Here is a 115,343-nt window from a genome sequence, read left to right as displayed (position 1 = left end):
CAAGCATCTGGGGGAGGCCGAGCTGGAAATCCGCCCCGTAATCCAGGCCAAGGCGGGCCAAACCGTAATCATCCCGGCGGTAATAATGAGCCAATCCCATCACCTTGGTTAGAACATCCACTTGATCCACAGCCTGATCCTGATTCAACTGCAAGTTTTGTCGAGTACCTCCGATGGATGAGGGAAGTTAATCGAAACCCAAATAAAGATGGTAAAGACTCCACTGATCCAAATACGAAAGTCCAAATCATGCAGATGGCAATGGGGCAGGATTATCACAAACGTCTTGAAAAACTTCATGACCGAACTCAATTGATTGCAGGCCAGGCCAATTGTTTTGAAGTCACCAGTTCTTGGCGAATTCGTGTGGGTGGGCATCGGGGGCCAGAGAGTATTTTGTTACCCGCCTTTGATGCTCTAGGAATGCCCTATATTCCCTCTAGTACGTTGCGCGGTGTGGCTCGAACCCAGGCCATCCGAGAGATTATGGAACGGGAGAACATTACGGATTGGAGAGAAGCCGAAAAACGGATTGCCCCCTACTTTGGTTCCCTAGACGCAAAAGATAACGCTAATAAAGCTGGTAAAGTCATTTTTCTTGATGCCTATCCGATGCCTAGTTCTAAAACGGCTGGCCTGGAAGTAGATATGGCCAACAACATTTGGAATTGGGGTGATGGCAATAATTTACCAGGCTATTCACCAAATCCAAATCCCTTCTTTTCACTCAAGAAATCCAAGTTTTTGATTGGAATTAAACAAACCGGGGCCTGTGACGTACAAACCTTTAATCAAGTCAAAAAGTGGCTCATTCAGGGACTTGCAGCAGGCATTGGTTCTCAGGTGAATACAGGCTATGGAGTTCTCAGTACGAATAACAAGGTTCCGCCAGGTTTTTTCCGAGTAGACTTTACTCTCGAAGGTCAACTGATTCATAGTCAACAAAAAATTGATCTTCAACAACCCTTTAAGATTGAACGAGATGGAAAACTAAAACGAAATAATAAAGGAGAATTAGTTCCAAATACAGCTTCTCAGGCTGAAGTTCGCTCTGTGGCCTTTAAGTCTATGTTGCGCTACTGGTTTCGGGCTTTTACCTTGGGTGTTATGCCAGTCAATACAGTAAAGGAATTAGAAGCTGAAATCTTTGGAGACATAAACATTAAACCAAAACCCAAACGAGGCTATCTTATAGTACGGATTGAGAATGATCAACTTGTCCAAATGAAACCCAGGCCTAATCAACAAGGGCGACAAGAGGCCTGTGGCAAACAATTAGGAACTTTAGTTTTGGATTACTCAACAGAAGTCTCGGCACAAAAAGGAGAAAACCTAGCTAAACTATCAAAATCCCTTACTTGGCTGATGTTTCACCTTGGCGGGATTGGTCAAGGGGCAAGGCGACCATGCTATTCTCGTCAAAATCGAAATAATCCTAAACCACCTTGGTGGCGGGGAGCAACTCTAAAACCTGAAAGAAATGATAATTTTTGGGAATTGCCTAAAACTCCTCAAGCAATGCACAGTCGATTTCGCCAACACTTAGATCAGTTCTACCAGGCCCTATCGCAATTCACCCAGGCCAACATCAATCCCCGCAATCTAAGACCAAATGGTGTAGTTCGCAATAATCAATGGAAAGAGGCGATTGATGCACATTGCCGAATTTTAGTGTGTTCAGGTAGAGAGGATTATGGTAAGCCCTATGCCTTAGCACAACTTCATCATCCACGATTTAAGCAAGGGAACTATTATGACGGAAACTTATGTGGACAGGTTGGAGGGCCTGGGGGTGTTAAACCTTCTCCCGTTTGGATTGCGGATTTAGAACACTATCAGATTGTGACAGTATTTGGAGCCACCGAAGCCCCACGTTCTCGATTTATTGAAGAACTTAATACTAATGCCGAGGCCTGCTTTCAAATCTTTCCTTTTACTTAATATCCCAGGCCTTGAGAGAACCCTATGAACTCAAAACTAGTTGAATCACTCACCGATGCAATCATAGCCTTACCTAAAGATGACTATGATCTGTTTCAAAACACCTTAGTTTCCAAAACAATTCAGAAAACCCCTGGAGTTTGTGGTGGCTATGCCTGTATTCGAGACACACGCATTCCAGTCTGGACAATCGTTTCTTTGATTCAACAGGGAGCCAATGATCAAGAACTCTTAATTGACTTTGAAGGATTAACAGGTCTTGACTTATTAATTTGTCGTAAATATTATCAAACTCATCTAGAGGAAATTGACACCCTAATTCTGTCCCATGCCCAGGAGAAGGATTGGGATGTTTAGCTTCTATGTCAATGAAAATCTATCCTCTATTATCGTGAAAGAGTTACGGCACTTAGGATATGATGTGTTGACCTCCTACGAAGCTGGTAATGCCAATCAAAAAGTCCCTGATGAGCAGGTCTTATCCCTAGCAACTGAGCAACAGCGTAGTGTAATCACCCATAACCGAGATGATTTCTTGAAATTACACCGCAGTGGTTTCAGCCATGCTGGAATCATCGTTTTAAAAGAAGATCGTGAACGATTAAAGCAAGTTTTCGTACTCCATCAATACTTAATTTCACAAGAGTCCTTGCAGGGACGCTTCATTCGAGTCTTAAGGCAAAATCAGCAAGGTCTGTCTGAAGCTCAATTTATCATTAAAGAGTACTAACCCAAAGGATTGAAATATGAAAACCTTGATGATTACCGTTGGTACACGACAAGTTGGCTGGCAGTGTAGCAATGGTATTGTTCGCTCCTTAGGAGCTGATGGAGATCGAGGGCATCCACACCATATTGATGAACTCTATGCTGAATTTGGACAAGAACGAGGGTTTCATAGTGATGCCCCAAATAATGAGCTTCGCTGGGCATCCTGCCATCTGGGAGAGTTAATTTACCACCTTGCTGAAGTCTCAAAGGATTTTAGTCCGGTTGAGCTATTGATGGATGGTGTGATCTTATCTCAAGAAGTTAAGAATGGTCTGGATCGAGTAATCCTCTGGGGGACAAACCAGCCCGATACAGTTTCCTGGAGATTTCGCCGCTCAGATACGTTATGGCTGGCAGAGTTAATGGCTGCAAAAATCCGACAATCCTACCCCGACCTGATTGTTAAAACCTGGAATCCACTCCTTGATGCCGATAACATTGAACAAATTCAGAAGCAACTGATGGAGTTTTTGGTCAACGATATTTTAGTTGAAGCAAGTACGAATGATGAACCGCACATTCTTCAAATTCAGACTAAGGGGTCAATTCCTAAAATTGCCAATAGCTTAGAAATCTGTGCCGCAGCCTTAATGCGTAAATGTGTTGTTGAACACGTGATCCCTCAAGAGCCAGAAGAAGCATATCCTGTGGTTTCAGAGGGTCATAGCAGTGCTTCCCCTGCGAGTCATTACAGCCTGATGAGCCTAGGAGAATACTTTTGGCCAGTCGAGCGTGAACGAATTCTTTCGGCATGGAAACGGGGTGATTTTGCAGAAGCTAAGGTTTGGCTGGCAGCCCATACGGATCGTTATCCTGTCGTTTATGCTTTGGCAGAGTACCTAACTCTGGCGAGTAACTGGGAGTTAGGAAAAGCTCTTAATAATTTCTCTGAATTTCTGAATAAACACCCCCAAGTTACCGGAATAACTAAGACTCAACGCAATCAGTGGTTACAAAAAATTCAGATTATAAATAAGCCAGAAGAAAGACAAACACCAGAGAGTAAATTTACTATTCTTTGGGAGTTAAGATTGTTTATTTCTTTAAATTTCCAACGTGAAAATTACACAGCAGCATTTATGCAGTTCTTTCAAATTTTGGAACGATTGTTATTTTGGAGATTTAAAAGAGAAAAATGGATAAAAAATGGATATATTGTTATTGCAGAGAATAAAAAACATATCTCATCCAAGAACTATAAAGCCACTTTTGGTGAATTGCGGATGGGCTGGCAAGCGTTAATGGGCTTGCAAGACCAGTCCCCAAGCATTCAGATTTTAAAATGGATGAATGAAAAACGAAATGCAGTTGTACATAGTAATCAATCTGTCTCAATAGATGAATTAACCTCGATTGTTACTGAGCAATGTGAATCTTCTAAAGATATGCAACTAGCTGAGAGACTCATATCATTCATTGAACATTTCTGTCCTGAAAAATTGGAGCCTCCAGACAATACTCTTCTCGAAGACCTCTATCACTGGGGGCTGGAGCAACTCGAAAGTTAAAAAAGCTATCTGAATTTAAATCCTTCTACTGGAAATCTTTGTCAATCGCACCAAAAAGTAGTCTACGCTAGCAGGCCTGGATATCTTGGAACACATCTCCTTCCAACTCAGGTTTTGCAACCATGTATATCTCTCATCGTGCCATCCAAATTCGCAATCTAACCCAGGCCACGGTCAACGGCAGCTTAACCCTCATCATTTTATTAATCGCCCCCTTAGGATTAGCAGCGGTCATCATCAATACTGTCTTAGTCACTCTAGCCAGCTATTTAACCGCCACCATTAGTGATCGCGTCATATATTATCTCCAAAAAGACTCGATACGGGCAGAATTAGTCAACAATCCCCATGAGTCCAAAATTCAGAAACGCTCCCAATCTAGTGACTTAGACCGCTAACTACACAGTCCCATTGCGAGATATACCTATGAAATCGCTTTATGTATCGCAGCAAGGGTGCTATCTTTGCCTGTCTCAAGAGCAAATACTGATTAAAAAGGGTAAAACAACCCTTAATCAGGTCCAACTCCCCCTAGTTGAACAGATTTTAATTTTTGGTAAATCCCAGGTCACAACCCAGTTGATTCGTGCTTGCCTAGCCCAAGAAATTCCGATCCTTTATCTTTCACGCATGGGCTACTGCTACGGCAGAGTTTTGCCAATTCAGCGAGGCTATCGACAACTGAGCCGCTATCAACAACTCCTGACCCCAGTGGATCGGCTTTTAGCAGCCCAGGCCATTGTGACCGCCAAGCTAAAAAACAGTCGAGTCTTCTTAATGCGGCATCACCGTTCACATCCATCAACCAATTTGGAAATGGCAATTCAGCAACTCGGCTACTTAATCACTAAAGTCCCCCAAACAGACACTATTGAGCGACTACTCGGGACTGAAGGTGCTGGTGCTGCCATCTACTTTGCCACATTTGGAAACTGCATCCAAAATCCAAATTTCATCTTCATTGCTCGCACACGCCGTCCCCCAGGAAATCCGATTAACGCTATGCTGAGTTTTGGCTACCAAGTACTTTGGAACCATCTCTTAAGCCTGATTGAACTTAATGATCTTGATCCGTATCAAGCCTGTTTACATCAGGCCAGTGAACGACATGCGGCCTTAGCTTCTGATTTAATCGAAGAGTTTAGAACTGCCATAGTAGATTCATTAGTTATCTATATGATCAATCGCAATATGATTGACGCAGATCAAGACTTTGAATTTATCAATGGTGGTTGCTATATAAATGACTCAGGACGTAAAAAATACTTGCAAGCATTCTTAAATCGTATGGAAGAAGCAATCGGCCCAGACCATCAACTCCGATGGGACTCCTTAATGCAACAAGTTAAGCGATTTCGGGAATTTGCATATGCTCCAAGTCGTAAATATCAACCCTATCTAATTCGCTAATTGACCAATGTTGCTTTATATTATTGCCTATGACATTCCGTGTAATAAGAGGCGCAAAAAAGTATCTGACTTACTTGAGGGCTATGGAACCAGAGTCCAATACAGTGTATTTGAATGTATTTTAAGTAATAAAAAATATTGCGAACTCAAAAGACGATTACTCAAAAGAGTTAACGTTAATGAAGATCATTTGAGGTTTTATCCATTGTCTAAACACACACTAGAAACTATAGAAGTTTGGGGGGGATCACCAGTTATTAACCAGGCCACTTCAACGATTATCTAAGATATTTATCGAGGCTTGCTGTCAATCATGGAAAACTCCATCTTCTCGTTCTCAGCCTCGATGCCCTATGCAGACAAGGATTTCGACCATATCTCACACCAATGTTATGCAACAAGAATATTCTCCCCAGTTTTGCCTCGCAACTTGTACCTAGACACTGCTCTCTACATAGGTTTTAATAGAAGGACTCCCTACTCGCTAGGGAAAACAATTGAATGGAAACGTAACCTCAGCCGTATCCGCCGTTAATTCGATTAATCTCCCTACTCGCTAGGGAAAACAATTGAATGGAAACTAGACTAAAAGACTGCGCTGACGATTACTCACTAGAACTCCCTACTCGCTAGGGAAAACAATTGAATGGAAACAAAATAGAAAAGGGATTTAACAGTGAGGACGAAGACTCCCTACTCGCTAGGGAAAACAATTGAATGGAAACACGAAAACAACGCAAGATTATTAGATTTACTGACGCCTCCCTACTCGCTAGGGAAAACAATTGAATGGAAACCCAATATCGGGAAGAGATTTACAATGATCTTGCAGTTCTCCCTACTCGCTAGGGAAAACAATTGAATGGAAACTTAGAACCGATGGCATTAAACAGATTGATGTTTTTCTCCCTACTCGCTAGGGAAAACAATTGAATGGAAACTACGTCTTGATGTCTAAGGGGATTTCCTGCTTCTTCTCCCTACTCGCTAGGGAAAACAATTGAATGGAAACTTTATAGGTACGCAATGCTTCGTACAACGTAAGTGCCTCCCTACTCGCTAGGGAAAACAATTGAATGGAAACGTACAGAAGGGTACAGGGAAAGTAGTCCAGGTCAACTCCCTACTCGCTAGGGAAAACAATTGAATGGAAACGTCTATTCATATCAACAAGACGGATGCGAATCTAACTCCCTACTCGCTAGGGAAAACAATTGAATGGAAACTGACCTCCAAACAAACACTTCAGAACACGGATATAACTCCCTACTCGCTAGGGAAAACAATTGAATGGAAACTGCGTTTCTTTTAAGGGCTTTAGCAGCCCTGCGAGTATCTCTCCCTACTCGCTAGGGAAAACAATTGAATGGAAACACTGTTGAAGGCGTATGAAAGGCTTAAACCATCTCGTCTCCCTACTCGCTAGGGAAAACAATTGAATGGAAACTCGCTATCGCCCGCTTCAAAGGTTTCATACAGATTTCTCCCTACTCGCTAGGGAAAACAATTGAATGGAAACAGGTGTTGTTAATGGAAGAATGGAAATCAAATTCAACTCCCTACTCGCTAGGGAAAACAATTGAATGGAAACACAAAATAACCAGTGCCATGGGAATCATAGTAGAAACTCCCTACTCGCTAGGGAAAACAATTGAATGGAAACACGGCCTACGATAACTTCAGCCTCAATCGTGTTAGCTCCCTACTCGCTAGGGAAAACAATTGAATGGAAACTTACTAGAGACGAATTTATAATCATTCTCCTTATAACTCCCTACTCGCTAGGGAAAACAATTGAATGGAAACGCGACTTTCAATGGGTAAGTATTTTTAGGTGCTTGCTCCCTACTCGCTAGGGAAAACAATTGAATGGAAACGTAAATCGGCAGATGAAGCTGCGAGTTTTGCTGCCACTCCCTACTCGCTAGGGAAAACAATTGAATGGAAACCTGAACGAGATTGAGAAAGGGAATCCCACCGTTACCCACTCCCTACTCGCTAGGGAAAACAATTGAATGGAAACCTTAGGGTGGCAAGTGGGTACTGATTGCAGTGTAACCTCCCTACTCGCTAGGGAAAACAATTGAATGGAAACGTAAATGTTCCAACAGCGTTTGCCCGTTCCCGAATGCTCCCTACTCGCTAGGGAAAACAATTGAATGGAAACTAATATCTTCTACGACATCGCAGGATGTGTTATTTCTCCCTACTCGCTAGGGAAAACAATTGAATGGAAACCTACCTGAAACAGTTGAGAATCAGGCATTAATTTTATCTCCCTACTCGCTAGGGAAAACAATTGAATGGAAACAAAATCCTTTAATTTACGTTTACTAGCTCCTCTACGCTCCCTACTCGCTAGGGAAAACAATTGAATGGAAACACTGCTTCTTTTACTCGAACGTACTCTTCGTCATTGCCTCCCTACTCGCTAGGGAAAACAATTGAATGGAAACGTAGTATCTGTCAGAGAGTACATTCAACTGCATCTTCTCCCTACTCGCTAGGGAAAACAATTGAATGGAAACAGGTTATCAAGGTCTAACAAAAAGAGAGTTCGACACTTTACTCCCTACTCGCTAGGGAAAACAATTGAATGGAAACCCATACAAAGGATGGAAAACCGATCCATTGGGATTATTGCTCCCTACTCGCTAGGGAAAACAATTGAATGGAAACTCAAAATAGGGGGTTGTTCTGGTTGCTGATCGTCTCTCCCTACTCGCTAGGGAAAACAATTGAATGGAAACTGAACACACAAAAAATAAGGATAGCCTAGTATTTACTCCCTACTCGCTAGGGAAAACAATTGAATGGAAACTAGAAATAACAGTCATAAATGCATACCCTAATAAACTCCCTACTCGCTAGGGAAAACAATTGAATGGAAACTTGTAATGTGCCTTACTGTCACCAAGGATAGTTAACTCCCTACTCGCTAGGGAAAACAATTGAATGGAAACTATCAAAGACAAAGCAACCATGCTAGGCAAATAAACTCCCTACTCGCTAGGGAAAACAATTGAATGGAAACTTAGGCATTAAGCCTATAGCCTATCTGAGAATCGACTCCCTACTCGCTAGGGAAAACAATTGAATGGAAACTGAGTACATAAGAATCGTTGTTATAAATGACTTCCTCCCTACTCGCTAGGGAAAACAATTGAATGGAAACTCTTGCAGTTGCTTAAAGCGGTTATCCACTTTCTCTTGCTCCCTACTCGCTAGGGAAAACAATTGAATGGAAACACTTCCATCCGTTCCAATTTCTTCAAGTGTAAATTCGCTCCCTACTCGCTAGGGAAAACAATTGAATGGAAACTCCCTTCGTTATGTGTACGGTGTGTGAGGGGATGACTCCCTACTCGCTAGGGAAAACAATTGAATGGAAACAAATTCGATATAAGGCGCATAAGTAAGACGATTCTGATCTCCCTACTCGCTAGGGAAAACAATTGAATGGAAACCGCAATGAGAAGAGGCTTTGAAAACGAAGTTTCTTCTCCCTACTCGCTAGGGAAAACAATTGAATGGAAACACGATAAAATAAATCAATACAGTCACCTACTCTAGCTCCCTACTCGCTAGGGAAAACAATTGAATGGAAACTTTAGAATATCAGATTCGCAACGATAAACATCATCTCTCCCTACTCGCTAGGGAAAACAATTGAATGGAAACTTAATGAACGCCCCCTCTCACGGCAAATACTTCAACGCTCCCTACTCGCTAGGGAAAACAATTGAATGGAAACTTGGATTGCGCGGACTCATTGGATTCCACCTGCAACTCCCTACTCGCTAGGGAAAACAATTGAATGGAAACTTGTTGTAGTACGCAACTAGATCACAGTAATACTCTCTCCCTACTCGCTAGGGAAAACAATTGAATGGAAACATAAGATTCGTTATTGTAGATGACTTCGGTTTTGTTCTCCCTACTCGCTAGGGAAAACAATTGAATGGAAACCTTTACACCCGTTAAATTTGTCCTCATTCTCTGACCTCCCTACTCGCTAGGGAAAACAATTGAATGGAAACAAACTTCTGGACGGCGCATTGGCATTCATGTAGTCAACTCCCTACTCGCTAGGGAAAACAATTGAATGGAAACGAGACAATGAAACATTTTTAGAAATTTTAAAATCTACTCCCTACTCGCTAGGGAAAACAATTGAATGGAAACTGAAAACCCGCATTATGGCAAGCCAGTAAAGTCGACTCCCTACTCGCTAGGGAAAACAATTGAATGGAAACCGAATGGTTTCCGTTCATCCTTGGTTGTCACTTCAACTCCCTACTCGCTAGGGAAAACAATTGAATGGAAACCAGTTATAAAGATAGTGTCGGCGGGCCGCAACATCCTGCCTCCCTACTCGCTAGGGAAAACAATTGAATGGAAACCCAACTCCAGCCAGCTATCTTGCAAGACTCTGGCCCTCCCTACTCGCTAGGGAAAACAATTGAATGGAAACTTATTTAGTGACGGAACCCTAACCCCGTCAATTGCTTATCTCCCTACTCGCTAGGGAAAACAATTGAATGGAAACTATCGGCCGGTGTAGGCCATTGATACAGACGATTCGGCTCCCTACTCGCTAGGGAAAACAATTGAATGGAAACATGTTTAAGGTAGCTCCGACATTGCCTGCAACACACTCCCTACTCGCTAGGGAAAACAATTGAATGGAAACATGCTTCTCAGCATTTACCAGTGCCCAAAAGTATTCTCCCTACTCGCTAGGGAAAACAATTGAATGGAAACCAGAATACACTTGTGTAAAGGGTTTAGCCTTTCCACCTCCCTACTCGCTAGGGAAAACAATTGAATGGAAACGTGAATAGAGTCCCATTCACCTTGTACCAGGTATAGCTCCCTACTCGCTAGGGAAAACAATTGAATGGAAACCTACTTGGATAAAAACCGTTTAACGTACCCTCCCTATCTCCCTACTCGCTAGGGAAAACAATTGAATGGAAACTTGGGATTCCAAAAGTATTCAGGTGAATATTTCTGCTCCCTACTCGCTAGGGAAAACAATTGAATGGAAACCGTACCCAATAGCGTAGTAAAGGCTCCTGTAACTGCTCCCTACTCGCTAGGGAAAACAATTGAATGGAAACTAAGAACCCACCTACAGAGTCCGGGGTTTGTCTACCCTCCCTACTCGCTAGGGAAAACAATTGAATGGAAACTTCCCTAGAAGTTTTGGGAAAAGATAGTAACTATACCTGCTCCCTACTCGCTAGGGAAAACAATTGAATGGAAACACCAATCATTTCCGGCCAGTCTCCTAAAAAAGGTTGACTCCCTACTCGCTAGGGAAAACAATTGAATGGAAACATTGAATCTAGGTATGTAGCAGCATATTTTTCCATCGCTCCCTACTCGCTAGGGAAAACAATTGAATGGAAACAAGGATTGTAAAACGTCCCGATTCTGCCAGATTTCCCTCCCTACTCGCTAGGGAAAACAATTGAATGGAAACTACAAGCATAATAAGTTGGTAAATCCATCCACTAACTCCCTACTCGCTAGGGAAAACAATTGAATGGAAACAGGACAGAAAACACGGCGGGGTCAAACTGCTTTTTAGCTCCCTACTCGCTAGGGAAAACAATTGAATGGAAACATCAGGTAATTCCGAGGCCAGTCTTGCTGCGCTTGAACTCCCTACTCGCTAGGGAAAACAATTGAATGGAAACGACGCACTTGAAGCACTTCAGTTTTTACCTGAAGAACTCCCTACTCGCTAGGGAAAACAATTGAATGGAAACTTTCTTGCTTACGAACCGAGCACCGATTCCTTTGACCTCCCTACTCGCTAGGGAAAACAATTGAATGGAAACTCAAATTGTCAAGCATCTCAGCGATAATTCCGGTATCTCCCTACTCGCTAGGGAAAACAATTGAATGGAAACCATAAATAGACTCCCCACTCAGATGCCCATAGAGATCTCCCTACTCGCTAGGGAAAACAATTGAATGGAAACAAGATATTTACTAAAACCTTCATTCTTTCTCCTTAGACTCTCCCTACTCGCTAGGGAAAACAATTGAATGGAAACATTTGTTCGTAAAAATCACTGTAGGCGGCCTTTTTAGCCTTCCTACTTGCTAGTCCCGTTGCATTCATCCCTCCCCTTGCCTATATTCCCCAGTCTAAAAGCGCATGGAATGACAGGCATGGAAAACAGGGGTGTAGACATCCGCTCCCCTGCCCCTTAGATAATGCTTAACCCAGACTAGATATCGAACTGATGGGCCTGTTGTCCAGCCTCTAGACTATGCAACAACAACATCTAACGACACCCGGCAATTAGGGACAAACGGTCGTACCCTTCAGTCAGATCACCTAGCGTCAAACACGAAACGAGCAAAGCCTACTTGCTCTCGGCCGGTGACGGACAGAAACCGGAAACGTGGGAATCAAAGTTCTCGCACCGTCACCGGCCGTGGGGGGGTGCTAAAACCGCCCCCCCTTGCCCCCCAGGTCACGCTCACTCTGTTCGCTCCATTGCTTTCCCCTAGAACAAACACAATAAAGTTCAAATCAGAACAACAAGAATGTCCTTCGGAAAGGCAGATGTAACTAACGAGAAAAAATGTTAAATGTAGCAAACGATAAGCTCTTTAACGGTGAATTTCACTCAACCCTTGAGGGATTAGACCTCTACGAATCAGCCCTCAGTTTTGAGATTAAAACCTTCCCAGACCTGGCCTCAGACGAGGAAAGAAAAGACCTCGAACTTGTTAGGTCAATCCGAAATGAATATCGAGAAAAACTACTCGAAATGGAAAAAGAACTCATTCAGGAATGGTCGGGCAAGTCGAGCATCCACGACCAGATCGTTGCCTGTATTCAAGAAAACGACTTTACAGGACTGGCGTTTTAATGCTGCTGATCCTCAGAGGCTTACCAGGGGCCGGAAAAACTACCCTGGCCAAACTACTAACCAAGCATGAATGTAGCGCAGACGATTTTCCAAATCTTTACCAAAACGGACAACTCCAAAAAATTCTAGTCCCTGCGTCCCATGCCTGGTGCCAGCAAAGTATCAAGGAGTACCTGGAACTCTACGACAACGAAGAAATAATCGCAGTCCACAATACCTTTTGCCAAAATTGGGAGATCAAACCCTACATTGAAATGGCCCAAAAGTATGGCCACGACTTCTCTGTAGTCACAGTTGAAGGCAATTACGGCAGTATTCACAATGTCCCGCCAGAGGTAATGGAATCCATGAAAGAACGGTGGGAGTCTTTCAGCCTGGATGTCATTAATGCAGAGACACCATGCTGAAGCCAAAGGAACAAGGACTAGCCAACCTCGCCGCTATTGAAGCCGTACAGCGGCTCGACTCTGGGGAGAAAGACCCAGCCCTATTCGAGGCCCTCAAACAGTTCAACGGATGGGGCAGTATTTGGCAAGTCTTTCGTGAAGATGCCAACGGATGGGCCAAGGACTGTCAGAAACAACTCAAAATCTTGCTCAGTTCAGAAGAATTTAGCGCAGCGCGAGCCTCTATCCTGAATGCTCACTACACTGACCCAGAGATTATCAAAGCAACCTGGCGAGTCATCCAGGGACTCGGCTTTACAGGCGGAACCGCATTAGAACCCGCCTGTGGAACTGGCCTCTTTATTCGCCATGCCCCGCCACAACTCCCTATCCAATGGACAGGCGTAGAACTTGACCCTATTCCGGCCAAAATTGCCCAATATCTAAACCCAACAGCGACCATCTACAACCAAGGATTTGAAACCGTCGTCATGCCAGACGACCTCTTTGACCTGGCCATCAGCAACGTGCCATTTGGTAGTTACAAAGTCCACGAACCTCGCTACAACAAGCTCGGTGTCTATATCCACTCCCACTTCATTGCCAAGATGACCGACTTAGTACGCCCCGGTGGCCTCATTGTCGTCATCAGTAGTACCGGAACCCTGGATACTGACCAGAATGAACAATTCCGGGAATGGCTATCCCGAAAAGCAAAGCTAGTTCATGCGGTACGCCTACCCAACAACACCTTTAAGGAAATGGCCCACACCGAAGTTACCACCGACCTCATGTTTTTCCAAAAGGTACGAGAACCTGGATTGGCAGTCTGGATCAATAGCAAAGTCACCAAAGAAACCGAACAGCTTGGCCAAAACCTGAAATTAAACGCATATTACATCCAAAATCGCCAACGGCTCCTTGGAAAACTATGCTTGGCCACCCTATACGGCGGGGAAACACTCGGTCTTGAAAGTACCGGCCTCAATATTCCAGAAGCCATCATTAAGTCAGCCGCATGGGTACTACCCTGCTACAAGAGCGGGCCCCACAACACCCTAAGAACAATCCCACCCGAACTGCAATACCTCAAGTCCTACCAGTTTGTGCGCCATAACAATCGGATTTATCAACGAGTCGGCTCTACCCTGGTGCAAATTGATAATCACAAAGACCAAATCATTGACCTGATGGAGCTATCAGAAATCCTTGAGTACCTCATCAGCATCCAAGGCACGGCCAGTGAAGAACACCTGGCCATAGAGCAACAAACCCTCAGCAAAAAATATGACAGCCTGATTCGCAAATATGGCTACATCAATAGCAAAAACAATGAAACCGTCTTTGGTGATGACCCGCGCTACCCTGGCCTACAATCCCTGGAAACCACCAGCCTGAAGAAAGCGGACATCTTTACTAAACGCACCAGCAAAATATACCAAGTCCCTGACTCATTCCAGTCAGCCGAAGAAGCCCTCATTCATTGCCTTAACGTCAAAGGCAGAGTTGACCTGGACTGGATCAAGGAACATTACTGTCCTGCCGAGTAATTACCGGAAACCAAATAAATGGAATACACTCTACCACTGTCCTCAAGGAGAAAAGTTATGACTACTATTTATTTCAATCCCACCCCCGTTATTCCCATTGATAACCCATTCCACAAAATGGTTGGGGTTCCTGATGGGTATCTACTAGCCTGTACCTCTGATGCGTGTTTTTGTAACAGCATTTTTCAAGACGTGGTTGCAAGATTTCGGGCAATAGCAGACAACCCTAATGTTGATGTAACTATTATTAGAAGCATCTTATTTGTCTCCCCATCAGTAGCCGCTAAAGTTTACGCCAATCCGAAATTAGCCCTACTCCGCTAATAACCACAACGCCACTCACAAAGGAGTATGTCTATTGACCCAACCCAAAACGAATGGGTAACAGCCGAGTTGACCTCGACTGGATTAAAAAACACTACTGTGCTGCGGAGTAAAGAATGTGAAATGGAAAGCTGAACTGAAAATTAGAGACTTGATCACAGACGAGAACCTGGAAGGAGATGCACTCAAGCATCGTTGCAAAGAACTCGCAAAACGGCTAAACCAGTTCCTACAAAAGCAAACCAGCCTGTTCCTACAAAACCCCTATGGAAAAGATGATTTTGAAGAAATCATCTTTTCCTTTGAAAGCTATATTCAGACCCTTGATGAGTTCAACGAGGAACTAAAAAACCTTTGGGATTGGTGCGATCTGTACGGAGTGTGGGTTCCTTTCGTCAAAAAACCGGAGTGATATGTCTGAATACCTTAAACCTCCCACCTACTAGAAAAAATGGAATACATCAAACCCCACCTCCCAATCCCACTACTCGAAAGCCAGACAACTCCGCAATATCATTGCATACGGCGACTACCCACCGGAAGTCTGGGAAGAAGCAGTGAAATACATTCAAACTCATAATTCAGAATAAACCAAACAACCTCTGGGATGAGTGTCAATCCCTTACATCAATAGGAGAAAAAAGTGGTAAAACAATACGATCTATGGCTATGGCAACGGCTATCCCAACTAGCCAAGGCAGAAGGCGGGATCGAATCCGAAGCCAGAAAACTACGAAATATAATCGGAAGCGGAAAATATTGCGAGGAAGATCGGGAACGGGCCATCGAGTATGTAAAAAGCCACGATGCAGATTAAGTCCTACGGACTAAGTGACGTTAATAAAAAAAGCTTATGGATGCCGTTACTCAAGAACTGCAGGACAAAGGACTCATCTACTTTGACCCAACTCAAAACCAGTGGGTGACGGCAGAAGAATACCTGTCAGGACATATCAAACAAAAAATCAAGGCCGCTCAAGAAGCTGGACTCAGCAAAAATGTTGCAGACCTAAAGAAAAACTTACCCCTGGCCGTAATGCCCGATGCACCGCCCGATGTTAAGGCCGAATGTGCCAAAGCATTAGGGATTGAACTGAGCGAACTCTCAGAGCCTGAATTTGAGAAGCTCATGGCCAATACCCTCAGTATTCGCTTCAGTAGTAGTTGGGTGCCAGCCGCCATCTACCAAACCTTCCTCCGTCAGTTACTTAACCTCAACAACATCAATGTCCACTGCAGCAAAACCTCTAGTACCTGGACAGTCGTAAACAGTGGGGCCAGTAGCTCAGTCGAAAACAACCGGACGTATGGCGCACGATATGACGGTATCAAACTGTCCGAAATCGCCCTCAACCTCAAAGACCCTGTGGTGTACGACTACGACTCCGAATTAGATAAAAACATCCTCAACCCTACCGAAACGGAACAGTGCCGGAATAAGACCGGACTAATCAAGGACGCATTTCTGAACTGGATTTGGACAGACACCGGACGGGCCATTGAACTAACCAAGCTCTATAACCAGACATTCAATACCCAGAAACCTCGGCGGTACAACGGTTCGCATCTCACCTTCCTCGGTATGAACCCAAACATCAGTTTACGAGAGCATCAGAAAAACCAAGTCTGGCGGATTATCCAAGAACAATCCACCGGAATATTCGCCGCTGTCGGCTCCGGTAAAACCTACACCATGATCACCGCTTGCATGGAACTACGGCGGCTAAAACTGTGCTTCAAGCCTGTCATCGCTTGCCTCAATAGCACCGTCAAGCAAATCACGACAGAAGCCAAACTCCTCTACCCCAATGCCAAAATTCTCTCTGAACCCGAATCACTCAGTAAAGAGAAGCGCAGACGTTTCTTATCCCGGATTGCCACGGGAGATTGGGACATCATTATCATCTCCCACACTCACTTCTTCTCAATTCGGATCGACAAGGAGGCTGAGTTAAACTTCCTTTACGAAGAACTCAATAAAATTCGGACAGAGATTCGCTTATCCGATTGCCGAGATGCCACAAAAACCTTGGAGCGGCAAAAGAACAATCTGGAGGCCCGCATCAAAAAGGTCACAGAATCAGAGCGCAAAGATGACGGGTTTACCTTTGAGCAACTTGGCGTTGATTGCCTGATGTTGGATGAATCACAGCAGTTCAAAAACCTAAGTTTCATTACCAAGCAACGGAATATTGCAGGGTTGCCCAACAGCCACAGCCAACGGGCCCAGGATACCTGTATGAAAATCCATTACCTCCTCAGCAATGGCGGACGGGTCGTATTCTCTACCGGAACACCCATCAGTAACTCCATGGCCGAGCTTTATACCCAAATGCGCTACCTCATGCCAGACGAGATGGAACGCCTCGGCATTAACCACTTTGATGCCTGGTGTAGCTTGTTCGGTGAAACCGTCACCGCTCCCGAAATTACGCCAGCCGGAAAGTACAAAGTCAAGAATCGGTTTGCCAAGTTCGTTAACCTACCCGAACTGATGAACCTGTTTCGGAAGGTGGCAGACATTACCACCGAAGACATGATCGACTTGCCCAAACCCAAGGTCAATCTCATTAACCCCGTCAGCCCCCCAAGCCCTGAGCAAGCCAGTTACATGGCCAACCTGGCCAAACGAGCCGACCGTATCCAAGGCCGGATGGTCGAACCTGACATCGACAATATGCTCAAAGTCACCAGTGATGGCCGTAAATGCTCCCTTGACCCCCGCTTAGTCGGAGCGGGCCCAAACTTCCAAGGCTCCAAGCTGGATGAACTCATCTTCAATGTTTGGACAATCTGGAAACTCTCAACCCCAATCCAGGGAACACAAATCATCTTCTGCGACTTACGGGAATGGATTTACGACTGGATTAAGGACGGCCTCATCCAGATGGGTATCCCTAACCATCAAATCCAAATCGCCCAGGAAGTCAAAGATAAAAAGACCCTCTACGGCAAAGTGAACCGAGGCGAGGTGCGAGTCATCATCGGCTCTACACAAACACTCGGAACGGGCGTTAATGTGCAGCAGCGCATGATTGCCCAACATGACTACGATGCCCCCTGGCGGCCCAGCGATGTTGTGCAACGACTTGGCCGCACCGCACGACAAGGCAATATGTTCAAAAAAGTGTGGGTGTTTCGCTATGTCACAACAGGCGCAAAGTCCCTCGCCAGCTTTGATTCCTTCGCTTGGCAAGTCCTCGAAACCAAAGCCAAATTCATTGCCCAAGTCTGGCAAAGCAATGACCTACCCCGAACCGCCGAAGATATATCAGGACAGGCCATGACCTATGCCCAGGTCAAAGCACTGGCCACAGGCGACCCAATCATGCTCGAACAAGCTGAACTCCAACAGGAGCAAAGCCGCCTTAACCTCCTCTACAAAGCCTGGAGTAATGAACAAACTCGATTCCACTACGACAAGCAGCAAGCTCCAAAACTCATCAAGGAGTTACCCGCCAAAATTAAGCACCTCGAATCCATCCTCAATAACCGAGAAATTATCATCCTTGATCAGAAATACAACTCCCTAGAAGATGCCGCCAACATCATCCAAGATTTGCGGAAAGCTCAACTAGGGTGGGGCAAAGAGTTAGGCTCAATCTACGGACTGCCCCTCCGTTGCGAGTGGCAAGAGAAAAATGTCTTTTTCTTGGACAACACATTCATTAAGGTGGGTTATACCGAGACAATCCTTGACAGCCTTAAAAGAATTACCAATCGGATTCCCGATACCCTAGAGCGACTCAAGCAGAATTTGGATGGAGCCTATAAAACCCTCAAACAAAATGCTGAACCCTTCGCCTATAGCGAACAACTAAAAGCCATCAATGAGCGGCTCAAAGAAATCCATGACATTATCTTCAAGCCGGAGGAAGCCGCCCCCGGTGAAGACGATACCAGCGAAACCGAAGAACTGGAACAACCAGAACATAATGTAATCACCACCGGACGACATTCATTCGATTACCTAAAAGAGCGTGAGTTACCCGAATGGGCCAACGACATGATGGCAATCATGCCTGAACCGGAAACCAACGTTATCCCGTTCCCAATCCAAAAAGAAATCAAACCACTCACGGTCATCACACCCACTCGATTTGAAGCCATTACCCGTGATGAATCGATATTACAAGGCTGTCTATTTTAACTTTCAGAGTAAGCGTCATTAAGGCAGAAACGAATGGACAAAAAGAATTGTTTAGGATGTCGCAATAACCACTACAACATGAGCGGTAATTGCTGGAATCTGGAAGATGCCAAAATCATCCAGGTTAAAGAAGTGCCACTTGACCAGCGACCACCCTGTAATCAACCACCTAGTTCTAAGCCAAACTGCTATCGCAAACAAGGCTACGTCCATGTAAAACCTGAACAAATCTGTTAATCAAAAATGAAACTAATTAATCTGTCCAGCTATTATAAATTTCCCGCTAAAAACCCGACTGGATATGTAAAGGACATGATTACAGATAAAATAAATCCTTATCACAAAATTGATGATATGTTTTACGTTGTTTTCATCAAGAGTCACTCTCCTGGAGCAGCTAGTATAGCCATTGGTATTTCAGCAAAAGACATTGGTATTTCAGCAAAAGAATTTAATTCTAACTTTGAATTAATTCAATAGTAATAACTTAAACTGTTAGAGTTAACTTGACAACTTAAGACTGTTAAATCGGGAGCATCTCAATTAGGTAATAAGTATATATACTCAAGGAGCAAAAGCGCCATTGAGATAAGCACAGCGATGTTTCAATAGCTTAGGAACATTCTGCGGCAACCATTGCGCCCCTGGCAACTTCACCCGGAGACTAATCTGCTTCACGAAGGACTCAACCTGTCCAGAGCCAATCGAGTGCCCCGCCGCCTGCCAGGCCTGGTAGTGAATGATTCGGTGTTGATGATGCCTTAAATACTGGATAAAGGTCGAGGCTCCCAGACACCGATAGTTCTGTAACACTTGAATGGCCAGCGTCACCTGTCCCTGCCAGAGATGGTCTCGCACGGCTTTTAATTGAGTGGGTGTCGCCTGCACCTTATGGGCGTTTTCCATCAAATGAAACCAATCCAAGATTTCAATCCGCTCTCGGGTCGTCCCTATCTGAGTCAGAATGTTCCAGACCCCGTTATGCCCATCCCCCAAACCGGTAAAGGGAGTAGTTCGAGGTTGACGATTGGCCCAATGGATTAAGCCCTCATTGTCCTTAAAGAAGGCAACCCCGGCCTGGTCATGAATCGCTAAGGCTTTGTAGTCTCGCCACTCACAGGGGGTTCCTGCTTCGGTGCGCAGGCGAATCATCCCCCCATCTAAGCTCATCTCTTCAATGGGGCGGGTCAATACCACCTCCGGCCACGCCTGACGCTGCACCAGACGCTGGAGGGTGCTGTGGGACACCGTTATCCCCGTCAACACCTCGATATCTTCTTCGGCTCGCTGATAGGAGGCATTGGCACTCACTAAGAGACAACAACGCTCTAGGTATGGACTCCAACGACTCCTTGGCTTGACATGCAATTGCTCTGCTTGAGACTGACTTAGGTGCAGCTCCCCCAGAATACTCGTTATGACTCGGGTTTTTCCAGGTCTCGTCTCTGTTGCGCTGTCGATAAAAAATTCCTAATTGGGGCAAAACATGTTCCTGGGCTAAGCCTCGCACACTCTTTTCTATCCCGCCTAAGGTTTTCAGGTCTGCTGGGTCGGCTTCTTTAAACAGGATGGCCGCAATGGCATTTAAATGAGTCTGGAGTTCTGATTGCGTCTGTCTATCCATTGGGCTGGCTTGATTTACATTACGTTTATTCTCAATGCTTTAACTCACTCTCGCACTGAGTATATATACTCGCCTCCTAAGTGAGATGCACCCGTTAAATCAGAAACATTAAAAGCTGAGATAAAACTTTACACTTCAAGAGAGCAGTAGCTGCGGCTCCTAATTAAAGCTCCAGTGAATGACCGAACAATGCCGACTTAATTTAAGTTGAAATAACGCAATTCATCTAATAATATACGACTAAAATGAATAAGAATATCTATTAACTATAAGATTAAATATGTAATCAGAATCATATAAATTTGTGTGGTTATATCATCAAGACTATTAGGGATTAATTTATCTAAAGATAAGTGCATCTTTAGAAATTTCCATAGATTTTCAATTGTCCAGCGATGTCGATACAACTCACTAATCTCTTCATCACTCATTCCTGGAAGATTAGTTTTCAAACGAAACTCTACGCCACTGTTAAATCATAAAATTGAATGATTCGATAGCGGTCATGGTCTAGTTCGGTCTTCATAATGTTTTTAATTTGCACTAAAATAGATGTCGTAATTGGCTCAATTCATCGATAAATCTCCAGTCGGAGAATCCTCTATCCATTATGGTGAGTTGATTTTCGGAATTATTGTCAGAATTTTATCGGTAAACTTGACCTCGTTTTCTTGACCGAAGTTAATCATGAATTTACTTTTGACGTTCTGAGTCAAATTAAATCCACTAATCAACTTCACTTGATAATATCCTTACAACCAAAAGAGCTTACTGGTTAAGGTAATAACCGTTGAATCAATGGGAAATAGCATCAGCTTAAAGGTGGTATTTTTCCGTTTGACTTGCTGGATCAGTTGAACATAAAATCGCCGAAACAAGCTATTTTCACGAGTTTTATTTGCTTTTAAAAGGGTAGACATATCAATCTCAATTCCTGATTTATTTAAGCAGTAAAATAAGGATCTTATGCTGGTTATACCTTGGTCTAAGACGTAGGTTAACCAGATTTTAAAAAGCAGTTGAGAGTTTAGAACTGGGTAATCGTGACCGCTGATTTGCTTCAGAATTGATTTGACAGTATTTGAGAATGATGCAATGATAGTCTCACTATTTTTCATACTTTTAAGGAGAAAAATGCTATTCTTTTACCTTTTTTTGTACTTTAGCTAACTTTCAACACTTCTGGTAAATTTTATGTTTAGCAATACTTGATTCAAGGAAACCGTTAAATAGCCATGTCTAACATACTTACCATTGAAAATATTAGTATCGTAATGGTTGTTCAACGTTACAACCCCGCAACCTTAACGTCAGATTTTCTCCAATACAGTGGCATCGTACCTGCAGCATGGGAACTGGCTCGCCAACCCATTTGCACCCCTCAGGTCTCACAAATTGTCTTTCAAAATGGAGTTAGTTTTGTCGCCTGGGCAGACAAAATAGCCCTAGCACAACCTCTAAACCATCAAGAGCAAATGACTGGGGAAGTTGCCGCCTCAGCAAGCCGATTTGTACAAGCCCTACCAAACTTAGACTATCAGCAGGTGGGAATCAATCCTCGATGCCACGTTAGGTGTGATGCTTATTCCCCAGGAGGTCACGAGGATTCTGGCAAAACCTTTTTGGCTTCGGGAGACTGGCAAAAGTGTGGAGGAGCACCTGCCAAAATTGTAATTCAGTTGGGCTACCAACTTGAAGGACGTGAACTCAACATCGCTATTAACCAAGGACACTTAGAGAATGGCGATGGAGATAAAATTCCTGTACTTTTGTTTTCTGGAAATTTTAACTATAGACTTTCTGACAATAACTCCCCTGAGAAGATTAATTCCATAGTAAAAATCATTGACCAGTGGCAATCTGACGTTGCAATTTACCGTGATGTGATTGAGACAATGCCGAAATTGATGGTAAAGATTTAAGAAGATGTAGCGTAGACACTTGATCAGTTCGTTACTCCAATGATAGAACCTTTTTGTAAAAGTTGAAAAATCTATCAACACCATAGATTGGAAAGAATAGAGTTCTCAGTAAGACATTACTTAACTTAATTCTCAAGGCCTCTTTCTACTTTAACAGCCCATAACTCCCTATTTGTTGAGCATACTGGAGTCATAACACAAATGGTTAAGTTGGAAGGATATCGAGGTTCAGGCCTTGCGAATGGTCATTTGGGTTATGGGTTAGGTGACTCACTTTTAGGACAAGAATCTCTGACTGAAGACGGTGGTCTAGGAGACTTGCTCAAAGCTTTGACAGTAGGAAAAGGGAGTTCTAGCACTGGGTTAGACCGCATTCAGGAAGTGAACTCGGCAACTCGTAGCTTTGAACCATTATTACTTCCCTCCGCAGGAAAGTTAGGACTGTTTCCTAGTCTGGAAAATGTCCCTCAACGCAATTTTTCCCAAGGAAGTAAATTTGAGCAAATAATGGGTTCGATATCATCTTTTGCTCCCACAGATTTATTGACTGGCTCTACGTCTCCTCTCACTCTTAAGGACTCACTAACGGGTTCCACATCATATTTGAGTTCGACGGATTTATTGACAGGCAGGCAGTCACCCATTGTTCTTGAGCCAGCAGGGACTACATCTCCAAATCCAAGTTCCAATCAGCCCTTAACTATACCGGGTACGGGAGCAGCGGTAGTACCTCCCCCGATGGGGAATTTGCCATCTTTTACTGTCCAGGCCAACGGTAAAGTCATCATTAATGGCAGTGCAGACTTTGATGGAGAGCCACTAAACTTAGTCGATGATGCACGTATCCATGCCGGCACTGGATTTCGGATTAATGGTAATCCCGTGCTGCCTGTACGACGGGATGCAGCAGGTAACCCTCTAGAAGGAACTCAGGGAAACCCACTGATCATTGACTATGGGATTACCGTAGCTCCGGGATATACCGTTGCCAGAGCAAATGGCACTCACTATGATGGAGTACTCCCCCCTAAAGTTGTCCCCCCTCAGACTATTACGGTACCTCTCCACGCCACCTTGGTTAGTGATGTCCTTGACCAAGTACCAGACAATCACACCTCTATTGTTCTTAATCAAGGGTCTCTGAAAACAGCGGCTGATTGGCGCAGATACATTCCCCCCGAACTTTCTGGCCAGAACCAAACTCCATCCTCAGACATTCGTGTAGGTGGAACAGCGGCCCAACCTGTGGTTGTGCGAGTTAATCAAGGGGATCTGGTGATTCCAGCGGGTGTTGATTTGCAACATCTAGTCCTGATTGTCGAGTCAGGAGATATTCGCTTTCAGGGTAAGAACCATGACCTCAATGAAGTTGTCCTAATTGCCAACCGAGGCAGCATTACTCTGTCTGATGTCCGGGGTGAGGCTCTGGATGTTTTAGCGTCTGACTCTATTACTGTCAAAAATAAAGTTCGTCTGTCTGGAGAGTCTCTCCTCGCCAGTGGGAGTCGGAGGGACAGTTTAAAACTCACTGATGTTACGACCAACACTGAGACGGATCAGTTAAAGGTCATTGCTCAGGGAGACATTATATATGGAGGAACATCCCAGATTCGGGGACAACTCCTGAGCGGCAATGACATTACGTTGAGTGGGCATTCTACTTTGTATGGCTCACTGCAAGCCAAGGGTGACATTACCTTCAATGGCAGGAGTAGCATCATTGGTGTTCCATCCCTAGGTATGCCTCCCGATACCAGTCCGCCAACCCTAGATGTAGCTCTAAGCAACGATACGGGCAGTAGTCCTAGCGACACATTAACCAATGACCCGAGTATCAGTGGCAACGTCCAAGATGATCGCCGCCTGGTTAGTCTCAAAGCCGGATTTGCCCCCACCCCAGTCGCACAATTTATCGAGATTTTCCCCTCTGTAGGGGTAGATGGTGCGTTCAGCTTGGCTCCTGAACAATTGGCCAGCCTCTATGGAGGCCCCCTGCCCGATGGTCTACATACCTTGTTCCTACAGGCCACTGATGCCACCGGCAATACCTCCGCTTTGCAGAGTGTATCTTTCGTACTTGACACGACAGCTCCCGCCGCACCCAATTTCACCCTGGCCCCAGAGTTTGATACAGCGCCTCTGGGAGATCACAAGACTGAAAGAGACATAGTGACTCTAGAGGGACAAAGTGAGCCAGGCAGTATAGTCCGGTTACAAGAAACAGATGCCGTCACCACAGCAAATACAGCTGGCCGCTTTACCTTCGAGGCGATTAATCTAGCCGTTGGTGACAATCCATTTACGGTAATCGCAGTCGATGCAGCAGGCAATCAAAGGATTTTTGAGCAGATACTGACTCGTGAGTTACCCAATAATCCTGATGTAGTCATTGACTGGAATGCTGTCCTGCTGGACACCATTCGCCGTGACCAGACTCCGCCTCCTTTAGCCGCCCGCAACATGGCCATGGTTCATGCCGCAATTTATGATGCAGTCAATGCCATTGAACAGGACTACGCAGTCTATCAAGTCGATGTTGCCGCTCCCACTGGGGCCTCTGCTGCCGCTGCTGCCGCCGCCGCTGCCCACCAGGTACTCGTCAATCTCTATCCCCTCCAAAAAACAGCCTTAGATCATCAACTTGCTGTCTCCCTAGCTGAGATTGCGGATGGCACCGCCGAAAATGATGGCGTAGCTGTTGGCCAGCAAGTGGCGGCCGCCATCTTAGACTGGCGACGTCAGGATGGCCACGACACCGTGATGGCTTATACCCCCACCCTGGAACCCGGCCACTGGCAACCGACTCCTGCCAATTACTATGGCGCCCTTTATCCCCAATGGCCCGCCGTCACTCCCTTTGTCATGACTGCTGGCCATCAGTTTCGACCTGCGGGGCCGCCGGAGCTAACCAGTGCCGAATACATCACTGAATTTAATCAGGTGAAGGCGTTGGGAGCCAAGAACAGCACGGTTCGGACTGGAGAGCAAACAGAAATTGCTCGCTTTTGGGCGGATGGAACGGGCACCTATACCCCACCGGGTCATTGGAACCAGATCACGGAGCAGGCGGCGATTGACCGAGGCTACTCTCTAGCTGAAAATGCCCGACTGTTTGCCCTGCTCAACATTGGACTGGCGGATGCTGGGATTGCGGCCTGGGATGCCAAGTACACCTATGACTTCTGGCGGCCGGTAACGGCAATCCGGCAAGCAGATGAGGATGGCAATCCCAGTACGATTGCTGATCCGACCTGGACACCGCTAATTGTAACTCCCCCATTCCCCGAGTACGTGTCTGGACACAGTACCTTTAGTGGCACGGCAGCCAGCATTCTCACCAGCTTCTTTGGCCAAGACTACAGCTTTACTAGCACTTCTGTGGGCCTACCGGGGGTCAGTCGTAACTTTACTAATTTCTCAGCAGCAGCCCAGGAAGCTGGGATTAGCCGCATCTATGGGGGGATTCACTTCCAGTCTGCCAATGAAGATGGTCTGGCAATGGGGTACTCCATCGGGGACTATGTCGTTGGTAACTTTCTGCTACCAAGATTTCCTAGCCCGCAGTTACAGATTAATTTAGCTAACGATACAGCACCTCTGGGCACCACGAACCGGGACGGACTTACGTCGGATCCGACCATTACCGGGGTAGTAACAGGTGGCTCAGGCATCAGTCGATTGGTCGCTCGGTTTGACCCCAGCCGTCCTTTTGGAGATATTACTCCCACCTTAGTCAATGGTCAGTTTAGGCTGGACTCGGATCAACTGGCCAGTCTCAATGGTGCTCCTTTGACAGATGGGGCCTACACCCTGGAAATCCAAGGTATCAATGCTATCGGAACGGCCCTAGCAAACACAAGTATCCGTTTTACCTTAGACACCGGCTCACCCACACTGTCCCTCAAGACACCGATTAGCGGGGGCGACCACAGTCCAACGGTGCGTTGGATCGGTACGATCACAGACCCAGGCGGCGTTGCGACCACGGGGCGTTATGTCATTGATAACCAACCTGCTGTCTCTCTGAATGTGGTCGAGGGTGGATTTAATCAATTACTACAGAGTGACCTCACGGCTGGTGCTCACCACAGCGTGATCGAGGTCTTTGATCAAGCCGGAAATGTGACGACCCAACGGGTTGATTTCACGGTTGGTGAGCGCATTCAGGTGGCGGCAACTGGCACCCAAGGGTGGGGCATCTGGACTGCCGATCAATTAACGTTAGGGGAACAGGATAGTTTGCTTGTCCAGACCACCTTAGAAATTGAGTTGGGTCAATCGGCCGGTAGCCGCAAGCTGCAATTCGACTTAGCGGCCCAGTGGGATAACCAAGACACGACTAGTGCCAGTCGGGATCGCCTGCTGGTTTACTTGGTTGATCCGCAAAACCCTAGCCAGACTCTCTTGGATGGGGGAGAACCAGGGACGGCTTTATTTGCCCTCACCGGAACAACGGCTGAGTTCACACCCGGCCTGGTGCGCTATGACGGTACGACCGTAGAGATTGATCTCACCAGCTTGGGCAACCTCAGTCAGGGGCGATTGGTTTTCCAGATGGTCAATACAGATCAGGATGTTAATAGTGTGGTGCAGGTAGGACAACTGCGGAACACTGTTAATCCTGAAGGAGTGGCCAGTCCGATTTTCCCGATCTCCTACCAGCGGGCTACCCCAGGCCCTGCGGTGAGCCTAGACCGCTATCACCTGGTGAATACTGTTGATGTGCAGTTAAGTCGGGTGCGTTTAGACCCCACGACAGGACACTATCAGGCGGATTTGCAAGTCCGTAACACGGGGACAACTGCGCTCAGTCGTCAGATGCTGGTTCTCTTCCCCGATTTACCCCAGGGTGTCACGCTGGTGGATGCATCGGGAACCCATCCAGCGGGTGCTGCCTACCTCAACCTCAGGGCGGCCATGCCAGCGGGGGATCTAGCGCCAGGGGCAACCTCTCTACCCATCGCCATTCGGCTGGATAATCCACAACTGCGACAATTTACTCTCCAGGCCGTAGTGTTAACCGGGCCTCGGGATCAACCACCGCAACTGGCAGATTTGGGTAATTTGGCGGTGATAGCTGGGGGACGACTCGAAATTCCTCTGGTGGCCACGGATCCGGAGGGGGATCCCGTCACCTTGACCCTCAAGGCCCAAGGGCCATTACCATCCGGTCGCTTAACCGGGGCTAATACCTTAGTATTCACCCCCAGTCCTGAGCAGGTGGGAACCTACTCCTTTATCCTGGTGGCCACCAGCGGTAGTTTGCAAACCTCTCAGGACGTTACCCTGACCGTTAATCCTGACCCAATCACAACGACTCGGATTTCGGGCCAGATTCAGAATACTAACCAGGCCCCCCTGGCTGGAGTACTCGTAGAAGTGGACGGCTATCAAACCCTCACCGATGCGAATGGCCATTTCACGGTTGAGTTGAGTGGGTTACCGCCCAACAACACCCTGAAAGTATTCGGCAATCTTATTGATGGGGCTGCTGCGGGAACAGATCCGGGTACAGTAACCTATCCCTTCATTGCCGAGAAACTGCCTCTGGTGCTCGAGCATGAAGTCTATGCTGGGGTCAACAATGTCATTAGCCGCCCTATCTATCTGCCAGAACTGGATACAGCCAATGCAGTATCTATTGATCCCACTCAAAGTATTACCGTCACGACAACAGCGATTCCTGGTGCGGCCGTGACCGTAGCGGCGGGAACCCTGAAGGATCAAAAGGGCGAGTTGTACACGGGCAAACTGAGTATTACTGAAGTCCCCACCAATCTGACACCAGCCGCTCTCCCCGCAAATCTGGCCCCGGATTTGGTCATCACGATCCAGCCCGGAGAAATGGTATTTGTGCAACCAGCACCCTTATCCCTGCCCAATCTTGCCGGTTATGCCCCAGGCCTGCAAATGGATCTGTGGTCAATTAACCCGATCACCGGGGAGTTTGACAAAGTGGGGATTGGGGAGGTGAGTGCGGATGGCAGGGTGATTAATACGGTCGAAGGCGGTATTCGTAATAGTAGCTGGCACTTCTTCGCCCCCTTCGCCCAACCACTAGTAGACCCAGCGAGTAACCCCTTTAATCTAGACCCCCGCTGTCATGAATCCCAGGCAACCGTCCCAGCCACCTCAACCGTGGAGTTACACTCCGGTGCACTGGTCGAAACCCATGATCTTGTGTCCTACCAATCCCTGGGGATGACCCGAGGTTTGACTCTCACCTATGACTCTCTGCGGGCAGATGCCCGGCCCATTCTCCACTTTGGCTATGACAATCTCAATCCGGCTGCGATTACCAATGCCCCCGAGCGCTTAAAGCTCGTCACAGAGCTGACTATTCACCAAAAAGACTTTGATTATCAGGTGCCTGGGTTTACCGGGGGACAGTTTGGCCTGGACGGCGGTGAGAACGTCTGGGCTATTCCAGCCTCAGGCGGTGGGGTAGATGCGGCGATGCAAGCTGATTTGCGTTCGTTGCCCTCTGGCCAATATGACTATTCTCTCCAGGCCGGGGTGCGGTTATTTGTCCGAGACGAGTTTCTCGGTTCTTCGACGACTAATCAGGGCACCCTAATTCATGTGAATAGCCTCAACAGTCCCTTTGGCAGTGGCTGGGGCCTGGCAGGATTACAAGAACTGGTCGAAAACAAGGATGGTTCAATTTTATTCATTGATGGAGATGGCAGTGAGCTAGTCTTCCGAGCTACGGCTACGGGCTATGATGCACCTCCAGGAGACTTCTCGACGTTGGTGCGCCTGGCCGATGGGACGTTCCAGCGCACGATGAAGGATCAGACGGTCTACCGCTTTAACTCAGGCAACCAGCTCAGCCTCATCCGCGATCCCAATGGGAATGAAACCCAATATCTCTATAACACGGCTCAGCACCTCTCCCAGATTGTCGATCCCGTCGGGCTGATTACCCAATTCTCCTATACAGGCGATCGGGTGAGCGCCATTACTGATTCAACGGGACGCATTACCCAATTGGAGTACGATGCCGCTGGCAATCTCATCCGCATTACGGATCCGGATAGTAGTCAGAGAACCTGGGGCTATGATGCTGACCATCGCATGATCTCCGAGGTGGATCAACGAGGTAATCGAGAAGAGGCCTTTTATGACTTTGCCGGACGGGTCACGAAGGCTATTCGTAAAGATGGCTCCGTTGTTCAGATTGCCTCTGTCCAAACCCAAGGCCTATCCCGACCAGAGGCGACCAGTAATCCCTTAACAACAACAACAAGTACCAACCTCGGTCTACCCATATCTACCTATATCGATGGCAATGGCAATGTCATTCGGACTCAACTGGATCAGGCCGGTCAAAGTGTTCTAGCTGTTGATGGGGCTGGATTGCTGCCCTCCGTCAGACGAAATGAGGAAAACCTCATCACTCAGAACATTGATGGTAAAGGAAACATTACTTGGTTTACCTACGATGACAAAGGGAATGTCCAAAGTGTTCGAGATCAGCAATCTGAAATTGGTGATGCCCTAATCTTTGATGGGATTGATGACTATGTAACCCTAAATGCTACAGATTTGATTGCCAACTCTCCCAATAGCACTGTGGAGGCCTGGGTCAAGTTTGACCGATTAAGCGGCACTCAAACGATCTATAGCGAAGCGGGCGAGAATGGCCCTCGATATAAATTAGAGCAGGTTGATGGCAACTTACGCTTTGGCATCTGGCGCAGTGATGTTCCGGGCAACTGGCAGTACGTTAGTGCTCCGGTTTTAGGAGATCTGTTAGCCAATATTGCCACTACACCAGCAACTGCTGACCTAGTAGTCAGTAATGTGAGTGCGCCAACCAATGCCAGTTGGGGACAGAATATTACCGTTGATTGGACAGTGACGAATCAAGGGTCTTACATTGCTAATCAAGATTGGTATGACTCAATCTACCTTTCCAGTGACCCCTTCTTTGACATTAATGATACTTTCCTCAGCCGGAACTATGTCTCTGCTCAAACCCCCTTAGCCCCTGGAGCCAGTTACAGTCTTTCCCAGAGTGTTTCACTCCCCAATGACCCCAACAAACCGTATGTTCTAGTAGTCACTGACCGCTTCTATAACGATGACCGCTTTGGTGGCAACAACCAACAAGTGGAAAGCAATGAAGCCAACAATATCAAAGTAGCAGCGGTGGTTGGAGTCCCCGACCTAGTTATCAGTAACGTAAGTGCGCCAACCAATGCCAGTTGGGGCCAGAATATGACCGTTAATTGGACAGTGACGAATCAAGGGTCTTACATTGCTAATCAAGATTGGTATGACTCAATCTACCTTTCCAGTGACCCCTTCTTTGACATTAATGATACTTTCCTCAGCCGGAACTATGTCTCTGCTCAAACCCCCTTAGCCCCTGGAGCCAGTTACAGTCTTTCCCAGAGTGTTTCACTCCCCAATGACCCCAACAAACCGTATGTTCTAGTAGTCACTGACCGCTTCTATAACGATGACCGCTTTGGTGGCAACAACCAACAAGTGGAAAGCAATGAAGCCAACAATATCAAAGTAGCAGCGGTGGTTGGAGTCCCCGACCTAGTTATCAGTAACGTAAGTGCGCCAACCAATGCCAGTTGGGGCCAGAATATGACCGTTAATTGGACAGTGACGAATCAAGGGTCTTACATTGCTAATCAAGATTGGTATGACTCAATCTACCTTTCCAGTGACCCCTTCTTTGACATTAATGATACTTTCCTCAGCCGGAACTATGTCTCTGCTCAAACCCCCTTAGCCCCTGGAGCTAGTTACAGTCTTTCCCAGAGTGTTTCACTCCCCAATGACCCCAACAAACCGTATGTTCTAGTAGTCACTGACCGCTTCTATAACGATGACCGCTTTGGTGGCAACAACCAACAAGTGGAAAGCAATGAAGCCAACAATATCAAAGTAGCAGCGGTGGTTGGAGTCCCCGACCTAGTTATCAGTAACGTAAGTGCGCCAACCAATGCCAGTTGGGGCCAGAATATGACCGTTAATTGGACAGTGACGAATCAAGGGTCTTACATTGCCAATCAAGATTGGTATGACTCAATCTACCTTTCCAGTGACCCCTTCTTTGACATTAATGATACTTTCCTCAGCCGGAACTATGTCTCTGCTCAAACCCCCTTAGCCCCTGGAGCTAGTTACAGTCTTTCCCAGAGTGTTTCACTCCCCAATGACCCCAGCAAACCGTATGTTCTAGTAGTCACTGACCGCTTCTATAACGATGACCGCTTTGGTGGCAACAACCAACAAGTGGAAAGCAATGAAGCCAACAATATCAAAGTAGCAGCGGTGGTGGGCAGCATAGCTCCCGGCAGTTCTAGTTTGTCTGACCTAGTGGTGACAAGCTTAAGTGCTCCTGAAGATGCCACTTGGGGCCAAACCATTCCCATTAGTTGGACAGTCACTAATCAGGGAGTCGAGACCGCAACCCAGGCCTGGTCTGACTATGTTTATGTCTCGGCGGATGAAGTTTTTGATATTACCGATACTCTCGTGACTCTCGTGGCGAGAGGATCACAGACTCCACTCGGTATTGGTGCTAGCTACACCATTAACCAGAATGTCACCATCCCGCTGGCAGCAACCGGTAAACCTTACCTACTCGTTTTTACGGATCGAGATCGCCAGCAAGCAGAAATGGATGATACCAACAATATCGGCACTCTCGAATTCTTGGGTGATCCCGACCTAACCGTGACAGCAGCAACAATACCCACTGATACAAGTTGGGGACAGACGGTACCTATCTCTTGGACAGTGACGAATCAAGGTGAACATTTGGCCCGGAGCGACTGGCACGACTACGTCTATGCTTCAACCGATAACACCCTGGATGCTTCTGATATCTTAATTTCCCAGGCCCCCATCATTAGTCAGACCCCCCTCGCTCCTGGTTCTAGCTACACCATTAACCAGACAGTCACTATCCCCAGTAGCACTCTGGGCAAACCCTATCTACTATTCGTTACCAATCGAGACAGGGAGCAACGCGAAACTGACTCCAGCAACAATGTTAAAGCGGTGCAGACCATCAGCCCCCCTGATTTAGTGGTTGCAGACATCACGACTACGCAGAATGGCACCTGGGGTGAACCCATTGCTGTTTCTTGGACGGTCGTCAATCAAGGGGCTGCCACAGCTCCAGGGGATTGGTTTGACTACCTCTATGTTTCAGCCGATGCGGTCTTAGACGCTAGCGATACAGTCCTAGGTCGTTTTGCGGTTAATAGTCAAACCCCCCTAGCCCCAGGTGCAAGCTATACCCTGAATCAAACCGTGACTGTGCCCCTAAGCACAACAGGTAAGCCTTTCATCCTGGTGGCGACTGACCGAGATAGGCAGCAAGTTGAAACCAATGAAGCGAACAACACCAAAGCCATAGCCACCCTAGATGCCCCAGACCTAGCGGTGACCAACTTGACCGCACCCGAATCTGCGACGTGGGGAACCCCCATACCGGTCTCTTGGACGGTGACTAACCAGAGTCAATATAAAGCCCTAGGCAATTGGACGGACTACCTCTATGCATCCAGCGATGCCATTCTGGATCCAACCGATATTCTGGTTGCCAGTACACCAGTGAATAATGCAGCACCCCTAGCCCCAGGTGCAAGCTATACCCTGAATCAAACCGTGACTGTGCCCCTAACCGCAACGGGTAAGCCTTACCTCCTGCTGGCGACTGACCGAGACAGGCAGCAAGTTGAAACCCATGAGGCGAACAACATCAAAGCCTTAGCCACCCTAGGTGCCCCAGACTTGGTTGTGACTGAGATTGACGCTCCTCCCCCGCCAACTTGGGGCAGTTTGATTCCCCTTTCCTGGAGTGTGACCAATCAGGGGACTCACACCGCCGCCGTGACCCGTTGGACTGATTATGTTTACGCATCCAGTGATACAGTTCTCGATGCCTCAGACATTATCGTCGGCCAGACCGTCATTTCCCCTACCACCCCCCTGGAACCCGGCCAAAGTTACAATGCCGCAGCCACCATTAGCCTGCCCACCACCGCTGCCAACAAACCCTATCTGTTGGTTGTGGCCAACGCCGACAAGGGGCAAATTGAATCCAATTTTAGTAACAACAGCCTCACTCCAGACCAAGAAACTTCTTGGATCCATGTTGCCGCCGTCTTAGATCAGAGTGCCGGCCTGGAACTGTATCTCAACGGCCAACGTCAAGCGGTTAATCCCTTAGCCACCCGCCCCACCGATGCCCCCATCTCTACAGCGTCTCTCAGTGCCCCAAGTACAGCTCTGCAAGGACAACTCGATGATGTCCGGCTCTGGAATACCGCCCGCCCCCGAGCCGAGCTTCAGGCCAATCTCCGCTTAGTCGGCAATGAAGCGGGATTAATCGGCTATTGGCCCTTGGATGAAGGGCAGGGAGATACAGCGTTTGACCAAACACCTGGTGCTCACCATGGCACCTTGGTCAATGGCCCTAACTGGGCGGGAGAGGCGGCCCCTCTAGGTCGGGTTTTAGGCAATAATCTGGCGGGTCAGCAACTGGTTTATCGGGAAGATTTTGAAAATGGAGTTGGGGCCGAGTGGTCTGCTAGGGCAGTTGATGCCACGCACCTTAATAGCTTTACTCGCTTTTCTGGACGGTGGAGCAACAGCAGTCAAACCCTGACCCTGCCCACCCAAACCGGGGTTAATTACACCCTGGCCTTTGACTTCTATGCCCTCGATTCCTGGGAGGGGAGCAACACCACCAACGGGCCAGACTATTTTGATGTCTCAGTTAATGGGCAGTTGGCCTTCCATGAAACCTTCAGCAATATTTCCGGTTTCCCCCAAAGCTTCCGGTCTCCAGATCAGGGGGGAGCTAGCATCAACCTGGGATTTGCTAGTTTTGGTGATGCCATTTATCGCCAAATTCCCATCACTTTTACCGCCACGGGAGCGACCACCCAGATTCGTTTTGCGGCTAATGGCTTACAAGGCCTGGCGGATGAATCCTGGGGCATTGACAACGTTCGGGTCACACAAGCAGCGATAGAACCATCTTCTCAGTTGGGCCAGCAACACTACACCTACGACCCGGTCTTTAACCAACTCACCTCTATGACCGATGAGTTAGGCCGGCAAACGCTCTATGAGATTGACCCGACCACCGGCAACCGTCTCTCCATGACGCAAGTGGTGGGGGATGTAGGGGGTACGGATGATGTCGTGACTCGCTATACCTACACGGCTCAGGGCCGGGTGGACTTAGTTACAGATCCCCTCGGTCGGATCATGAACTATGACTATGACAGCCTCGGGCGACTGATCCGCCTCACCCTGGCTCAGGGGAGACCGGAGCAGGCCCAGCAGCACTTTAGCTACGATGCGGCCGGCAATCTCATCAGCGAAATTAATGAGAACGGCTCCCGCACTGAATTCCGCTACGACTCTTTAAATCGCCTCACTCAAGTCATCGAATCAGACCCGGATGGAGCCGGCCCCCTCACCTCTCCAGTGACTAGCTTCAGCTATGATGCGGCGGGCAACCTGATTCAGGCCACCGACCCCCGGAATCACCCGACCCAATATGCCTATGATCCCCTCAACCGCCTGGCCCGAGCCATTGACGCTCTTGGGGAAGAAACCACCTACCGCTATGACCCAGCCGGTAACTTGGCCAGTGTCACGGATGCCTTAGGCCACAGGACTCAGTATCGCTACGATGCCCGCAACCGCCTGAGTGAGACAAGTGACCCAGTGGGTAGCCGCACCACCTACCGCTATGACATGGCGGACAACCTCACTGCCGTGATTGACCCCCTCGGTAACCGCACTAGTTATGCCTACGATGCCCGCAACCGATTAATCCGAGAAACCGATGCCTTGGGTCAACGTACCAGTTATCGCTATAACCCAGTGGATCAGTTGGTGGCCCAAACGGATCGCAATGGGCATCAAACCCGCTACGAGTATGATGACCTAGACCGCCTCAGCCAAATGATCGACCCCCTCGGTGGGGTGATGCGCTACACCTACGATAAAGTGGGCAATCAGCTCAGCAGCAGTGATCAATTGGGACGGCTCACTCGTTACACCTACGACAACCGCAACCGCCTCAGCCAGGTCATCGACCCCCTCGAGGGCAGGGTCAGCTACCAGTATGACGGGGTCGGCAATCTCCTGGCTCTGACAGATCAATTGAACCGAACTACCCGCTATACCTACGACCCCTTAGAGCGGCTGACCCAGGTGAGTGACCCCCTACAGCAGACGACTCGCTATGGCTATGACCCCACTGGTAACCTAATCTCCCTCACCGATGCCCTGAATCGAACCACGAGCTACCAGTACGATGCCCTCAACCGGCGCACGACGACCATTAACCCTCTGGGCGACACGGCCACCACAGACTACGATGCTGTTGGTAATCTCACTGCCACCACCGACGAGTTGGGCCGCACCACCCGCCTCAGCTATGATGCCCGTAACTGGCTCACAGGGATTACAGACCCTCTCGGCCAGACGACTGTGACTCAATATGATGCGATGGGTAATGTCGTTGCTCTCACCGATGCGCTCCAGCAGCAAACTCGCTATACCTATGACATGCTCTATCGGGTGCAGCAAGAAACTGATGCTTTGGGTAAAGCGACGACCTATACTTACGACCCGGAAGGTAATCTCCTCAGTCTGACTGACTCGGTCAATAACACGACTACTTATGCCTACGATGCCCTAGACCGTCGGGTGAGTGATACGAATACGCTCGGCCATCGCCGCAGTTATCGCTATGATGCGGTGGGCAATCAGGTGGGGATGACGGATCGCAATGGGCGCAGACTGAGTTACAGCTACGATGCCCTAGATCGTCAAACTACTGAGCAATGGCTAGATGGGGCAGGCCAGCCAATTTATGGTTTGAGTTACACCTATGATGCTGCCAGTCAGCTCACTACAGCGACTGACCCCACTGCCCGCTATGGCTACACCTATGACTTAGCCGGACGCTTAACCCGTACCGACAATGCCGGGACTGCGGGTGTGCCGAATGTCGTCTTTGACTATGAGTATGATGCGGTGAATAACCTGCGTTTTGTCAGAGACCGGATTAATGGCCAAGCCGCTGGCATTGAGGAGTTCAGTTACGATGCCCTCAACCGGACGACTCGGATCACCCAGAGTGGCAATGGGGTCAGTCAGAAACGAGTCGATATGGGCTATGACAAAGCTAGCCAGATGACGAGTCTCAGCCGCTTTGGGGATTTAGCCGGGAGTCAATCGGTAGCCGAGAGTGAATTTACCTATGACCTGGGCGGCCGGTTAACCAATCTCAGCCACAGTCACCTGGAAACAGTCTTAGCCGCCTATGGGTTGACCTATGATGCAGCGAACCGGATTACTCGCATCAGTTCTGTTGATGGCATCAATGACTACACCTATGACCAGCGTGACCAACTCTTAGGGGCAGACTATGACTACCAGGGTGATGAGGTCTACAGCTATGACGAGAATGGCAATCGCACGAATCCGGGATATGTCACTGGAGTCAATAACCAGCTTCTCAGTGATGGGGTTTATACCTACGAGTATGACCAGGAAGGGAATCGCACCCGGAGAACTAATATTGCCACTGGAGAGGTCACTCAGTACGGTTGGGATTATCGCAATCGTTTGGTGGGGGTGGTTACCAAGAATAGCAGTGGCACAATTACTCAACAAGTTACCTATACCTATGATTTTGAGAATCGCCGGATCAGCAAGGCTGTAGATTCAGATCGAGATGGTGCTGCTCCGGCTGAAGTAGAGCGGTTTGTCTACGATGGCGACCACATTGCTTTGGTGTTTGATGGGCAGGGGAACCAAATTCATCGTTATCTCCATGGCCCGCAGATTGACCAAGTGTTGGCCCAGGAGGATGCACAGGGCAATACGTTATGGGCGTTAAGTGACCACCAGGGGACGGTGAGAGATGTCGTTGATGAGGCTGGCATCCCTGTTAATCACATTACCTATGACAGTTTTGGGAATGCTACCAATCAAACCAATCCAACGGTTTATTTCCGCTTTGGTTATACGGGCCGGGAACCGGATGCGGAAACGGGGCTGACCTACTACCGGGCCAGGTATGTTGACCCTAGAACAGGCGGGTTTATTGGTGAAGACCCCATTGGTTTTAGGGCCGGGGATACGAATCTCTATCGGTATGTTGGTAATAGTCCGACTAACTTCACTGACCCCAGTGGGTTGCAGCTATCAGAGAATCCTTTATCCGATTTAGCCGGCCAAGTTGTAAGCACTTGGTTTATGGCCGGTGTAGCGGCCTGGACTGCTATAGGCAACTCGATTACCACGGGCAATCAAGGCATTGGCGGCTCTAACAACATCAATTTTCCTGGAACTGTACCACCTCTGAAGATACCGAACCATACTGGACATGGCCCTATCGACCGAGGTGCTGCGGGAGAAGCATTAGAAGGTATTTGTCGGATTCTACGCATACCGCTACCGCAAGTACCGGGATTTCCAGAGAATCCAGCAGAGGGCCTGGTTCCTCCTTTCCTCGAATCAAATACTATTAACCCAGATAAACAAGGTCGTCATATACCTGGACATAGAAGATTCATCCCTGGTAGAAGTGAACTGACTCACCCAAATCCCCAATCGTTAATAGATCAATTCGCTGGCAAAGGACAAGCAGCAAATAAAATTCCTATTGGTCAGCCTGGATCAAATGAAAGAGTAGATTTTGGTGAGACCATTGGGAATTTTGTTGATCAAGATACTGGTATCAAAATTCCTACAACGATTGGTACTATTCGCTATAGTAAAAAAGATGTTCACATTGTCCCAGCAAGGCCAAAATCAAATGAACTCGAATGACCTAAGAATCAGAATTCTACTTACACTGCAAAATGCACTCCTGGGAGAAGTGAGTCAATCCTTGAGAGGAGTAGCATGCTCATGGAACTCTCAAAGCATCAATATTTATGCAATCTTTGATGGAACTATAAGTGATGGTGATAGAGAGTCTATGGGATTTGTTGAAACGGAAATAATATCTTCATGCTCTGAGCATCAAGTCAACTTAGAATGTAAGCAAATCGACTATCCCAAGTCTATAAGTTTAGAAGATACTTCAGCAACTTGGGTTTATCTTCGCAAGGAAGACTCAAACACCTAATTTTAACAATACTGATTTTACAATGAATGCAAAATGAACAAGTTGAGGTCATCCTGGACATTACCAAAGATCGAGTGAAACCTGTTATTCCTGGTCAAGGCTTTGGAGATAAGCGTCTTCCCACAGCCGATGAACTCAGGCTCATCAATCAATTACATGGAGGGGGATTATGAGCATCTGGAGCGTTTCGATAACTGAGCTTGTTAACCTTTTTAAAGGTGCATTGCTTGCATTGTCACCTTGGTTGATTCGAGCAAAAATTCCAATCACGATTTTTGCTGCTTACGACGACTACGATGAAATATGCACTCTTTTATTCCAGAAAATCGTAGTAGCTTCTCTCTCTGAAGCTTTGATTGACTATAACCCACTGGCTGATTATGGTCTTGTGCGAAACAACTACTACGATCGAAGTTTCATATCAGTTCATCGAGAGGATGGAGATAAGGAGCAATTGAGTTTGATTGCATTTGAGTTTGAGAACGAAAAACAATTGTTCTTAAAGGTTGCTACTTTAGGGAGTGATCTTAATGTAATTGATATTCATCAACTAATTCCTGATAGGGTACGTTTTGGGTTAGTAAGAAATTTAGGAACAACAACCAACGAAATATTTGAACTAAAAGTAGAAATTTAATGTACCTAGGGCATTGACTTTAACGACATCAATCGTCCTAGAACTGCACCACCTCTGAGGATACCGAACCATACTGGACATGGCCCTATCGACCGGGGCGCTGCGGGAGAAGCATTAGAAGGTATTTGTCGGATTCTACGCATACCGCTACCGCAAGTACCGGGATTTCCAGAGAATCCAGCACCGGGCCTGGTTCCTCCTTTCCTCGAATCAAATAAGAATAATGGTGTTCCCAATTGGTCTCCTAAGAGTAGGTCAACCTTTGGCCACACCTTTGAGAGACACGGTGCTGGTAACCAAAATACCCAGAGATTGAGAGGGCGAGCAGCTAGCACTAATCAACCACAGGGACAATGGACAGATAACAAAGCTGCCGCAGAATTTCTAAAGAATACATCAGAGGTCAGCGAATTGACTGCGCCAGTGACTGTAAGGATACCAGAGGGTCTTGGACAAGTGATCATGCCTGATGGGTCGATAGTTTCTACTAATTATGCTACAGTCGTTCCAAAAATTGGTGGAGGTTACAAAACTGGATATCCTGTTCTAGCGCGGTAAAAACAGTATGCTTACACTAACTATAGAAATTAGCAAAGATTTGGAAGACTTTGTCCAAGTAGATCAATCCCTTAGCCATAATGACCAAGATAATGATATTAATGCCACTATTCAGGAATTATGTGAAATCTTTGAAGATACAGGAGCTATTAAGTTTAGGGTAAGTGGCTTTGGACAAGATATTTGGCCTGTAGATGTTGCTACAGACTTGGCTTCAATTCTCGAACAAATTCCAGAAAGCATTTACTCACTCGATCAAGGAAACTATCCTTTTTCTTTGGACTTTTATGAGCAGGGGATCCAGCGCAGACTAGATTTTAACGAAAATAATGGATTAATCAAAATAAGTTGCTATAGTGGCACGTCTTGGACTCCCCACCCAGCCTCAATCCTAATGACCAAGGAAGATATTTTATTACAGTTATTAAATATTAAGGAAAATTTCTTACAGTTAGTTAATAAAGTTGCCCCTAACTTACTGAGTAGTAATCTGTTTACTGAGTGGCGCAACGCTTCATGATTATAGAATTATTTGTCAAGACGGTATTAGTGATAACACCACACTTACATAGACCTATAGAACCTGTTTGACATCTTTCCCAACGGAATTGCGTGCTTTCAGGCAACCGTTAATTTGGCACTCTAACGACGCAATAGGTTTTTGAGAGTGATTTGTCTTAAAATCAACGAAAACAAGGGGGCTGAAAGGCTTGCAAAATAAGCATTAGATTTCAAATGGGTTCTATAGACTGGGGTGTGGGGTGCTGCGGGAGAAGCATTAGAAGGTATTTGTCGGATTCTACGCATACCGCTACCGCAAGTACCAGGATTTCCAGAGAATCCAGCAGAGGGCCTGGTTCCTCCTTTCGTCGAATCATCGATTGGATCAAGTAGTGAACCGATACTACCCCCTAAAAATTTACCTGCATTTCCCGACACACAAAGAGTTAAACCTAAGACTTCTGTGCAAGGTGGAGGCCATTTACGTAAACGTTGGAAAGATGATAAGGGTAATATTTATGAGTGGGATTACCAACATGGGACTGTAGAGAAATATGACAAGAAAGGTAAGCATCAAGGGGAATTTGATCCTATAACTGGTGAACAAACTAAGCCTGCAGATAACAATCGAAGAGTAGAACCTTAATCATGGGACGAGGAAATGCAAGATATTTGTTTGGAACTTACATGGTATGCAAAAGAAGGTGATCAGTTCATAGGAGAAACTGTCTTAAAGGAAGTAGATTTGGCTAAGTTACGCAACTTACTCAATCTCCCTCCTGATGATCCGATTTCATACATCCACCCAATCAAGGAAGCTCATGCAAGTTTTCTACAAGGATTCACTAATATCAAAATTGATCTAAGTGAGTATGACTACTTTATTGAAAGAGCCGTATAAACAACCTCCTCAGTATTACTAACCCGGTCAATAACACGACCACTTATACCTACGATGCCTTAGACCGTCGGGTGAGTGATACTAATTCGCTAGGCCATAGCCGCAGTTATCGCTATGATGCGGTGGGCAATCAGGTGGGGATGACCGACCGCAATGGCCGCAGACTGAGTTACAGCTACGATGGCTTGGATCGTCAAACCAGCGAGCAGTGGCTAGATGGTGCAGGCCAGCCAATTTATGGTTTGAGTTACACCTATGATGCTGCCAGTCAGCTCACTACAGCGACTGACCCCACTGCCCGCTATGGCTACACCTATGACTTAGCCGGACGCTTAACCCGTACCGACAATGCCGGGACTGTGGGTGTGCCGAATGTCGTCTTTGACTACGAGTACGATGCAGTCAACAACCTGCGTTTTGTCAGAGACCGGATTAATGGCCAAGCCGCTGGCATTGAGGAGTTCACTTACGATGCCCTCAACCGCACGACTCAGATCACTCAGAGTGGCAATGGGGTGAGTCAGAAACGAGTAGATATGGGCTATGACGCTGCCAGTCAGATGACGAGTCTCAGCCGCTTTGGGGATTTAGCGGGGAGTCAATCGGTAGCCGAGAGTGAGTTTACCTATGACCTGGGCGGCCGGTTAACGCATCTCAGCCACAGTCATCTGGATACGGTCTTGGCGGCCTATGGGTTGACCTATGATGCGGCGAATCGGATTACTCGCATCAGTTCTGTTGATGGCATCAATGACTACACCTATGACCAGCGTGACCAACTCTTAGGGGCAGACTATGACTACCAGGGTGATGAGGTCTACAGCTATGACGAGAATGGCAATCGCACGAATGCGGGTTATGTCACTGGAGTCAATAACCAGCTGCTGAGTGATGGCACGTATACCTACACGTATGACAACGAAGGCAACAGAACCAGTCGAACTAATATTGCGACGGGAGAAGTCACTCAGTACGGTTGGGATTATCGCAATCGGTTGGTGGAGGTAGTTACCAAGGATAGTAGTGGCACAATCACGCAGCAGGTGACGTATACCTATGATTTTGAGAATCGTCGTATTGCTAAGACCGTTGACCCAGATGGGAGTGGTGTAGCTTCTGCGACGACAGAACGGTTTGTTTATGATGGCAACCACATTGCTCTGGTCTTTGATGGGGAGGGGAATCAGACCTACCGTTACCTGCACGGGCCTCAGGTGGATCAAGTGTTGGCCCAGGAGGATGCACAGGGCAATACCCTCTGGTCACTGACTGACCATCAGGGGACGGTGAGAGACTTAGTGGATGAGGCTGGCATCCCTGTTAATCACATCAGTTATGACAGCTTTGGTCAGACCACGGCTCAGACAAACCCAACGGTTTATTTCCGCTTTGGTTATACGGGCAGAGAACCGGATGCGGAAACCGGGTTAACTTATTACCGAGGTAGGTATTTTGATCCTAGAACAGGCGGGTTTATTGGTGAAGACCCGATTGGCTTTAATGCAGGGGATACCAATCTCTATCGCTATGTTAGAAATAGCCCGACTAACCTCATTGATCCCCTAGGACTAGATGGCAAGGTTATAAGCCAAGAACGAGTAATCGTTTTGTCAAGTGGGGACAGATATATAGATAATGGCCAAGAGCAATCCTATATACCGTCGTTAACCCCGTTAGGAATACAATTCCCTTCAATCCCGCTAAGGACACCAGGCTCTTCTGGCAGAGAACCGATTATTGGTAATCATAGAATTATTGAAGATACAACAAGAGCCAAGATTGAGTACACACCTATACCAAATGGGGAAAGTAAACGACGAGCAATACCTTGGGGTGGTCTTTATACTCACCCAGGATTAGATCAAGAGCATAGAGGTCACATTACTCCCAAAGTGCTTGGCGGTTCTGATCGCAATAGATTTAATTTCATGTCTCAAAATCCTAGTATTAACAGGGGAGGGTATAATCAGTTTGGTAAAGATATTAATGCTTATCTAACTCGTCTTGGTATTCAATACGAAAAGGAAAAAGCAGCCTATGATAAAATTATTAGGGAAGGTAAAACTTGTCCTTCTGGGCCACGTCCAAAACCTCCAACGGTTGAATTAGTTGTAAATCTAGGGCGATATAAAAACGAGCCATATAATCGTGCTTTTCCATTTAGACCGGATGTTATTGAAGCGGAAGCTACCTTTTCAGATGGAAAAGTCATACGTGGATGGTTTAGTAACGATCCAAACGTAGAAACAAAACCTAAAGCTAGCTGGTTTTGGATTCAAAAATAATTACTAAGGTGGTAAATCTTATGAGTTTAAATCAATGGTATGACCTTCTTGCTCAACTAGAACTGTCAGGTGACCCATCGCCAAATAAACAAGAAGATATTGCTGCTTTTGCTAATATTTGTGGTTTTAAGTTACCACAACAATTTCAAGACTATTGCCAAGTATTTGGTTATGGTAAATTTGCTAAAACCCAACTATCCATCTACTGCATCAATCCATTTAATATGGATAGTCATTTAGCAATAGACTCTGATATTCGTGAAACATTTTCTTCGTATATAGAGGAAGATTTTCCTTGGCAATATAATCTACTTAAAAATTCATTTATGTTTGGCACGGGAGATGGCTATATTATACTTCTCTGGGATTTAAGAACATATAGCGAAACTGACGATAGCTATGACATATATATCTATGAAGATTATAATATTGATATGCCGTATTGCTATCTGGGGAGAGATTTTTATGCATTTGTGAGAGATTTCTGTATGGGTCAGAATATTACGGAAGCGTTTGCAGATATTATCTATCCTAAGCCAGACGAAGACGATGAAATTATTGATGATCCAGATTATGGCGATGCATATTCAAGTGATGATTACACAAATTCTTTTAAGTGCTTTCGTTATCAGCCTGTTAAATTAGGAGCAGGAAGTTATGAGGAATTTTTGACAGAAATGGGATTGACGGAAGAGGAACATTTAGAAAAAATGAAAATTGATGCCGAGAAAGCCAGGGCAAGAATGAAAATTAATTTTGATGATAATTAGGGACTAATTTAAAAAATCAAAATATAACAATCTCAAATCAATTAACTCCTACAATCACCGCATTATTAATCCTATTTCTCCTGAAGATGCTGGAGCAACAGCAGCCAAACCCTGACCCTGCCCACCCAAACCGGGGTTAATTACACCCTGGCCTTTGACTTCTATGCCCTCGATTCCTGGGAGGGGAGCAACACCACCAACGGGCCAGACTATTTTGATGTCTCAGTTAATGGGCAGTTGGCCTTCCATGAAACCTTCAGCAATATTTCCGGTTTCCCCCAAAGCTTCCGCACTCCAGATCAGGGGGGAGCTAGCATCAACCTGGGATTTGCTAGTTTTGGTGATGCCATTTATCGACAAATTCCCATCACTTTTACCGCCACGGGAGCGACCACCCAGATTCGTTTTGCGGCTAATGGCTTACAAGGCCTGGCGGATGAATCCTGGGGCATTGACAACGTTCGGGTCACACAAGCAGCGATAGAACCATCTTCTCAGTTGGGCCAGCAACGCTACACCTACGACCCGGTCTTTAACCAACTCACCTCTATGACCGATGAGTTAGGCCGGCAAACGCTCTATGAGATTGACCCGACCACCGGCAACCGTCTCTCCATGACGCAAGTGGTGGGGGATGTAGGGGGTACGGATGATGTCGTGACTCGCTATACCTACACGGCTCAGGGCCGGGTGGACTTAGTTACAGATCCCCTCGGTCGGATCATGAACTATGACTATGACAGCCTCGGGCGACTGATCCGCCTCACCCTGGCTCAGGGGAGACCGGAGCAGGCCCAGCAGCACTTTAGCTACGATGCGGCCGGCAATCTCATCAGCGAAATTAATGAGAACGGCTCCCGCACTGAATTCCGCTACGACTCTTTAAATCGCCTCACTCAAGTCATCGAATCAGACCCGGATGGAGCCGGCCCCCTCACCTCTCCAGTGACTAGCTTCAGCTATGATGCGGCGGGCAACCTGATTCAGGCCACCGACCCCCGGAATCACCCGACCCAATATGCCTATGATCCCCTCAACCGCCTGGCCCGAGCCATTGACGCTCTTGGGGAAGAAACCACCTACCGCTATGACCCAGCCGGTAACTTGGCCAGTGTCACGGATGCCTTAGGCCACAGGACTCAGTATCGCTACGATGCCCGCAACCGCCTGAGTGAGACAAGTGACCCAGTGGGTAGCCGCACCACCTACCGCTATGACATGGCGGACAACCTCACTGCCGTGATTGACCCCCTCGGTAACCGCACTAGTTATGCCTACGATGCCCGCAACCGATTAATCCGAGAAACCGATGCCTTGGGTCAACGTACCAGTTATCGCTATAACCCAGTGGATCAGTTGGTGGCCCAAACGGATCGCAATGGGCATCAAACCCGCTACGAGTATGATGACCTAGACCGCCTCAGCCAAATGATCGACCCCCTCGGTGGGGTGATGCGCTACACCTACGATAAAGTGGGTAATCGGCTCAGCGCCAGCGATCAACTGGGACGAATCACTCGTTACACCTACGACAACCGCAACCGCCTCAGCCAGGTCATCGACCCCCTCGAGGGCAGGGTCAGCTACGAGTATGACGGGGTCGGCAATCTCCTCGCTCTGACGGATCCACTCAACCGGACTACCCGCTACACCTACGACGGGGCCCAGGACTGGGGGGTATCTGGGTTGATCTAAGATCCACTCAACCGGACTACCCGCTACACCTACGACCCCTTAGAGCGGCTGACCCAGGTGAGTGACCCCCTACAGCAGACCACTCGCTATGGCTATGACTCCACCGGTAACCTGCTCTCCCTGACCGATGCCCTGAATCGAACCACTCGCTACCAGTACGATGCTCTCAACCGTCGTATCGGCATGACTAATGCGTTGGGAGACACGGCCACCACCGACTACGATGCTGTCGGTAATCTCACTGCCACCACGGATGAGTTGGGTCGCACCACCCGCCTCAGTTATGATGCCCGCAACTGGCTCACAGGGATTACAGACCCCCTTGGACAGACCACAACCACGACCTATGATGCTATCGGGAATGTCATCACCGTCACCGATGCCCTGCAACAGCAGACTCGCTATACCTATGACGGGCTGTATCGATTGCAGCAAGAGACGGATGCTTTGGGTAAAGCAACGACCTATACTTACGACCCGGAAGGTAATCTCCTCAGTCTGACTGACTCGGTCAATAACACGACTACTTATGCCTACGATGCCCTAGACCACCGGGTGAGTGATACGAATACGCTCGGCCATCGCCGCAGCTACCGCTATGATGCGGTGGGCAATCAGGTGGGTCTGACGGATCGCAATGGGCGCAGACTGACATATACCTATGACGGCTTGGATCGTCAAACTACTGAGCAATGGCTAGATGGTGCAGGCCAGCCAATTTATGGTTTGAGTTACACCTATGATGCTGCCAGTCAGCTTCTGAGTGCCGCAGACCCAAATTCAGTCTATGGCTATACCTATGACTTAGCGGGACGCTTAACGAAAGTCGATAATGCTGGGACTGTGGGTGTGCCGAACGTGGTCTTTGACTACGAGTACGATGCGGTCAACAATTTGCGCGTTGTCAGAGACCGGATTAATGGCCTGAGTCGGGGTGTTGAAGAGTTCAGTTACGATGCCCTCAACCGGACGACTCGGATCACCCAGAGTGGCAATGGGGTCAGTCAGAAACGAGTCGATATGGGCTATGACGCTGCCAGTCAGATGACTAACCTGACTCGCTACAGTGACCTGAATGGTACGCAACAAGTCGCCCAAACGGACTACAGCTATGACTTAGCGGGACGACTGACTAATTTAAGTCACAGTCATCTAGATACAGTCCTGGCCGCCTATGGGTTGACCTATGATGCGGCGAACCGGATCACTCGCATTACCTCAGCCGATGGCATCAGTGACTACACCTATGACGAGCGTGACCAACTCTTGGGTGCTGATTATGACTATCAAGATGATGAGGTCTACAGCTATGACAGCAATGGCAATCGAACGAATAATGGTTATGCCACAGGCGGAAATAACCAACTACTGAGTGATGGTGTTTATACCTATGACTATGACAATGAAGGGAATCGCACCAGAAGAACTAATATCGCCACGGGAGAGGTCACTCAGTACGGTTGGGACTATCGCAATCGTTTGGTAGAAGTAGTTGAAAAGGATGCCACCGGGACGGTTACTCAACAAGTGATCTATATAGTACTTTCAATTAAGAAGTAAAGATGAAAAGTCAATGCCGTACAGCATGGATTTGCGCACCCGAGTCGTGACCTTTGTAAAAGAGGGTGGCAGCAAAGCAGAGGCATCTCGTCGGTTTCAGGTGTGTCCGGCAACGGTCTATAACTGGTTGAACCGAGAGGATTTACGTCCCACCGTTGTCAAACGTCGTCAGCGCAAGCTCGATTGGGCGGTTCTAGAACAGCACGTTAAAGACCACCCCAATGCCCGCCTCTGTGACCGAGCAGCCCATTTCGGGGTGAACATTCACGCCATTTGGTATGCCCTGAAGCAGATGAAAATTACCCGAAAAAAAACAGCAAAAGTATCGAGAACGCAATCCTCAGGAACGTCAAGTCTATCTCAAGCAATTACAGGAGATTGTGAAGCGACAGGGGTCGAGATGTCTCGTTTACATCGATGAAAGTGGCTTTGACAACCGAGTCTCTCAACCCTGGGGGTGGGCCCAACGAGGCACCAAGCTCTTTGCAGACAGAACCGGAAAACGAGAAAAACGGGAAAATCTACTCATGGCCAGATGCAAAGATGCTCTATTAGCCCCCATGGTAGTTGAGGGAAGCGTTGATGCCGGATGTTTTGAGAAATGGCTGTCTGAGTGGGTATTACCAACCCTCCAAGTCCCGTCCGTGTTGATTTTAGACAATGCCCCGATTCACCGGAAAAATGTGATTCGAGACATTGCCCACCAATGCGCGCATCAGGTGCTCTTCCTACCCAAATACTCGCCAGACTTTAACAAGATTGAGCACGATTTTGCTGCCTTGAAGAAACGAAGACAGTATGCAACGCCAGACACCGCCATTGATGACATTATTCGAGACTATGCCAACCGCAATCTCTAAGACTTATTTGTAATTACTATAATAATCATGAGTTGACAAACCAAGAAAGTAAACTAATCGGTCATTTAATCAAATTTTGTCAACCAGGCCAGGAAATGGGGTCGTGCGGTCGCCTATGGCTCACTTACTCCCGTACTCCCAACCGGCCAGTCTATCCAGTCCAATACCGTCAAGGGCTTATGCAAGTCTGGCAAAGCCAGCCCCGGCACCCCAACCCCAGGCCACGGATATTTCGACTACGGCAAACGGGGTGGGGGGGATTGCTGCCGCCCCCCCTTGTCCCCCCAGGCATCACTCGGTTCCCTCGCTCACGAATAGGAGGGTTTGGTCGGTGAGCTTCATGATTTAGGTAATCGCTGCTGCTTTTTCGTTCTGATGTATTCAGTGGGAACCTTATCTGGAAATCCGAGCGGCGTTTTTGTCTGTTTGGCTTCGTAAGGCGATCACTCAAGATTGAATTCTAGGCGGGGTGACTTGATGCCTATGTTAAGGGTTGATCGCAGGGCATTAGCCTTTGGAATGCTAATTTTAGAGATTATGTGCCTGATTTTCTTTTCGAGTCTTTGACTTTAAGCAATTAGAGTGAAATTACTGATATCGCTCAGGATAGGTTGATTTCCATTACCATGAAAATTTTGCTTGTTGAAGATGATGACCGGATTGCCAAACCTTTAGCAGAAGCCCTGAGACACCAGAATCACGGCATTGATATTGCTAAGGATGGTGTGGAAGGATGGGATTGTGCAACGGCAGTACGGTATGACCTAATTTTGCTTGACATCATGCTGCCCCGGTTGGATGGTATTACCATGTGCAAACAATTACGATCTGCTGGCAGTCAGGCATTGATTTTGATGTTGACCGCGCGAGATACCACAACCGATAAAGTGGTGGGTCTGGATGCAGGAGCGGATGACTACCTGGTCAAACCCTTTAAGTTGGAAGAGTTGGCAGCTCGGATCAGAGCATTGGCTCGTCGCAGTGGGGATGCTAAACCCTCAATCCTCAGTTATGGCAAGCTGCAACTTGATTCTGGTTCTTGTATGGTGACTTATGCGGGACAAGTTTTGTCTCTAACTCCCAAGGAATATAGGATTTTAGAATGTTTTTTGAGAAGCCCCACCCAAGTTTATTCCCGTGCCACGCTGCTCGATAAAATTTGGGAATTGGATCAGTTGTCCGGTGAGGAAACGATTAAAACGCACATCCTGAACCTGCGACGTAAGTTCGAGGCTATAGGCTGTTCAGAAGACGTGATTGAAACTGTCTATGGGCTTGGCTACCGCCTTCGCTCTCCCTTTTCTTAATATCTGTGTTTCAAACCCTTCGCTATCGACTGTTGTTGTCTTACCTGGGGGTTCTGGTATCCATTCTGGGTGTGTTTGCGATTGCCGTGCGGGTTGTGTTTACTCATGCCCTCAATCAGCAGGTGACTGAAAAACTTGTTGCACTAGGGCAAGGAGCTGCCACTGGTCTAGAGCTAGAGAATGGACACCTTAGCCTTCAGAGTGACTTCCCTGTACAATCCTTGATTGACCGAAATCAGGCACTGGAATGGTTTGATTCACAGGGCAGGTCTATGGGCAAGCAGGGACACTACAGAGTGACGCTGCTTTTCGCAGGCAAAGAAAAGGAAGCGGTACAGACCCAGGTAGGCACGCCTCGGATTCGTGGGGTGACGCTCCCAGTGATGAGTAGTGACAGTGGGCGTTTAATGGGCTATGTCAGAGCCAGCCAATCTCTCGAAGAATTTGATGAAACTCTCAGAAAACTGGATTGGGGACTAGGCGGTGGGGTAATCGTCGCACTGATGTTGAGCGGTGTAGGTGGAGCGATTTTAACTCGTCAGGCAATGCAGCCTGCTGAGCAAAGCTTTGAGCGCTTAAAGCAGTTCACGGCTGATGCTTCACACGAGCTTCGGAGTCCACTCATGGCGATTGAAACGAATGTAGAAGTGGCGCTGACATATCCAGAGTGGAATCGGTCGAAGGGCGATACGGAAAAATTCGAGGCGATCGCCAGTGCCACCAGCCAGATGACCCGCTTAACCGAGGATTTGTTGTTTCTAGCTCGTACAGACCAGTTGCCCAACCACCATCGGGAAATTCTCAACTTGGCAGACCTGTTAGATGACCTGGTGAGGCTCTATCAAGCGCAAGCTGAAACAAAGAATATCGGTTTGCAAGCGAGTGGCGGTAAATCCCTGTACCTGTTGGGGGATGCAGGCCAACTCAAACGACTGTTCACGAATTTGATTGTCAATGCCCTTCAGTACACGGCTGAAGGGGGACGAGTAGAGATCGAGTGCCATCTTGTTGGCAAACAGATTATTATCAGCGTCAAAGATACAGGAATGGGTATTCTACCAGAGCAGCTTGATCGGGTATTTGATCGGTTCTGGCGAGCTGAGCAGTCTCGGTCTTACCAATCGGGCGGGTCTGGTTTGGGTTTGGCGATCGCTCAAGCGATCGCGCAGAGTCACGGCGGATTGATTACAGTCACCAGTCAGCCAGGAGTCGGGAGCTGCTTTACAGTTCGATTACCTGTTGTTGACACACACAGTAATCCTAAAATTGAAGCCAATATTTAATTCTTTTAAAGGTTTTAATTGTTTTTTTGATAGCGCTGAGTTTTTGATTTATAAAAATAATGAATTGCCATAAAACAGATAAATTTACGAGAAATATAATAAAATTTAGAATTGTTGCTCTATGCATTGATTCTAAAATTTCAAAAGGAATGCTGAAACCAACCAGCAAAATCACTAGGATTTCTGCCCAAATCTTTTCATGCCATAAACCTACGGCTTCAATCGCTGTCATTCCCGCGTAGAGTCCAGCAGCTATCCCACTAAGTCGAAGGGTTTTGAGACTAAAATTTAGAATTTTATCCAAAATAAAATCAATAAAAGTGAGTTTATTCTCTAGAGTATATGATGCTGAAAATTGCTCTAAACTTTGATAGTTTTTTACGGTAAATAATAAAGTGATTGCACCCACTGCCATTAACGAAGCCACAAAGAATTTATAGGCTACGATCATAACTAACCAACTGGGAGCTTCTTTCTCAAGATTGCTCCTAAATTTATAAATTCTTCGAGTTCTTAAATTTCTTAATTAAAAAAATACTACTGGGATAGAAATCCATGAAAGCTCAGTTAATGTAGGACTAAAGAAAGCAATTGGCATTGATATAAAAAAGACTACGGGCGGAACTAAAGTGCGAAAGAGAATTAATTAATCTTTTAGAAAAAATTTCGTGAACTAACCTATGATTACTAGATGCGTACCACCATTTTTATTAAGCCTGTAGCAATCATACTGCAAGCATAAAATATTACGGCAACTGGTTGCCTTCTATAATCATTTAGTACAGATGCTGGGAATGGCAAAAAATCTATACACATTAACAAGATAGTATTGAGCCAAAATAATTTATAGTCACAGTGCTTAATATAGGTAAAGTATTGATATTGATTAATCCAAAAAAATCCAATAATCAAAAAAGTAAAAATATAGCTCTGGTGCTCAGGAAAAAGATTAAGTAAATCATGGGATAACTCTGTGGAGTTTAATTGACCTGATTCAAAAGGAAGCTTTATCTCTACTGATATCAAGGTTATGGCAATTGCAAAGACCGCATCACTGTAGAAAACAATCCAATCAAGTCCGTGCTGCTTTCTACTCATGTATAGCCTCAATTCTCTACAACAAAATTATCTGAGCATCCCAGCTCTTAACTTTCCTCCAGTCGTCTTCTAGGACTGCGACGCATTTATAACCACATCGAAATCCCGGTACCAAGCAATGCAAATAAGCCTAGGGCATTAAGAAATGGATACATGGCTTCCGGCTTCAGGATGCCAAAAATACCCTTGTCCATCTCTAGTAACCACTTGGATTCGTTTCCTGAAAGGTCTGTGATTTGGTAAATCGAACCTGTAATTGCGGTGAGCAACAGTGGCAGCGCTACAAGGGGCGCAATTGCCTGATGAAATTGGCGGAATTCGGAAGATTTACGGCTGGTCATGTAAATTACCTCGATATCACTAGGTCACAAATAGAAAAATTAAGATTGAGAAGGCGATCGCGAATCATTTTCGTTGATCGATTGGTAATGATGCTGGTTTCTTCTGCTTAAGGCTTAAGTAAATAATCAGACTTGTAATTACAGAAAGAAAAAGAATACTAGTGCCGACCGTACCCCAACCAAAACCACCATTTTTAGTAGGCTGAGATAGTAGATCGCCGATAGATGCTCCCAGCGGACGGGTCAAAATATAAGCCAGCCAAAATGCTAAAACTGCATTCATGCCAAAGTAATAGTAAGCGGCTGTTATTGCTGAAATTGAAGCGCCAAATATTAATGCTGCTTGAGTGTAGCCTAACTTCAAAGCCTCTGCTAGAAAGTCTCCTGTTGCAGTGCCCAAGGCAAATGTAAATAAAATAGCTGCCCAGTAGAATAGCTCTCTTTTAGCTGTGTTGATGGAGTGCATCGCTAAGGTCTTCTCGTTTGAGTACCAGAGCACAAAAACTATCAATAAAATAATGCTAAAAACTATTGTAGTTGTTGCTAGATTTATCCTAAAATTGTCTACCAAACTATCTGTAATCAGCGTACCAGTAATACTCATAAAAACAACTACAATCCAGTAACTTAGAAGGACATAGCGTTTAAGCCTAAACTGATTCAAGAGCAGAAGGAATAAAATACCGCTCATCATATAGGATGTAACATTTAGACCAAGCTTTAGGTTTACTGATAGAAAATCTGCCGCAGTTTCACCTACTGTAGTTGCCAAAATCTTGATAATCCAGAAGGTAGCCGTAACTTCTGGAACCCTGTTAAATAATTTATTCATTGTCTTTCTATTACCAATTTATTGTTTTCGATCATTAGAAACTCTAACCTAAGCTAGTCTTTTCTGTTTTAAAGTTGTGAACAAAATACAGACTCCAAGGATTGATAAAAGAACTATTGATGAGCCGACTGTACCGTAACCGAGTCCACCTTTTTCATGGTTTTTTGTCAGAACATCTCCAAATGTTGCGCCTAAAGGTCGGGTAAGAACAAACGCAATCCAAAATAAAATAATTGGGGAAATTTCAGTAAAATAATGTGCCGCCATTACCAAGGCAAGCAAGCTAGAAATTAGCAGTGCTCCTCCTGCAAAACCAAGTCCAGAAGTATCGGCTAAAAAGTCTCCTAAGGCAGTCCCTAATGTATTTGAAATTAGAATTGTTGTCCAATAAAAGAACTCAACTTTAGGTGTTTTGATGTTTGTAACTGATAAAGACCCAACACTGAATTTCCAGTACGCCAACATAACCAACAGAAGCGTGACTAAAATCATAGACCCGTTGGCATAGCCCAGCTTCAAAGTGCGATCCATATAATCTGAAATTGTTGTTCCAGCCGTGCTGGTTGAAAGGATGACAGTCCAATAAAGCAATGGGTGATAGCTTTTCGATCCCAATTGAGTCGCAAGAGTCGCTAAAAACACTCCAATTAATATCGTAGAACTAACCGCGTAGCCCACATGTAGCGTCATTGATAAAAGATCTCCTGCCGTTTCTCCTAGGGTAGTGGCACAGATTTTCATGATCCAGAAAAAAGCAGTGATTTGTGGCAGTTTACTCATGATTTATCCTTTCTCTGTCGGCATTTAACTTTGAACGATGGGTAATGGCATAGAGCAGACATCAAAAAGCTCCTCAGCAAAAGCTGATTGACAGGTTGCTAGGGAGCACAACCACTATCAGGCTTTTAGCCTGCTGTACTAGCCATCGTCATTGGTTTCACCGTCGCCATCACCACCAGGGGCTTCAGAGACCTGAATGCTGCTGCGGGGATGATTTGCTTCATTAGCTTTATTTTCTTGGTTGGCAGTTTCGGTAAACAGAACTTTGCCGTTGCCAGCATCCACTGTCACTTCTTTATTGCCGATGTCAACTGTGTAGACCAAGTTGCCATTTTCGTTTTCTAGCTTCACATTTTTAGCCTGTCCGCCTTGTGCAGACTCAGCCGCCTGTTGAGCTTGCTGGGGTGTGACTTTAGCTAGAGCTTGCAGTTTGCCAGATTCCCGTTGGTCTGCGGCGGCTTCTTTAACACCGTCGTTCGTTACTTTATTACCATTGCCGACTTGAGCCGTCAATTTATTGTCGTGTTGCTCAGGGATGGTGGCATAGGGTGGCTGGGCTGGGCCAGCAAAGGCAAATCGTGCCATCCCAGCAAGTCCCAGGGTTCCTAGCAGTGTCCCAATCACGATAAATTTTGTTGAGTTTTTCATAAGGTGAAGTCTCCATGCAATTTCGATTTGTAGGTTCACCCTAAACAAAGGAAGTCAAGAACCCGTAAAGTAATAAGCCTCTATATCAATCCGGCAAGAAGGTTTATGCTCAATGCCCAAACGACGGTTTTGAAGAAAAAGCGTAGGAGACCCTGCAAGAGAGCAAATCGTCTTATTGAGCGCGATGCCACCTGAACATCGGGAGCCTGACAAGGGTTTTCCTTTCGTAATAGCTCTTTTTCTCTTGTTCTTGACAATTACTCAATAAGCTGTGAAAACTGTTTGAGCTGATTGGGCCGCTCTGGGTCGCTCGGCTGGCCCCGTTCGCAATCGGAGCATGGCTCAGGCGTGTGACGCAGCAGTTGTGTTCTGGGACGGCATTAGCCGTGGCACGGCGAATATGGTCGCTGAGGCTAAAGCCGCTGGCAAGCCAGTTCGGGTTGTCCGCTACTAGCGGGATGTTTGTCCCAGGCATCTCGCTTTTTAACCAGGCCATGAGAATGCCGCCCCTTACTCGCTACGCTCGTAGCCCCGGCACCCACCCACCCCATACGGAACGCCTTAATCGGGCTTAACTTCTTTTTGAGTCTTTCCCCCCCACGCCCCCCGTCCCTGTAATTGACGAACCTTAACACTGGTTTCGTAGTGTAACGATCCGACTGCTACTGTCAAGGGCTTTTGCGGCATAGGATTTGGCAACAGCGACTAACTGCTTCCCTTCCCAATGCCTACGGCAGGCTCACGCCAACGCTTTGCTCAGTCAGCCCCTCCCTTCAGTCGGGGAGCGGTAAGTCTTGTAACCACATCTATTCCACAGTCCCTTGACAGTCCGTGCAGTCTAGGATCGCTCCCTCGTCCGGCGTAGCGTTGGTACAACTCCATGACTTTAGACGAAGCTCTAACCGCATTTGACGAAGGCGAACTCACTTGGGCAGAGCTACAAGAAGCCCTTGAGCAAGCCGAAAACTAACTAACAAGCTCCCGCCGAAAGGTGGGAGTTTTTTTGCTTACCAAAAGTTCACAGTTTTGAACCCTTTTGACCCTTAAGGTTACATCGATCAGCGGTGATGCCTACCAGGCAAGGGACGCGACTACGCCTCAACTCTCGCTCGGCCGGTGACGGTAGAAGCCGGAAACTGGGAATCAGAGTTCTCGCACCGTCACCGGCCGTGGGGGGGATGCTAAAACCGCCCCCCCTTGCCCCCCCAGGTCACGCTCACTCTGTTCGCTCCATACCGCCCCTGCGGATATAAACATCTCTCGCTATCCCAACCATCTCTAGCCGCAGCCCCGGCACCCCACCCGATGGGGGACGTTCCCTCCCCCAAACCCCCTCCCGTACCTGTGATTGATCGAAACCAACTCGGGGACGGCAAGTTTACAGGGGGCAAGCAGTGGAAAAGACCTGTTTTTTGCCCCGTTGGTCAAGGGTACGCTCCAGCTTGCGGAATGAAACTTGACTAACGGCGACTAACCACTTTCCCTCCGCTGACGCCACAGCCCCTCCTAAAGTCGGGGAGCGGTAAGTCTTCGTAACGTCAAATTAATTACCGCAATCTTCCACTTTCCTCCCTTGACAACGGGTAGCCCCCTGTACGACCCCTTCGTTGAGTTGGTTGTTAGCTATGCCAGAACAAAATTCAGTCCTGCAAGAAATCCTAGATATTGATGCCGCATGGGATGCCGCAGAAGCATACTGGGATGCAATCGATCAGCAACAGTGGGAAGAAGACCTGCAAGGCGATAAGGAGTATAAAAACTACTTAGAGCAACGGGATTACTACCACGACTGCCCAGGACACTACTAAAAATTTCTAGCCCGGCCCGAAAGGGTTGGGCTTTTTTTATGCTCGTACCCAAAAACAAGGGAACACAACTACGCCTCAACTCTCGCTCGGCCGGTGACGGCTAGATAACTTTGATTTCCACGTTTCCGGTATTGTCCGTCACCGGCCGTGGGGGGCGGTTTTATTCGCTCCATTTCTCACACCGCCTGTAAGCTCCCAATAATAAAAACAACCTACGGATAATTAGAGTTAATTGGAAAAAAATGAACAGTTGCCTATACATTTTCAACAGTGAAAAACTTAATAGTCGTGAGGTTTACTACCAAAGATCAGACGGTGAACCCGAAAAAGGCGGGATTCAACTTGCAAAATTCTTAAAAGAATATGGGCCAAATGGAAAACTATTCATGGAAAAAGTCAAGGGTTTGAAAGATGGAAATATCTTGACAGATGCAAAGTATGAATACTGATCCTTGATAATGGCGTGTCGGTTCGACATCATAAAAATAGCGGAAAATGCCTAATTTCATACCAAGAACTACTCGAATGGTGCGAAAGTCGGACTGATAAGTGACAAGCCAGGTTTCGTATTCTAGCGATCCGGTTGCTGTCGTCAAGAGCTTTTGCGGCATAGGATTGAACCAACTGCGACTATCCGCTTTCCTTCCGGTGCAAGCACCTTCAGCCCCTCCCAAGGTCGGGGAGCGGTAAGTCTTAGTACGTCAATCTATTCCACAGTCTCCTGACAACTCATGCAACCTATGATCGCTCTCTCCCACTCCGTTGTCTTTGGTCAATACCAAAATGTTTAAACTCATTCCGTTCTATAGCTTCGAGATCTTCACGCCAAACTTGAAGTACGTCACGACCGTTAAAAGCCAGTTCGAGTTAATCGCCTGGGCTAAGTTTTTGATCGCTGCTCGAAACTACTCATGCTTCTGGTGATACACATGGGGGCTTCGGCCCCCTTTTTTGACTTTTCAAACCAAAATATATATAGTCCTACGGGATAGTCAAATCTACTTTATAAAGATAATGAAATTTGAAAAGCTAAATTGGCCTATCGGTCAACCACGAACTCCTAAATTCAGCCAAAAACAAGCTAGATTCAACAAAGATGGCAAATCAATTACGATTGCTGAGGCAAAACGGCGGCTCATTCGAGAAATCGAATTATGGACAAAAAGCGGACAAAAGTGGCGCATCCCACATGACTCTGTAATCGTTACGGCAAACTGGTCAGTTACCGAAAAAGGAACTGTGCGAAGCGAAAAAGAACCGGACGATTCCGGCGTGGCAGTCTATTTTGAACTGGATGGCGAAAGTTACTGTTTACCCTGCGACCAGTGGAACCGAGCCGCTGATAACCTTGCTGCTATCGCAGCACATCTGGGCGCAATGCGCGACCAGGAACGATGGGGAGTCGGTACTACAAAGCAATCCTTCCAAGGCTATGCCGCACTGCCACCCATAGCAATTTCACCGGATGAGGAATGGTGGCAAATTCTCAAAGTCAGTCCAAATGCCACACTGGATGAGGCAAAGGAAGCCTATCGGAAGCTGGCAAAAACCAACCATCCCGATGTGGGGGGTAATCGAAAAGATTGGGACAAAATTCAAAAAGCCTGGGAGATGGCCCAACAACAGCATTGATGCCCCCAGGCCAGGTTGCCGCCCCCAACGCCCCGGCACCCCACCAACAAATCCACCAACAAGTCTTGGATGGCACACTCGACGAGATGCCAACACCAATCCGAGAGGAGTACATCGGCTGGAAACGGAAACTCGGAATCGAGTAACAGACAGGGAGGGGCGAAAGCCTCTCCTTTCTTCGCGAGTCCTGCTAAAAAATCAACTTAAATATCCGAATGCCGCCCCTGTGGATATAAACTATCACTCCCTATCCCAAGCTCTATCGCCACAGCCCCGGCACCCCACGCTTGAGGGCGAAACCACCATCTCGCATCAATCCCAAACTCTTACCCGCCCTCAAGCTCCCTGACTACGCCTCAACTCTCGCTCGGCCGGTGACGGACAGCAGCCGGAAAGGTGGGAGTCAGAGTTGTCGCACCGTCACCGGCCGTGGGGGGGATGCTAAAACCGCCCCCCCCAGGTCACGCTCACTTTGTTCGCTCCATTGCCTTCCCCTAGAACAGACACAGTAAAGTTCAAATCAAAACAACAAAAATGTCCTTCGGAAAGGCAGATGTAATAGGAAATAAAAATGTTAAATGTAGCAAACGATAAGCTCTTTAACGGTGAATTTCAATCAACCCTTGAGGCATTAAACCTCTACGAATCAGCCCTCAGTTTTGAGATTAAAACCTTCCCAGACTTCGCCACAGACGAGGAGAAGAAAGACCTCGAACTTGTTAGGTCAATCCGAAATGAATATCGAGAAAAAATACTCGAAATGGAAAAGGAACTCATTCAGGAATGGTCGGGCAAGTCAAGCATCCATGATCAGATCGTTGGCTGTATTCAAGAAAACGACTTTACAGGACTCGCATTCTAATGCTCGTAATCATTCGTGGCTTACCAGGGGCCGGAAAAACAGACCTGGCCAAGCGACTCACCAAGTATGAATGTAGTGCAGACGATTTTCCCAACCTTTACAACAACGGACAACTTGAAAAAATATTAGTCTCTGCGGCTCATGACTGGTGCCAAGAAAACATCAAGGAATACTTGGAAGTCTACGACAACAATGAGATTGTCGCAGTCCACAATACCTTTTGCCAAAATTGGGAAATCAAACCCTACATTGAAATGGCCCAAAAGCATGGCCACGACTTCTGCGTAGTGACAGTCGAAGGCGATCATGGCAGCATCCACAATGTGCCACCCGACATAATGCAAGCCATGAAAGAACGATGGCAGTCTTTCAGCCTGGAAGAAGTTAATGCAGAAACACCATGCTGAAGCCAAAGGAACAAGGACTCGCCAACCTCGCCGCTATTGAAGCCCTACAGCGGCTCGACTGCGGAGAGAAAGACCCAAGCCTATTCGAGGCCCTCAAGCAGTTCAATGGATGGGGCAGTATTTGGCAAGTCTTTCGTGAAGATGCCAACGGATGGGCCAAGGACTGTCAGAAACAACTCAAAATCTTGCTCAGTTCAGAAGAACTGAGCGCAGCGCGAGCCTCTATTCTCAATGCTCACTACACTGACCCAGAGATTATCAAAGCAACTTGGCGAGTCGTCCAAGGACTCGGCTTTACAGGCGGAAGTGCATTAGAACCCGCCTGTGGTGCTGGCCTCTTTATTCGCCATGCTCCAACCCAACTCCCAATCCAATGGACAGGCGTAGAACTTGACCCCATTCCCGCCAAAATTGCCCAATACCTGAACCCAACAGCCACCATCTACAACCAGGGCTTTGAAACCGTCGTCATGCCAGACGACCTCTTTGACCTGGCCATCAGCAATGTGCCGTTTGGTAGTTATAAAGTCCACGAACCGCGCTACAACAAGCTCGGTGTCTATATCCACTCCCATTTCATTGCCAAGATGACCGACTTGGTTCGCCCCGGTGGCCTCATTGTCGTCATAAGTAGCACCGGAACTCTCGATACTGACCAGAACGAACAATTCCGAGAATGGCTATCCAGAAAAGCAAGCCTGGTTCATGCCGTGCGACTACCCAACAACACCTTCAAAGCCATGGCCCACACCGAAGTCACCACCGACCTCATGTTTTTCCAAAAGGTACGAGAAACTGAATTGCCAGTCTGGGTCAATAGCAAGGTCACTAAAGAAACTGAGCAGCTTGGTAAAAACCTAAAACTGAATGCCTATTACATCCAAAATCGGCAACGGCTCCTTGGAAAACTATGCTTGGCCACCCTATACGGCGGGGAAACACTCGGTCTTGAAAGTACCGGCCTCAACATTCCAGAAAGCATCATTAAATCAGCCGCATGGGTACCACCCTGCTACAAGAGCGGGCCACACAACACCCTAAAAGCAATCCCGCCCGAACTGCAATACCTCAAGCCCTACCAGTTTGTGCAACATAACGGACGAATTTACCAACGGGTCGGCTCAACCCTAGAACAAATTGACAATCACAAAGACCAAATCATTGACCTAATGGAACTATCAGAAATCCTTGAGTACCTGATCGCCATCCAAGGCACAGCAAGCGATGAAAAACTCACTATAGAGCAACAAACCCTCAGCAAAAAATATGACAGCCTTATTCGCAAATATGGCTACATCAATAGCAAAAACAATGAAACCGTCTTTGGTGATGACCCTCGCTACCCTGGCCTACAAGCCCTGGAAACCACCAGCCTGAAGAAAGCGGACATCTTCACTAAACGCACCAGCAAAATATACCAAGTCCCCGACTCCTTTCAGTCGCCAGAAGAAGCCCTCATTCATTGCCTTAACGTCAAAGGCAGAGTTGACCTGGACTGGATTAAAGAACATTGTTTTCCTACGGAGTAAAAAATATGTGGAAAGCTGAACTGAACATTAGAGACTTGATCACAGGCGAGAACCTGGAAGGAGATGCCCTCAAGCATCGCAGCCAGGAACTCGCAAAGCGATTAAAGCAGTTCCAGAAAAAACAAACCTACCTGTTCCTCAAAAACCCCTACGGAAAGGAGGATTTTGAAGAAATCATCGAATCCTTTGAAACCTATATTCAAAACCTTGACCAGTTCAACGAAGAATTAAAAAACCTTTGGGATTGGTGTGACCTATACGAAGTGTGGGTACCCTTTCCAAACCCTTTCATTAAATAGAAAAAATAGGAAGACAAGATGGTAAAACAATACGATCTATGGCTATGGCAACGGCTATCCCAACTAGCCAAAGCAGAAGGCGGAATCGAGTCCGAAGCCAGGAAACTACGAAATATGATCGGAAGCGGAAAATATTGCGAGGAAGATCGGGAGCGGGCCATAGAGTATGTAAAAAGCCACGATAGCGAATAAGTCCTACGGCATCAATAACGTTAATAGGAAAAGCCTATGGATGCCGTTACCCAAGAACTCCACGACAAAGGACTCATCTACTTCGACCCAAAAGAAAACGAATGGGTAACAGCAGAAGAATACCTATCCGGCAATATCAAGGCAAAGATTAAGGCCGCTGAGGATGCTGGATTAACCAAAAATGTCGCAGACCTAAAGAAAAACTTACCTTTGGCCGTAATGCCCGATGCCCCACCCGACGTTAAAGCCGAGTGTGCCAAAGCATTAGGAATTGAACTCAGCGAACTCTCAGAGCCTGAATTTGACAAGCTCATGGCCAATACCCTCAGCATTCGCTTCGGCAGTAGTTGGGTACCAGCCGAAATCTATCAAACCTTCCTGCGTCAATTACTCAATCTGAACAATATCAACGTCCACTACAGTCACGCCTCTAGCACCTGGACAGTCGTAAATAACGGAGCGAGTAGCTCAGTTGAAAATAACCGTACCTATGGCGCACGGTATGACGGTATCAAACTGGCCGAAATTGCCCTCAACCTCAAAGACCCTGTGGTGTACGATGTCGTCGATGATAAAACCGTTCTAAACCCTACTGAAACTGAGCAATGCCGGAATAAGACCGGACTGATCAAAGACGCATTTATGAATTGGGTCTGGACAGACACCGGACGAGCCGTTGAGCTGACCACGCTCTACAACAACACATTCAATACCCAAAAACCACGGCGGTACAACGGTTCACATCTCACCTTCCCCGGTATGAACCCAGACATTAGTTTACGAGAGCATCAGAAAAACCAAGTCTGGCGGATTATCCAAGAACAATCCACCGGAATATTCGCAGCGGTTGGCTCCGGTAAAACCTACACCATGATCACCGCCTGCATGGAACTACGGCGGCTAAAACTGTGCTTCAAACCCGTCATCGCTTGCCTCAATAGCACCGTCAAGCAGATCACGACAGAAGCCAAACTCCTCTACCCCAATGCCAAAATTCTCTCTGAACCGGAATCACTCAGTAAAGAAAAGCGCAGACGTTTCCTATCCCGAATTGCCACCGGCGATTGGGACATCATCATCATTTCCCATACCCATTTCTTCTCAGTCCGCATCGACAAAGATGCTGAGTTGAGCTTCCTTTACGAAGAACTCAATAAAATTCGGACAGAGATTCGCTTATCGGATTGCCGAGATGCGACAAAAACCTTGGAGCGACAAAAGAACAATCTGGAGGCCCGCATCAAAAAGGTCACAGAATCAGAACGAAAAGACGATGGCTTTACCTTTGAACAACTCGGTGTTGACTGCCTGATGCTGGATGAATCGCAGCAGTTCAAAAACCTAAGCTTCATTACCAAACAACGCAATATTGCAGGGTTGCCCAACAGCCACAGCCAACGGGCCCAAGATACCTGTATGAAAATCCATTACCTCCTGAACAACAACGGGCGGGTCGTATTCTCGACCGGGACACCCATCAGTAACTCCATGGCCGAGCTTTATACCCAAATGCGCTACCTCATGCCCGATGAAATGGAACGTATGGGTATTAACCACTTTGATGCCTGGTGTAGCTTGTTCGGTGAAACCGTCACCGCTCCCGAAATTACGCCAGCAGGAAAATACAAAGTCAAAAATCGGTTTGCCAAATTCGTTAACCTACCCGAACTGATGAACCTGTTTCGGAAAGTAGCTGACATAACCACCGAGGACATGATTGATTTACCTAAACCCAAGGTCAATCTCATTAACCCCGTCAGCCCACAAAGCTCGGAGCAAGCCAGTTACATGACCAGCCTGGCCAAACGAGCCGACCGGATCTATAACCGGATGGTCGAACCTGAAATCGACAATATGCTCAAAGTCACCAGTGATGGCCGTAAATGCTCCCTTGACCCCCGCTTAGTCGGAGCGGGCCCAAACTTCCAAGGCTCCAAGCTGGATGAACTCATCTTCAATGTTTGGACAATCTGGAAACTCTCAACCCCAATCCAGGGAACACAAATCATCTTCTGCGACTTACGGGAGTCGATTTACGGCTGGATTAAGGACGGCCTCATCCAGATGGGTATCCCTAACCATCAAATCCAAATCGCCCAGGAAGTTAAAGATAAAAAGACCCTCTACGCCAAAGTAAACCGAGGCGAGGTGCGAGTCATCATCGGCTCTACCCAAACACTCGGGACTGGCGTTAATGTGCAGCAGCGCATGATTGCCCAACATGACTACGATGCGCCCTGGCGGCCCAGTGACGTAGTGCAACGACTGGGCCGGACAGCACGGCAAGGCAATATCTGCAAACAGGTCTGGGTGTTTCGCTATGTGACAACGGGCGCAAAGTCGCTCGCCAGCTTTGATTCCTTCGCTTGGCAAGTCCTCGAAACCAAAGCCAAATTTATTGCCCAGGTCTGGCAAAGTAATGACCTACCCCGGACAGCCGAAGACATTACCGGACAGGCTCTAACCTATGCCCAGGTCAAAGCACTCGCCACAGGCGACCCGATCATGCTGGAGCAAGCCGAACTGCAACAGGAGCAAAGCCGACTTAACCTCCTCTACAAAGCCTGGAGTAATGAACAAACTCGGTTCCACTACGACAAACAGCAAGCTCCAAAACTCATCAAAGAGTTACCCGCCAAGATCAAACACCTCGAATCCATCCTCAATAACCGAGAAATTATCATCCTCGGTCAACAATACAACTCCTTAAACGATGCAGCCAATGTCATCCAAGACTTGCGTAAAACTAACCTGGGATGGGGTAATGAGTTAGGCTCCGTCTATGGCCTACCCCTAAAATGTGAATGGCAAGAGAAAAATGTCTTTTTCTTGGACAACACATTCATCAAGTTAGGTTATACCGAGACAATCCTTGAAAGCCTTGAAAGAATTACTAATCGGTTACCAGACACCTTAGAGCGGCTCAAGCAGAGTTTAGATGGAGCCAACAAAACGCTGAAGCAGAACGCCGCTCCCTTCGCCTATGCCGAACAACTAAAAGCGATCAACCAACGGCTCAAAGAAATCCATGACATTATCTTCAAACCGGAGGAAGCCGCCCCTGGTGAAGACGATACCAGCGAAACTGAGGAATTGGAACAACCTGAACATGACGTAATCACCACGCCCACATACCACTCTTTCGATTACCTGAAAGACCGTGAACTACCGGAATGGGCCACCGAGATGATAGCAATCATCCCTCAACCGAAAAGCAACAATATCATTCCCTTTCCCATTCACAAGGAAATCACACCACTCGAAATCATTACACCCACTCGGTTTGAAGCCGTTAGCCGTGATGAATCTATATTACAAGGCTGTCTATTCTAACTTTCAGAGTAAGTGTCATTAACCATCCCAGGATTGGTAGCGATTTTATTTGCTCTTCCAGTCCGGTAGCAGCCTGCCCAATCGCAAACCGTCACCGCCTATGAAGCCACTGAACTGGATGCCAGGTTAGCCCTAACGCAACAGATTCAGGGATGGGGAGATTGACAGGAGGCACTTACGGTGAGCCTATGTATAGTCATTTCACTTAAGAATGAAACACAAAAAAGCTTGAAACCCTGGCGAGCAGTCTTTTGGGGTGTCCCAGTTTTGGCAGAAATGACTATATCACCTGGATGACCAGAATCAGCGAGTGATTTGGCAATACCAATGTCGGGTACTGGTAAAGCGTTGACAGACTCCAGTCCTGGGATAATCCTTTGCCATTGGCGTTCTCCACAGAAATGATGCTAACCCGGCCCAATATGTCGAAAAAAACCTAAAATATCGACATATTCTAACCATGTGTCGAAGTCATCAACATATCCTATGGGTAACTTTTCTCCTGACACTCCCTACAACGGTTTGCCCTTACTGCCTCCTCCAAGCCCAGTTGAGACCCATGATATTTTGAAACGATGTATCGAAGCCCGTGCTGCCTTAGCCGAATTAAAACAATCTGGCGAACTCATTCCTAACCAGGCCATGCTGATTAACACTCTGCCAGTCTTAGAGGCCCAGGCCAGCTCTGCCATTGAAAATATCGTCACCACAGCGGATCGTCTGTTTCAATTTGCCCAAGTTTCCCCTGAGAGAGCCGATTCTGCTACTAAAGAAGCTTTACGGTATGGCAAAGCATTGAGGTCAGGTTACTTAGCTGTTCAAAAACGGCCTCTCACCACCCAAACCGCCATCGAAGTGTGTTCAGCAATTAAAGGGGTAGAGATGGAGATCCGAGCTACGCCTGGTGTTGCCCTGATCAATGACCGCACTCAAGAGATTATTTATACTCCTCCAGTAGGGGGGAGTATTCTTCATGAAAAACTATATAACTGGCAGCAATTTATCCATAACTCAACAGAGATTGATCCACTGATTCGAATGGCGATCATGCATTATCAGTTTGAAGCGATTCACCCCTTTACTGATGGCAACGGTCGTACTGGACGAATTCTTAATCTTTTATACTTGGTAGAACAAGGGTTGCTCAATCTTCCCATCCTCTATCTCAGTCGTTATATTATTCACCACAAAACTGAATACTATACATTACTCCTGCGAGTCACAACCAATCAAGATTGGCAGGCTTGGATTATATTTATGCTGACAGCGATACAAGAAACAGCAACTTGGACAACGGCAAAAATCCAAGCCATTCGTGACTTAATGCAACTAACAGCCAACTATGTTCAGAAACAGGAGTCGAGAATTTATAGTCGGGAACTGATTGAGATAATCTTTACTCAACCCTATTGTCGGATTATCAATCTTGTTGAGGTAAATTTAGCTCAACGACAGACCGCTTCAGACTATTTAAAACGATTGGTCAATATTGGTGTATTAGAGGAGTTTAAGTCAGGACGGGAAAAGTTATTTATTCACCCTAGATTTGTAAAGCTACTCACAGACGATGGCAATGAAATCAAGCCCTATTGAAAACTTCTGCAATAACATCACTATTCCTAATTTGTTATTGTTTTTGGATTCACACCGTCTCACCGTTAACTAGAATAACTATAATGAGCACTAGCTTTCCATTTTGATTGTTGGCTTTATTTATAGTGGCGTATTACCTACTGATGTATGTTTCTTATGAATACAACTTGGACATACGTCCTGGAGTGTTTTTTTAATTGAATTAGGAGCCATATCTTGATAAATTAGTTTTGGCTGATTACCCATCATTATTTGCTCCACAGCCATCTTCAAAGATTGCGCGCTAAGTGCATACATGGCACCCCTTGCCCCGTCAAAAAGACAGTTCAGAGCAGCTAGGGCCTGCCCAAATTTCAATGCTTCAACAAGCTCATCATTTGAACAATTCTCAAGCTTACTAGTGCCGCTTTGTCCAAGCAAATGGATCATTCCCGCTGTACACCAATCTCCAGAACCAGCTGCATCTTTAAAGCTCTCAGCAGTAAATCCTGGAACTAGCTGCCATTCTGCTAAAACTCCATTTTCACCTCGTCTTCGATATCGAATGCCCTTTGCCCCTAGCGTTTCTACCTGAAGAAGTACCGTTGCTTCTTGAGTAAAATCCTTAATATGTCCTAAGCGATCATGAGCATATTTGAGAATATGACAACTCTTTAGTGCCCTATTAAATAGGGACTTATTTCCAATACTAGAAGGCTCAAAAACTACAAGTTTTCCACTTGACGCAGCTAAACGAGCTAGCTCAAGTGTGCCTGGAGATAGCTTATCAAAATAAAAGGTCGTAGCTCTAGCTAGCCTATGTGAAAGATTATATGCGTTCTTAAAAAGAAATGGCTTGTATCGTGGTAGCCGTGATTTGCACTCAGAACACACTAAGTGAAAACTATGGGTAGGAATTCCATGTCTTCCTACGCCAATTTTTTCAATAATAATAGGTGTAGCGATATTTTCTTCATTTTCTATAAAAGAAAGATCGACTTTGAACTGCCTCATATCTGCCTTAATTATCTCAGCGGCAGCATCTCTGCCAAGGCGTGAAATTGGATTTACTTGCCAGCCAAGGTAAGATAGTATTGTAAGGACATTGCCACAAGATCCACCAGCCCAGAATTTAGCATCTGTAGGTTTATCCTGATTAATAACGACATCTAAAGCAATGAGTCCTGCCCCTATACATATTGGTTGCGGTTGCAGTATTCTGAAATGCTTGTTATTGCTCATAGCATTCTCCTGCCAGCCATAATGTGAACAATTCTGGTTGGCTAGTGTTTTTCTCTATCTCTATAACTTGATAGCCCTGTGACTCTAAATGAGCAATTCCTACTCGACAACCTGCCTTATCTAATTCATCTGAATGCTTTATTTCATAAGCAGCCAAAAGGGAGCCAAGACACAATAGTTTACTAGACATTGGCGATATGAATACCTTGCAGCCACCAAGCACTTCTAAAGCCTTGTTGTATTGAACTACTGCCTGATGAATTTGTCTATAAGCCTCAAAAGGATTTTGTTCAGATGCGTAAATGATATCTCTAGGATCTACTCGAAACTCATCAAAAAATAGCTCGCGGTACTCTAAGAGCATTAATGTATCACCACGTCTAGGATCCAAGGATGGAGAAGGAAGTACTGGACAGATTTCTGTAGGGCGACGAAGAAAATCATAAACCCGCCTCAAGTTAGTTTGCTTCCCTTCACCAAGAATAGGGAACCAAACTTTAGGAAGATTTGCTGTCGCCTCCAACTCAAGGTCACCCGAAAAACCATGCAGGCAGATAGGGTCTGCATCAATCCCTTGCTGTTCAATTCGTTTATCCAAGCTGACATTCTCAGCTACTATAACGTGTAAATTAGGGATAGATTTACCCTTGTTCTCTCGATCGTCAGCATCAATCAAGTAGAGTAACTTTGCAATCAACGAGAAATATACGCTTATAGGTAAGGCACTAATATCAACTATCACATCAGTAACTTCTGTAAACCCTGCAAGGTTTTCTAAATTGTCAAAGATGTCATTAGCTCTGCGTGAACTTATCCGTCGTTGTCCTTGTGCTGCCCACATTTGCAGATTGAGAAATTTGATATTTCCTCTATTATGTAGTAATTCATGAAGAGTACGGCGGTTACTTTCAACCAAATTAGTATGGGTATTGGTAAGAGAGTTACTACCCTCATCACATTTAATTATCAAACAATCTCTCTTCCCATTACCACCAGCTTTTAAAATAGCTTCTAGTCCTGTACATGTTCGAGGGTCAAAACCTAATCCCAACACAATGAGAGCATTACGCGCTCTTTCTGAAAAAAGTTCTTTCCAAAAAGAATTAAAGTCTTGTCCTTGTTTAATTAAATAATTTTCCCATCGCCTCATGATCAAAAATTTATCTCCTTTTGAGATGGCTTAAAGCCACCTTGTATCCATGTAACTAGCTCTTTTAGAGATTTTGAACGCCATCCACCATACTGCAGTGGGAGATTAAAGTGGACACAAAGCATTCGATTAAAATATAAAAGCATCCATCGCTGTCCTCCTTTCTGACCTTGCTTCGCATCAAGTATTACCTCAAGAAGGTTATAAGCTACACAAGTCTTTAGTACACGAGAGAGCTGTGCTAATCCAGGATCATTATCTAAATTTTTAGGCTCTTGGAGCTTATCTCTATCAGACATTGAAATGGCAATTCCAGTTACTCCAGGAGAATAAGGGGCATTAGGCTTATAAGTCTCTGACTGAGCAAAGAGACCAAGTGCTTCTAAAAAGTTTCGAGTGTCATGCCCATGTTGTAAGTCTTGAGGCAGAGAATTCCACCTCTGCTCAACTGCTTTCTTAAGAATTTCTTGCTGCCGCTTAGGAGAAAGAGATATAGGCTCTTTTAAGAGAGATGCAGATGCTGCTTCCTCAAAAAGTCCACATGTAAGCCACAAAAATTGTTCAATATTTGATGAGGCTATAGTTGCCAACCTTGAAATCCCATAATAATAAGGAATATTAAAGTCTTTGCATATAAATATTTCGGCTGCTGAGCGGACTGAAGAATCATTACGTTTGTTTAGTTCATCTACTTCTAGAGATGAACTAAATAAATTTAATTGTGTAGGTCTATTTTGTTCCCGATTTATAATTATTTCTATCGATTTCCAGTGAACAGCATCTTCTTGAGGTGTTCTTAGATTTTCTCTTGCCTTATCAATCCATTTGGTATAGCGTTCCTGGTGATAATATCTTTCAGTTATACGTTTAGCTATAGTCTGAGAGATATCAAAAAAACGATCTTGTACTTCTTTAGACTCTAAGGAATTCTGAAGACACATTTCAAAGGAACCAATTTTTATATCTTTGCCTTCTCTAATCCTTGAATCTGCTATGCTTTTAACAACGCTTTCAAAGCGCTTGTCTTTACCTCGCCAGAAAGCTTCTAAACTTAAAACACCTTCATGATCGCGCCCTACAATTGCACCGTCAGCTAGGAGATCCTTCACACTCAGAGCAATTAATCTTTCAGCTACCCAAATTCCAATAGGAGCACGGAGTTCAATCAACTCCTTCAAAAAAAGATAACGCTGTTTTTCTGTTAAATTGTGTACGTCATCGAACATGAGTAATACTCGCTCAGCTACTTGCTCACCATGATGCCAAAGGAAATCTGGGCGGATTATATCAAGCATGACTAAAGAATCATGACCAGGAAGTCTTTCTGTAGGAGTGACAAAACTATCGAGAGCATCACGGACTCGTTTTTCTACATCACAGGCCCAGTTATATAAATCACTGCCAGAGCAAGGAAGAATGAGACCAAGATGTGTGGCATCTATGGATGCTCTAATTTCAATTGCATTAAGATTGGATATTGGTGGATGTCTTAGTCCCCGAAGGCGCATAGCACCTTGCAGGGCGGCTATAGCGATCCTAGCATTCAGTAATGCTAGAAGTAGGCGTTTTCTTTTGGCTTCATCTATATTCAGGTCATCAAGAGTTGCTAAGCTGCGGGCGCAGGATAAGTAAATACCTAAAACTTTTGGACCACTTTCAGTCAAAACTCCAAGTTCTTTTAGCTTTCGGAATAGCTTTTTAGACTCTTCAGATCTGTCTCTTAAAGCACGAACAGTTAAAAGTGAATTGGGTGTAAAGAGACGCAACAAAGAAGTTTTACCACCACCAGGTGCACTTCTAAAAATTCTTGGCCTGTCCCAGAAACTATCTGTTTGACCCTCTAGCATATCAAGTACATCTGAGCTGAATAAACGGACAAAAGTTTCGTCCGATTCACTCGGTTCTGAGACTCGCATCCTAAATGGATTACGTGGCCTATTCATGACTAACTCCGATGCCTACTAACTCTGGGAAATAGCCCTCTAACTTTATACATCTCAGGATCAGACCAGAGTAAGAATATAGAATTATTTGGGGTGTTGTGGCTAAGGACTAAGGGAAGACTACAGTCAGCAAAACCGCGTTTAACAGTATTACCACCTACTTGTGTATGCTTATTTTCAACATTAGAGTCATAGTAGGAATCTTTATCTATTAGTGCTAAGAATGATGAGTCTTTTATGTCATTTAACGGTACTTGATCTGAAAGCTGTTGAACGACTTTAAGCCCCCATTGAATCGGCTTATCTACAAAGAAGGCATTTGAGATTTCATTTAAATGTGAATAAGCTTGCTGCGTTGCCATATAAAGAACAAGATAAATATATAAATTATTTCTATATAGAAAATATTTTGTATGGTCAGACTCATCTGATTCCCGCATATTAAGTTGCCCATAAAACTTAGCAATTTTACCTTTGAATTTCTCACTTTTATCTTCTTTCCTCAGGTAGCTTAGTCCACTAGCTGAAAAGTCATCCAGAAGAAAAACCATTTGAAAACAGGATTCATCTCGTGTCGGTTTGCGCTTGAGCTTCTCTTCTAAATCTTTCGATAGGTCCTTAAGCATATCTTCTGCCTTGTCAGGAGATATTTCATATGCTTGCCATATTTGTTCATGACTCAGCTCTGGATTGCTTCGACGAAATAGATCTGTATGTGCACCATCACTTAACCCAAGAAATAAACATCGTCTCTGAAGAATTTTAAACTCTTTACTGGCTGCAATTTTAGAGATATATCTATTGGGAATGCCAAGTTTCTTTGCTGTGTAATCCAGTAAGATTGGTCGAATGATATCTGGATATGCCATTGATACTAAATGCTCCATCTCCTTTCTAGAGCAAAATATTAATTTCTGCTTTACAAAACCGTAAGCCAGTTTTCTGTCGTCGTCAGAAAACTGTTGAAGCCAGAGAGCCAAACTTTCAACAAACCGCATCCCAGGTGAAAACTGTCCATACTCGTCATATTTATAGGCTGCCATTGCTTGTAGTAAAGGACGTTCTTGTGCCACATCTTCCGCTGCCCATCCCATGACTGATGCTAAAAGACGTTCAGCTAGCTCATCTTTCATAGCTTCTTTACCTAATTTGAGTTAGATCAAAATGTAAACCATCGTCTTTAACCTGCAGGCTCCTCAGATAGCCCAACGTTGCTTGCGCACCTCGATATCCTGCTGGTGCTAGGTTCCAGCAGGTCTCTGAGTCAGACGAAGTCTCATCTACACTCAGTGAAAATAGTTCGCTAAGCAAATCAAAGTCATTTCCAGGCCATTTTCCACGATCTCCAATACATAATGCTTGAGGATTTAGTATTTCACCAGAAAGCTCACGAGCTTTCTCGACAACTGTACGTTTAGAGACTCCTGGTCCTAATACATCGATTGAGCGGCTAGAAGTCACTAGCCTTGCCCCAGAAGAATTAGTCTCATAAACTATCTGATTAATAAGGGATATAACTGTTTCCGACCATAAGACTTGTTTAGGCTCGACTGTGATCTGTTTACTTCTAACTGTAAGATCTGCTAATTGAACAAGTTTCAAGTTAGATTGAAATACTTTTGCTAGGACTCCTAGCTCATGACAAGGTTTTTCCATCGTATTAGGATGGTTGTCATCGCTCAAAAGCCCACAGTCTGCTCCGTTATAGCAGCCTACAATTACATGTTTCCAGTATCGGTTCGGAATTATTTCACGGAGTGCCTTTTTGACGGACTTACCTCGACCTGTTGCAATTCCAATAATAATTCCTGCCCTGAGTAAACGTGAAATTTCTTTAGCTATATTTTTTTCTGGACTTCCAAATCGGTCACGTTCATCACATAAGGTTCCATCATAATCAAAGACTACTGTAGAAAATGAGACGGACTGTAGTTTTTGAATAAAATCTTGATAGGCATTATACCAAAACTCTAATTGCCCTTGTGCCGCAAGAACATTAGGGAGTGTGCCAGTTTTTCGTATTATTGCAGTTTCACATGCATCAACTGTTCCACCAAATATTATCGAAGGTGTTCCTAGCGCCCGAAGATGATAGAGACGCTGTCCAAATAAAGGAACTCCTGGACGACCTGGATCAATTCCTCTCTGCTTTCCAGCAGAACCAACTACATAAAGACACGCCACTAGAGACTTAATAGCTACAGCTGTATCCCCACCAGTGAAATGTAGCTTTACTACAGGTATATCTGGTGGAAGCAGCTGAAGTGTAGCTTGTATAAGCTCCCTTTCACTATCCGATCCTAGTGAAAGTACAGCCGTATCATTTCCACGTTTAGCAAGCCAGTAATGTCTACCATGAGCAAAATTGCGATAATCTGAATGCTGAACATCACCAAGTGCTGCTTCAACAAATTTAGACTCAATATCAACTGCTGCTGACTGAGTTGGGATGCTATAGAGCAAAGTTAGTGATCTACGTTCCCATAACGGAAAGCATTTCTGTTCAATTCTCATTTTAAACTCATCTGCTGTAGACCCTTGATAAATAAGTCCGGACAGACTCTCTGGGAGTTCATTATCAACTGTGAAAACCCGGTGATACGCCCTGGCAAGAAGCACAAAAAAGGCAAGTAATGAATTCGTAGCCAAGAAGCCATCTTTTTGAGATGGCAGATCAAACTCGAATATACCTGTGTAATGATGTTTAGAAACCAAATGTGAAAGTGGACTTCCGGTTTTTGTACATATTGCAAATAACTGTTTAGGTTCACGAAGAACTGCTGTCTGAAAAGCAGCTTTAATATCAGGGTTGCTACCCCCAGCACTTAAACACCAAACAGCAATCTCTCTAGTTACAGGAGCAGCCACAATAAGTTCGAGTGGTGTTACAACTTTTGCGATTTTTCCAGCAAAACGCTGATGAAGGGTACTCATGAAATGAGCTGCAGTGAGCGAACCTCCTGAACCAACAGCTAGTAGAGGTAGAGAAGCTGATGCTGCAACAGCAGTACACAAATGATCAATATTCAAAGATATGGCGGCTGCATAGGTGTCTTCTAATTGCTTCAGTTCAGTACTGTAAGGCTTTCCCAAAAGAGGCTCCCTGTTCAAAGTAATTTATTTTACTATAGTTGAGTTTTTTAGTTGCTTCAACATTAGGGTAGTGTCAATCTCATTGATGCTTAATTATACCTGAAATAGTTGTGATTGCCAAGAAACTTTTCATGATTAGCTGCCATGATTGTTCATCAACAAAAGTGATTAAGTATGAAGGAACTTATAATGATGGTAAGCAAAGATATTGTTGTCATCAATGTCATTGTCAGTTTGTTCTGAAACCAACTAAGAAATATATCTCCAATGAAACCAAAGGGCGAATTGATAAGCTATAGCTAGAGCCTTTAGCCGATATAGATCGCGCTACTGGCATGTCTGAAGCCTGGCTCAAAAACTATGTTAATCGGCAGGCTATCTACACTGTACAAATCATAGATGTTACTGCGCCAAAAAGTCTCAGTTAATCCTGGAATGTGATGAACTATGGTCGTTTGTGGGTCGTATAGATCATCAGTAATGGCCTTGGATCGCTTTTGAGAAATCAACCAGAAAAGTAGTTGCTGCTGTAGTCGTAACTCAGAGGGAAACGAGTGCTCAAAAGCTGTGGAATAGAATTCCAATTGATGAACATACAACCTGCGTTAATCCGGGCAAACCTTCCCAATCTGCCACTGATACTGAGTTCCCAACTTCATCCGGCGAGTGAGCGCAAACCCATGAATCACAAAGGTTTCAGACCGAAACCATGTCCGGGCAAATCCCAATATCTCGGATAGCTGCGATGTGGTTAGCCACCACCGCCGCTGATACGCATACTCCAAAACAAACAGGGCCTTAAAGCCTGGAATAGACAAAAGCTCCGAACCGGAAAGCGAAAGATCAGGCTGATCTATTAGCCCACTCTCACTCACTAACTCACCATGGCCATGGCCGTTACCATTGCCATTCTCCACATACCCATTCCCATTACTCTGACTCCCTTCAACCACAAGACCAGGAAAGCCATTAGGCGACCCATACTGTCGTATCCATTGCCGAAAGTTAGACAACCGCTCAATATCATCCATGGTCAAAAACGAAGCACGACCCACCCGAATCGGCCGGATCGATAGTTCCTTCATCGCTTCGTAAAACCGAGATTTACTTAAACCAACAACCGACTGTGCCTGAGCAACAGGCAACCGATCCAACGCCATACATCACCTCTACGACCGGAAACATTAACAAACTATGCCGAATAATAACATTTCCGCCCGGAAGTCCGACCGGACTAATCACTTTCCCAGGCCCATGCCGCCCCTTCAAGTTCTGGCGAACTTACGCCCCGGCACCCCACCCAGGCTGCTAATGCCGCCTTAATATAGCGGCTCCCGATGGTCGCGGCTCACTCTGTTCGCAACGGTTAAAACCAGTTCTGACCATTTTCTTAAGATCAGGAAAATGGTCAGGTCAATAAAATGCCGCCCTTGCTTCAGTCCGTGCAGTCGCCTTGCTCCCTTACTCCCCTCGCAACCCCCGGCACCCCAAACCCAAATAAAAGACTCGGCTGCTTCACAGCCTCGCAATAGCCATTCATAAAAGTTGTTCTAGGGGTAGTTTATTGCCCCTAGAACAAACAACAAAATCAACCGTCCTACGGAAGAACGAAGTTAAAGGAATTAAAAATGGTCGAAACAATAGAAAAAGAAAAACAAAAGGCTTGCGAGGAACTGAAAAAAGAACTCGGACAATTTCACGGAACAACTCAATGGTATCGCTTCGGGAAAGGGATGTTACTCACCGATGGTACAAAAGCATTGGGCGATGCCGAACCTGGCCACTACTGGCTGCTAACGCTAATCGCCAGTTACCAGGGATACCCGAAGTTGAAAAAGCTAGACTTCCAAGTTTGGACATTAAAACGGGATGGAACGAAGGCGGTTGTAACCTGTCAAGAAGATACAGGGAAGCCAAACCTCGTAAAACAATCCATTCCTTTTACTGATACACCACTGGACGAATTAAAACTGTTCGTGTGCAAAGACGGTAATCAACGGGTTATTTTACTCCCAAGCGAATATTAACTCTGTCCTTCGGCTAAAGTGTTCTCAAACGAGGAAATCTAACTTATGGTGATGACTACTGAACGTCCAGAAACCGAAACCCAAACCAACACCTACAATGTTGTTCAACCGCGACATAAAGGCGTAATCCAAGCACGGGTCATCTTTCCCGCCAATAAAGTATTCACGTCTGAATACGGCAATAGCCAAAACATCAAATTCCAGGCATTGGAAGACCCAAGCATCGAAGATGTCGTCTGGTTTGAAGAAGGGAAGGAACCCTACGTCAACCTCAAACGGGACGACATCATTGATGTAGTGCAACTGTCCAACGGCAAATGGCGGATCGCTGAAGGCAATAAGCCCTCCTTGCAAAAGAAAGAAGCTGTTGTCGAAGCAATCAATGAACTGTTTCCGATCTACGAACATTGCTTGACCATCGCTAACGCCCTGACCAGCAACCTCAGCGGTAAAGCCACCAACATCGCCACGATCAACATCGCCAATACCTTACTCGCTGAGGCAATCCAGTTGACCCGCCGCTAAACAAACAACCTGGGGGGGAGCATTAAGCTCCCTTTCCCTTTACAAATTGGAGCAAAAAAATGGAAGACTTCACCAAACTAAAAAAGCACGAATCACCCCGTAGCGGGCCACGCCGAAATAGTAAAGGTCGAGGCGGAGTCGCCCGTAAACGACAAATCCAAAAAAAGTTTAAGCAACTTAGCCAAAATCTAAAAAAGAGCTAAAGCTGCATAGAGCTTAAAGTCTGGACTATAATTACTAACGTTCCCCTAGAACAAAGGAGGAAGCATGAAAGTATTTACTGCCCAAGCAAAAGAAAACAGGAAAACGATTAAAACGCCAGAAATCTGTGCCGTCAACACCGGAGAAGCGATTCGGATCGTGACGCAACTATTTCCCAATGTTTCAGAAGTGAAAGTGAAAGAGAAGGAATTGGATCGTCCTACCAGGGTTCTCAATCTTACAGGCGCGGCTGTCAGTTAAAAACGGCAAGTGTCGTTCCAGCATTGCGGCATAAACGGTTCCCCCCTACGGGCTACCCCCCATTTAATCCTCATGGCTGAAGCCTCGCTTGCCGCTAACGGATTCTAAGGGTTTATACCCAAACCCAAAGAATCCGTAAGCCGACAACCGTCCTGTCCAGGTTCTGCGTCCTGATAGGTAGAACCTATGCCTCAAAACTTATCGAAAGAAGAACTCAGTGCAATTCTTGAAGATGTTGAGTATCTGTACTCCAACTATCTGATCACCATAGAAGAATACGACTGGTTCTTAGAGCAACTCGACTAGCAAAAAGAGAGCCTCCCGAAGGGGGGGCTTTTTTTATGGCAGACTTCAGAAAACCTACGGAATGGCAAACCTTAGAGAAAAGCCATGATCAAAGTTTCAGAATACTACAGTGCATTTGGGCCAGCCGCCCCAATCCAACCCCGAACACCCAAATTAACCACCGGACTAGAACTACTCAAGAAAAATGCAGAACGACTGATGGAGAGCATCGAAATAAAATTAGAGCATGAAAACCTGGAGCAAGGCCGTAAAGAACTGCTACTGCATCCCAATATTCCCAAACCTCTGCACAGCCTCGCCCCACGCACCATCAAAGGCCAAAAGTGGTGGGACGAAACCCGCAAAAAAGCCTATGCCGCACAAGATTACCACTGCCATGCTTGCGGCATCCATCAATCCAGAGCCAGATATCGGCAATGGCTAGAAGCTCACGAAATCTATGACATTAACTACCAAACCGGAGAAGTAAAACTCATTGAAATGGCTGCGCTCTGCCACGCTTGCCATAACTTCATCCACGATGGCCGGATGCAAACCATGACCCAGAAAGGAAAATACGACCTCAGAAAATACCTAACCATCCTCAAGCGTGGAAACCAGATCATTGGCTCTAACTGGAAAGAACCATTTATGCAAGCAAATCCACTGAATCTGAAATCAAAGCTGATATAGTAAATCAAATATTTATTTGACGGCTATGGATGAATTTAACTCTTGTGGCATTGAGCAATACCAACCAAACGAGATAGTATCAGTAGATGGAAAGTTGCCCCTGCATATAGAACCTTACACAGGGCAGTCATTAAACGTCCTTGAAACGCCTGTCAAGAAAGAGCTAGCGTTGAGGTGGCCACCGTTAACGTGAAGCGTTGTACCATTTTCCGGTCATTTTGGAGTGTATCTTTGATCCAGCGTTTGTCGGGATAGTCACAGAGCCAGTGAATAAAGACTTTCCAGGGAACGCCTGGTGGGCGGCATGGCCGCCCACAATCTTGGCACGTCCAGTTGGCATTGTGCTTGATGGTATGGGCAATGGACTTCCAGTTTTTTGGGTATTTGCGTCTATCAATGGGCATTTTGGCGGGTGTGTACACAGTTCTTCAGGTTACCTAAGCCCCAGTGAGGGAGGGAAATCCATTATCTTTAATGGCTATACCAGGCCTGATACCATTGCTTCATTTGCTTAATCTCTGCGCTTTGAGAACGAATAATATCGTCAGCGAGTTTTTCCATTTCCGGACGATTAGTGTTGGTTTTGAGGTTGCTGGCCATCATCACAGCCATTTGGTGGTGGGGAATCATCTGACGAATAAATTCACGATCAAAGTTCTGTGCAGTTTCTAAGGCTGCCAAATCCATCGCCATCATCCCGTGTTCCTGGTGCATTCCCATCAAGCCCTGAGTGGATAGGGGTGGAACAGCCCGGCCAAACCACTGTTGATACCAGGTCTTCATTTCGTTAATTTCACGCTCTTGATCCTGGATAATGCTCTGAGCCAGCGTTTTGAGTTCTGGGTGTTGAGCTTTTTTTAAGGCAAGCTCGGCCATATCAATGGCATCTTGGTGATGCGGAATCATCATTTCGATAAATCCTTGATCAGTCCAACCCATTTGCATCGGACGTTGAGCGACGACACTGGATGATTGACTTTGATACGCCACTGTTACCGCCGCCGCAGACCCCGTAAGAATAAGCCCAGCCAAGCCATAAATCCATAGTTGATGACGCATACAAGTCCTCTCCTGTTTACTTTCCTACTTCTAGTCTGACCAAACATCATGAAATCAAGATGAAATTGAGAGTGGGTCATCTTGCATTCAAAGAACGGGTAATAAGCCTTTGGATTCATGCCGGATCAAAGCGATATCCCAGGCCATAGACGGTCTCAATCGGATTAGTCAGTCCATGGTCTGCTAATTTACGGCGCAGAATCCGAACTTGGGCCGCAACAACATTACTGGTGGACTCAGAAGCAATCGCCCACAGTTGATTTTTAATTTTTTCACTGCTGAGAATTTGCTGGGGATGTTTCATGAAATATTCGATCAGTTGAAATTCTTTAGCCGTCAGAGGAATCCTGACCGAATCAGCTTCCGTGTTCTGAATGATTAAATTAGCTGTGCCATAGTCTAAGGTAATGCTGCCAACAGTTAATGTATTAGCTTGCAACTGGGGAGAACGACGGTGTAAAGCCCGCAAACGCGCTAAAAGTTCCTCCATTCCAAAGGGTTTAACGAGATAATCATCCGCCCCTGCATCCAGGCCAGCTACCCGGTCACTAATTTTATCCTTTGCAGTCAGAATCAAGATGGGGAGAGGATTTTGGTTAGCTCGTAACCGTTGACAGAGTTCAATTCCTGTTAGACCTGGTAATAACCAATCAAAGATGCCAAGCGAGTAATGAGTCCAATGGTTCCCTAAGAAGCCCCAGGCCTGGTTGCCATCCTGAACCCAATCCACAATATAGTTTGCTTGAGTCAAAGCCTTTTGAACTGCTGCCCCTAAATCTGATTCATCTTCGACCAAAAGTATTCGCATAACCAATATAGTAAACGGAAGCTAAAAAACCCTCCAGTTAAAATACCAGAAGATTTCTCGAAAATTTTACCAAAGACATCTAATCATAGGTATTAATTCGAGCTGTACCAAAGGGAATAAAGTCAGACTCACCGCGCAACTTTGCGGAAAGATAAAAAAACCAGGAACGAGCATTGATATTTGAGTCTTTTACAGATTTTAAAACAATTTTTAAGTTTTCTTGATGAACAGGTTTATCAAAACTTAGTCGAACTAGATAATTGTCAATAGTATAGCTCATCTCAACCTTATTTCCAGCTTCATCAATAACACTAATGCCATTTATCACACCCAATTTTTTGGGAATTGTCATTGACAATGCTTCAATATTACCGTGACCAATATTGATCAAAATATAATAATTAGAAAAGACAGTGCCTGTACTATTAGGATTGGCATAAGCCTCTTGAATATTCGGCAATAAATTCTTAGAAAAAGAAGGCTGAGGAAATAAACCCAATGATAGTAAAGCAATCATCATATACCTGAAAACATTCATGGTTAATCCTTTTAGAGCAAGTTAGCAATTACAAGAACAGAATTTCTATTCTGGCTCTTAGATATAAGCTTAGAGTGTCATTATGAAATGATGATGAAATTTCATGAATCAAGTTATATAGTAAACAGTAATAAATTGTGAGATTAGGGCGGAATTATATCTCCCTGAAAGTTTCTAGTTTTAGCGAAGGGCTGTTCCTTGTTAAGGCCTGTGATGATCAATTACTCTCACAAATGAAGACGGACTGCTATAGCCCTGATTCCAATTCTGAGTAATGATCATGAAATTAAGATGAAATCAGAGTATTGGATGCTAACGAGAATACTCTTGAATCAATGCCATTTCCGTTCCCAGAAGTTGATTTAAGGTTGGGGTCTTTACTAATTCAGGCTCGCCAGGAGAAGCTAGCAACATGACTCCCATCAAAGCCATAATCGCATTTTCGGCAAAACTGACCAGGCCAAGAGGTGCTTTAGAATTACCACCCACACAAGCACAATTTAAGGCTAACTTATCAATAAAAACTGCCTTAAACACAGAAATTCCACCACTAACCCCAACCACCAAAGCCCCCACACCTGTCGCCATTGGAGCCAGGCCCGATAAAATCCCCAGGCCAATAAATAACTCGATAAACGGATAAACTTTTCCATAGGGTTTACAGCGTTTCGTAATCAGGTCGTATTTGGCAAAACTCTCGGCAAACGCATCTATATCCATCAACTTTAAGGAAGCCAGCATCGACAGGGCAATCCCCATAAACCCAGTAAACCCAAGGGAAGTTGCTACGGCCATTAGCCCTGCAGTCGAAAACAAGGCAATCACAGGGGTGTAGGAATACTCCGGGGCCTGGGCTTGCACCTCTAAATAGGCCGCTAAATCCGTATAACCCCCAATGCGAGTTCCATCCCAGAAGATTTGCGGCGTGGTTTTAACCTGGTGCAGGGTCTTGAACTCTTCTACTTCGGCTTTAGTTGACAAGCGAATATCCTCAAACGGAATGTTGTTGTCATTGAGTAATGCAACCGCTTTTACTCCCCAAGGACACTCATGGTCAGGCATTGACATCCGATAGACTTTTACTGTGGTTTGTCTGCGCTCTAAGTTCATCGTCTTGACTCCTAATGAATTCAACATAGTTTTATGTTAAAGTCTAAAGCAGACTTGAGAGTCAAGTGTTTTTTAGGATATTTTTGATGATGAGTCGTTCACCTCTGAAAATTGGCGATGTGGCCAAACAATCGGGCGTATCTATCCCAACTCTGCGCTACTACGAAACTCTGGGTTTAATTGGTCCGGCCAAACGAGGTGATAATGGTTATCGGTACTACTCTCCAGAGGTTATTTCCCAAGTTCTCTTTGTCAAAAAAGCCCAGGCCCTAGGTTTAGCCTTGGATGAAATTCGCCAAATTCTCAATGTTCGAGACCGGGGGGAATTACCCTGTGAGATGGTGCAGAGTTTACTGGCCAAGAAAATCCAACAACTTAACACCCAAATTTCACAAATGCAGACCTTCAAGCAGGAACTAGAGACTTATCAAACCCAGTGGCAAAGCATCACACCCAAACTGACTGACGCTGAAATTTGTCCGCTGATTGACACAGTTACTCCCTAAATAGGAATAATGGAGCTATGGCAGTGAGTCAGGACAACATCAGGGAAGGTTTATTTACCCGAATGAATAAAGGTTGACTTGTTTGGGCAGATAAATTAAATCAAAGCTTTACTCTATTTCAAAACTCGCGAGGCATTGAAAATAGCGAATACTGCCACACCAACATCCGCGAACACAGCTTCCCAAAGCGTTGCTAATCCAATGCTGCCTAATCCAATAAAGATTGCTTTAATCATTAGCGCTATCACAATATTCTGCACAACAATTTGGCGGGTCTTCTGGGCAACTTTGATAGCCTCTGCCACCTTTGAAGGATCATCTGTCATTAACACCACATCGGCTGTCTCAATGGCAGCATCCGACCCCAGTCCTCCCATTGCTATGCCAATGTCAGCTCTGGCAATTACAGGCGCGTCATTGATGCCATCTCCCACAAACGCAAGTTTCTTTTTCCCAGCTTGATCTAGCAATTTCTCGATTTCATAGACTTTTCCTTCCGGTAGTAGTTCAGCAACAAATGCATCTAAACCAAGTTGATGGGCAACGGATTGGGCAACCACCTGGTTATCTCCCGTCAACATCACGATCTTTTCAACTCCCATACGCCTTAAGTCTCTGATGGCTTGAGCTGCATCAGCTTTGACCTCATCAGCAATCAGAATATATCCGGCGTAACATCCATCAACAGCTAAATGAACCACCGTACCTGCCACATTACAGGTATCATGTTTGATATTTTCTCGATGTAGGAGGCGATCGTTACCAGCAATCACCACATGATTTTCCACAATGGCGCGAATTCCATGGCCTGCGATCTCTTCATAGTTCGTCACTTTAGAGTCCGCGATCGGTTGGGCGTAAGTCTCCCGAATCGACAACCCGACTGGGTGGTTAGAATGAGATTCTGCATTTGCGGCTAGTCTTAGCAATTCAGCTTCAGAAAAACCATTCTTAGTAACGATCCGAGTAACATTGAACGTACCTTTCGTTAAGGTTCCAGTCTTATCAAACACAACAGTTTTAACCTCTGTAAGGGAATCCAAAAAGATAGAACCCTTGACTAAAATTCCTCGCGTGGCCGCTCCTCCAATCCCACCAAAATAGCCTAGCGGAATGCTAATGACCAATCCACAGGGACAAGAGATAACCAACAATACTAGAGCACGATAAACCCAATCAGAACGATCTGCACCAGGAATAAATAACGGTGGCAACAGAGCAACAACTAATGAGAGAAATACAACTATCGGGGTGTAGTAACGGGCAAATTTAGTAATAAATTTCTCAGTAGATGCCTTTTTGTTAGATGCATTTTCAACTAAATCGAGAATTTTCGCAATTGAGGATTCACCAAACAGCTTAGTCACTCGAATAGTCAGCATACCGGATTGGTTAATCATACCCCCAAGGATCGAGTCTCCTGGTTTTACCGTGCGCGGAACAGACTCTCCAGTCAGGGCTGAGGTATCCACCTGCGATCTTCCTTCTAAAATCTCCCCATCCAGCGGTATTTTTTCACCGGGCTTCACTAGAACCAGGTCTCCAACCTTCACCCTTTCTGGCGAAACCTGTCGAACTATGCCATTCAGTTTTAGATTCGCAGTATCGGGACGCACTTCCAGTAAAGCTCTGATGGAACGACGTGATCGCCCCACCGAGTATTCCTGAAATAGCTCTCCAACCCGAAAGAATAGCATCACGGCAACAGCTTCGGGTAGCTGATGAATCGCTAGTGCGCCCAAGGTGGCGATTGTCATTAAAAAGTTTTCGTCAAAAACCTGCCCTCGCAGAATATTACGTCCCGCCGTTTTGAGCACGTTCCAGCCACTCAACAGGTAGGCAGGAATAATCACTGCAAATTCAGCAGAGTTGTAGGGTGTGTTGTGTAAGGGCTGCTTAAAAATAATGGCAATAGCAAACAGGGCAATCGCAATCAGGACGGGTGGCAGTTCTTGCTTCAGCTTAAATTCACCAGAGCGGTGATTGTGACCATGCTCGTGCCCATCATCTGTATCCGGCTCTTCGTGAGAGTGTCCTTCAGCGTGAGAGTGATCTGCACCAGGATTGTGCTGAAGTCTTGCGGTTGTTTTAAGGGTGTAGCCCAGAGATTTGATCCGGTCTTGAATTGCGGCTTCGTTGACCTGTTCTGGGTCGTAGGTTACAACTAATCGCCCGGTTGCCACCGTCACCGCTGCCTCTGTTACCCCTCCCAGCCGTTCCAGGCTCCCTTCTATTTTCATCTTGCAGCCTATACAGTCCATGCCGTCGACCTGCATCTGCTGAGTTTTGAGCGATGGCGTTTGAGTCATAGTCATTGCCTACAGTAATTGCCCGCAACCGGAGGGTTTTCCAAATTGTAGATCAATTTCGGCAAATATATGAATGATTATTCATATATAAAATGATTCTCAGTTTCACCTCTATAATGAGGCTGAAAGCATTACTAGCTCATCCAAAGATCAACTTCATGACCAAACCCACTCAGGATGTAGAGTTTGCTCCCGATAATGCAGAAGTGCCGCAATGTGAGCAGCATTGCCCAGTCCATCTGGATCAGATTCGGCAAGTGCAGCCAGACATGCTGCCGTTGGATCGGGCACAGCAAATGGCAGAATTTTTTGGCACCTTAGCCGACCCCACTCGATTACGCTTACTTTCAGTGTTGGCAACTCAGGAGTTATGCGTTTGTGACTTAGCTACCGCGCTGAAGATGAGTGAATCTGCAGTGTCTCATCAGCTTCGTGTTTTGAGATCGCAGCGTTTGGTGAAATATCGCAAAGAAGGACGCAATGTTCATTACAGCCTTGCCGATCTCCATGTGGTCAACCTGTATCGAGAGGTAGCAGCGCATCTGAATGAAACGGAGTAACGAAAACATGACTGAAGCTCAAGTTCGTAAGCAATACAACCAACTAGCAACTGTGTATGACCAACGCTGGAGCAGTTATGTCTCTGGCACGCTGGAATTTCTCAGAAGTTGGTCAAGGCTCTCTCCAACAGACAAAGTGCTAGATGTCGCGTGTGGAACTGGAGAGTTTGAACGGTTAATCTTAGGGGAAAATCCAAGTCAACAGATAGTCAGTGTGGATATTTCAGTCTTATTCCAATGTTGATTTTTAACTTGCTTCTGTCACTGCCCTACCCTTCGATGATGCTAGTTTTGATACGGTCATCTCTGCTAATTCATTATCACTATTTTAATCATCCCAACGTTGAGCATGACGAACAGCAAGAGATTGGAACGGCGAAACTTAAAGAACATTATTCAGCGTTCAACTTTAGCGACTAAACAAGCTAACGGATCGAGAAGAACATCGATGAAACCAAATGCCAGCTAACAAACTTAGAACAAAAATTCCAGTGTAGTAGACAAGTGAAATCAACCGAGTAGAGAGCGGAGGCGCAATTCCTTCTACTTCCACTTCGTGGCTGACCGGTAGCATTGCGCTGCTGGCTGATACAATCTCCGCAACAACCTGATGAGGTGCACCATCAAAAAACTGCTCATTCCAAGTTATTTTGCCTTGAGCGTCAGTTTCACCCTGATAACCAAATATCTGTTTATTGTCCTCAAGGGCAATTGCTTTTGCGTTGACAATAACATTTGCTTCAGGATTTCCAGTTGTTGTGTTAACAACCTGAATAGTTTGGCTTGAGAGCTGCCCAACCATGGCTTGCTGATCCCCTGATAAACGAATTTCCAGATCCTGCGAACGTTGCACCGATGGACTCATTGCGGCTTGGGTCTCTCCATGATCATGAGCAGACATAAATTCTGCACTGATATTGACAAACAAGAGAACCGCAATTGCAACAACGGTAGCAGCACTGAGCAATAACCTTACGGGTTGAGGCGCAATTTCACCAGCTTGAACTATCTGCCTTCCTCCGATGATTAAGCCACTCCCGACTCCAGCAAAGATCAAAATGCCAATCAAAATAGTAGCATTTCTATACTTTACAAATCTTTCGGGCACTGAAAGCTGCAATGACTGCTCGAATGGCTCAAACGCACCTGTGACAAGAGGAGCCACTTGAACTTTCAAAGCATAATTCCCCCGAATTGGCATCACTTGCTCAAACTCTAGTTTGCCGCTCGGAGCTTTTGCACTCAGTTCAAGCAGTTGAGTTCCCTCTACGATCGGAAAATCAGAGGTAAACCAGGGCGTTTTTGCAGGGGTTAACAGTTGCAATTGAAACTGTGCGTTGGACAAGGGCTGTCCGATCGCATCAACGGCTTGTAATGCAACCCGAATCGGGGTTCCATCGGGAACGGCTTGACTCAAAGGCGGCTCAGTTTGGAACTGAACACTGGGCTGAGCGGCATGGGAAGGAAGGGGATGAAACCAGAGGACGACACAAATCAGGCTAGCTGAGAGAGCCAGACCAACATACTTTAAGTTTTTCATGATTAGCCTGCTAAATCTGGATGACGCTGTAATGACCCTAATGGCAAGCAACCGCTGCGGTGTTGTGTCGAGTGCTGTGCAGGGCATCATGCACGGGTGGGTAAGTGCTGAAATACAGTGTCCAAATAATAAGCGCACATAGGCTAGTCAACAAAGCCGCCTGAACTGGAACTGAAAGCGTAACTTGCTGAGTGCGCTGCCAAAGAGAAGTTGAACTGACCATATCTGTACCTCGCAGATAGATTGACTCACGGACTAGGATATCGGCGGGCATCCTGGCTTGGAGCGTCATTCTCTCCTCACAGTTGCGGGACAGCGACAGATTTGCACTGCTCTTTCCCCCTTGCGTCTAACGGCTGCTCCCCGGTAGAACCGACACAACAAGTTGAGAATACACCACTTTTGCGATCGCTGCTTTATTTTGTCATGGCAGGCTTGTGTGAAATCGGGGGCGGATACCTGGTTTGGCTGTGGGTACGGGAAGGCAAAAGCGGCTGGTTGGCATTGGTTGGGGCACTTTTACTCACTGCCTATGGATTTGTGGCAACGCTTCAACCTGCCAACTTTAGATGAGCCTACGTTGCCTATGGTGGAATTTTCATTATTCTCTCTATCATCTGGGGATGGAAAGTGGACAACATGATGCCTGATCGTATGGACTGGCTTGGAGCCGCAATTGCTTTAGTTGGTGTCTTGGTCATCATGTACGCCCCCAGAACTTAATTCCATTCGTTAATCCTGATTCAAGCTTGAGAAGCCGTCCTTCTCAGACTCTGTTCTCATTGAATCGCTCCCTGGAAGCATGAACTTTCCTAAAGGCTTTCTGAGCGTAGAAGGTAATACGGTTAATAATGAAAGGATTATGAAAAGACTATAACAATGGCACTCTCCGATCGTCCCCCTAGTTTGCCCGAGGTTCACCGCAGTATCTCGATTCCTGCTGCTAAAGGCTTTTGGCGCAAGATGTTGGCATTTGCGGGACCGGGCTACCTTGTTTCTGTCGGGTATATGGATCCTGGTAACTGGGCTACCGACATTGCAGGCGGCTCACGCTTTGGCTACACCTTGTTGAGCGTGATTCTGCTCTCAAACCTAATGGCAATTTTGCTGCAATCGCTGTGTGTGCGGTTAGGTGTTGCCACTGGAAAAGATTTAGCCCAGGCTTGTCGAGACTACTTCAGTCCGCGTGTCAGCTTCATGCTGTGGGTGTTGTGTGAGATTGCCATTGCTGCCTGTGATTTAGCTGAGTTATTGGGAAGTGCGATCGCCCTGCAACTGCTGTTTGGCATTCCGTTACTGTGGGGCGTGTGCCTCACTGCACTGGATGTGCTAGCGTTGCTATTCCTTCAAGGCAAAGGCTTTCGCTATGTAGAAGTGCTCATCATTATGCTGGTGGCAATCGTTGGCGTGTGTTTTGGCGCAGAAATTTTATTCTCTCGTCCTGATGTGGGCGGAATTTTACAGGGCTACTTGCCGAATCCGGAAATTTTGCGAAACCCAGGGATGCTTTACATTGCGATTGGAATTTTGGGTGCAACAGTGATGCCGCACAACCTGTATCTTCATTCATCGATCGTTCAGACTCGCTCCTGGCAACCTACACCCCAAAAGAAATGGGAGGCGATTAAGTTTGGCACGATTGATTCTACGGTTGCGTTGTCTTTTGCCCTGTTCATCAACTCTGCCATTCTAATTGTTGCCGCAGCGACTTTTCATTTCTCTGGTTATCACGAAGTCGCCGAGATTCAGGATGCTTATAAGCTGCTATCTCCTCTGCTCGGTGTCAGTGCTGCCAGCGCCATTTTTGGATTAGCGTTGCTGGCTTCTGGTCAAAGCTCGACATTGACAGCAACTTTGGCAGGACAGATTGTAATGGAAGGCTTTTTGAGATTTCGCCTGCCAGCCTGGTTGCGGCGGTTAGCCACTCGCTTGCTAGCAATTATTCCGGCTTTGATTGCGATCGTGTTTTTGGGTGAGCAAAGTACGGGGCAGTTGCTCGTTTTCAGCCAGGTGATATTGAGTTTACAGCTTTCATTTGCAGTAATTCCACTAGTGATGTTTACTAGCGATCGCTGCTTGATGGGTGAGTTTGTCAATCCTAAGTGGTTGAAAGTTGTGGCTTGGGCAGTTGCGACCATCATTGTTGCGCTAAATATTTGGCTACTTGTACAAACAATTATGGGTTGGCTCAACGTTTAAGTCACATCGCTACAGTGTCTCCATGATCTGGAGTAGGAAGCCATGACATTAAGCCAGAGTACCATCAGTGAGACTGTGTATATTGAAACCAGTATTTTGGGCTATCTCACAGCGAGATCTACGAAAAATCTAATCCTAGCTGCAAACATGGAGCTTACAAAAGATTGGTGGGAACTGCGCCGAAGTGATTTTTCTCTCTACACCTCGGAAGCTGTTTTGGATGAAGTAGCCCAGGGCGATCCTCTCATTGCACCCCAAAGACTGGCAATTTTGCGAAATATTCCACTCCCATCGTTAAACAAAGCGGTTGAGGATTTAGCAGTTCACTTTCTTGCTCTAAGTAGCCTTCCCGCCAAAGCAAAAGTAGATGTAATTCATATAGCGGCTGCAACTATTCACGGCATGGACTATTTGTTAACGTGGAATTGCAAGCATATCGCCAATGCACAAATTCAAGGAAAGTTGGCAGAAATTAGTCTCGCTTTTGGCTATGTCCTGCCAATTCTTTGCACACCCAACGAATTAATGGGAGATTAGCTGATGTGGACAGATGAAATTGTGGCTGAGATTCACAAAATTCGAGAAGACTATGCAAAATCCTTGAATAATGATTTGACGGCAATATTTGCTGACCTACGCAAAAAAGAGGCTGTAAGTGGCCGAGAAGTGGTGAACCTATCGCGCCGGCCTGGGGCAGCAAGCCGTTGGAGTGGACGGATCAAGGATGAATCCCATTCTGAGCATTAAGGCGTAAAGGTAAAGCGGCCATTAATTTTTTCACCACTTAGTAAAAATCTCTTGCCATTGAACTATTAGACTGTGTGTAGTTCTAGGCAGGGTTCACCAGGACAGTGATTAACTTCAACAAGCACATGATAAAGAGACGGAATGTGATTAATTAAACTCTTGTAATAGTCAGGATTCTGAGGATAATGAGTTACAAGAGATATTGTGGCTGCCAAATGATTTTCGCTGAGCTTCCAAATGTGCAAATCGGTGATACGATTGTCAGCATCTTGCTCAACTGCACTTATAATATCCAGCTTTATTTGTTTATCAATAGCTCCATCCAATAAGATAGAACCCGTTTCACGAACCAGGCCATATGCCCATCGTGCAATGACTAATGCTCCAACTAAACCCATAACTGCATCCATCCAAATCCAACCTAAAAACTTCCCGGATAATAGGGCAAAACTGGCAAAAATAGAAGTTAGTGCATCTGCTAAAACATGAATATAGGCAGCACGAAGATTATGGTCATGGTGATGATGATCGTGGGAATGATCGTGATTATCTTGCAACAGAAAAGCACTAGTCAGATTGACGACTAATCCAACAAAAGCGACATAAATGGCTTCATTGAATTGGATAGTTTGAGGCTGAAACAAACGAACAGATGACTCCACCGCAATGGCAAGAGCGATAACTGCAAGCACAATCGCGCTCGTAAACCCTCCCAAAACACTGACTTTACCAGTACCAAAGGTATATTTTGGATTGTTAGCATTTTTCCGGGCATATTGATAGGCAAACACTGCAATTCCGAAAGCTCCAGCATGTGTGGCCATGTGCCAACCATCAGCGAGTAGGGCTAGTGAACCAAAGACTGTACCAGCAATAATCTCGGCAATCATTGTTACTGCTGTGAGGAGAAGCACAATTTTAGTGTTTTTCTCTGCCTGATTGTGATTAATGGAAAAACTGTGAAGATGTTGCCATTTTTCAAGAGTATTGATGTGCATAGTAATTTCTGTACAGAGAGTGGAGATAATCTACAAGCAGATGAATGTGGTGATATTTAATGTACCTAATTATGAACTCATTACTCGCGTTGGAATTGCAGAATCAGGAACATTTCTAGCTTGGATATTAGGGTGTAAAGGTAAACCGGCCGTTGACTTTTTCCCCTTGAATATCCGAGAGAACAACCAAACGATATTCTCCCGCAGGTGCATCTGTCAGGTAAGCCGTGTAGTGTTTATCGGTATCACTGTATTGAAAGTCCAAGGTTTTCTGGCTGCCATCAGGGAGTTGCAACTGACCGACAACTTTTGCACCTGCAACCGGAGCATGATCCAGGCCCTGTTGGACAAAAAAATCAATGTGCAAACCGGCCGGTTCTCTCCCGACCAGCAACTCCAAATGATACTTACCTGTCTCAACCACTTGTCCCCCTTCGCCATGACCATCTGAGGGTTCAGCATTCGTGACTGAATTGTTGGCTTCCATTGAGGGCGTGGGACTAGGGCTAGACATTTCTGGGGACGGACTAGCTGGAGATGGAGATGAACTGGTTGTGTCCGAACTGCCACCACAGGCACTAAAGATGAAAGCCAAGCCCATGACCATAATTACCGATAAAATTTTGACTTGCATGATGTCGTTCCTCACAAAAATTAAATAGGGTGATTATTGAGAAAATTAGGGCACTTGACTAACGTTCAGCGGCTCGCCTGGGCCTGGTGGGTTAAACTCCTCTAGTTCAGGTTCCAGCGCAGTTTTGGGCAGGAAGTAGCGACCAAACTGGGCATAGAGGGCCGGTAACACCAGCAAGGTTAAGGCCGTGGAGGTGAACAGCCCCCCCAGCACCACAATCGCCAAGGGTTGCAGCACTTCTTTCCCCGCCCCCGTTCCCCAGGCCAAGGGCAACATCCCCAACGCCGAAGTCAAAGCCGTCATCAAAATGGCCACCAAGCGTTCCATCGAACCTGCCGCAATCACCTGTTTCAGAGGCAAGCCCAAGGCAAACTTTTGGTTGTAGTTATCCACCAATAGCAAGCCATTCCGCACTGCCACCCCAAATAAGGTAACAAAGCCCACCAGAGACGAAACAGAAATCACCGCTCCTGTCACGGCAATGGCAAACACCCCCCCCGCCAACGCCAGGGGCAAATTAATCATGATCATCAGCATGGCCGGGATAGATTTAACGGCGAAGTACATCAAAATTGCAATGATGACAATTGCCAGGCCCCCGTAGAGGATCAAGTTTTGGGTTGCCCGCTCTTCCGATTCAAATTGGCCACCGTATTGAATCACATAGCCACTGGGGACGGTGACGGTTTCAGCAATCTTGGCTTGAATCTCATTCACCGCTGAACGTAAATCCCGTCCTGAAACATTACTGGAAACGACTAACAAACGAGAGACATTTTCCCGATTGATGGTGTTGGGGCCGGTGTCGTAATTCACTTGCGCGACTTGGGCAAGAGGGATTTTGCTACCCGTTGGGGTTGAAATCAGCAAGTTCCGAAACGTCTCGATATTGTTACGGGCTTCCGGTTGCAGCCAAACGACTAAATCAAAAAGCTGCTGCTCCTGTAAGACCTGGGAGACTACCCGCCCGTTAAAGGCTGTTTCAATGGTTTCGGCTAATTGCCCCACAGTTAAGCCATAGCGACTGGCCTGGGCCCGATCAAACTGGATTTGGACTTGCCGAATCGGGACTTGCGGTTCCAGTTGTAAATCCACCAGGCCAGGAATATCTCGCATCGCAGCTTCTACGTCTTGTCCAATTTGCCGCAATTGGTTGAGGTCAGGGCCAAAAATTTTGACGGCAATAGCACTCCGCACCCCGGACAGTACCTCGTCCATCCGATGGGAGATAAAACCACCAATATTGGGTGCAACACCAGGTAGTTTATTAAACTCTTCCCGAATCGTCTCAATACTACCTTCTCGGTCTTTAATCCCCAAATCGCTGAGTTCCACATCTAAATGGCCTAGATTTACCCCACCAGCATCGCTATCCCCAGGCGCACGACCGGCCCGCAACTGCACCGAGCGAAATCTGGGATCATCCTTGAGCGCATCTTGCATGGCCAGGCCAACCCGATTAGTCGCTTCTAGAGAACTGCCGGGATAGAGCAACATGGCATTGACCAGGGAACGCTCTTGAAACTCTGGCAAAAAGACCCGCCCCAGCATTGGCAAAATCAGCATCGCCGCCAGAAATAGGCCCAAGGCAATGTAGAGAATTCGTTTGGGCTTGTGAATCGCAAGATTGAGCAGGGGACGATAAAACCGTTGCGAAAAAGCACTCACCCATGTTTCATCACTCGGAAGTTGCCGGGGAGCTAAGAGAAAGGCACACAGGGCTGGGGAAAGCGTCATTGCCACAAATGTGGAAGCCAAAATCGAGACAAGGTAAGCGACTCCCATCGGGGCAAAAATCCGCCCTTCCACCCCAGTTAGGGTAAAAATGGGGGCAAAGACAACCACAATAATCACGGTGGAAAAAATCACACTGGTGCGGACTTCGACCGAGGTGTCATAAACCACTTGCAGCGGGTGTTTGGGATTGCCCTGGGCCTGGTTTTCCCGCAGCCCCCGATAGCAGTTCTCCATATCCACAATCGAGTCATCCACCACCGAACCAATGGCGACGGCCAAGCCCCCTAAGGTCATCGTGTTAATCCCTTGCCCCAGGCCATTCAGGATCAACAAACCAATTAAGACGGAGAGGGGAATGGCACTGAGGGTAATCACCGCTGTTCGCCAATTCATCAGAAAGAGAAGCATCACCACCGAGACAATAATGATCCCGTCACGCAAAGAATCCCGCACATTATCAGTTGCAGCGGCAATAAAATTTTCCTGGCGAAAGGTCTCAATCACCTCCACATCCTCAGGTAAACCGGCTTTGATGGCAGCCATTGTCCGTTCAACATCCCGTGTCACGGTCGGGGTATCGGCCTGGGGTTGCTTATCAATCACCATAACGACTGCTCGTTGCCCATTGACACTGCCATCCCCTCGGGCCAAGGCCGCCCCAATTTGGACTTGAGCGACATCCCCTAACCGAATCGGGACACCATTGCGAGAAGTAATCACCGAGTTAGCTAAATCTTCCAGGCTCTCAATCCGCCCAATGCCCCGAATAATTTCTTCCTGGTCTGGGCCGATCAAAAATCCCCCCGCGCCGTTGAGATTGGCTTGTTCGGCCGCCAGCGTCACATCGTCCAGGGAAACATCAAAGGCCTGGAGTTTAGCTGGATCTACTAAAACTTGATATTGGCGAATATCTCCCCCATAGGTCAGGACATTGGAGACTCCTGGAACTGCCAAGAGTTGATTCGTGATGGTGCGATCCACCAGGCGGCGGACTTCCATCAAATCAGTTGTTGGAGTAGCTCCGTCCTCATTTTTCACCGTCAGGGCGTACATCAGAATTGTCCCAATCGGAGAGGAAATGGGCGAGATAGCTGGGGTTTCAACGCCTGCGGGTAACTTCGTTTGGGCCTGTTGCAGGCGTTCTGTGACTAGCTGCCGGGCCCGGTAAACATCTGTATCCCAACTAAAAATTGCTCGAACCACTGAAATCCCCACCGCCGAGGAAGAGCGCACAGTTTCAATGCCGGGTGTGCCGTTAATCGCACTTTCAATCGGTAATGTCACCAGGGACTCCACTTCTTCTGGGGCCAGGCCTGGCGCTTCCGTTTGAATTTCCACTTGCGGTGGGGCAAACTGGGGAAAGACATCCAAGGGCATCTGGGTGAGGTTGTAGCTCCCCAAAATCGTCACGATGATGGCCCCGATGACCACCAGCCAACGTTGGGCAATTGACCACTTCAAAATTCCATTGAGCATCGTCCGCTCTCACTGCTCCAAAAACGTTATGAAGTCAAAGAAGGGGGTAATCTCCAACCATTACTCCCGATGCGAGCCTTCTAAGATGTGGGGTTCTTCTGAGACATACCCCGGTAACAGGCCGGGTGGGGTGAGCGCGTTTCTATGGCGTTCTTGACGAGTTGCCCAGGCCAGGCCGGCCCAAAACATTCCCCCGGCAATGCCAATCGTGCCTAGCCCAGCAAAGACAAAGACCCACCAGGGAAATGCCTCATCGCTATGAGCTTCAGCCTCACCTGCTGGCCCTTTATTGCCCCGGAGCGATTGGGTATAAAGCTGATTCGCCCGCTCCGTCACCACCAAGTCCCCGGCAAATAACCCTGAGGTAATTTCGATCCAGTCTCCTGAACGCCGTCCAGTTTCAATTTCCACGGGTTCATAGGCTGCTCCATTTTCGACAAACACAATTTGGCGTTTATCGTTGGTTTCGACTACGGCCGAGGTTGGTACCACCAGCACTGGATTAGCCGTGGCCCCGGTGAGAATGTCTAAATTGACAAACATTCCCGGCCGGAGTTGCCCCGCAGCATTATTCAATTCAACGACGACAGGCACCGCCCGACTATCTCCAGCCACAACCGGATCAATCACTGTGACTCGCCCCTGGAATTGCTGATTCGGTAAATTACTCGCCTGCCCCTCAACCCGTTGGCCCACTGCAACCTGGTCTAAATCCTTTTCATATAAATTTGCTCGCACTTGTACCTGTGAGGTATTGACTACCGTTAAAATCGGTTCCCCGGCATCCTGACGCGACTCTCCCAAACGGACAGCGCGACTATCGGCAGCATCAGGTAAGGTCACTACACCTGAAATCGGGGCTGTGATGGTAATTGTGCCATTGGCATTCGCTTGTGTTCCCAGTTGCCGCAGACGGGTTTTGTAGGTGCGCTGACTCAGGGTGACTTGGCGTTGCGCCTCCTGTAATCTGGCCTGGGCCTGTTTGAGTTGGGTGGCAGCGGTGGCAACATTCAAACGACTTTCGGCCCGACTCAGGTTGGCTTTGGCAGTGGCAAGTTCACTGGCGGAGGTGAGGGATTGACGGCGGGGTAAGGCTCCAGCAACCACTAGCTCTTGATCTCGGTCGTTACTTTCTTGGGCTAAAGCATAGGCCGTGCGGGCTTCGGCGATCTCTTGTTGCGAAATAATTTGTTGTTGGCGGTAATTTTCTTGGGCTAGTTGGACATCGGCCTCGGCCTGGTTGACGGCGGCGATGGCTTCATTTTGGCGATCCAAGGCCTCGGTACTGAGTTGGGCTAGTTCGGGGCTGCTCATAACCGCTAAGGGTTGTCCGGCTTTGACGGCCTGGCCTGGGGTGACCAATAATTTAACAACCGTTCCCCCAACGGGCATCGTAACTGAAACCGCTTGGTTAGGCAGCGCTTCCACGGTTCCGGTAACAGGAATCCCCAAGGGCAAGACTCTCTGCTCAACGGGACTGACTTTTATCCCTAACCGTTGCTTGACCTCTGCATCCAACTTCACCGCCGCCGCAGACTGAGCCGCCTCACTTTCAGCAAACTCATCTCCATGCCCACCATGACTGAGAGCAGGAATGGGATAAAACAGAAACAGGGTCATCAGGGCCAAACCTAAGGACTGATGAGGTAATCGGGCTTTAACCCAAAAAGGCATTTAATGTTCTCCCATGAAACCAAAGCGGACAAGCAATACCTAAGAGTCTGATGGATGATTATGAAATAGAGATGAAATTAAGCAGTCGTGGAGACAGTGCTATCAGGACTAAGGGGATAAGAACGCGCCAAGGGTAACTCCACGGTAAACGTACTCCCCAGACCCACCTGACTGACCACACTTAACCGCCCCTGATGATACTGAGCGATGGATTGAGCAATCGCCAACCCCAGTCCAGTCCCCCCCGTTGCCCGTGACCGATCTTGATTGACCCGATAAAATCGTTCAAAAATCCGAGCCTGAGCCGCTACTGGAATCCCTGGGCCATGGTCTGTGACGTTGATCTGGGCCATCTGTTTATGCTCTTGCAATGAAATAAGGATTTCACCGTGTTCTCGGCTGTAGTGAATCGCATTAATAATTAGATTTCCCATCAGCCGATATAAATCATCTTCATGGCCCATAACCTCTAACTCTTTAGTGGCACTAAACCTGACCTGGAGAGATTTTTCCCAAGCCATCGCTGAAAATTCTTCAATCAGGTCTGCAAGAATCACATTTAGATTACAGGGTTGAAAATCAGAAGGCGTTGTAGTCAAATCTAGGCGAGTGAGTAACATCAGGTCTTGAATTAACCCATTCAGTCGCAGGTTTTGACGATGGAGAGTTTGAAAAATACCTTGTTTTTCTGGGTTAGTATTTGCCTCATCAATTAAAGCAGTTTCCAAGGTGGCTTGCATCGCAGCAATGGGCGTTCTTAATTCATGGGCCGCATCAGCGGTAAATTGCTGAATTTTGATGTAGGAATCAGTAACAGGTCGCATGGCAATTCCTGCTAACCACCAACTTGCCAAGCCGATGCCCAGAACTGCAATCGGGTAGCCAATACTCAAGAAGATCAATAATGTATGTAAATAGGCTTTGGAATGGTCAAGGCTACGACCAACTTCTAAATAGCCCCAGGCCTGGCCTTTAACTGTTTTTAGTCGTAACGTTACGGCATAAACGTTTGCATGATGATTAGTAAGAAAAGATACAGCAGTATGTGGCTCCACCCTGGATTTCAGGTGTAACTGAGTCGTGGCAATTAGGGTTTTAGATAAATCCCAAAAATTGACATAATAACCACTTTGATTAATTACACTTAAAACATGAATTCGAGGCACTCGACTTAAGGCATTGCATTGATTAACAACAATACAAAGATTAGGGATTAGTCGCTCTACATCTGGCTCAATTTGTCCGGGTTGAGTTAAAACTGGCTCTAAACCATCATGCAATGTTCCGGCAATGGAGACGAGTTCACGGTGCAGAGATTCCTGCTGGTTATAGGCTTCAAGTTTATAAACTGCAACACTACACAGGCCCAAGATTAGGCTCATAACCGTTGTGTAATATCCTGCAAGTTTAAGTTTTGTTTGGCGAAATAACTGTTTCTCACTCATTAGCATTTAGTTGATTTACGTTTGTCAGTAATGCCAAATAAGTACCCCTTAGCTCCAATTTTGAAACAGATTCAGAAAATTTACCCTATGACTAAAACTTGTTGGCTCAATAATACAGAAGATTTGATATTAGAATGGTACAGTGAAAAGTCGTATTTCTCCTATCTGAGAAAGAGTTTCACGTGCCAGATGGAGGCCGAAACTGGTGTAACTGGAGTGTAATGTCAGTCTAGCTCGGCCATCAAGCTCTTAACCTCCGTCCCGTCCAGGCCACCCGTCCAATCACAGCAAAATCGGTCAACTCTGCCTGCTCGGACACCTCAAAAGGTGGGTAGGCCGGATTATCACTCACCACTAACACCCGATGCCCCGGTTGAAGTAATAATCGTTTCACCATCAAAAGCGCATTACACCGAATCAGATAAATGCCCTCAAACAACAGCTCCGGTAACCGCTTGGTAAATAACAACATATCGCCATGCTGTAAGGTCGGCTCCATCGAATCACCCCGCACCGTCAACACCCCTGCATCCTGTGGCTTCACCTTTAACTCCTGCTCTACCCAGGCCAAATCCAAAGAAAGAGCATCCACCGCCGCCTCACCATCCAGAAACGTTCCCACTCCTGCTCATAGCGAATCAAACTCCGCTGACTAATGCCCAATAAATCCGCCAACACCTGCCGACTTCGCTTCCCCCGTAACTGCCGTAACCGCTGCCCAATCCCTCCAAGCTCTGCACACCCTAGAGCAACAGTATGGGCGCATCTTAACGCGGTGGCAGTTTGGCAAACCCCGCACCACTCTCACTGCTAACGAAGTGAGCCGCATCATCGCTTACTGCCAACCGCTCATGTCCCACCCCACCCCCTACCCCTTGTCCCCCACTCTCTGCCTGGAACTGAACCAAGGCAACGTCTGGGCCGTCCGCATTGACTGTCGCAACGAACTCGAAGCCCATCGGATTTATAAATGGGCCGTCAGTCAATCAGCCCTAGTTACTCTGCAACCCCATGACCAAGGCTGGTGGGTACGCTGCTGGGGCCTCAACCCTAGAGCCTGGAAAACCGTCCTCTCCCCTCAAGCCAGCTAACCCCAAATAAAACAAAGAAAAACAAAAAAATAAATTGAGATTCTGTCTTTCAGTCGGGTGAACTCAAACCAACAAAAAAAATGTCGACATTACCCAATGCAATGGTTCTTGAACCCACGCAGGAGATGGAATCATGACAATCTTTCATGTCTATCTCTATCAACTCCCCGCTACCGATTTGGCCCTAGCTTTACTCCTGCGAGCCTGTCGGTTACAAAACAAAACTGCCCTGGATAAACTCGTCGCCAGCTTCTGCCATAGCTTTGGCATCCCCTACTTCACCGACTGGTTAATCAATGAAGGGATGGTACACCTCAGCGAAACAGAAAAAGAATGGCTCTGGAGCATCATGCGTGAATTGCACCCACCGACACCGTAACCATCTTCAAAAAAGTCAAAACTCAATATCAATGAATTGTCTTTCAGAGGTTATGACGTTAATCAACCATCAATATGACTGAAGATGAAATCTATCAAAGCCATCAAAAACGAGATTTACAGATTCAAACACAACTCCAACAGTTTCAACACAACCCGCAGCGAGTTAAGTATTGGGCAGGGGGGTTAAGCCTAACTGAAGGGACACAATTCCTCATTCAACATGGCTATCACTGGCTCATAGACATCATTGCCAGTTGGCAACCCATCCTCAAACTGAAGAACAAGGACGAATTTCAAGTCTGGACACTAGAAATCAATCTGGACACTAAAGCTGGAAAACTCATGGCAACCGATGGAGAATCAACCATCGCCCAACAAGACATTCAGCATTGGAACACTTCCATCAAGTCCATCACCGTAATTATTAACAACAAGGACGTACTTCTACCTTCCGAGTACGAAGGGCTGGACTTCCCCTAGAACAAACCAGTTACTATGCAATTGTCCTACGGCATCAACAGCACTAGGACAACAATATGTCACTGATTTATAACTACCAAAATGCGTCTCGGATTCTCGGAGTCGCCCCAGAAAATATTGAAAAAGTGGAGGAATGGTTCAAAACAGTTTGGGTAAAGGTCAAAGACCAATCACCCATACTCATTAGCAAAAAGAAATTTGCTGAAATGTTTGTCGAATATCGACAGCAAGGCAGTCATAGCCTAAAGCCAGTCAAACTCTCAGAGCATCGGTATGGGGTTCGCAATGCCACAAACCCTCACATCGCTTACCAAGTTCTGCTGAATGGGCCAAGTGTGGAATGTACCTGTCCCGACTACGAAAAACAGAAAAAAGTGTGGAAAAAAGGATGTTGCAAACACATCTACAGCGTGATCCGTGCCATTGGTTTCAATTCACTCAAGGATTACGAACAGTCTTTCAGTCTCAATGTCATTAAGGAGGAAAACCCCTGTGTTCACTAACGTATTTGAAGCACCACCAATGGACGGAATCATTTACATCCCTGGACGGCCACGCCAGTATCGTGCCGATTGTAAAGCCGGACAATTCAAAATCGGTGACTCCAAAATGGTTGGGCCAAAGCTGGAGATGGAAATCATCGGATTCCGGGCCATCGAAGGCGAACTGTTCAACTATCCCTACCAGCAATGGGTCGAAATCCTGTTCGTGCGAGAGAATGTCGTTTCTCAAATCCTGATCAAAACGGAATCACTGGATAACTTCACCAACTACTACCTGGAACTAGCCCAACAACAGCTAAATGTTGGCATGGGAATCACCGTGGCCCGGATGGCCAAACGCTCTAACGATACAGGCAACTACTACGCCGTAGAGTTTGAGTTTCAAAACAGCAAGCCAGAACGGATTGAAGAACTGCAACTGTTCGCCTCCGAACATGAAATCTACTCCGCTCGGTTAAATGCAACCACCACTCCGACCACACTTCCCGGCTCGACCGAGGATACAGAAGTCGGGCCATTCTAAACCCGTCATGCCCCTGGCCGTCCGGGGGCATCTTAAAAAAAACGATAGAAATTTAAATTAACAAAACCCTATTAAAACCTTCGTGACAATGCTCTTAATAAAAAAAGGTGATGAAATTAATCTACGGTTCATTTTGGAAAGACCCCGCTGAGATCGTTGTCCCAACCGTGACAACCAACAGCGTCATCAAAAAAGATGGAACCCTCGTCATGGGAAAAGGAACGGCCTTGGAAGCGGCCAACCGTGACCCATCTATCCCAGGTTTGGCCGGTGACTATATTCAAAGAACGTGCGGCAACCTTGGCTTTTACGGATTTATCATCGTCAATGGAATCGGTCTATTTCAATCCAAAACCGATTGGAAAGAACCCAGTACCCTATCCCTGATCCAACAGTCAGCTACTGTACTTCAGGAATTTATTGAAACCACTGGAGGGAAAGTCGTGGTGGCCATGCCTATCCCCGGTACTGGACTCGGCGGACTAAATAAAGAGGATGTTCTCAATATCCTTAAAACGTTGCCTGATACAGTCCACATTTACGAGTGGTGGTAAAAGAAACTCATCGTGTTGTTCTCAACTGGAAATTCTGTGAATACTCTAATCCACAACATTAGCATTGCAAATCGCAACCTTGACCTCGCCTTCGAGGCCATGAAAAAAACGGCATCAAACGATGACCTCCGAAACTTGATCGACATGGCCGTTGAATACAAAAAGGCCAAATCCAAGCTCAATCAGGCAGGACTGACAGTAGTGACCGAATCTAAAGAACTATGCTCCGCCTGTATGTAAGCATCCACAAAAATTAAAAGTGTTCTAGGGGTGAGTCCTACTCTTAGAACAGCCGCCCCTCCAGTTGTCGCCCCGGCACCCCACCCAGGCGATCAAGTTAGTTACCCCTAGAACAAGTTTTTAAGAAAGGGGTTGCTTTCCCCTAGAACATCTCCCATAAGATGTCGAAAAAAGAGGACAAAAAAATGAAATGGAAATGGTGGAAACGTCCTTCGGGGGAGGGTGTCGTTACAAAAAACAAAAAAATGACTCCAACAACAAAAGAAGCAGCAATCGCTACAACCGCTGCTGGCAAAGAATTGATCATCTCTACAACTGAAACCATCGTCACCTTGGTTAAATTCACCTTCCAAGTCTGTGTTCTCACCTACAACTTGGGTCAAGACGCTCGGATCGAGTTTGAAAAAGGTCGGCACTATCTCAATACTTGGTTGGCCGAGCAAGAGCGAAAAAATGCCAAATTGTTAGCCGCTGCTACCGAAGTCACAAGCTCAGAAGCTACCACCATCGAAGATGCTGAAGTGGAAGCTGAAGCTGAATCCGAAGCCGATCTCAACGAATTAACCTTAAAGCAATTAAAAGAATTGGCTGAAGGGTTAAATATCGAGAACTACAAACGGTTGCGGAAATCCGAGTTAATCAAAGCTCTGGAGGCTCATAAAACTCAGACGGAACCCCAGGAATCACAAGGGAATACCGACCAAAACGAGCCGCAAACTGATACACAAACCCATCCGGGTCAGTCAGACGAACCTCTTGAAAGCCAAGCGCATCACACAGTTGTCCCCAGCTATGGCTTAGTCGGCGCACCAGTAGGTTAACCAACGTTTCAGAAGGGCATGACACCAACAATGTGCTACCCGAAATTTCCACTTCGCATTGATGCAATAGCTGTCTCGTCATGGGATCCAATGACGAGGCGAAGCGTTGCATTAGAAAAACGTAAAAAAGCTGTTCAAGATCAGCAACGTCCATACGGCACAAGTAGATTTAGGACTCTACCAATGTACTACTTAAAGCAAGTCGTTGAATGCCATGGCCGACCCTATGAAGAATGGGGTTACGAACCTGACGAACCCGAAGAACCGGAAACATCAAAGCCTGAAGAAATAACCAATCCAGACGAACAGTGGGAAGAAAAGGAAGATGAATGGTAACAAAAAATATTCCGAAATCGAATGCAAAGTATCGGTAAGACTCCTTAATGCTCTTGGAAGAATCTCAGAACAAAAGTGGAGATGGGGAAAAGGAGTATTAGAGAAAGTAATCCTGAAACCCTGCCAAATGAAACCGACTTACAACATCCATCTCAAGTATTCCTTCCCACCTGATTACGGAGACTAGAACCAATGACAATCTCATTAGGCGACATCGTAAAACTCAACAAGCCATATCGAGAGTTCGAGTTTGGAATTGTTGTAGAAATATTAGATCAGGAGACAGTAAGCCTTCACCTTTACAACGAAAAGGGAAATATCTACCTAATCCCTAAAAATATTCCCCGATATGTGGACTTCAAAACAGGTCAGATCACACTGTATAAAATCGCAGAGGAGAACGGGTACAAGACAAAGGAAACAGCCGCTTACCCTGAACCCATAATCAAGCACCTGGGAACCAAAACTAACCCAATCAACAAAAACATCAAGCATCAATTCCAAGTTGAAACAAAACCTGGGCAAAAATTGTTTGTCAACATCGGAGAGCAATCAGTCTATACCAACACACTCAGATTTGAAGTGATCGAAAAACCCATTCAAGAGGAAAACTAAATGTCTGAAATGACAGAGACAATCCAGAAAATCAAAATTGGAGGGTCAAAATCCACGATCTGGCTGAACCGCTATATGCAGGACGGCAGCATCGAGGAAGTCCAGTTTCACGTTCGGGGAAAAGTACACCCCGACTTGCAGGACAGTCTAAACCAACTCATGAGCATCCTGATCGAAGAGACTCGGCTGGCCGATGACTGGAACGAAGGCGCAATCATTGGCCTCAATCTCAAACCGCAGGGAGAAGAAGGCTATGGCATCCAAGCAACCGCCAAGCTAGAAGTCGAGCGAACCATCAGCATCAACTCTCGAACCATCCAAGCCTACGAAATACCCCAACACCAAGCCACCATCAAGAAAATCATCAAAGAGTGTGAGGCCTGCATCAATGGCAAACGAGGGGATAAATGAGCGAATCCCTCTCAGACCTCCAACGCATTGCAGAAACTAAACACGGCGAGTACGCCTATTGTCTCGCCTGTCGCTACGGCAACCCAAGAACTAAGGACGCATGGCGTAAAGCCATCGAACACCCCACCCCATCCCCCACCCAACAAGCTGAAACGATCACCTGGCAACAAAGCCTCAGAAAGAAATTTCCTTGGCTACCACCAGTGGGATAACAACTACGGTCAGACTGCCCTATCAACATAACCTTAAGGAGAAAACCATGACCATTCTTGAACTGAGTAGTGACCTTGTTGACCTGAAAGAAGAAGTGACCTTCTGCCACGATTCAGAAGATGCCGAAGAACTCATGTCCAGCTACCTGATCGAATGTGTAGATGGAGCCAAAGACCACAAACGGCTCGATAACTATGTCGCCCTAATCAGCGAGTTTGAACGGCAAGCCGAAGCCCGAAAAAAAGAAGCAGAACGCCTCAATACCCTGGCCAAGATTGATGAGAGCCTCAGCAAACGGCTTCGCACCGCCCTAAAAAATCACCTGGAAAACATTGGACTTCGGAAAATCAGCACGGAGCGGTACAACATCAACATCGTCAAAAGCGGAGGGCTAAAACCACTCATCCTTGACCCTGACCTTGACCCAGACGACCTACCTGAACCCTACAAGGTCACACTAATTAACCCAGATAAAGTCGCCATCCGGGCCGCACTGGAAGCCGGGGAATCATTACCCTTTGCCAGCCTGGGCGAACGTTCCGAAACACTCCGTATTCAATAGGAGAACCCATCATGCTTGAACGCACCATCTACCAAGGCTACGAGATTGAAACCTGGGAGACAGAGCTTGGCTATGGAGCCAGTATTGACCTGGGCCACCGAGTCTTCACACTGACGACCGAAGCCATCAATCGGAAACAGGCACTTAAAGAAGCCAAACAAATTATTGACAATATTGTTCAAGGCCATAGACGCACCTACCAAAATGCCCATTGATAGACGCAAATACCCAAAAAACTGGAAGTCCATTGCCCATACCATCAAGCACAATGCCAACTGGACGTGCCAAGATTGTGGGCGGCCATGTCGCAAACCAGGCGTTCCCTGGAAAGTCTTTATTCACTGGCTCTGTGACTATCCCGATAAACGCTGGATCAAAGACACCCTCGAAAACGACCAAGAAAAAGTACAACGGTTCACCCTAACCGTGGCCCACCTCAACCATCGCCCCCAAGATAACCGCATCGAAAACCTGAAAGCCCTATGCCCCAAGTGCCACCTTGCCCATGACATGGAACACCACATCGCCAATGCCAAAGCAACCCGCCGCCGTAAACGGGAGCGATATTTCCAACAAATTGGACAGAAAAGTATTGACTTCCCCTAGAACAAATAGGGTTAAATATTCAGAACGAAGCCAAACTCATTAAGGTCAAACTGAAATGCAAACGCATCAGGGCAAACAAAAAAGACCTGAACAAAGCCTAATGACTGACAACGCTGGCCTAATGACTGATTCAAGCAAGTGGATAACTTGATGGCCACCTGATCCGAAGGACAACCCACCACCAATGAAGAACCAGATTTTGATACCCGACAACCACGCAACAAATAAGCCGTACTACCATCCAACCGCTCTAGCACACGACTCATTACAACTTCAGAAAATAAACGGCTAAACTCGTCCATTCGGAATCAGTAGGTTAAGGATACATTAAGTTTACCCAAAAGAAGGAGGAACACCAAACAGTCCCATTCAAAGAATCGTTAGACCTAACTAATCAATAGTTTAACGAAATTGAGAGAATTAAAATAATCAAGCCCATTCCATCATTGTTTTATGTGTGTAAACCAACCAGGAGTTCCTAATGAAGACCATCGAAGAATTTGAAGCCGAAATCAAGGAAAAGCACTGCGCCATCGAAGTTGAGAAGATTATGAGAGAGTACGCCAAAAGCTGCCTAGAATCCAATCGGCTTAATGAATACCATCAGCTTATCCAAAAGCTAAAAGAACAGGCAATCCAGAAAATCCAAGATTCCGAAAACCTATTCCATGAATCCATCCGGCTACGGAACTCAGGAAACATTGATGGCATCCTCGCCATCCAACTCAAGAAAGCACTTAAAATCTTTACTGAATCAGTTAAGGAAGAAGCAATCTAATGCGGGGCGGCCAACGAAAAGGAGCGGGACGCAAAAGTAGCTGGAAGAATCGAGAAACCAGTATCATTCGCGTCCCGACCATCATCGCGCAACAACTACTCGAAATCGCCCATGAACTCGATAAAAACTACCCCATCGAACAACAACTCTCAATCTTGGATGTCCTACGGAGGCATGAACTAAACCCAAAAATAATCCATGCCAATCACCCAAACAACAACCAAACCCAGAAGCAATCTTGATTCTGATACAATTTCAAAGAACATTAGTCCCAGTTGTATGTTGCCATTAGAGGCCCTCAAGCATTATTTCGGATATGAGGCGTTTCGCCCCGGACAGGCAGACATCATTACAGCTTCTCTCAATCAGCAAGACGTTTTAGCAATCCTCCCAACGGGTGGGGGGAAGTCCATCTGCTTCCAGTTACCCGCCCTTCTCAAAACAGGCATCACCTTAGTTGTGTCTCCCCTGATTGCCCTGATGTTAGACCAGGTGGTGGCCTTACAGAAAAATGGCATTGCCGCCACATTTTTGAACAGCACTTTATCGGCCGCAGAAGCCAGGGGAAGAATTGCGGCCATCATGGCCGGGGAAGTGAAGTTACTCTACGTTGCCCCGGAGCGATTAGTTAGTGACTCCTTTACCGCCTTGCTCGAAACCATTCACCAGACCGTTGGCATCAGCAGCATTGTTGTAGATGAAGCCCATTGCGTATCGGAATGGGGCCATGACTTCCGACCCGACTATCGCCAACTCAGTCGGCTGCGAGAACGATTCCCAACTATCCCCGTCATCGCATTAACCGCCACAGCTACCCACCGCGTCCGAACCGACATTACCGAACAACTCTCTCTGAAAAAGCCCTTTGTCCATGTCGCCAGCTTTAACCGCCCTAACCTCTACTACGAAGTCATTGAAAAAAGCCGAGGCAAAGTCAGCCTATCGGAACTCACTGGCTACATCAAGGAGACAGAAGGCTCTGGCATCATCTACTGCATGAGCCGCAAACAGGTTGAAAAGCTGGCCAGTGAATTAAACGAGAATGGTATTTCAGCCCTGCCCTACCATGCTGGACTGAGTAACGAAACCCGTACCGACCATCAAACCCGTTTTATTCGGGACGATGTGCAAATCATGGTGGCCACCGTTGCCTTTGGCATGGGCATCAACAAACCTGATGTCCGCTTTGTCATCCATTACGATCTGCCCCAAACCATCGAAGGCTATTACCAGGAATCCGGTCGGGCCGGTCGGGATGGTGAACCGGCCCGATGCACGCTGTTCTTCAGCCCTGGAGACATCAAACAAGCAGACTGGTTTATTCAGAACAAGGTTCACCCGGAAACCAATGAACCCCTGGAAGATGAGCAGCGCATCGCCAGACAACAACTCCGGCAGATTGCCGCCTATGCCGACAGCACCCTCTGTCGCAGAACAACCCTCCTCGGCTACTTCGGTGAAGTCTTTGGCGGAAACTGTGGCCAGTGTGATAACTGCCGCTTTCCCAAACCTAAACAAGACTGGACAATCGAAGCCCAAAAGTTTCTCTCCTGTGTGGCCCGCACCAATGAACGCTTTGGCATCCGCCACATCGTTGATATTCTCCGAGGCTCAACTCAAGACAAGGTTATCAAGTACGGTCACGACAAACTCTCAACCTTTGGCATTGGCCTTGATAAGTCAATCAAGGAATGGCAGCATCTAGCCCGCAGTCTCGTCCAACAAAACTTGGTTAATGAATCGGATGATGGCTACGGTATCCTCACCCTCAATACCCTGAGTTGGGCGGTACTTAGAGGACAACACCAAGTCTGGGTATCAATGCCCAATCAACTCAGCAAGGAAAAAGTAACGGTCGAAAAAGAACCCAACCTGGGCCCCATCCATACTGGACTATTCCAATCACTGCGTACCCTTCGCAAAGAGTTAGCTGATGACCAGGGCATCGCACCTTACCTCATCTTCACCGAAACAAGTCTGAAGGAGATGGCCCGGTATCGGCCCTGTAGCCTAGCCAGCTTCAGCCGAATCACGGGTGTCGGGGACAAAAAACTAGAAGTCTATGGCTCAACCTTCGTAAACCGCATTTTCTCTTATTGCAAAACCCATGGCCTCAGTGAAGCCATGCCCCACTTCATACCCAGAGAAGCTGTCCCAGAGAAGAAAGCAGCCGGAGAACGAACACGCAATGTCTGCAAACTATTCCAAAATGGACTCTACCCTCAAGACATAGCAAAAAGCCTTGAAATGAAAGTACAGCGGGTCTATGAACACTTAGCCGATGGAATCGAAGCTGGACAAATCGCCAGCATCGAAAAATTAGTCTCCTCAGAACGTCAAACCACTATGCTCAAAGCCTTTGATAAACATGGAGCCGACCGACTCAAGCCTATCTATGAAGAACTCAATGAACAATTCTCCTATGAAGAACTAAGAGTGGTTAGAGCGTTATGGAAAGTAAAAAGCAAATAATCTTTCCATAAAAGCATGGAAGTATGAAAACATTTACATTCGCAGCGACTCCTGTTATTTCGTTGACACTGAACCGCTGTTGATTAACGTATTATTGAATTATGCACAGTAATCAAAATCATGTCTAAAGGTGGGGTAAGACCAGGGGCAGGACGACCTAAAGGGACGGGGAAATATGGTGAACCCACCCAAGCGATTCGCTTACCCCTAAGTGTCATTGGGCAGATTCCCCAATTACTAGAGCGGCAACAGCCCCGGACAACCCTGACTGAGTTATATCGCCCCCAACTGGGAGCAACTTTACCCTTACCCCTTTATCAGATGCCTGTCTCCGCCGGGTTTCCATCCCCTGCTGATGACTATATTGAGCAACGGTTAGACCTCAACCGCTATCTCATCAAAAATCCGGCTGCAACCTTTATGGCCCGAGTGTCTGGGGATTCGATGATTGGGGTTGGGATTCATGACGGGGATGTAATTATTGTTGACCGTTCCCTGGAGCCGAAAGACGGGCAGATTGTCATTGCGGTGTTGAACGGGGAATTAACGGTAAAACGACTGAGACGCAAGTGTAAAAGGCTGCTCCTGCAAGCCGAGAACCCCAACTACCCTGACATTGAGATTACGGATGCCAGTGCCTTTCAAGTCTGGGGTGTTGTGACTAATGTAATCCATGCCTTATGACTAGGCTATGGGTGTGTCCCAAGAAATTGGCATTATCGTTCTGGTAAAGAGTGAAACAGTAACAGGATTATGAAGCTAGACCGGATTACCTTAAACCCCTTTGTCATGGGGGGGAAGCCTTGTATTCGAGGCTTGAGAGTGAGCGTGGGTGCGATTGTTGGTTTAGTTGCCTCTGGACAGTCTATTGAGACGATCTTGGTGGCCTATCCCTACCTAGAGCGGGATGATATTTTTGCCGCCCTATCCTATGCCGCTTGGCGCGCAGAAGAGTACGAAGTGGGCCTAGTTTCTGCGTGAGCCTTGATGCAGATGAACCATATTCACTACAAAGGGAGTATTTTTGGACTGCAAGAAACCGCCCAACTCATACAGCACTGGTCTCTAGAATAAATTTTTTAACTTCCATAATTTAGAGGAAACAAGCAGTGAAATACCAAGACCGAATTACAATCGAACCTGGAAAGCGCAGTGGTAAGCCTTGCATTCGTGGGATGCGGATTACGGTTTATGATGTCCTGTCTTATCTGGCATCCGGCATGACCTATCAGGAAATCCTTGATGATTTCCCCTACCTTACTCAGGAGGATATCTTAGCTTGCCTTAGTTATGCTGCCGAACGCGAACGCCAAACCCTTCTGGTTCAGGCATGAAGCTGTTATTTGACCATAATTTGTCTCCTCAGCTAGTTAAGCTCCTAGCAGACTTATTTCCTGAATCAACTCACGTTTATTTACTGGGTATGGATCAATCCGAGGATCAAGAGGTCTGGAACTATGCTCAAAATAATGACTTCACCATTGTCACGAGAGACAGTGACTACAATGAACTGCTTACCCTGCGTGGCTTTCCACCCAAAGTAATCTGGATTCGGCGTGGCAACTGCTCTACCACAGCGATTGAAACCATGCTGCGATCCCACTTGGCTGATATTCAAGCTCTGAATGACGACCTAACCCTAGGCGTTTTGACACTTTACTAAAACTTCTAACCTTCTACCTATGCTTGATGGCGTGATTCAAGGCCTGATTTGCCAACAACGTCCCTACTATCTGCCTTAGGCTAATTCAATGTCCCTCTCACCATGAAGCAATCGCTAATTCCAGAAGTTCCCCCATGTTTGCCCTAGTGGACTGCAACAATTTCTATGTGTCCTGTGAACGTGTCTTCAACCCCAAGCTCCAAGAACAGCCCGTAGTCGTCTTATCAAATAATGATGGCTGTGTGGTGGCTCGCTCCCAGGAAGTTAAAGCCTTGGGTGTACCAATGGGGGTTCCCTTCTTCAAAATCAAAGACCTTGTAACTCAACACAATATCCAGGTTTTTTCGAGTAACTATGCTCTCTATGGAGATATGAGCCAGCGGGTGATGCAAACTCTCGCATATCTTTGCCCAGACCTAGAGGTGTATTCGATTGATGAAGCCTTTCTCGATTTTTCTGGCTTTCAACAAACTCACCCACTAAAACATGGCCAGGTCATCCGTCAAACGGTGCTGCAATGGACAGGTATCCCCGTTTCGGTTGGGATTGGCTCAACTAAGGTGTTAGCGAAGGTGGCGAACAAGTTAGCGAAACAGCAAGCAGGAGTCATGGCATTGTCACCAGCAACAGTCAACTCAGCATTAGCAGATCTGTCTGTGGAGGACATTTGGGGTATCTCAAGCCGATGGGGACTACGATTACGAGCCTTGAACATTACCACCGCCGCTGAGTTACAATCTGCTAACCTGGGCATGATTCGCCAACAGTTTAATGTCGTCATGGAGCGGATTGTGCGGGAACTACGGGGTGAGTCCTGCTTACCTTTGGAGTCAGTCACCAATCCTCAGAAAAGCCTGGTTGTCTCGCGCTCCTTTGGCCAATCTGTCACTACTCTCACAGATTTACAACAGGCTGTAGCAACCTATATCAGCCGAGCCGCCGAGAAACTTCGCATCCGGGGGCTAACCACAACCCATCTGACGGTGTTTGCTCAAACCAATCGGTTTCAGGATAACTTTGAATCCCCTAGTACCAGTGTGACGCTACTCAAGGCTACTAACCATACCGGAACATTAGTTGGCTATGCCCTGCGGTGTACAGAGTCTATCTATCAAAACGGGCGGTCTTACAAAAAAGCTGGGGTCATCCTCCAAGAATTAAACCCAAGTCAGTCAGTGCAACACACCCTCTTTGATTCCCCATCTGATGGGCGAGATGAAAAGTTAATGGAAACCCTTGACTCCATCAATCAAAAACTTGGGAGACATACCCTCCGCTATGGTGCAATGGGGCTAAAGCAACATTGGGTCATGCGATGTTCTCAACGCTCTGCAAACTACACGACTGACTGGGCTGATTTACCAAATGTTAAAGCCTAGCACATAGCAAACAGTAACAATTTGTGAGATCAGATGTCTATTTATTTTTATGAAAAAAATTGTTTGACCCTAGACTAAATGACTACCATGATTTACAGAAATTATTTTGTTGCTAATGGCTTCCAAATATGACTTGCCGTTGGCAACGACCGAATCATTTCACGAATGACATCCGACTGAGTTCGATGACTAATTTGGCAATAGTCCTTCAGGGCTTTCATTTCTTCGTGAGGTAAGCGCACGTTTAGGTATTCAGTAGACTTATTCTCTGAAGTTAAGTTTTGTTTCAGCCTTTGCATTCTTTCCACGGTTAATCAGATTTGCATTACCCTGAATGTAGTTTAGCAGTTCCACTCCTCTCTATGCCTGTGAAGCAATCAGAGCTTATTCTTCCTACATTGCTTCAGGACGATGTAGAAGGATGGCGAAATCAAGGCTGGTCAGGCGTTACTCAAACTACGGCCGAGTTACTGCACTACTGGTTTGAAGAAGAACGAGATGGGAAGAACTTCCATCCCTGCCAGCAAAACGCGATTGAGACAGTCATCTATTGCCACGAAATTCTGAGGATTCAGAACCCCTACCAGCTTTATCTTGAATTTAGCCCGGCAAATGCCAAAGTTGCCCAAGCCATTCGTTCTAAGGTATTGCAGGATGAACTAAACCCAATTACCTGGCCCAAATACTGTCTGAAGATGGCTACAGGCAGCGGCAAGACATGGGTACTCAATGCCCTAATGGTTTGGCATTATTTCAATGCTCTGAATGACGAACCTGGCCAGTTCAGCAGCCGTTTCCTGATTGTTACCCCTGGAAAAGAAGTCCAAAAGCGCATCCTGGAAGCAACTAAAGGCCGTGATGATGGTGGAACCTGGATTGCTCCTGACCTGGATGAAGATTTATTCATGCCTCGCGGTACACGCTGGCGTGATCGGTTCTACCTAGAGCAGTACGAACCAAGCGACTTCCGAGAAAACCTGACCCTGACCGATGGCCCATTCCTGGCTGTTACCAACTGGCAGCAGTTTCGGTTTGCCACCAGTTCACCTTCGGTCTGGGAAGACCTAATGGGTGAGCAAGAAGAAACACCAAAGGCGGAAATTATTGCTGAACTCCTGACAACTTACCCAGACCTTTGCATCCTGAATGATGAGGCCCATCACGTTCATGCCGAAAAACGACCCAGTGCTGACTCAAAGACTGAGGAAGAACTGATCTGGCGGCGGTTTATGTCGTTCCTAAACCAGAAACAAGCTGAATGTCATCCCGATACACCCCGCTTTTTTCAACAAATTGACTTTTCGGCTACTCCTTTTTTTGGCAGTGGGGATAATAAAGCCTACTTCCCTCATATCATCTATGACTACAACTTGGGCCAGGCTTCCAAGGATATGCTTGTCAAGCAGTTATTCTTAGAGCAACGCCAGGGAAACAACCTGGAAGACCTCGACTTTAGGGCAGAGCGTGAAAAGGCAGAAGGCAGAAAGCGGGGCGAAGTCCTTGGCCTATCCCTTGGCCAAAAAATCATGCTCGAAATTGGCAAAACCAAGTTAGAGCAACTCACTCAAGAATTTAAGCAGCATGGCATTAACCGAAAACCAGTCATGCTGGTTCTAGCAGAAGAAACCGAGGTTGCTGATAAGGTCGGAGAACACTTAACTACCCTGCACGACCCTGACGGTAATCCCTACGATGAAAGCCGAGTTGTGGTTTACCACTCAAAACTCAAGGATGCCGCATCCAAGGAAGCGGAAGCCCTACTCAACGATATTGACCGAGATAATGCTCCCCTTCAGGTCGTTGTCTCTGTCCTCTCAGTCCGAGAGGGATTTGACCGCACTAATATCTGTGTCATTGTCATGCTCAGAGCATCAGAAGCTGATCTGCTCCTTGAGCAAATTGTTGGCCGTGGACTACGGCTCATGTTCCCACGCTACAAACCAGAGTATGACCAAATCCAGGAAATGAAGGCTGAGGCCAGGCAAGCTCTTGAAAATCAAGAACAACCCGATAATGCCTTTGATTGCCTATTCTTAGTCGAGCATCCGAAGTTCAAGGAGTTCTATACTTCGTACCTGGCCTCTCAGGGACATTTGATCGGGATTGGTGATAGTTCTAAGCAAAATGCCGGGGGCGACCTCGTTTCAGTAGATGCCGATGTCACCCGCATCCCCAAATACGACATTTCCTGGCCCATGCAAATCTATGACAACACTCCCATTCCCAACATTGCTGACATTGAAATCAGCAAGATGGGCCACAACCTTGTCCCGTTTGACACACTTCAAAAACTTAGTGCAAAGACACTCATTACTGATGTTCATGCTGAAACGGGTACCAAGGCTAATACCTGGGCATTAGAGCAGGATTACTTCGACTACAGCTTTTTCCTGCAAAACATGACTCGTCTGGTCACACGCACCAGTAAGCTGTCCTACCTAACGGCCCTATCCTCAGAGATCGCCGCATTAGTTGATGAATACGTCAGCAATCGCCTCTTTAACCAACCCATAGATTTTACTGAACCAGAATGCTACAAAGTCCTGCAAAACCAACAACTCATTGACTTTATTGCGAATCAGGTAAGAGCCGCCATTACAGAAGCAACAGGTGATCTCCAGTACCAACCAGGGGCAGTATGGCGGAATCTGTCAGATGTACCGCAATTACTCATGCGTCAGAAGAATATGGTAGCTGTGCAACGGTGCATTTATCCCCACCAAGCCGTAGAAGCTGTTAAAGGCAATTTTGAACGCCGAGTCATCACTAAACTAATAAACCCATCGCCTGAAGTTCTTGCCTTTGCCAAGCTGGATCGCAAGCACGACCTCATCATCACCTGGCGAGATGACCGAGGTATCCAACGCAAGTATGAGCCAGATTTCCTAATCCGTACCGCAGACCGCATCTACCTTCTCGAAACCAAAGGCGATCATCTTATGACCGACTCAAGCACAGCACTTAAGGCCCAGGCAGCCGTAGCCTGGTGCAAGTCAGCTTCTACTGTTCCCCCACCCACCACCCAACCGCAACAGTGGGAGTATCTCATCCTTAAACAAAGTATTTTTGAAGCCAATGACGGAGCATCATTCAATGCTTTGCTGCCTCTAATGCAAATAGAACGAGAAGGTCTAGTCGCTGGCCTCTATGGTGATTTAGGTTTAGCAATCTGAAGGTAATCTATGGCAACCATTAAAAAAGAAGATTTGGAACTCATTAGCACTATTCTCAACTCCAGTGAAATTGATGGAGCCATCGGCTCAATATTCAAAAGAACTGGTCACGTCAGCATCAGCGGTAAAGACTATGCAATTGACGACCCTGATGCACCAGTTGGCACGATTGAGGAACAAGAAGAAGCAGAAGAATTTTTCGATCTTCATTTTGTGTCCATTCCTAACTTAGGTTCAAAAAGGGCGTATCAAAATATGCTCGATTTCACCCACACCGTTGAGTATCCAAAACTTAAGTCCGATTTGTTACACGCCTTATCTCAGGCAAGACCATTCTCAAAGTTTGAAGCTGTACTTATGGAAGTCGGTTCTGAGTTTGAAAGATGGCGTAAGTATGAAGAAGAAGCTCGGCTAAAACACGCCAAAGAATGGGTTGAAGAAAAGGGATTCACTGTTGAGGTTTAGCCATGTCTGACCAGCCATCACGCCGCCGTAAAGATTCTGCCAAATTGGTCTGGGATACGAAGCCCAAACGTGCGCCTAACCCTCGTGATATTGAGTTTCAAACCGCTGAGATCGTCATTCCAAACCCCAAGCAAGAACAGGGTTCTTTTGATTTGCCTTTGCTGAATTTAGCAGGAAGTAATTTACCTTTTAATCAAGTCGGAACTCAGGATATTGATAAAAGCAAGATGAATCGCTTGATTTGGGGCGATAACCTTCTGGCTATGCAAGCTCTCTTGGCTCAGGGTTATGCGGGTAAAATTGATCTAATCTACATTGATCCGCCATTTTTAAGTAGTGCTGATTATTCTTTTCAGTTAAGTATTGAAGGTCAACAAGTCACCAAAGAAGCAAGTATTATAGAACGCTTGGCTTACACAGATACTTGGGAAGGTGGTATGGATTCTTTTTTGGATATGATTTATCCTAGATTACAGTTAATGAAACGTTTATTAAGTGATAAAGGTAGCATCTTTATACATCTTGATAATAATGTGGGTCACTATGTAAAACTAATTTTAGATGAAGTCTTTGGTATTAAATGTTTTCAAAATGAAGTTGTTTGGCAACGGACTGATCCGCATAATGATGCTATAAACAAATTTGGGAATATACACGATATAATTTTTTGGTACGGAAAACAAGAAAAACCTACATATTATCCAGATGCTGTTAGAACAGATTTATCTGAAGCAGGATTAGCCGAGTATTCATTATTGGAGTTAGAAAATGGCGGAATTATTCCGTATAAGGGGAATGAGTTAAAAAAAGGAAGACGCTTTAAATTAGAAAATGCTACATGGAAAGGCTCGTCTAAAAGATTTAAATGGCGAGGTGTTCAACCTTCTGCTAATCGAGAATGGATGTATGACTATGAAGGTATGGAATCTGCTTTAGCCAGAGGAGAGCTATATTTACGTGACCTTCAGAAAGGATCAACAAGATGTCAAAAAAAATATTTAGAC

102 protein-coding genes, 3 pseudogenes, 1 CRISPR repeat array and 1 riboswitch (2 of these 107 cut by a window edge) are annotated in these 115,343 nt (G+C 46.4%); of the genes and pseudogenes, 75 read left to right on the top strand and 30 right to left on the bottom strand.

Going from position 1 to position 115,343, the window contains the following annotated elements; all coding sequences use genetic code 11:
• From SYN6312_RS13670 to SYN6312_RS13610, 15 genes are all read left to right on the top strand, one after another.
• Nucleotides 1-1,941, top strand: partial view of an RAMP superfamily CRISPR-associated protein gene (locus SYN6312_RS13670; RefSeq protein WP_015125473.1) — the 3' portion only. Its footprint begins 96 nt before the window's first position; only the last 1,941 of its 2,037 coding nucleotides appear in the window; its start codon lies off the left edge, out of view; the stop codon is at nucleotides 1,939-1,941.
• A 24-nt stretch (nucleotides 1,942-1,965) separates the two neighbouring features.
• Nucleotides 1,966-2,298 carry a DUF433 domain-containing protein gene (locus SYN6312_RS13665; RefSeq protein ID WP_015125472.1) on the top strand — a complete coding sequence of 111 codons (333 nt, stop codon included), beginning with the start codon at nucleotides 1,966-1,968 and terminating at the stop codon, nucleotides 2,296-2,298.
• Nucleotides 2,270-2,671, top strand: coding sequence for a DUF5615 family PIN-like protein (locus SYN6312_RS13660; RefSeq protein ID WP_371257362.1), 402 nt, complete (start codon nucleotides 2,270-2,272; stop codon nucleotides 2,669-2,671). The genes SYN6312_RS13665 and SYN6312_RS13660 overlap by 29 nt, the downstream gene beginning before the upstream one ends.
• Before the next feature lie 16 nt (nucleotides 2,672-2,687).
• Nucleotides 2,688-4,220: a hypothetical protein gene (locus SYN6312_RS13655; RefSeq protein ID WP_015125470.1), complete on the top strand. Its 1,533-nt coding sequence runs from the start codon at nucleotides 2,688-2,690 to the stop codon at nucleotides 4,218-4,220.
• 122 nt (nucleotides 4,221-4,342) lie between these two features.
• Entirely contained in the window at nucleotides 4,343-4,618 is a 276-nt protein-coding gene (gene csx18 / locus SYN6312_RS13650) for a CRISPR-associated protein Csx18 (protein ID WP_015125469.1), read from the top strand.
• Nucleotides 4,619-4,646: 28 nt separating this feature from the next.
• A complete protein-coding gene (gene cas1 / locus SYN6312_RS13645; RefSeq protein WP_015125468.1) occupies nucleotides 4,647-5,630 on the top strand; it encodes a CRISPR-associated endonuclease Cas1 in 984 nt (327 codons plus the stop codon).
• A 7-nt stretch (nucleotides 5,631-5,637) separates the two neighbouring features.
• Nucleotides 5,638-5,916 carry a CRISPR-associated endonuclease Cas2 gene (gene cas2 / locus SYN6312_RS18430; RefSeq protein ID WP_015125467.1) on the top strand — a complete coding sequence of 93 codons (279 nt, stop codon included), beginning with the start codon at nucleotides 5,638-5,640 and terminating at the stop codon, nucleotides 5,914-5,916.
• 187 nt (nucleotides 5,917-6,103) lie between these two features.
• Nucleotides 6,104-11,698: direct repeats of the CRISPR family, unit length 36 nt; unit sequence CTCCCTACTCGCTAGGGAAAACAATTGAATGGAAAC.
• 537 nt (nucleotides 11,699-12,235) lie between these two features.
• Complete coding sequence (locus SYN6312_RS13640; RefSeq protein WP_015125466.1) at nucleotides 12,236-12,526, top strand: hypothetical protein; 291 nt, start codon at nucleotides 12,236-12,238, stop codon at nucleotides 12,524-12,526.
• Entirely contained in the window at nucleotides 12,526-12,933 is a 408-nt protein-coding gene (locus SYN6312_RS13635) for an AAA family ATPase (RefSeq protein ID WP_015125465.1), read from the top strand. Before SYN6312_RS13640 ends, SYN6312_RS13635 begins: the two co-directional genes overlap by 1 nt.
• A complete protein-coding gene (locus SYN6312_RS13630) occupies nucleotides 12,927-14,462 on the top strand; it encodes a hypothetical protein (RefSeq protein ID WP_051021042.1) in 1,536 nt (511 codons plus the stop codon). The genes SYN6312_RS13635 and SYN6312_RS13630 overlap by 7 nt, the downstream gene beginning before the upstream one ends.
• Nucleotides 14,463-14,519: 57 nt before the next feature.
• Nucleotides 14,520-14,786 carry a hypothetical protein gene (locus tag SYN6312_RS13625; protein ID WP_015125464.1) on the top strand — a complete coding sequence of 89 codons (267 nt, stop codon included), beginning with the start codon at nucleotides 14,520-14,522 and terminating at the stop codon, nucleotides 14,784-14,786.
• A 118-nt stretch (nucleotides 14,787-14,904) separates the two neighbouring features.
• Nucleotides 14,905-15,198, top strand: coding sequence for a hypothetical protein (locus tag SYN6312_RS13620; protein WP_015125463.1), 294 nt, complete (start codon nucleotides 14,905-14,907; stop codon nucleotides 15,196-15,198).
• A 231-nt stretch (nucleotides 15,199-15,429) separates the two neighbouring features.
• Nucleotides 15,430-15,603 carry a hypothetical protein gene (locus SYN6312_RS19940; protein WP_156804818.1) on the top strand — a complete coding sequence of 58 codons (174 nt, stop codon included), beginning with the start codon at nucleotides 15,430-15,432 and terminating at the stop codon, nucleotides 15,601-15,603.
• A 36-nt stretch (nucleotides 15,604-15,639) separates the two neighbouring features.
• A complete protein-coding gene (locus SYN6312_RS13615) occupies nucleotides 15,640-18,936 on the top strand; it encodes a helicase-related protein (protein ID WP_041430870.1) in 3,297 nt (1,098 codons plus the stop codon).
• Nucleotides 18,937-19,248: 312 nt separating this feature from the next.
• Nucleotides 19,249-19,416 (top strand): hypothetical protein, encoded by a 168-nt coding sequence (locus tag SYN6312_RS13610; protein ID WP_156804816.1) that lies wholly within the window; start codon nucleotides 19,249-19,251, stop codon nucleotides 19,414-19,416.
• An 84-nt stretch (nucleotides 19,417-19,500) separates the two neighbouring features.
• On the opposite strand, the gene SYN6312_RS13605 is transcribed toward SYN6312_RS13610, so the two are convergent.
• From SYN6312_RS13605 to SYN6312_RS19935, 3 genes are all read right to left on the bottom strand, one after another.
• Nucleotides 19,501-20,560 (bottom strand): ISKra4-like element ISSysp8 family transposase gene (locus SYN6312_RS13605; RefSeq protein WP_076611252.1). Its coding sequence is split into 2 segments (ribosomal slippage): nucleotides 19,501-20,404 and nucleotides 20,403-20,560, totalling 1,062 coding nucleotides; the frame shifts between segments, so codons are not numbered across the junction.
• Nucleotides 20,561-20,826: 266 nt separating this feature from the next.
• Entirely contained in the window at nucleotides 20,827-21,012 is a 186-nt protein-coding gene (locus SYN6312_RS21060) for a transposase (protein ID WP_156804814.1), read from the bottom strand.
• A 300-nt stretch (nucleotides 21,013-21,312) separates the two neighbouring features.
• On the bottom strand, nucleotides 21,313-21,480 hold the full coding sequence (locus SYN6312_RS19935) for a hypothetical protein (protein WP_156804812.1): 168 nt from the start codon (nucleotides 21,478-21,480) through the stop codon (nucleotides 21,313-21,315).
• A 315-nt stretch (nucleotides 21,481-21,795) separates the two neighbouring features.
• On the opposite strand from SYN6312_RS19935, the gene SYN6312_RS13595 reads away from it, so the two are divergent.
• From SYN6312_RS13595 to SYN6312_RS13535, 13 genes and pseudogenes are all read left to right on the top strand, one after another.
• Nucleotides 21,796-22,482 (top strand): hypothetical protein, encoded by a 687-nt coding sequence (locus tag SYN6312_RS13595; RefSeq protein WP_015125459.1) that lies wholly within the window; start codon nucleotides 21,796-21,798, stop codon nucleotides 22,480-22,482.
• A gap of 747 nt (nucleotides 22,483-23,229) precedes the next feature.
• Nucleotides 23,230-38,322, top strand: coding sequence for a CARDB domain-containing protein (locus tag SYN6312_RS20640; protein ID WP_156804809.1), 15,093 nt, complete (start codon nucleotides 23,230-23,232; stop codon nucleotides 38,320-38,322).
• Nucleotides 38,323-38,792: 470 nt separating this feature from the next.
• The gene (locus SYN6312_RS13585; protein ID WP_041430869.1) at nucleotides 38,793-39,260 is read left to right on the top strand and encodes a hypothetical protein; all 468 of its coding nucleotides are present in this window, start codon (nucleotides 38,793-38,795) and stop codon (nucleotides 39,258-39,260) included.
• A gap of 565 nt (nucleotides 39,261-39,825) precedes the next feature.
• Nucleotides 39,826-40,338 carry a hypothetical protein gene (locus SYN6312_RS13580; RefSeq protein WP_015125455.1) on the top strand — a complete coding sequence of 171 codons (513 nt, stop codon included), beginning with the start codon at nucleotides 39,826-39,828 and terminating at the stop codon, nucleotides 40,336-40,338.
• 234 nt (nucleotides 40,339-40,572) lie between these two features.
• Nucleotides 40,573-40,965 carry a colicin E3/pyocin S6 family cytotoxin gene (locus SYN6312_RS13575; protein WP_083853525.1) on the top strand — a complete coding sequence of 131 codons (393 nt, stop codon included), beginning with the start codon at nucleotides 40,573-40,575 and terminating at the stop codon, nucleotides 40,963-40,965.
• Between the two features lie 15 nt (nucleotides 40,966-40,980).
• Nucleotides 40,981-41,220: a colicin E3-like toxin immunity protein gene (locus SYN6312_RS13570; RefSeq protein ID WP_015125454.1), complete on the top strand. Its 240-nt coding sequence runs from the start codon at nucleotides 40,981-40,983 to the stop codon at nucleotides 41,218-41,220.
• Nucleotides 41,217-43,505, top strand: coding sequence for an RHS repeat domain-containing protein (locus tag SYN6312_RS13565; protein WP_256377506.1), 2,289 nt, complete (start codon nucleotides 41,217-41,219; stop codon nucleotides 43,503-43,505). Before SYN6312_RS13570 ends, SYN6312_RS13565 begins: the two co-directional genes overlap by 4 nt.
• 20 nt (nucleotides 43,506-43,525) lie before the next feature.
• Nucleotides 43,526-44,275, top strand: a complete 750-nt coding sequence (locus SYN6312_RS13560; RefSeq protein WP_015125452.1) for an SMI1/KNR4 family protein — start codon at nucleotides 43,526-43,528, stop codon at nucleotides 44,273-44,275.
• 549 nt (nucleotides 44,276-44,824) lie between these two features.
• A pseudogene (locus SYN6312_RS13555) lies at nucleotides 44,825-46,165 on the top strand (hypothetical protein); the annotation flags it as partial.
• Entirely contained in the window at nucleotides 46,154-47,530 is a 1,377-nt protein-coding gene (locus SYN6312_RS13550; RefSeq protein ID WP_256377505.1) for a hypothetical protein, read from the top strand. The pseudogene SYN6312_RS13555 and the gene SYN6312_RS13550, both read left to right, overlap by 12 nt.
• A gap of 13 nt (nucleotides 47,531-47,543) precedes the next feature.
• Nucleotides 47,544-48,390, top strand: a pseudogene (locus tag SYN6312_RS19430) (IS630 family transposase).
• 626 nt (nucleotides 48,391-49,016) lie between these two features.
• Nucleotides 49,017-49,697 (top strand): response regulator transcription factor, encoded by a 681-nt coding sequence (locus tag SYN6312_RS13540; RefSeq protein ID WP_015125451.1) that lies wholly within the window; start codon nucleotides 49,017-49,019, stop codon nucleotides 49,695-49,697.
• 71 nt (nucleotides 49,698-49,768) lie between these two features.
• The gene (locus SYN6312_RS13535) at nucleotides 49,769-50,980 is read left to right on the top strand and encodes an ATP-binding protein (RefSeq protein WP_253276361.1); all 1,212 of its coding nucleotides are present in this window, start codon (nucleotides 49,769-49,771) and stop codon (nucleotides 50,978-50,980) included.
• Here the strand turns inward: SYN6312_RS13535 and SYN6312_RS13530 are convergent.
• From SYN6312_RS13530 to SYN6312_RS13505, 6 genes are all read right to left on the bottom strand, one after another.
• Nucleotides 50,958-51,431 carry a DUF2127 domain-containing protein gene (locus SYN6312_RS13530; protein ID WP_015125449.1) on the bottom strand — a complete coding sequence of 158 codons (474 nt, stop codon included), beginning with the start codon at nucleotides 51,429-51,431 and terminating at the stop codon, nucleotides 50,958-50,960. The two genes, SYN6312_RS13535 and SYN6312_RS13530, sit on opposite strands and share 23 nt — an antisense overlap.
• Nucleotides 51,432-51,667: 236 nt before the next feature.
• Nucleotides 51,668-52,078: a TMEM175 family protein gene (locus SYN6312_RS13525; protein ID WP_015125448.1), complete on the bottom strand. Its 411-nt coding sequence runs from the start codon at nucleotides 52,076-52,078 to the stop codon at nucleotides 51,668-51,670.
• Between the two features lie 86 nt (nucleotides 52,079-52,164).
• The gene (locus SYN6312_RS13520) at nucleotides 52,165-52,419 is read right to left on the bottom strand and encodes a hypothetical protein (RefSeq protein ID WP_015125447.1); all 255 of its coding nucleotides are present in this window, start codon (nucleotides 52,417-52,419) and stop codon (nucleotides 52,165-52,167) included.
• 64 nt (nucleotides 52,420-52,483) lie between these two features.
• Nucleotides 52,484-53,251: a membrane-anchored protein gene (locus SYN6312_RS13515; protein WP_015125446.1), complete on the bottom strand. Its 768-nt coding sequence runs from the start codon at nucleotides 53,249-53,251 to the stop codon at nucleotides 52,484-52,486.
• Between the two features lie 48 nt (nucleotides 53,252-53,299).
• Nucleotides 53,300-54,031 (bottom strand): membrane-anchored protein, encoded by a 732-nt coding sequence (locus SYN6312_RS13510; RefSeq protein ID WP_015125445.1) that lies wholly within the window; start codon nucleotides 54,029-54,031, stop codon nucleotides 53,300-53,302.
• A 138-nt stretch (nucleotides 54,032-54,169) separates the two neighbouring features.
• Nucleotides 54,170-54,679 carry a PepSY domain-containing protein gene (locus SYN6312_RS13505; RefSeq protein ID WP_015125444.1) on the bottom strand — a complete coding sequence of 170 codons (510 nt, stop codon included), beginning with the start codon at nucleotides 54,677-54,679 and terminating at the stop codon, nucleotides 54,170-54,172.
• A gap of 440 nt (nucleotides 54,680-55,119) precedes the next feature.
• Between SYN6312_RS13505 and SYN6312_RS20780 the strand changes: the two genes are divergently transcribed.
• The 11 genes from SYN6312_RS20780 (at nucleotide 55,120) to fic (ending at nucleotide 66,334) form a co-directional block, all read left to right on the top strand.
• Nucleotides 55,120-55,254, top strand: a complete 135-nt coding sequence (locus SYN6312_RS20780) for a hypothetical protein (protein ID WP_256377478.1) — start codon at nucleotides 55,120-55,122, stop codon at nucleotides 55,252-55,254.
• 1,050 nt (nucleotides 55,255-56,304) lie between these two features.
• Complete coding sequence (locus SYN6312_RS13495; protein ID WP_015125443.1) at nucleotides 56,305-56,487, top strand: hypothetical protein; 183 nt, start codon at nucleotides 56,305-56,307, stop codon at nucleotides 56,485-56,487.
• 1,014 nt (nucleotides 56,488-57,501) lie between these two features.
• The gene (locus SYN6312_RS13485) at nucleotides 57,502-58,119 is read left to right on the top strand and encodes a J domain-containing protein (protein WP_015125440.1); all 618 of its coding nucleotides are present in this window, start codon (nucleotides 57,502-57,504) and stop codon (nucleotides 58,117-58,119) included.
• Nucleotides 58,119-58,265 (top strand): hypothetical protein, encoded by a 147-nt coding sequence (locus SYN6312_RS19925; RefSeq protein WP_015125439.1) that lies wholly within the window; start codon nucleotides 58,119-58,121, stop codon nucleotides 58,263-58,265. Before SYN6312_RS13485 ends, SYN6312_RS19925 begins: the two co-directional genes overlap by 1 nt.
• A 425-nt stretch (nucleotides 58,266-58,690) precedes the next feature.
• Entirely contained in the window at nucleotides 58,691-58,981 is a 291-nt protein-coding gene (locus SYN6312_RS13480; protein WP_015125438.1) for a hypothetical protein, read from the top strand.
• Complete coding sequence (locus tag SYN6312_RS13475) at nucleotides 58,981-59,388, top strand: AAA family ATPase (protein ID WP_015125437.1); 408 nt, start codon at nucleotides 58,981-58,983, stop codon at nucleotides 59,386-59,388. Before SYN6312_RS13480 ends, SYN6312_RS13475 begins: the two co-directional genes overlap by 1 nt.
• A complete protein-coding gene (locus tag SYN6312_RS13470) occupies nucleotides 59,382-60,917 on the top strand; it encodes a hypothetical protein (RefSeq protein WP_051021038.1) in 1,536 nt (511 codons plus the stop codon). Before SYN6312_RS13475 ends, SYN6312_RS13470 begins: the two co-directional genes overlap by 7 nt.
• Before the next feature lie 5 nt (nucleotides 60,918-60,922).
• Nucleotides 60,923-61,216 (top strand): hypothetical protein, encoded by a 294-nt coding sequence (locus tag SYN6312_RS13465; protein WP_015125436.1) that lies wholly within the window; start codon nucleotides 60,923-60,925, stop codon nucleotides 61,214-61,216.
• Nucleotides 61,217-61,234: 18 nt separating this feature from the next.
• Nucleotides 61,235-61,408 (top strand): hypothetical protein, encoded by a 174-nt coding sequence (locus SYN6312_RS19920; protein ID WP_015125435.1) that lies wholly within the window; start codon nucleotides 61,235-61,237, stop codon nucleotides 61,406-61,408.
• Nucleotides 61,409-61,444: 36 nt separating this feature from the next.
• The gene (locus tag SYN6312_RS13460; protein WP_015125434.1) at nucleotides 61,445-64,741 is read left to right on the top strand and encodes a helicase-related protein; all 3,297 of its coding nucleotides are present in this window, start codon (nucleotides 61,445-61,447) and stop codon (nucleotides 64,739-64,741) included.
• Between the two features lie 486 nt (nucleotides 64,742-65,227).
• Nucleotides 65,228-66,334, top strand: coding sequence for a protein adenylyltransferase Fic (gene fic / locus SYN6312_RS13455; protein WP_015125433.1), 1,107 nt, complete (start codon nucleotides 65,228-65,230; stop codon nucleotides 66,332-66,334).
• A 120-nt stretch (nucleotides 66,335-66,454) separates the two neighbouring features.
• Here the strand turns inward: fic and SYN6312_RS13450 are convergent, their stop codons facing one another.
• The 6 genes from SYN6312_RS13450 to SYN6312_RS13425 form a co-directional block, all read right to left on the bottom strand.
• The gene (locus SYN6312_RS13450; protein WP_015125432.1) at nucleotides 66,455-67,555 is read right to left on the bottom strand and encodes a carbohydrate kinase family protein; all 1,101 of its coding nucleotides are present in this window, start codon (nucleotides 67,553-67,555) and stop codon (nucleotides 66,455-66,457) included.
• Complete coding sequence (locus SYN6312_RS18425; RefSeq protein ID WP_015125431.1) at nucleotides 67,545-68,705, bottom strand: hypothetical protein; 1,161 nt, start codon at nucleotides 68,703-68,705, stop codon at nucleotides 67,545-67,547. Before SYN6312_RS18425 ends, SYN6312_RS13450 begins: the two co-directional genes overlap by 11 nt.
• Before the next feature lie 2 nt (nucleotides 68,706-68,707).
• On the bottom strand, nucleotides 68,708-70,648 hold the full coding sequence (locus SYN6312_RS13440; RefSeq protein WP_015125430.1) for a hypothetical protein: 1,941 nt from the start codon (nucleotides 70,646-70,648) through the stop codon (nucleotides 68,708-68,710).
• Between the two features lie 2 nt (nucleotides 70,649-70,650).
• Nucleotides 70,651-71,781, bottom strand: a complete 1,131-nt coding sequence (locus tag SYN6312_RS13435; protein ID WP_015125429.1) for a hypothetical protein — start codon at nucleotides 71,779-71,781, stop codon at nucleotides 70,651-70,653.
• Between the two features lie 7 nt (nucleotides 71,782-71,788).
• Entirely contained in the window at nucleotides 71,789-73,741 is a 1,953-nt protein-coding gene (locus tag SYN6312_RS13430; RefSeq protein ID WP_015125428.1) for an HAD hydrolase family protein, read from the bottom strand.
• A gap of 605 nt (nucleotides 73,742-74,346) precedes the next feature.
• Entirely contained in the window at nucleotides 74,347-74,901 is a 555-nt protein-coding gene (locus SYN6312_RS13425) for a hypothetical protein (RefSeq protein WP_015125427.1), read from the bottom strand.
• Between the two features lie 468 nt (nucleotides 74,902-75,369).
• Between SYN6312_RS13425 and SYN6312_RS13420 the strand changes: the two genes are divergently transcribed.
• The 4 genes from SYN6312_RS13420 to SYN6312_RS13405 all read left to right on the top strand — a co-directional run bounded on the left by SYN6312_RS13420 (nucleotide 75,370) and on the right by SYN6312_RS13405 (nucleotide 77,733).
• Nucleotides 75,370-75,768, top strand: coding sequence for a DUF6876 family protein (locus SYN6312_RS13420; protein ID WP_015125426.1), 399 nt, complete (start codon nucleotides 75,370-75,372; stop codon nucleotides 75,766-75,768).
• A gap of 45 nt (nucleotides 75,769-75,813) precedes the next feature.
• Nucleotides 75,814-76,293, top strand: coding sequence for a hypothetical protein (locus tag SYN6312_RS13415; protein WP_015125425.1), 480 nt, complete (start codon nucleotides 75,814-75,816; stop codon nucleotides 76,291-76,293).
• 267 nt (nucleotides 76,294-76,560) lie between these two features.
• Complete coding sequence (locus tag SYN6312_RS13410) at nucleotides 76,561-76,755, top strand: hypothetical protein (protein WP_015125424.1); 195 nt, start codon at nucleotides 76,561-76,563, stop codon at nucleotides 76,753-76,755.
• A gap of 390 nt (nucleotides 76,756-77,145) precedes the next feature.
• Entirely contained in the window at nucleotides 77,146-77,733 is a 588-nt protein-coding gene (locus SYN6312_RS13405; protein WP_015125422.1) for a hypothetical protein, read from the top strand.
• Between the two features lie 152 nt (nucleotides 77,734-77,885).
• Here the strand turns inward: SYN6312_RS13405 and SYN6312_RS13400 are convergent, their stop codons facing one another.
• The 5 genes from SYN6312_RS13400 to SYN6312_RS13380 form a co-directional block, all read right to left on the bottom strand.
• Nucleotides 77,886-78,137, bottom strand: coding sequence for a hypothetical protein (locus SYN6312_RS13400; RefSeq protein WP_041430866.1), 252 nt, complete (start codon nucleotides 78,135-78,137; stop codon nucleotides 77,886-77,888).
• A 67-nt stretch (nucleotides 78,138-78,204) separates the two neighbouring features.
• Nucleotides 78,205-78,792, bottom strand: coding sequence for a DUF305 domain-containing protein (locus SYN6312_RS13395; RefSeq protein ID WP_015125421.1), 588 nt, complete (start codon nucleotides 78,790-78,792; stop codon nucleotides 78,205-78,207).
• 115 nt (nucleotides 78,793-78,907) lie between these two features.
• Nucleotides 78,908-79,600: a two-component system response regulator RppA gene (gene rppA / locus SYN6312_RS13390; RefSeq protein WP_015125420.1), complete on the bottom strand. Its 693-nt coding sequence runs from the start codon at nucleotides 79,598-79,600 to the stop codon at nucleotides 78,908-78,910.
• Between the two features lie 79 nt (nucleotides 79,601-79,679).
• Complete coding sequence (locus SYN6312_RS13385) at nucleotides 79,680-80,120, bottom strand: hypothetical protein (RefSeq protein ID WP_041430865.1); 441 nt, start codon at nucleotides 80,118-80,120, stop codon at nucleotides 79,680-79,682.
• 330 nt (nucleotides 80,121-80,450) lie between these two features.
• On the bottom strand, nucleotides 80,451-81,248 hold the full coding sequence (locus SYN6312_RS13380; RefSeq protein ID WP_015125418.1) for a MauE/DoxX family redox-associated membrane protein: 798 nt from the start codon (nucleotides 81,246-81,248) through the stop codon (nucleotides 80,451-80,453).
• An 86-nt stretch (nucleotides 81,249-81,334) separates the two neighbouring features.
• Here SYN6312_RS13380 and SYN6312_RS13375 point away from each other — a divergent pair, with 86 nt between their 5' ends.
• Nucleotides 81,335-81,754, top strand: a complete 420-nt coding sequence (locus tag SYN6312_RS13375) for a heavy metal-responsive transcriptional regulator (protein WP_015125417.1) — start codon at nucleotides 81,335-81,337, stop codon at nucleotides 81,752-81,754.
• Between the two features lie 113 nt (nucleotides 81,755-81,867).
• Here the strand turns inward: SYN6312_RS13375 and SYN6312_RS13370 are convergent, their stop codons facing one another.
• Entirely contained in the window at nucleotides 81,868-84,063 is a 2,196-nt protein-coding gene (locus SYN6312_RS13370) for a heavy metal translocating P-type ATPase (protein ID WP_015125416.1), read from the bottom strand.
• A gap of 158 nt (nucleotides 84,064-84,221) precedes the next feature.
• Between SYN6312_RS13370 and SYN6312_RS13365 the strand changes: the two genes are divergently transcribed.
• Together SYN6312_RS13365 and SYN6312_RS18420 are read left to right on the top strand one after the other, a co-directional pair.
• Complete coding sequence (locus SYN6312_RS13365) at nucleotides 84,222-84,623, top strand: helix-turn-helix transcriptional regulator (RefSeq protein WP_015125415.1); 402 nt, start codon at nucleotides 84,222-84,224, stop codon at nucleotides 84,621-84,623.
• Between the two features lie 7 nt (nucleotides 84,624-84,630).
• Nucleotides 84,631-84,867: a hypothetical protein gene (locus SYN6312_RS18420; RefSeq protein ID WP_156804805.1), complete on the top strand. Its 237-nt coding sequence runs from the start codon at nucleotides 84,631-84,633 to the stop codon at nucleotides 84,865-84,867.
• 165 nt (nucleotides 84,868-85,032) lie between these two features.
• On the opposite strand, the gene SYN6312_RS13355 is transcribed toward SYN6312_RS18420, so the two are convergent.
• Both SYN6312_RS13355 and SYN6312_RS19075 read right to left on the bottom strand, forming a co-directional pair.
• Entirely contained in the window at nucleotides 85,033-86,163 is a 1,131-nt protein-coding gene (locus SYN6312_RS13355; RefSeq protein WP_015125414.1) for a hypothetical protein, read from the bottom strand.
• Nucleotides 86,164-86,200: 37 nt separating this feature from the next.
• Nucleotides 86,201-86,455 carry a CbtB domain-containing protein gene (locus tag SYN6312_RS19075; RefSeq protein WP_015125413.1) on the bottom strand — a complete coding sequence of 85 codons (255 nt, stop codon included), beginning with the start codon at nucleotides 86,453-86,455 and terminating at the stop codon, nucleotides 86,201-86,203.
• Nucleotides 86,411-86,555: riboswitch (cobalamin riboswitch) on the bottom strand. (Overlaps the previous gene by 45 nt.)
• A 10-nt stretch (nucleotides 86,556-86,565) precedes the next feature.
• On the opposite strand from SYN6312_RS19075, the pseudogene SYN6312_RS19070 reads away from it, so the two are divergent.
• The 4 genes and pseudogenes from SYN6312_RS19070 (at nucleotide 86,566) to SYN6312_RS13340 (ending at nucleotide 89,109) form a co-directional block, all read left to right on the top strand.
• Nucleotides 86,566-86,886, top strand: a pseudogene (locus SYN6312_RS19070) (YnfA family protein).
• Nucleotides 86,887-87,042: 156 nt separating this feature from the next.
• Nucleotides 87,043-88,362, top strand: coding sequence for an Nramp family divalent metal transporter (locus SYN6312_RS13350; RefSeq protein WP_015125412.1), 1,320 nt, complete (start codon nucleotides 87,043-87,045; stop codon nucleotides 88,360-88,362).
• Between the two features lie 63 nt (nucleotides 88,363-88,425).
• The gene (locus SYN6312_RS13345) at nucleotides 88,426-88,899 is read left to right on the top strand and encodes a type II toxin-antitoxin system VapC family toxin (protein WP_041431567.1); all 474 of its coding nucleotides are present in this window, start codon (nucleotides 88,426-88,428) and stop codon (nucleotides 88,897-88,899) included.
• A gap of 3 nt (nucleotides 88,900-88,902) precedes the next feature.
• Nucleotides 88,903-89,109 (top strand): hypothetical protein, encoded by a 207-nt coding sequence (locus tag SYN6312_RS13340; protein WP_015125410.1) that lies wholly within the window; start codon nucleotides 88,903-88,905, stop codon nucleotides 89,107-89,109.
• 65 nt (nucleotides 89,110-89,174) lie between these two features.
• On the opposite strand, the gene dmeF is transcribed toward SYN6312_RS13340, so the two are convergent.
• The 6 genes from dmeF to SYN6312_RS13310 form a co-directional block, all read right to left on the bottom strand.
• On the bottom strand, nucleotides 89,175-90,107 hold the full coding sequence (dmeF, locus tag SYN6312_RS13335) for a CDF family Co(II)/Ni(II) efflux transporter DmeF (RefSeq protein ID WP_015125409.1): 933 nt from the start codon (nucleotides 90,105-90,107) through the stop codon (nucleotides 89,175-89,177).
• A 127-nt stretch (nucleotides 90,108-90,234) separates the two neighbouring features.
• The gene (locus tag SYN6312_RS13330; RefSeq protein ID WP_015125408.1) at nucleotides 90,235-90,741 is read right to left on the bottom strand and encodes a hypothetical protein; all 507 of its coding nucleotides are present in this window, start codon (nucleotides 90,739-90,741) and stop codon (nucleotides 90,235-90,237) included.
• Nucleotides 90,742-90,786: 45 nt separating this feature from the next.
• Complete coding sequence (locus tag SYN6312_RS13325; RefSeq protein ID WP_015125407.1) at nucleotides 90,787-93,954, bottom strand: CusA/CzcA family heavy metal efflux RND transporter; 3,168 nt, start codon at nucleotides 93,952-93,954, stop codon at nucleotides 90,787-90,789.
• Nucleotides 93,955-94,014: 60 nt separating this feature from the next.
• A complete protein-coding gene (locus SYN6312_RS13320) occupies nucleotides 94,015-95,628 on the bottom strand; it encodes an efflux RND transporter periplasmic adaptor subunit (protein WP_015125406.1) in 1,614 nt (537 codons plus the stop codon).
• A 77-nt stretch (nucleotides 95,629-95,705) separates the two neighbouring features.
• Complete coding sequence (gene rppB, locus SYN6312_RS13315) at nucleotides 95,706-97,073, bottom strand: two-component system sensor histidine kinase RppB (RefSeq protein ID WP_015125405.1); 1,368 nt, start codon at nucleotides 97,071-97,073, stop codon at nucleotides 95,706-95,708.
• Between the two features lie 241 nt (nucleotides 97,074-97,314).
• Nucleotides 97,315-97,695 carry a S24 family peptidase gene (locus tag SYN6312_RS13310; protein WP_015125404.1) on the bottom strand — a complete coding sequence of 127 codons (381 nt, stop codon included), beginning with the start codon at nucleotides 97,693-97,695 and terminating at the stop codon, nucleotides 97,315-97,317.
• A gap of 229 nt (nucleotides 97,696-97,924) precedes the next feature.
• On the opposite strand from SYN6312_RS13310, the gene SYN6312_RS13305 reads away from it, so the two are divergent.
• From SYN6312_RS13305 to SYN6312_RS13240, 14 genes are all read left to right on the top strand, one after another.
• Complete coding sequence (locus tag SYN6312_RS13305; protein ID WP_015125403.1) at nucleotides 97,925-98,164, top strand: hypothetical protein; 240 nt, start codon at nucleotides 97,925-97,927, stop codon at nucleotides 98,162-98,164.
• A gap of 133 nt (nucleotides 98,165-98,297) precedes the next feature.
• Complete coding sequence (locus SYN6312_RS13300; protein ID WP_015125402.1) at nucleotides 98,298-98,543, top strand: hypothetical protein; 246 nt, start codon at nucleotides 98,298-98,300, stop codon at nucleotides 98,541-98,543.
• A 74-nt stretch (nucleotides 98,544-98,617) separates the two neighbouring features.
• On the top strand, nucleotides 98,618-99,025 hold the full coding sequence (locus SYN6312_RS13295) for a DUF6876 family protein (protein WP_015125401.1): 408 nt from the start codon (nucleotides 98,618-98,620) through the stop codon (nucleotides 99,023-99,025).
• Nucleotides 99,026-99,081: 56 nt separating this feature from the next.
• Nucleotides 99,082-99,528 (top strand): SWIM zinc finger family protein, encoded by a 447-nt coding sequence (locus SYN6312_RS13290; RefSeq protein WP_015125400.1) that lies wholly within the window; start codon nucleotides 99,082-99,084, stop codon nucleotides 99,526-99,528.
• Nucleotides 99,529-99,634: 106 nt separating this feature from the next.
• On the top strand, nucleotides 99,635-100,051 hold the full coding sequence (locus tag SYN6312_RS13285; RefSeq protein ID WP_156804803.1) for a hypothetical protein: 417 nt from the start codon (nucleotides 99,635-99,637) through the stop codon (nucleotides 100,049-100,051).
• 110 nt (nucleotides 100,052-100,161) lie between these two features.
• The gene (locus tag SYN6312_RS13280) at nucleotides 100,162-100,605 is read left to right on the top strand and encodes a hypothetical protein (RefSeq protein WP_015125398.1); all 444 of its coding nucleotides are present in this window, start codon (nucleotides 100,162-100,164) and stop codon (nucleotides 100,603-100,605) included.
• A 485-nt stretch (nucleotides 100,606-101,090) separates the two neighbouring features.
• Nucleotides 101,091-101,666 (top strand): Rho termination factor N-terminal domain-containing protein, encoded by a 576-nt coding sequence (locus SYN6312_RS13270; protein ID WP_172636059.1) that lies wholly within the window; start codon nucleotides 101,091-101,093, stop codon nucleotides 101,664-101,666.
• 18 nt (nucleotides 101,667-101,684) lie between these two features.
• Complete coding sequence (locus SYN6312_RS19915) at nucleotides 101,685-102,002, top strand: hypothetical protein (protein WP_156804801.1); 318 nt, start codon at nucleotides 101,685-101,687, stop codon at nucleotides 102,000-102,002.
• A gap of 192 nt (nucleotides 102,003-102,194) precedes the next feature.
• Entirely contained in the window at nucleotides 102,195-102,617 is a 423-nt protein-coding gene (locus tag SYN6312_RS13260) for a hypothetical protein (RefSeq protein WP_015125395.1), read from the top strand.
• The gene (locus SYN6312_RS13255; protein ID WP_015125394.1) at nucleotides 102,618-103,028 is read left to right on the top strand and encodes a hypothetical protein; all 411 of its coding nucleotides are present in this window, start codon (nucleotides 102,618-102,620) and stop codon (nucleotides 103,026-103,028) included.
• A complete protein-coding gene (locus SYN6312_RS19910; RefSeq protein ID WP_015125393.1) occupies nucleotides 103,025-103,240 on the top strand; it encodes a hypothetical protein in 216 nt (71 codons plus the stop codon). The genes SYN6312_RS13255 and SYN6312_RS19910 overlap by 4 nt, the downstream gene beginning before the upstream one ends.
• Nucleotides 103,241-103,287: 47 nt before the next feature.
• Nucleotides 103,288-103,803: a siphovirus Gp157 family protein gene (locus SYN6312_RS13250; protein ID WP_015125392.1), complete on the top strand. Its 516-nt coding sequence runs from the start codon at nucleotides 103,288-103,290 to the stop codon at nucleotides 103,801-103,803.
• An 11-nt stretch (nucleotides 103,804-103,814) separates the two neighbouring features.
• A complete protein-coding gene (locus SYN6312_RS13245; protein ID WP_015125391.1) occupies nucleotides 103,815-104,018 on the top strand; it encodes a hypothetical protein in 204 nt (67 codons plus the stop codon).
• The gene (locus tag SYN6312_RS13240; protein WP_015125390.1) at nucleotides 104,008-104,409 is read left to right on the top strand and encodes a hypothetical protein; all 402 of its coding nucleotides are present in this window, start codon (nucleotides 104,008-104,010) and stop codon (nucleotides 104,407-104,409) included. Before SYN6312_RS13245 ends, SYN6312_RS13240 begins: the two co-directional genes overlap by 11 nt.
• 11 nt (nucleotides 104,410-104,420) lie before the next feature.
• Here the strand turns inward: SYN6312_RS13240 and SYN6312_RS13235 are convergent, their stop codons facing one another.
• Nucleotides 104,421-104,711, bottom strand: a complete 291-nt coding sequence (locus tag SYN6312_RS13235; protein WP_015125389.1) for a hypothetical protein — start codon at nucleotides 104,709-104,711, stop codon at nucleotides 104,421-104,423.
• Nucleotides 104,712-104,890: 179 nt separating this feature from the next.
• On the opposite strand from SYN6312_RS13235, the gene SYN6312_RS13230 reads away from it, so the two are divergent.
• The 11 genes from SYN6312_RS13230 to SYN6312_RS18410 form a co-directional block, all read left to right on the top strand.
• The gene (locus SYN6312_RS13230; RefSeq protein ID WP_015125388.1) at nucleotides 104,891-105,187 is read left to right on the top strand and encodes a hypothetical protein; all 297 of its coding nucleotides are present in this window, start codon (nucleotides 104,891-104,893) and stop codon (nucleotides 105,185-105,187) included.
• Nucleotides 105,187-105,429, top strand: coding sequence for a hypothetical protein (locus tag SYN6312_RS13225; RefSeq protein WP_015125387.1), 243 nt, complete (start codon nucleotides 105,187-105,189; stop codon nucleotides 105,427-105,429). Before SYN6312_RS13230 ends, SYN6312_RS13225 begins: the two co-directional genes overlap by 1 nt.
• Nucleotides 105,430-105,466: 37 nt before the next feature.
• Nucleotides 105,467-107,659, top strand: a complete 2,193-nt coding sequence (gene recQ, locus SYN6312_RS13220; protein WP_015125386.1) for a DNA helicase RecQ — start codon at nucleotides 105,467-105,469, stop codon at nucleotides 107,657-107,659.
• Nucleotides 107,660-107,779: 120 nt separating this feature from the next.
• Nucleotides 107,780-108,343, top strand: a complete 564-nt coding sequence (locus SYN6312_RS13215) for a LexA family transcriptional regulator (protein WP_015125385.1) — start codon at nucleotides 107,780-107,782, stop codon at nucleotides 108,341-108,343.
• Nucleotides 108,344-108,412: 69 nt separating this feature from the next.
• Nucleotides 108,413-108,640 carry a DUF433 domain-containing protein gene (locus SYN6312_RS13210; protein ID WP_015125384.1) on the top strand — a complete coding sequence of 76 codons (228 nt, stop codon included), beginning with the start codon at nucleotides 108,413-108,415 and terminating at the stop codon, nucleotides 108,638-108,640.
• Between the two features lie 128 nt (nucleotides 108,641-108,768).
• Nucleotides 108,769-108,993: a DUF433 domain-containing protein gene (locus SYN6312_RS13205; protein ID WP_015125383.1), complete on the top strand. Its 225-nt coding sequence runs from the start codon at nucleotides 108,769-108,771 to the stop codon at nucleotides 108,991-108,993.
• Nucleotides 108,990-109,322, top strand: a complete 333-nt coding sequence (locus SYN6312_RS13200; protein ID WP_015125382.1) for a DUF5615 family PIN-like protein — start codon at nucleotides 108,990-108,992, stop codon at nucleotides 109,320-109,322. The genes SYN6312_RS13205 and SYN6312_RS13200 overlap by 4 nt, the downstream gene beginning before the upstream one ends.
• 134 nt (nucleotides 109,323-109,456) lie before the next feature.
• Nucleotides 109,457-110,701 (top strand): Y-family DNA polymerase, encoded by a 1,245-nt coding sequence (locus tag SYN6312_RS13195; protein WP_015125381.1) that lies wholly within the window; start codon nucleotides 109,457-109,459, stop codon nucleotides 110,699-110,701.
• Nucleotides 110,702-111,063: 362 nt separating this feature from the next.
• Nucleotides 111,064-113,874 carry a DEAD/DEAH box helicase gene (locus SYN6312_RS19065; RefSeq protein ID WP_015125379.1) on the top strand — a complete coding sequence of 937 codons (2,811 nt, stop codon included), beginning with the start codon at nucleotides 111,064-111,066 and terminating at the stop codon, nucleotides 113,872-113,874.
• Nucleotides 113,875-113,883: 9 nt separating this feature from the next.
• Entirely contained in the window at nucleotides 113,884-114,339 is a 456-nt protein-coding gene (locus SYN6312_RS13185) for a UPF0158 family protein (RefSeq protein ID WP_015125378.1), read from the top strand.
• A gap of 2 nt (nucleotides 114,340-114,341) precedes the next feature.
• A protein-coding gene (locus SYN6312_RS18410; protein ID WP_015125377.1) for a site-specific DNA-methyltransferase crosses the window boundary here: on the top strand, nucleotides 114,342-115,343 show its 5' end (the start). 1,086 nt of this gene lie beyond the right edge of the window; 1,002 of the gene's 2,088 nt are visible here — the first part of the coding sequence; its start codon is at nucleotides 114,342-114,344; the stop codon falls past the right edge of the window.

The sequence above is a fragment of the Synechococcus sp. PCC 6312 genome (genome assembly GCF_000316685.1).
Lineage (GTDB): Bacteria > Cyanobacteriota > Cyanobacteriia > Thermosynechococcales > Thermosynechococcaceae > Pseudocalidococcus.
The sequence above is the reverse complement of the archived record's forward strand: the minus strand, read 5'-3'. Positions and strand labels throughout refer to the sequence as shown.

Excerpts from the sequence above, each read along its gene's own strand:
- SYN6312_RS13665 (WP_015125472.1), top strand. The coding sequence starts at position 1,966 with ATGAACTCAAAACTAGTTGAATCACTCACCGATGCAATCATAGCCTTA.
- SYN6312_RS13660 (WP_371257362.1), top strand. The coding sequence starts at position 2,270 with ATGCCCAGGAGAAGGATTGGGATGTTTAGCTTCTATGTCAATGAAAAT.
- SYN6312_RS13655 (WP_015125470.1), top strand. The coding sequence starts at position 2,688 with ATGAAAACCTTGATGATTACCGTTGGTACACGACAAGTTGGCTGGCAG.
- csx18 (WP_015125469.1), top strand. The coding sequence starts at position 4,343 with ATGTATATCTCTCATCGTGCCATCCAAATTCGCAATCTAACCCAGGCC.
- cas1 (WP_015125468.1), top strand. The coding sequence starts at position 4,647 with ATGAAATCGCTTTATGTATCGCAGCAAGGGTGCTATCTTTGCCTGTCT.
- cas2 (WP_015125467.1), top strand. The coding sequence starts at position 5,638 with ATGTTGCTTTATATTATTGCCTATGACATTCCGTGTAATAAGAGGCGC.
- SYN6312_RS13640 (WP_015125466.1), top strand. The coding sequence starts at position 12,236 with ATGTTAAATGTAGCAAACGATAAGCTCTTTAACGGTGAATTTCACTCA.
- SYN6312_RS13635 (WP_015125465.1), top strand. The coding sequence starts at position 12,526 with ATGCTGCTGATCCTCAGAGGCTTACCAGGGGCCGGAAAAACTACCCTG.
- SYN6312_RS13630 (WP_051021042.1), top strand. The coding sequence starts at position 12,927 with ATGCTGAAGCCAAAGGAACAAGGACTAGCCAACCTCGCCGCTATTGAA.
- SYN6312_RS13625 (WP_015125464.1), top strand. The coding sequence starts at position 14,520 with ATGACTACTATTTATTTCAATCCCACCCCCGTTATTCCCATTGATAAC.
- SYN6312_RS13615 (WP_041430870.1), top strand. The coding sequence starts at position 15,640 with ATGGATGCCGTTACTCAAGAACTGCAGGACAAAGGACTCATCTACTTT.
- SYN6312_RS13610 (WP_156804816.1), top strand. The coding sequence starts at position 19,249 with ATGATTACAGATAAAATAAATCCTTATCACAAAATTGATGATATGTTT.
- SYN6312_RS19935 (WP_156804812.1), bottom strand. The coding sequence starts at position 21,480 with ATGTCTACCCTTTTAAAAGCAAATAAAACTCGTGAAAATAGCTTGTTT.
- SYN6312_RS13595 (WP_015125459.1), top strand. The coding sequence starts at position 21,796 with ATGTCTAACATACTTACCATTGAAAATATTAGTATCGTAATGGTTGTT.
- SYN6312_RS13585 (WP_041430869.1), top strand. The coding sequence starts at position 38,793 with ATGAGCATCTGGAGCGTTTCGATAACTGAGCTTGTTAACCTTTTTAAA.
- SYN6312_RS13580 (WP_015125455.1), top strand. The coding sequence starts at position 39,826 with ATGCTTACACTAACTATAGAAATTAGCAAAGATTTGGAAGACTTTGTC.
- SYN6312_RS13570 (WP_015125454.1), top strand. The coding sequence starts at position 40,981 with ATGCAAGATATTTGTTTGGAACTTACATGGTATGCAAAAGAAGGTGAT.
- SYN6312_RS13560 (WP_015125452.1), top strand. The coding sequence starts at position 43,526 with ATGAGTTTAAATCAATGGTATGACCTTCTTGCTCAACTAGAACTGTCA.
- SYN6312_RS13550 (WP_256377505.1), top strand. The coding sequence starts at position 46,154 with ATGACTAATGCGTTGGGAGACACGGCCACCACCGACTACGATGCTGTC.
- SYN6312_RS13540 (WP_015125451.1), top strand. The coding sequence starts at position 49,017 with ATGAAAATTTTGCTTGTTGAAGATGATGACCGGATTGCCAAACCTTTA.
- SYN6312_RS13530 (WP_015125449.1), bottom strand. The coding sequence starts at position 51,431 with ATGATCGTAGCCTATAAATTCTTTGTGGCTTCGTTAATGGCAGTGGGT.
- SYN6312_RS13525 (WP_015125448.1), bottom strand. The coding sequence starts at position 52,078 with ATGAGTAGAAAGCAGCACGGACTTGATTGGATTGTTTTCTACAGTGAT.
- SYN6312_RS13520 (WP_015125447.1), bottom strand. The coding sequence starts at position 52,419 with ATGACCAGCCGTAAATCTTCCGAATTCCGCCAATTTCATCAGGCAATT.
- SYN6312_RS13515 (WP_015125446.1), bottom strand. The coding sequence starts at position 53,251 with ATGAATAAATTATTTAACAGGGTTCCAGAAGTTACGGCTACCTTCTGG.
- SYN6312_RS13510 (WP_015125445.1), bottom strand. The coding sequence starts at position 54,031 with ATGAGTAAACTGCCACAAATCACTGCTTTTTTCTGGATCATGAAAATC.
- SYN6312_RS13505 (WP_015125444.1), bottom strand. The coding sequence starts at position 54,679 with ATGAAAAACTCAACAAAATTTATCGTGATTGGGACACTGCTAGGAACC.
- SYN6312_RS13495 (WP_015125443.1), top strand. The coding sequence starts at position 56,305 with ATGCCAGAACAAAATTCAGTCCTGCAAGAAATCCTAGATATTGATGCC.
- SYN6312_RS13485 (WP_015125440.1), top strand. The coding sequence starts at position 57,502 with ATGAAATTTGAAAAGCTAAATTGGCCTATCGGTCAACCACGAACTCCT.
- SYN6312_RS19925 (WP_015125439.1), top strand. The coding sequence starts at position 58,119 with ATGCCCCCAGGCCAGGTTGCCGCCCCCAACGCCCCGGCACCCCACCAA.
- SYN6312_RS13480 (WP_015125438.1), top strand. The coding sequence starts at position 58,691 with ATGTTAAATGTAGCAAACGATAAGCTCTTTAACGGTGAATTTCAATCA.
- SYN6312_RS13475 (WP_015125437.1), top strand. The coding sequence starts at position 58,981 with ATGCTCGTAATCATTCGTGGCTTACCAGGGGCCGGAAAAACAGACCTG.
- SYN6312_RS13470 (WP_051021038.1), top strand. The coding sequence starts at position 59,382 with ATGCTGAAGCCAAAGGAACAAGGACTCGCCAACCTCGCCGCTATTGAA.
- SYN6312_RS13465 (WP_015125436.1), top strand. The coding sequence starts at position 60,923 with ATGTGGAAAGCTGAACTGAACATTAGAGACTTGATCACAGGCGAGAAC.
- SYN6312_RS19920 (WP_015125435.1), top strand. The coding sequence starts at position 61,235 with ATGGTAAAACAATACGATCTATGGCTATGGCAACGGCTATCCCAACTA.
- SYN6312_RS13460 (WP_015125434.1), top strand. The coding sequence starts at position 61,445 with ATGGATGCCGTTACCCAAGAACTCCACGACAAAGGACTCATCTACTTC.
- fic (WP_015125433.1), top strand. The coding sequence starts at position 65,228 with ATGGGTAACTTTTCTCCTGACACTCCCTACAACGGTTTGCCCTTACTG.
- SYN6312_RS13450 (WP_015125432.1), bottom strand. The coding sequence starts at position 67,555 with ATGAGCAATAACAAGCATTTCAGAATACTGCAACCGCAACCAATATGT.
- SYN6312_RS18425 (WP_015125431.1), bottom strand. The coding sequence starts at position 68,705 with ATGAGGCGATGGGAAAATTATTTAATTAAACAAGGACAAGACTTTAAT.
- SYN6312_RS13440 (WP_015125430.1), bottom strand. The coding sequence starts at position 70,648 with ATGAATAGGCCACGTAATCCATTTAGGATGCGAGTCTCAGAACCGAGT.
- SYN6312_RS13435 (WP_015125429.1), bottom strand. The coding sequence starts at position 71,781 with ATGAAAGATGAGCTAGCTGAACGTCTTTTAGCATCAGTCATGGGATGG.
- SYN6312_RS13425 (WP_015125427.1), bottom strand. The coding sequence starts at position 74,901 with ATGGCGTTGGATCGGTTGCCTGTTGCTCAGGCACAGTCGGTTGTTGGT.
- SYN6312_RS13420 (WP_015125426.1), top strand. The coding sequence starts at position 75,370 with ATGGTCGAAACAATAGAAAAAGAAAAACAAAAGGCTTGCGAGGAACTG.
- SYN6312_RS13415 (WP_015125425.1), top strand. The coding sequence starts at position 75,814 with ATGGTGATGACTACTGAACGTCCAGAAACCGAAACCCAAACCAACACC.
- SYN6312_RS13410 (WP_015125424.1), top strand. The coding sequence starts at position 76,561 with ATGAAAGTATTTACTGCCCAAGCAAAAGAAAACAGGAAAACGATTAAA.
- SYN6312_RS13405 (WP_015125422.1), top strand. The coding sequence starts at position 77,146 with ATGATCAAAGTTTCAGAATACTACAGTGCATTTGGGCCAGCCGCCCCA.
- SYN6312_RS13400 (WP_041430866.1), bottom strand. The coding sequence starts at position 78,137 with ATGCCCATTGATAGACGCAAATACCCAAAAAACTGGAAGTCCATTGCC.
- SYN6312_RS13395 (WP_015125421.1), bottom strand. The coding sequence starts at position 78,792 with ATGCGTCATCAACTATGGATTTATGGCTTGGCTGGGCTTATTCTTACG.
- rppA (WP_015125420.1), bottom strand. The coding sequence starts at position 79,600 with ATGCGAATACTTTTGGTCGAAGATGAATCAGATTTAGGGGCAGCAGTT.
- SYN6312_RS13385 (WP_041430865.1), bottom strand. The coding sequence starts at position 80,120 with ATGATGATTGCTTTACTATCATTGGGTTTATTTCCTCAGCCTTCTTTT.
- SYN6312_RS13380 (WP_015125418.1), bottom strand. The coding sequence starts at position 81,248 with ATGAACTTAGAGCGCAGACAAACCACAGTAAAAGTCTATCGGATGTCA.
- SYN6312_RS13375 (WP_015125417.1), top strand. The coding sequence starts at position 81,335 with ATGATGAGTCGTTCACCTCTGAAAATTGGCGATGTGGCCAAACAATCG.
- SYN6312_RS13370 (WP_015125416.1), bottom strand. The coding sequence starts at position 84,063 with ATGACTCAAACGCCATCGCTCAAAACTCAGCAGATGCAGGTCGACGGC.
- SYN6312_RS13365 (WP_015125415.1), top strand. The coding sequence starts at position 84,222 with ATGACCAAACCCACTCAGGATGTAGAGTTTGCTCCCGATAATGCAGAA.
- SYN6312_RS18420 (WP_156804805.1), top strand. The coding sequence starts at position 84,631 with ATGACTGAAGCTCAAGTTCGTAAGCAATACAACCAACTAGCAACTGTG.
- SYN6312_RS13355 (WP_015125414.1), bottom strand. The coding sequence starts at position 86,163 with ATGAAAAACTTAAAGTATGTTGGTCTGGCTCTCTCAGCTAGCCTGATT.
- SYN6312_RS19075 (WP_015125413.1), bottom strand. The coding sequence starts at position 86,455 with ATGACGCTCCAAGCCAGGATGCCCGCCGATATCCTAGTCCGTGAGTCA.
- SYN6312_RS13350 (WP_015125412.1), top strand. The coding sequence starts at position 87,043 with ATGGCACTCTCCGATCGTCCCCCTAGTTTGCCCGAGGTTCACCGCAGT.
- SYN6312_RS13340 (WP_015125410.1), top strand. The coding sequence starts at position 88,903 with ATGTGGACAGATGAAATTGTGGCTGAGATTCACAAAATTCGAGAAGAC.
- dmeF (WP_015125409.1), bottom strand. The coding sequence starts at position 90,107 with ATGCACATCAATACTCTTGAAAAATGGCAACATCTTCACAGTTTTTCC.
- SYN6312_RS13330 (WP_015125408.1), bottom strand. The coding sequence starts at position 90,741 with ATGCAAGTCAAAATTTTATCGGTAATTATGGTCATGGGCTTGGCTTTC.
- SYN6312_RS13325 (WP_015125407.1), bottom strand. The coding sequence starts at position 93,954 with ATGCTCAATGGAATTTTGAAGTGGTCAATTGCCCAACGTTGGCTGGTG.
- SYN6312_RS13320 (WP_015125406.1), bottom strand. The coding sequence starts at position 95,628 with ATGCCTTTTTGGGTTAAAGCCCGATTACCTCATCAGTCCTTAGGTTTG.
- rppB (WP_015125405.1), bottom strand. The coding sequence starts at position 97,073 with ATGAGTGAGAAACAGTTATTTCGCCAAACAAAACTTAAACTTGCAGGA.
- SYN6312_RS13305 (WP_015125403.1), top strand. The coding sequence starts at position 97,925 with ATGTCCCACCCCACCCCCTACCCCTTGTCCCCCACTCTCTGCCTGGAA.
- SYN6312_RS13300 (WP_015125402.1), top strand. The coding sequence starts at position 98,298 with ATGACAATCTTTCATGTCTATCTCTATCAACTCCCCGCTACCGATTTG.
- SYN6312_RS13295 (WP_015125401.1), top strand. The coding sequence starts at position 98,618 with ATGACTGAAGATGAAATCTATCAAAGCCATCAAAAACGAGATTTACAG.
- SYN6312_RS13290 (WP_015125400.1), top strand. The coding sequence starts at position 99,082 with ATGTCACTGATTTATAACTACCAAAATGCGTCTCGGATTCTCGGAGTC.
- SYN6312_RS13285 (WP_156804803.1), top strand. The coding sequence starts at position 99,635 with ATGGTTGGGCCAAAGCTGGAGATGGAAATCATCGGATTCCGGGCCATC.
- SYN6312_RS13280 (WP_015125398.1), top strand. The coding sequence starts at position 100,162 with ATGAAATTAATCTACGGTTCATTTTGGAAAGACCCCGCTGAGATCGTT.
- SYN6312_RS13270 (WP_172636059.1), top strand. The coding sequence starts at position 101,091 with ATGACTCCAACAACAAAAGAAGCAGCAATCGCTACAACCGCTGCTGGC.
- SYN6312_RS19915 (WP_156804801.1), top strand. The coding sequence starts at position 101,685 with ATGACACCAACAATGTGCTACCCGAAATTTCCACTTCGCATTGATGCA.
- SYN6312_RS13260 (WP_015125395.1), top strand. The coding sequence starts at position 102,195 with ATGACAATCTCATTAGGCGACATCGTAAAACTCAACAAGCCATATCGA.
- SYN6312_RS13255 (WP_015125394.1), top strand. The coding sequence starts at position 102,618 with ATGTCTGAAATGACAGAGACAATCCAGAAAATCAAAATTGGAGGGTCA.
- SYN6312_RS19910 (WP_015125393.1), top strand. The coding sequence starts at position 103,025 with ATGAGCGAATCCCTCTCAGACCTCCAACGCATTGCAGAAACTAAACAC.
- SYN6312_RS13250 (WP_015125392.1), top strand. The coding sequence starts at position 103,288 with ATGACCATTCTTGAACTGAGTAGTGACCTTGTTGACCTGAAAGAAGAA.
- SYN6312_RS13245 (WP_015125391.1), top strand. The coding sequence starts at position 103,815 with ATGCTTGAACGCACCATCTACCAAGGCTACGAGATTGAAACCTGGGAG.
- SYN6312_RS13240 (WP_015125390.1), top strand. The coding sequence starts at position 104,008 with ATGCCCATTGATAGACGCAAATACCCAAAAAACTGGAAGTCCATTGCC.
- SYN6312_RS13235 (WP_015125389.1), bottom strand. The coding sequence starts at position 104,711 with ATGGACGAGTTTAGCCGTTTATTTTCTGAAGTTGTAATGAGTCGTGTG.
- SYN6312_RS13230 (WP_015125388.1), top strand. The coding sequence starts at position 104,891 with ATGAAGACCATCGAAGAATTTGAAGCCGAAATCAAGGAAAAGCACTGC.
- SYN6312_RS13225 (WP_015125387.1), top strand. The coding sequence starts at position 105,187 with ATGCGGGGCGGCCAACGAAAAGGAGCGGGACGCAAAAGTAGCTGGAAG.
- recQ (WP_015125386.1), top strand. The coding sequence starts at position 105,467 with ATGTTGCCATTAGAGGCCCTCAAGCATTATTTCGGATATGAGGCGTTT.
- SYN6312_RS13215 (WP_015125385.1), top strand. The coding sequence starts at position 107,780 with ATGTCTAAAGGTGGGGTAAGACCAGGGGCAGGACGACCTAAAGGGACG.
- SYN6312_RS13210 (WP_015125384.1), top strand. The coding sequence starts at position 108,413 with ATGAAGCTAGACCGGATTACCTTAAACCCCTTTGTCATGGGGGGGAAG.
- SYN6312_RS13200 (WP_015125382.1), top strand. The coding sequence starts at position 108,990 with ATGAAGCTGTTATTTGACCATAATTTGTCTCCTCAGCTAGTTAAGCTC.
- SYN6312_RS13195 (WP_015125381.1), top strand. The coding sequence starts at position 109,457 with ATGTTTGCCCTAGTGGACTGCAACAATTTCTATGTGTCCTGTGAACGT.
- SYN6312_RS19065 (WP_015125379.1), top strand. The coding sequence starts at position 111,064 with ATGCCTGTGAAGCAATCAGAGCTTATTCTTCCTACATTGCTTCAGGAC.
- SYN6312_RS13185 (WP_015125378.1), top strand. The coding sequence starts at position 113,884 with ATGGCAACCATTAAAAAAGAAGATTTGGAACTCATTAGCACTATTCTC.